100 protein-coding genes, 1 pseudogene and 1 riboswitch (1 of these 102 only partly in view) are annotated in these 111219 nt (G+C 63.8%); of the genes and pseudogenes, 47 read left to right on the top strand and 54 right to left on the bottom strand.

What is annotated here, in order from left to right; genetic code table 11:
* Window positions 1–223: 223 nt before the first annotated feature.
* Both AC3WS7_RS15890 and AC3WS7_RS15895 read left to right on the top strand, forming a co-directional pair.
* Window positions 224–643: a hypothetical protein gene (locus AC3WS7_RS15890; RefSeq protein WP_492657046.1), complete on the top strand. Its 420-nt coding sequence runs from the start codon at window positions 224–226 to the stop codon at window positions 641–643.
* A gap of 654 nt (window positions 644–1297) precedes the next feature.
* Window positions 1298–1522, top strand: coding sequence for a hypothetical protein (locus tag AC3WS7_RS15895; protein ID WP_492657047.1), 225 nt, complete (start codon window positions 1298–1300; stop codon window positions 1520–1522).
* A 37-nt stretch (window positions 1523–1559) separates the two neighbouring features.
* Here AC3WS7_RS15895 and AC3WS7_RS15900 read toward each other — a convergent pair whose 3' ends face one another.
* From AC3WS7_RS15900 to AC3WS7_RS15915, 4 genes are all read right to left on the bottom strand, one after another.
* Window positions 1560–2501 carry a CysB family HTH-type transcriptional regulator gene (locus AC3WS7_RS15900; protein WP_492657048.1) on the bottom strand — a complete coding sequence of 314 codons (942 nt, stop codon included), beginning with the start codon at window positions 2499–2501 and terminating at the stop codon, window positions 1560–1562.
* A 6-nt stretch (window positions 2502–2507) separates the two neighbouring features.
* Window positions 2508–3803, bottom strand: coding sequence for an O-acetylhomoserine aminocarboxypropyltransferase/cysteine synthase family protein (locus tag AC3WS7_RS15905; protein ID WP_492657049.1), 1296 nt, complete (start codon window positions 3801–3803; stop codon window positions 2508–2510).
* 166 nt (window positions 3804–3969) lie between these two features.
* Complete coding sequence (locus AC3WS7_RS15910; RefSeq protein WP_492657050.1) at window positions 3970–5157, bottom strand: MFS transporter; 1188 nt, start codon at window positions 5155–5157, stop codon at window positions 3970–3972.
* Window positions 5157–6083 (bottom strand): TauD/TfdA dioxygenase family protein, encoded by a 927-nt coding sequence (locus tag AC3WS7_RS15915; RefSeq protein WP_492657051.1) that lies wholly within the window; start codon window positions 6081–6083, stop codon window positions 5157–5159. Before AC3WS7_RS15915 ends, AC3WS7_RS15910 begins: the two co-directional genes overlap by 1 nt.
* 208 nt (window positions 6084–6291) lie before the next feature.
* Here AC3WS7_RS15915 and AC3WS7_RS15920 point away from each other — a divergent pair, with 208 nt between their 5' ends.
* Genes AC3WS7_RS15920 through AC3WS7_RS15940 form a run of 5 tightly spaced genes read left to right on the top strand, consistent with a single transcriptional unit; the run spans window position 6292 to window position 11222 of the window.
* Window positions 6292–7305 (top strand): ABC transporter substrate-binding protein, encoded by a 1014-nt coding sequence (locus AC3WS7_RS15920; protein WP_296469228.1) that lies wholly within the window; start codon window positions 6292–6294, stop codon window positions 7303–7305.
* Entirely contained in the window at window positions 7302–8156 is an 855-nt protein-coding gene (locus tag AC3WS7_RS15925) for an ABC transporter ATP-binding protein (RefSeq protein ID WP_296469230.1), read from the top strand. Before AC3WS7_RS15920 ends, AC3WS7_RS15925 begins: the two co-directional genes overlap by 4 nt.
* Window positions 8149–8988 (top strand): ABC transporter permease, encoded by an 840-nt coding sequence (locus AC3WS7_RS15930; protein ID WP_492657052.1) that lies wholly within the window; start codon window positions 8149–8151, stop codon window positions 8986–8988. Before AC3WS7_RS15925 ends, AC3WS7_RS15930 begins: the two co-directional genes overlap by 8 nt.
* Before the next feature lie 38 nt (window positions 8989–9026).
* Entirely contained in the window at window positions 9027–10379 is a 1353-nt protein-coding gene (locus tag AC3WS7_RS15935; RefSeq protein ID WP_492657053.1) for an LLM class flavin-dependent oxidoreductase, read from the top strand.
* 57 nt (window positions 10380–10436) lie between these two features.
* On the top strand, window positions 10437–11222 hold the full coding sequence (locus tag AC3WS7_RS15940) for a flagellar brake protein (protein ID WP_296469237.1): 786 nt from the start codon (window positions 10437–10439) through the stop codon (window positions 11220–11222).
* A gap of 43 nt (window positions 11223–11265) precedes the next feature.
* On the opposite strand, the gene AC3WS7_RS15945 is transcribed toward AC3WS7_RS15940, so the two are convergent.
* Together AC3WS7_RS15945 and AC3WS7_RS15950 are read right to left on the bottom strand one after the other, a co-directional pair.
* The gene (locus AC3WS7_RS15945) at window positions 11266–11565 is read right to left on the bottom strand and encodes a hypothetical protein (RefSeq protein WP_492657054.1); all 300 of its coding nucleotides are present in this window, start codon (window positions 11563–11565) and stop codon (window positions 11266–11268) included.
* 38 nt (window positions 11566–11603) lie between these two features.
* Window positions 11604–12482, bottom strand: coding sequence for a LysR family transcriptional regulator (locus tag AC3WS7_RS15950; RefSeq protein ID WP_492657055.1), 879 nt, complete (start codon window positions 12480–12482; stop codon window positions 11604–11606).
* A gap of 84 nt (window positions 12483–12566) precedes the next feature.
* Between AC3WS7_RS15950 and AC3WS7_RS15955 the strand changes: the two genes are divergently transcribed.
* The gene (locus AC3WS7_RS15955) at window positions 12567–13802 is read left to right on the top strand and encodes a YbfB/YjiJ family MFS transporter (RefSeq protein WP_492657056.1); all 1236 of its coding nucleotides are present in this window, start codon (window positions 12567–12569) and stop codon (window positions 13800–13802) included.
* A 50-nt stretch (window positions 13803–13852) separates the two neighbouring features.
* Here the strand turns inward: AC3WS7_RS15955 and AC3WS7_RS15960 are convergent, their stop codons facing one another.
* The 3 genes from AC3WS7_RS15960 to AC3WS7_RS15970 all read right to left on the bottom strand — a co-directional run bounded on the left by AC3WS7_RS15960 (window position 13853) and on the right by AC3WS7_RS15970 (window position 15787).
* Window positions 13853–14068: a TOBE domain-containing protein gene (locus tag AC3WS7_RS15960; protein ID WP_105261872.1), complete on the bottom strand. Its 216-nt coding sequence runs from the start codon at window positions 14066–14068 to the stop codon at window positions 13853–13855.
* Window positions 14069–14103: 35 nt separating this feature from the next.
* Window positions 14104–14694: an NADPH-dependent FMN reductase gene (gene ssuE, locus AC3WS7_RS15965; protein WP_296469241.1), complete on the bottom strand. Its 591-nt coding sequence runs from the start codon at window positions 14692–14694 to the stop codon at window positions 14104–14106.
* A gap of 79 nt (window positions 14695–14773) precedes the next feature.
* Entirely contained in the window at window positions 14774–15787 is a 1014-nt protein-coding gene (locus tag AC3WS7_RS15970; RefSeq protein WP_296469243.1) for a sulfate ABC transporter substrate-binding protein, read from the bottom strand.
* Between the two features lie 389 nt (window positions 15788–16176).
* Between AC3WS7_RS15970 and AC3WS7_RS15975 the strand changes: the two genes are divergently transcribed.
* From AC3WS7_RS15975 to AC3WS7_RS16005, 7 genes are all read left to right on the top strand, one after another.
* Window positions 16177–17481, top strand: coding sequence for an ABC transporter substrate-binding protein (locus AC3WS7_RS15975; RefSeq protein WP_296469245.1), 1305 nt, complete (start codon window positions 16177–16179; stop codon window positions 17479–17481).
* 82 nt (window positions 17482–17563) lie between these two features.
* Window positions 17564–18424, top strand: coding sequence for a carbohydrate ABC transporter permease (locus AC3WS7_RS15980; protein ID WP_492657057.1), 861 nt, complete (start codon window positions 17564–17566; stop codon window positions 18422–18424).
* 10 nt (window positions 18425–18434) lie between these two features.
* Complete coding sequence (locus tag AC3WS7_RS15985) at window positions 18435–19265, top strand: carbohydrate ABC transporter permease (RefSeq protein WP_296469248.1); 831 nt, start codon at window positions 18435–18437, stop codon at window positions 19263–19265.
* Between the two features lie 28 nt (window positions 19266–19293).
* On the top strand, window positions 19294–20331 hold the full coding sequence (locus AC3WS7_RS15990) for an ABC transporter ATP-binding protein (RefSeq protein WP_296469249.1): 1038 nt from the start codon (window positions 19294–19296) through the stop codon (window positions 20329–20331).
* Window positions 20328–21068: an SDR family oxidoreductase gene (locus AC3WS7_RS15995; RefSeq protein WP_492657058.1), complete on the top strand. Its 741-nt coding sequence runs from the start codon at window positions 20328–20330 to the stop codon at window positions 21066–21068. Before AC3WS7_RS15990 ends, AC3WS7_RS15995 begins: the two co-directional genes overlap by 4 nt.
* Before the next feature lie 36 nt (window positions 21069–21104).
* Window positions 21105–22505, top strand: coding sequence for a D-arabinitol 4-dehydrogenase (dalD, locus tag AC3WS7_RS16000; protein WP_492657059.1), 1401 nt, complete (start codon window positions 21105–21107; stop codon window positions 22503–22505).
* Between the two features lie 57 nt (window positions 22506–22562).
* A complete protein-coding gene (locus AC3WS7_RS16005; protein WP_296469255.1) occupies window positions 22563–23531 on the top strand; it encodes an AraC family transcriptional regulator in 969 nt (322 codons plus the stop codon).
* Here AC3WS7_RS16005 and AC3WS7_RS16010 read toward each other — a convergent pair.
* Window positions 23519–24319: an AraC family ligand binding domain-containing protein gene (locus AC3WS7_RS16010; protein WP_492657060.1), complete on the bottom strand. Its 801-nt coding sequence runs from the start codon at window positions 24317–24319 to the stop codon at window positions 23519–23521. The two genes, AC3WS7_RS16005 and AC3WS7_RS16010, sit on opposite strands and share 13 nt — an antisense overlap.
* Window positions 24320–24411: 92 nt before the next feature.
* Between AC3WS7_RS16010 and AC3WS7_RS16015 the strand changes: the two genes are divergently transcribed.
* Entirely contained in the window at window positions 24412–25359 is a 948-nt protein-coding gene (locus AC3WS7_RS16015) for a DMT family transporter (protein ID WP_492657061.1), read from the top strand.
* Window positions 25360–25411: 52 nt separating this feature from the next.
* Here AC3WS7_RS16015 and AC3WS7_RS16020 read toward each other — a convergent pair whose 3' ends face one another.
* Together AC3WS7_RS16020 and AC3WS7_RS16025 are read right to left on the bottom strand one after the other, a co-directional pair.
* Complete coding sequence (locus AC3WS7_RS16020; RefSeq protein WP_296469261.1) at window positions 25412–26158, bottom strand: TerC family protein; 747 nt, start codon at window positions 26156–26158, stop codon at window positions 25412–25414.
* Between the two features lie 23 nt (window positions 26159–26181).
* The gene (locus AC3WS7_RS16025) at window positions 26182–26451 is read right to left on the bottom strand and encodes a TFIIB-type zinc ribbon-containing protein (protein ID WP_492657062.1); all 270 of its coding nucleotides are present in this window, start codon (window positions 26449–26451) and stop codon (window positions 26182–26184) included.
* Between the two features lie 174 nt (window positions 26452–26625).
* On the opposite strand from AC3WS7_RS16025, the gene AC3WS7_RS16030 reads away from it, so the two are divergent.
* A complete protein-coding gene (locus tag AC3WS7_RS16030; RefSeq protein WP_492657063.1) occupies window positions 26626–27669 on the top strand; it encodes an amidohydrolase family protein in 1044 nt (347 codons plus the stop codon).
* A gap of 3 nt (window positions 27670–27672) precedes the next feature.
* Here the strand turns inward: AC3WS7_RS16030 and AC3WS7_RS16035 are convergent, their stop codons facing one another.
* From AC3WS7_RS16035 to AC3WS7_RS16050, 4 genes are all read right to left on the bottom strand, one after another.
* Window positions 27673–28596, bottom strand: coding sequence for an ABC transporter permease (locus AC3WS7_RS16035; protein ID WP_492657064.1), 924 nt, complete (start codon window positions 28594–28596; stop codon window positions 27673–27675).
* Window positions 28593–29654, bottom strand: coding sequence for an ABC transporter permease (locus AC3WS7_RS16040; RefSeq protein WP_492657065.1), 1062 nt, complete (start codon window positions 29652–29654; stop codon window positions 28593–28595). The genes AC3WS7_RS16035 and AC3WS7_RS16040 overlap by 4 nt, the downstream gene beginning before the upstream one ends.
* A gap of 7 nt (window positions 29655–29661) precedes the next feature.
* Window positions 29662–31197 carry an ABC transporter ATP-binding protein gene (locus AC3WS7_RS16045; RefSeq protein ID WP_492657066.1) on the bottom strand — a complete coding sequence of 512 codons (1536 nt, stop codon included), beginning with the start codon at window positions 31195–31197 and terminating at the stop codon, window positions 29662–29664.
* Window positions 31198–31299: 102 nt separating this feature from the next.
* Window positions 31300–32298: a BMP family protein gene (locus AC3WS7_RS16050; protein WP_492657067.1), complete on the bottom strand. Its 999-nt coding sequence runs from the start codon at window positions 32296–32298 to the stop codon at window positions 31300–31302.
* Window positions 32299–32550: 252 nt separating this feature from the next.
* Here AC3WS7_RS16050 and AC3WS7_RS16055 point away from each other — a divergent pair, with 252 nt between their 5' ends.
* The gene (locus tag AC3WS7_RS16055) at window positions 32551–33537 is read left to right on the top strand and encodes an MYG1 family protein (protein ID WP_492657068.1); all 987 of its coding nucleotides are present in this window, start codon (window positions 32551–32553) and stop codon (window positions 33535–33537) included.
* Complete coding sequence (locus tag AC3WS7_RS16060; protein ID WP_492657069.1) at window positions 33537–34211, top strand: hypothetical protein; 675 nt, start codon at window positions 33537–33539, stop codon at window positions 34209–34211. The genes AC3WS7_RS16055 and AC3WS7_RS16060 overlap by 1 nt, the downstream gene beginning before the upstream one ends.
* Before the next feature lie 61 nt (window positions 34212–34272).
* Here AC3WS7_RS16060 and AC3WS7_RS16065 read toward each other — a convergent pair whose 3' ends face one another.
* Together AC3WS7_RS16065 and AC3WS7_RS16070 are read right to left on the bottom strand one after the other, a co-directional pair.
* Window positions 34273–34866: a tRNA-uridine aminocarboxypropyltransferase gene (locus tag AC3WS7_RS16065; protein WP_492657070.1), complete on the bottom strand. Its 594-nt coding sequence runs from the start codon at window positions 34864–34866 to the stop codon at window positions 34273–34275.
* On the bottom strand, window positions 34866–35768 hold the full coding sequence (locus AC3WS7_RS16070; RefSeq protein ID WP_492657071.1) for a LysR family transcriptional regulator: 903 nt from the start codon (window positions 35766–35768) through the stop codon (window positions 34866–34868). The genes AC3WS7_RS16065 and AC3WS7_RS16070 overlap by 1 nt, the downstream gene beginning before the upstream one ends.
* 100 nt (window positions 35769–35868) lie before the next feature.
* Between AC3WS7_RS16070 and AC3WS7_RS16075 the strand changes: the two genes are divergently transcribed.
* Together AC3WS7_RS16075 and AC3WS7_RS16080 are read left to right on the top strand one after the other, a co-directional pair.
* Window positions 35869–36891 carry an NAD(P)H-binding protein gene (locus tag AC3WS7_RS16075; RefSeq protein WP_492657072.1) on the top strand — a complete coding sequence of 341 codons (1023 nt, stop codon included), beginning with the start codon at window positions 35869–35871 and terminating at the stop codon, window positions 36889–36891.
* A 59-nt stretch (window positions 36892–36950) separates the two neighbouring features.
* Entirely contained in the window at window positions 36951–37166 is a 216-nt protein-coding gene (locus AC3WS7_RS16080; protein WP_492657073.1) for a DUF4287 domain-containing protein, read from the top strand.
* Window positions 37167–37548: 382 nt separating this feature from the next.
* Here the strand turns inward: AC3WS7_RS16080 and AC3WS7_RS16085 are convergent.
* The 11 genes and pseudogenes from AC3WS7_RS16085 to AC3WS7_RS16135 form a co-directional block, all read right to left on the bottom strand.
* Window positions 37549–37728, bottom strand: a pseudogene (locus AC3WS7_RS16085) (hypothetical protein); the annotation flags it as partial.
* On the bottom strand, window positions 37716–39239 hold the full coding sequence (locus tag AC3WS7_RS16090) for a methyl-accepting chemotaxis protein (RefSeq protein ID WP_492657074.1): 1524 nt from the start codon (window positions 39237–39239) through the stop codon (window positions 37716–37718). The pseudogene AC3WS7_RS16085 and the gene AC3WS7_RS16090, both read right to left, overlap by 13 nt.
* Window positions 39240–39401: 162 nt before the next feature.
* Window positions 39402–40658, bottom strand: a complete 1257-nt coding sequence (locus AC3WS7_RS16095; RefSeq protein ID WP_492657075.1) for a Zn-dependent hydrolase — start codon at window positions 40656–40658, stop codon at window positions 39402–39404.
* Window positions 40659–40781: 123 nt separating this feature from the next.
* Window positions 40782–42224 (bottom strand): dihydropyrimidinase, encoded by a 1443-nt coding sequence (gene hydA / locus AC3WS7_RS16100; protein WP_492657076.1) that lies wholly within the window; start codon window positions 42222–42224, stop codon window positions 40782–40784.
* A gap of 88 nt (window positions 42225–42312) precedes the next feature.
* Window positions 42313–43620: an NAD-dependent dihydropyrimidine dehydrogenase subunit PreA gene (gene preA, locus AC3WS7_RS16105; RefSeq protein WP_492657077.1), complete on the bottom strand. Its 1308-nt coding sequence runs from the start codon at window positions 43618–43620 to the stop codon at window positions 42313–42315.
* Between the two features lie 60 nt (window positions 43621–43680).
* Complete coding sequence (locus tag AC3WS7_RS16110) at window positions 43681–45033, bottom strand: NAD(P)-dependent oxidoreductase (protein WP_492657078.1); 1353 nt, start codon at window positions 45031–45033, stop codon at window positions 43681–43683.
* 129 nt (window positions 45034–45162) lie between these two features.
* The gene (locus AC3WS7_RS16115; protein WP_492657079.1) at window positions 45163–46074 is read right to left on the bottom strand and encodes an alpha/beta hydrolase; all 912 of its coding nucleotides are present in this window, start codon (window positions 46072–46074) and stop codon (window positions 45163–45165) included.
* A 207-nt stretch (window positions 46075–46281) separates the two neighbouring features.
* Window positions 46282–46884, bottom strand: a complete 603-nt coding sequence (locus tag AC3WS7_RS16120; protein WP_492657080.1) for a TetR/AcrR family transcriptional regulator — start codon at window positions 46882–46884, stop codon at window positions 46282–46284.
* Window positions 46885–46942: 58 nt separating this feature from the next.
* Window positions 46943–47842 (bottom strand): LysR family transcriptional regulator, encoded by a 900-nt coding sequence (locus AC3WS7_RS16125; protein WP_296469303.1) that lies wholly within the window; start codon window positions 47840–47842, stop codon window positions 46943–46945.
* Window positions 47843–47849: 7 nt separating this feature from the next.
* Complete coding sequence (locus AC3WS7_RS16130; protein ID WP_492657081.1) at window positions 47850–48653, bottom strand: carbon-nitrogen hydrolase family protein; 804 nt, start codon at window positions 48651–48653, stop codon at window positions 47850–47852.
* 5 nt (window positions 48654–48658) lie between these two features.
* Window positions 48659–50344: a flavin monoamine oxidase family protein gene (locus AC3WS7_RS16135; RefSeq protein WP_492657082.1), complete on the bottom strand. Its 1686-nt coding sequence runs from the start codon at window positions 50342–50344 to the stop codon at window positions 48659–48661.
* 200 nt (window positions 50345–50544) lie between these two features.
* Between AC3WS7_RS16135 and AC3WS7_RS16140 the strand changes: the two genes are divergently transcribed.
* Window positions 50545–51741 (top strand): acyl-CoA dehydrogenase, encoded by a 1197-nt coding sequence (locus AC3WS7_RS16140; protein ID WP_492657083.1) that lies wholly within the window; start codon window positions 50545–50547, stop codon window positions 51739–51741.
* Between the two features lie 48 nt (window positions 51742–51789).
* Window positions 51790–52827 carry a LacI family DNA-binding transcriptional regulator gene (locus AC3WS7_RS16145; RefSeq protein ID WP_296469308.1) on the top strand — a complete coding sequence of 346 codons (1038 nt, stop codon included), beginning with the start codon at window positions 51790–51792 and terminating at the stop codon, window positions 52825–52827.
* 36 nt (window positions 52828–52863) lie between these two features.
* Here the strand turns inward: AC3WS7_RS16145 and AC3WS7_RS16150 are convergent, their stop codons facing one another.
* The 6 genes from AC3WS7_RS16150 to AC3WS7_RS16175 all read right to left on the bottom strand — a co-directional run bounded on the left by AC3WS7_RS16150 (window position 52864) and on the right by AC3WS7_RS16175 (window position 59742).
* Window positions 52864–54174, bottom strand: a complete 1311-nt coding sequence (locus AC3WS7_RS16150; RefSeq protein ID WP_492657084.1) for a GH1 family beta-glucosidase — start codon at window positions 54172–54174, stop codon at window positions 52864–52866.
* A gap of 30 nt (window positions 54175–54204) precedes the next feature.
* A complete protein-coding gene (locus AC3WS7_RS16155; protein ID WP_492657085.1) occupies window positions 54205–55563 on the bottom strand; it encodes a GH1 family beta-glucosidase in 1359 nt (452 codons plus the stop codon).
* On the bottom strand, window positions 55563–56645 hold the full coding sequence (locus tag AC3WS7_RS16160; RefSeq protein ID WP_296469314.1) for an ABC transporter ATP-binding protein: 1083 nt from the start codon (window positions 56643–56645) through the stop codon (window positions 55563–55565). The genes AC3WS7_RS16155 and AC3WS7_RS16160 overlap by 1 nt, the downstream gene beginning before the upstream one ends.
* A gap of 7 nt (window positions 56646–56652) precedes the next feature.
* Window positions 56653–57540, bottom strand: coding sequence for a carbohydrate ABC transporter permease (locus tag AC3WS7_RS16165; protein WP_492657086.1), 888 nt, complete (start codon window positions 57538–57540; stop codon window positions 56653–56655).
* Window positions 57537–58430: a carbohydrate ABC transporter permease gene (locus tag AC3WS7_RS16170; protein ID WP_296469319.1), complete on the bottom strand. Its 894-nt coding sequence runs from the start codon at window positions 58428–58430 to the stop codon at window positions 57537–57539. The genes AC3WS7_RS16165 and AC3WS7_RS16170 overlap by 4 nt, the downstream gene beginning before the upstream one ends.
* Window positions 58431–58509: 79 nt before the next feature.
* The gene (locus tag AC3WS7_RS16175) at window positions 58510–59742 is read right to left on the bottom strand and encodes an ABC transporter substrate-binding protein (RefSeq protein WP_363709086.1); all 1233 of its coding nucleotides are present in this window, start codon (window positions 59740–59742) and stop codon (window positions 58510–58512) included.
* 222 nt (window positions 59743–59964) lie between these two features.
* Between AC3WS7_RS16175 and AC3WS7_RS16180 the strand changes: the two genes are divergently transcribed.
* Window positions 59965–61236, top strand: coding sequence for a CaiB/BaiF CoA transferase family protein (locus tag AC3WS7_RS16180; protein ID WP_492657087.1), 1272 nt, complete (start codon window positions 59965–59967; stop codon window positions 61234–61236).
* 21 nt (window positions 61237–61257) lie between these two features.
* On the opposite strand, the gene AC3WS7_RS16185 is transcribed toward AC3WS7_RS16180, so the two are convergent.
* Both AC3WS7_RS16185 and AC3WS7_RS16190 read right to left on the bottom strand, forming a co-directional pair.
* Complete coding sequence (locus tag AC3WS7_RS16185) at window positions 61258–63219, bottom strand: ATP-binding cassette domain-containing protein (RefSeq protein ID WP_296469321.1); 1962 nt, start codon at window positions 63217–63219, stop codon at window positions 61258–61260.
* A gap of 137 nt (window positions 63220–63356) precedes the next feature.
* Complete coding sequence (locus tag AC3WS7_RS16190) at window positions 63357–64532, bottom strand: GGDEF domain-containing protein (RefSeq protein WP_492657088.1); 1176 nt, start codon at window positions 64530–64532, stop codon at window positions 63357–63359.
* Between the two features lie 78 nt (window positions 64533–64610).
* On the opposite strand from AC3WS7_RS16190, the gene AC3WS7_RS16195 reads away from it, so the two are divergent.
* Window positions 64611–65477: a pirin family protein gene (locus tag AC3WS7_RS16195; RefSeq protein ID WP_492657089.1), complete on the top strand. Its 867-nt coding sequence runs from the start codon at window positions 64611–64613 to the stop codon at window positions 65475–65477.
* On the opposite strand, the gene AC3WS7_RS16200 is transcribed toward AC3WS7_RS16195, so the two are convergent.
* The 3 genes from AC3WS7_RS16200 to aptA form a co-directional block, all read right to left on the bottom strand.
* Window positions 65449–66492 carry an LLM class flavin-dependent oxidoreductase gene (locus tag AC3WS7_RS16200; protein WP_492657090.1) on the bottom strand — a complete coding sequence of 348 codons (1044 nt, stop codon included), beginning with the start codon at window positions 66490–66492 and terminating at the stop codon, window positions 65449–65451. The genes AC3WS7_RS16195 and AC3WS7_RS16200 overlap by 29 nt on opposite strands.
* A gap of 143 nt (window positions 66493–66635) precedes the next feature.
* Complete coding sequence (locus AC3WS7_RS16205) at window positions 66636–68141, bottom strand: CoA-acylating methylmalonate-semialdehyde dehydrogenase (RefSeq protein ID WP_492657091.1); 1506 nt, start codon at window positions 68139–68141, stop codon at window positions 66636–66638.
* A gap of 95 nt (window positions 68142–68236) precedes the next feature.
* Window positions 68237–69613 (bottom strand): omega-aminotransferase AptA, encoded by a 1377-nt coding sequence (gene aptA / locus AC3WS7_RS16210; RefSeq protein WP_492657092.1) that lies wholly within the window; start codon window positions 69611–69613, stop codon window positions 68237–68239.
* A gap of 108 nt (window positions 69614–69721) precedes the next feature.
* On the opposite strand from aptA, the gene AC3WS7_RS16215 reads away from it, so the two are divergent.
* Window positions 69722–70651, top strand: coding sequence for a LysR family transcriptional regulator (locus tag AC3WS7_RS16215; protein WP_492657093.1), 930 nt, complete (start codon window positions 69722–69724; stop codon window positions 70649–70651).
* A 3-nt stretch (window positions 70652–70654) separates the two neighbouring features.
* Here AC3WS7_RS16215 and AC3WS7_RS16220 read toward each other — a convergent pair whose 3' ends face one another.
* Genes AC3WS7_RS16220 through AC3WS7_RS16240 form a run of 5 tightly spaced genes read right to left on the bottom strand, consistent with a single transcriptional unit; the run spans window position 70655 to window position 75646 of the window.
* Entirely contained in the window at window positions 70655–71116 is a 462-nt protein-coding gene (locus AC3WS7_RS16220; protein WP_492657094.1) for a MarR family winged helix-turn-helix transcriptional regulator, read from the bottom strand.
* A 43-nt stretch (window positions 71117–71159) separates the two neighbouring features.
* Entirely contained in the window at window positions 71160–72146 is a 987-nt protein-coding gene (locus AC3WS7_RS16225) for a tripartite tricarboxylate transporter substrate-binding protein (protein WP_492657095.1), read from the bottom strand.
* 42 nt (window positions 72147–72188) lie between these two features.
* Window positions 72189–72953, bottom strand: coding sequence for an SDR family NAD(P)-dependent oxidoreductase (locus AC3WS7_RS16230; RefSeq protein ID WP_492657096.1), 765 nt, complete (start codon window positions 72951–72953; stop codon window positions 72189–72191).
* Between the two features lie 10 nt (window positions 72954–72963).
* The gene (locus AC3WS7_RS16235) at window positions 72964–74832 is read right to left on the bottom strand and encodes a feruloyl-CoA synthase (RefSeq protein WP_492657097.1); all 1869 of its coding nucleotides are present in this window, start codon (window positions 74830–74832) and stop codon (window positions 72964–72966) included.
* 31 nt (window positions 74833–74863) lie between these two features.
* Window positions 74864–75646 (bottom strand): crotonase/enoyl-CoA hydratase family protein, encoded by a 783-nt coding sequence (locus AC3WS7_RS16240; protein ID WP_492657098.1) that lies wholly within the window; start codon window positions 75644–75646, stop codon window positions 74864–74866.
* A 124-nt stretch (window positions 75647–75770) separates the two neighbouring features.
* Between AC3WS7_RS16240 and AC3WS7_RS16245 the strand changes: the two genes are divergently transcribed.
* The gene (locus tag AC3WS7_RS16245) at window positions 75771–76634 is read left to right on the top strand and encodes an amidohydrolase family protein (protein WP_492657099.1); all 864 of its coding nucleotides are present in this window, start codon (window positions 75771–75773) and stop codon (window positions 76632–76634) included.
* A gap of 30 nt (window positions 76635–76664) precedes the next feature.
* Here the strand turns inward: AC3WS7_RS16245 and AC3WS7_RS16250 are convergent, their stop codons facing one another.
* Window positions 76665–78008, bottom strand: coding sequence for a D-amino acid dehydrogenase (locus AC3WS7_RS16250; RefSeq protein WP_492657100.1), 1344 nt, complete (start codon window positions 78006–78008; stop codon window positions 76665–76667).
* A 66-nt stretch (window positions 78009–78074) separates the two neighbouring features.
* Between AC3WS7_RS16250 and AC3WS7_RS16255 the strand changes: the two genes are divergently transcribed.
* Both AC3WS7_RS16255 and AC3WS7_RS16260 read left to right on the top strand, forming a co-directional pair.
* Window positions 78075–78992, top strand: coding sequence for a LysR family transcriptional regulator ArgP (locus tag AC3WS7_RS16255; protein ID WP_296469336.1), 918 nt, complete (start codon window positions 78075–78077; stop codon window positions 78990–78992).
* 53 nt (window positions 78993–79045) lie between these two features.
* Window positions 79046–79663 (top strand): TetR/AcrR family transcriptional regulator, encoded by a 618-nt coding sequence (locus AC3WS7_RS16260; protein ID WP_296469338.1) that lies wholly within the window; start codon window positions 79046–79048, stop codon window positions 79661–79663.
* 43 nt (window positions 79664–79706) lie between these two features.
* Here the strand turns inward: AC3WS7_RS16260 and AC3WS7_RS16265 are convergent, their stop codons facing one another.
* On the bottom strand, window positions 79707–80621 hold the full coding sequence (locus tag AC3WS7_RS16265) for an aldose 1-epimerase (protein ID WP_492657101.1): 915 nt from the start codon (window positions 80619–80621) through the stop codon (window positions 79707–79709).
* Window positions 80622–81015: 394 nt separating this feature from the next.
* On the opposite strand from AC3WS7_RS16265, the gene AC3WS7_RS16270 reads away from it, so the two are divergent.
* The 5 genes from AC3WS7_RS16270 to AC3WS7_RS16290 all read left to right on the top strand — a co-directional run bounded on the left by AC3WS7_RS16270 (window position 81016) and on the right by AC3WS7_RS16290 (window position 86692).
* Window positions 81016–81981 carry an ABC transporter substrate-binding protein gene (locus AC3WS7_RS16270; protein WP_492657102.1) on the top strand — a complete coding sequence of 322 codons (966 nt, stop codon included), beginning with the start codon at window positions 81016–81018 and terminating at the stop codon, window positions 81979–81981.
* Between the two features lie 74 nt (window positions 81982–82055).
* Entirely contained in the window at window positions 82056–83594 is a 1539-nt protein-coding gene (locus AC3WS7_RS16275) for a sugar ABC transporter ATP-binding protein (RefSeq protein ID WP_296469343.1), read from the top strand.
* Window positions 83591–84658 (top strand): ABC transporter permease, encoded by a 1068-nt coding sequence (locus AC3WS7_RS16280; RefSeq protein WP_492657103.1) that lies wholly within the window; start codon window positions 83591–83593, stop codon window positions 84656–84658. Before AC3WS7_RS16275 ends, AC3WS7_RS16280 begins: the two co-directional genes overlap by 4 nt.
* Window positions 84655–85623: a galactofuranose ABC transporter, permease protein YjfF gene (yjfF, locus tag AC3WS7_RS16285; RefSeq protein WP_492657104.1), complete on the top strand. Its 969-nt coding sequence runs from the start codon at window positions 84655–84657 to the stop codon at window positions 85621–85623. Before AC3WS7_RS16280 ends, yjfF begins: the two co-directional genes overlap by 4 nt.
* 85 nt (window positions 85624–85708) lie before the next feature.
* Window positions 85709–86692, top strand: a complete 984-nt coding sequence (locus AC3WS7_RS16290) for an aldo/keto reductase (RefSeq protein ID WP_296469347.1) — start codon at window positions 85709–85711, stop codon at window positions 86690–86692.
* A 33-nt stretch (window positions 86693–86725) separates the two neighbouring features.
* On the opposite strand, the gene AC3WS7_RS16295 is transcribed toward AC3WS7_RS16290, so the two are convergent.
* Window positions 86726–87148, bottom strand: coding sequence for a universal stress protein (locus tag AC3WS7_RS16295; RefSeq protein ID WP_296469348.1), 423 nt, complete (start codon window positions 87146–87148; stop codon window positions 86726–86728).
* A 92-nt stretch (window positions 87149–87240) separates the two neighbouring features.
* Here AC3WS7_RS16295 and AC3WS7_RS16300 point away from each other — a divergent pair, with 92 nt between their 5' ends.
* On the top strand, window positions 87241–88134 hold the full coding sequence (locus tag AC3WS7_RS16300; protein WP_492657105.1) for a DNA ligase: 894 nt from the start codon (window positions 87241–87243) through the stop codon (window positions 88132–88134).
* Window positions 88135–88193: 59 nt separating this feature from the next.
* On the opposite strand, the gene AC3WS7_RS16305 is transcribed toward AC3WS7_RS16300, so the two are convergent.
* Together AC3WS7_RS16305 and AC3WS7_RS16310 are read right to left on the bottom strand one after the other, a co-directional pair.
* Complete coding sequence (locus AC3WS7_RS16305; protein WP_492657106.1) at window positions 88194–89000, bottom strand: metallophosphoesterase; 807 nt, start codon at window positions 88998–89000, stop codon at window positions 88194–88196.
* Window positions 88997–89959: a LysR family transcriptional regulator gene (locus AC3WS7_RS16310; protein WP_492657107.1), complete on the bottom strand. Its 963-nt coding sequence runs from the start codon at window positions 89957–89959 to the stop codon at window positions 88997–88999. Before AC3WS7_RS16310 ends, AC3WS7_RS16305 begins: the two co-directional genes overlap by 4 nt.
* Before the next feature lie 129 nt (window positions 89960–90088).
* Here AC3WS7_RS16310 and AC3WS7_RS16315 point away from each other — a divergent pair, with 129 nt between their 5' ends.
* On the top strand, window positions 90089–90481 hold the full coding sequence (locus tag AC3WS7_RS16315; RefSeq protein WP_296469352.1) for a hypothetical protein: 393 nt from the start codon (window positions 90089–90091) through the stop codon (window positions 90479–90481).
* Window positions 90482–90627: 146 nt separating this feature from the next.
* Here AC3WS7_RS16315 and AC3WS7_RS16320 read toward each other — a convergent pair whose 3' ends face one another.
* Both AC3WS7_RS16320 and AC3WS7_RS16325 read right to left on the bottom strand, forming a co-directional pair.
* Window positions 90628–92511 carry a phosphoenolpyruvate carboxykinase (GTP) gene (locus AC3WS7_RS16320; RefSeq protein WP_492657108.1) on the bottom strand — a complete coding sequence of 628 codons (1884 nt, stop codon included), beginning with the start codon at window positions 92509–92511 and terminating at the stop codon, window positions 90628–90630.
* A 432-nt stretch (window positions 92512–92943) separates the two neighbouring features.
* A complete protein-coding gene (locus tag AC3WS7_RS16325) occupies window positions 92944–93084 on the bottom strand; it encodes a hypothetical protein (protein ID WP_296469354.1) in 141 nt (46 codons plus the stop codon).
* Window positions 93085–93260: 176 nt separating this feature from the next.
* Between AC3WS7_RS16325 and AC3WS7_RS16330 the strand changes: the two genes are divergently transcribed.
* Window positions 93261–95588, top strand: coding sequence for an ATP-binding protein (locus AC3WS7_RS16330; protein ID WP_492657109.1), 2328 nt, complete (start codon window positions 93261–93263; stop codon window positions 95586–95588).
* 159 nt (window positions 95589–95747) lie between these two features.
* Window positions 95748–96041: a hypothetical protein gene (locus tag AC3WS7_RS16335; RefSeq protein ID WP_296469356.1), complete on the top strand. Its 294-nt coding sequence runs from the start codon at window positions 95748–95750 to the stop codon at window positions 96039–96041.
* A 22-nt stretch (window positions 96042–96063) separates the two neighbouring features.
* Here AC3WS7_RS16335 and recQ read toward each other — a convergent pair whose 3' ends face one another.
* Window positions 96064–97947: a DNA helicase RecQ gene (gene recQ, locus AC3WS7_RS16340; protein WP_492657110.1), complete on the bottom strand. Its 1884-nt coding sequence runs from the start codon at window positions 97945–97947 to the stop codon at window positions 96064–96066.
* Window positions 97948–98083: 136 nt separating this feature from the next.
* Here recQ and AC3WS7_RS16345 point away from each other — a divergent pair, with 136 nt between their 5' ends.
* The 9 genes from AC3WS7_RS16345 to AC3WS7_RS16385 all read left to right on the top strand — a co-directional run bounded on the left by AC3WS7_RS16345 (window position 98084) and on the right by AC3WS7_RS16385 (window position 110472).
* Window positions 98084–100351: an EAL domain-containing protein gene (locus AC3WS7_RS16345; protein WP_492657111.1), complete on the top strand. Its 2268-nt coding sequence runs from the start codon at window positions 98084–98086 to the stop codon at window positions 100349–100351.
* Between the two features lie 13 nt (window positions 100352–100364).
* A riboswitch (S-adenosyl-L-homocysteine riboswitch) is annotated at window positions 100365–100451 on the top strand.
* A 24-nt stretch (window positions 100452–100475) separates the two neighbouring features.
* Window positions 100476–101552 (top strand): homocysteine S-methyltransferase family protein, encoded by a 1077-nt coding sequence (locus AC3WS7_RS16350; protein ID WP_296469358.1) that lies wholly within the window; start codon window positions 100476–100478, stop codon window positions 101550–101552.
* A 14-nt stretch (window positions 101553–101566) separates the two neighbouring features.
* Complete coding sequence (locus AC3WS7_RS16355; RefSeq protein ID WP_492657112.1) at window positions 101567–102565, top strand: Gfo/Idh/MocA family protein; 999 nt, start codon at window positions 101567–101569, stop codon at window positions 102563–102565.
* Window positions 102566–102593: 28 nt separating this feature from the next.
* Complete coding sequence (metH, locus tag AC3WS7_RS16360) at window positions 102594–105359, top strand: methionine synthase (protein WP_296469360.1); 2766 nt, start codon at window positions 102594–102596, stop codon at window positions 105357–105359.
* Window positions 105360–105521: 162 nt separating this feature from the next.
* The gene (locus tag AC3WS7_RS16365) at window positions 105522–106322 is read left to right on the top strand and encodes an outer membrane lipoprotein (RefSeq protein ID WP_492657113.1); all 801 of its coding nucleotides are present in this window, start codon (window positions 105522–105524) and stop codon (window positions 106320–106322) included.
* Between the two features lie 47 nt (window positions 106323–106369).
* Complete coding sequence (locus AC3WS7_RS16370) at window positions 106370–108139, top strand: GspE/PulE family protein (RefSeq protein WP_492657114.1); 1770 nt, start codon at window positions 106370–106372, stop codon at window positions 108137–108139.
* A gap of 2 nt (window positions 108140–108141) precedes the next feature.
* A complete protein-coding gene (locus AC3WS7_RS16375) occupies window positions 108142–109380 on the top strand; it encodes a type II secretion system F family protein (RefSeq protein ID WP_492657115.1) in 1239 nt (412 codons plus the stop codon).
* Between the two features lie 3 nt (window positions 109381–109383).
* The gene (locus AC3WS7_RS16380) at window positions 109384–109899 is read left to right on the top strand and encodes a hypothetical protein (protein WP_492657116.1); all 516 of its coding nucleotides are present in this window, start codon (window positions 109384–109386) and stop codon (window positions 109897–109899) included.
* Window positions 109900–110091: 192 nt separating this feature from the next.
* Entirely contained in the window at window positions 110092–110472 is a 381-nt protein-coding gene (locus AC3WS7_RS16385; protein ID WP_492657117.1) for a pilin, read from the top strand.
* A 46-nt stretch (window positions 110473–110518) separates the two neighbouring features.
* Here the strand turns inward: AC3WS7_RS16385 and AC3WS7_RS16390 are convergent, their stop codons facing one another.
* Window positions 110519–111219 carry the 3' portion of an O-antigen ligase family protein gene (locus tag AC3WS7_RS16390; RefSeq protein ID WP_492657118.1) on the bottom strand. Its footprint extends 1447 nt past the window's final position, so only the last 701 of its 2148 coding nucleotides appear in the window; its start codon lies beyond the right edge, outside the window; the stop codon is at window positions 110519–110521.

The raw sequence follows: 111219 nt of genomic DNA on the forward strand, positions 1-111219 counted from the left end.
AACGCTCGGCTTCCAAACACCCGCTGAGATGTTCAGCGAATGTGTTGCATCGACCGGTTGAATCCGCCGGCGGAAGCGGACGTTCAAAGAATCACCCAAATGGGGGATTGGCAAGCTCCCAAAGCGACATGAAAATTGCTGAGATGTAGGGAATGCCAGCCTCCAAATTAGAGCTGCGGCCAGAATATTCCGCTGGTTTTTCTGCTTCGATCACTCTTAGCTCATGACCTTTCGATCACTTATCTTTGTTGTCATTCTCGGGTCGCAAGGGCTTGCCCTTGCCGCCTCGCTCCCGGAATGTTTTCTCGGTCGTTGGCGCTCAAATGAGGAGCTAACCCTTGCCGATATGCGTCAGCATCCCGAAGTATCCCCGCTGGCTAAGGAGCTCTTCGAGCGCCAATTCTTTGGCAGGCTTGTTATCGTGTTTAGCAAGTCATTTTGGGGTGGCTATCTTGATCCCGACCAAGGGAGAGATGATGTCGTCTTCGTGCCAATCGATGTTGTATCGGCTACGGAATCGACCGCTGTACTACGTAGCACAACTCTTGGCGTGGTCCAAGAGAATGAATTCCACTGCGATAGTGGGCGGCTTTGGGTGCTTGTCTCCCGCTGGAAGTTCCGTGAATACTTCTTACGCGAGTAACACTTACTTTTCCTCAATGTGGAGCCGGCTTAGGCGGTCCGCTTTCAGTCTGATTCAGACTTATGAAGCTATCAGGTCGAAATTGACAACTTCACGTCAAGGCAAATCCGCCAGTGTTGATTGCCAGAGCAAATCGATGTGAGTGAACGGCTAGGTAATGTTCCGGGCCTGAATGTCCAATGGGCGAAACTTTGAATACACCCATAGACCAATTGCAGAGGCAGAGCCTAAGAAAGCAGTAAAAAAGAATGCGAGAAGGACGCCCAAAAGTGGGCCTGCAAGAAGGCCAGCAACTCCGTATAAGGGTTGCCCATTCCATGTGACTGTTTTGAATCCCAGCATTGCAAAAATGCCGAGCAAGAGTCCAAGAGGAGTCATTGAAACTGTCAAGCCGATCAACCAAAGCTTGTAAATGGTGCCGGTGCTAAGCCTCTGAATGGAAATGGTTGTAAACACTGACTGCTTTCCTTGTTTGACTAAAACATCGCAGTATTGTGAAGGCCCGATCCTGAAGTGAACATCCCCCAATCGGGTGAATATTGATAGAAACCGAAATGCATTACTAATGCCTTTGCCGATCGTCAATTCATGGGGTCACATATCACGCGGGAACCCAAGCGCTAGGACGTTTAAAGTTCAACGCGACCAGTTTTTGTGAAAGTTTTTCTGTCGAGGTTTCTTGCAAGGTTCGCAGAGCCCGACTTGCACGCGCGCCTGCTGTCCCGGACGGTCATGGGCAACGTTGTCGTAGACCTCGAATTGATTACCCAGAATTTCCCTGAAGGTGTCGGGACTCTGGAAATGCTTTGCATCTATGAAGTGGCAAACGGCCATATCCAAAAGGTGTCATTCGCGTCGGGTGAGAAGCGGCTGAACTGAGCGAAGACATCCAGTGGTGCCAAGCAGTCAAACTCTCTCACACTTCCAGCGGCACCTCGTTGGCCAACGCTTTCGCCACCACCCCCCGCGACAAGGTCGGCACAAAGGTTTCAATAAACCCATAGGCATACCCCCGCAGCCAAGCCCCACGGCGCAGCCCCAACCGGGTCACGTTCACTTGGAACAGGTGGCCTGCATCGAGGATGCGCAGGTGGGCGTCGCGTTCTTCGTCCACCGCCACCGATGCGACGATGCCCACGCCCATACCGAGTTCCACATAGGTCTTGATGACGTCGGCGTCCATCGCCGTCAGCACCACCTCGGGCCGCAGGCCGACGGTGGCGAAGGCGTTGTCGATGTGGGCGCGGCCGGTGTAGCCCAGCTCGTAGGTGATGATGGGGTAGCGCGCCAGCTGCGCCAGCGTCACCGGCCCGTCCTGCGCCAGCAGCGGGTGCCCCGGTGGCACCACGATGCTGTGCGTCCAGCGGTAGCAGGGCAGGGTGACGAGTTGTGGGTAGTCGGCCAGTGCCTCGGTGGCTACGCCAATGTCGGCCTCGCCCGAGAGCAGCATGGCCGCCACCTGCTTGGGCGAGCCCTGGTGCAGGTGTAGCGTGACCTTGGGAAACTGGTCCCGAAAATCCTTCACCACATGCGGCAGCGCGTAGCGCGCTTGCGAGTGGGTGGCCGCCACCGACAGTTGCCCCTCCAGCTGCGCGCTGTAATCCTGCCCCGCACGTTTGAGGTTCTCGGCGTCCAGCAGCAGGCGCTCCACGATAGGCAGCAGGTCTTTGCCCGGTGGCGTGAGTCCGGTGAGGCGCTTGCCTGCGCGGCCAAAGATCTCTACGCCCAGCTCTTCTTCCAGCTCGCGGATCTGCCGGCTTACGCCGGGTTGCGAGGTGTGCAGCATGTTGGCGACTTCGGTCAGGTTGTAGCCGCAGCGCACGGCTTCGCGCACCGATCTGAGTTGCTGGAAGTTCATGCCGTCTTACACCGCTGCCAGCGCTTGGTCCAGGTCGGCCAGCAGGTCGTCAATGTGTTCAATGCCGACCGACAGGCGCACCGCATCCACCGGCACACCGGCCTTGGCCAGTTCTTCGGGCGACAGTTGGCGGTGCGTGGTGGAGGCAGGGTGCGTGGCCAGCGATTTGGCATCGCCAATGTTCACCAGGCGGGTGAAGAGCTGCAGGGCGTCCAGAAAGCGCGCACCGGCTTCACGGCCCTGGCCTTCAGGGGCCTTCACGCCAAAGGTCAACAGGCCCGATGCCTTGCCGCCCAGGTACTTTTGCGCCAGTGCGTGGTCCGGGTGGCCGGGCAGGGCGGCAAAGTTCACCCACGCCACCTTGGCGTGGGCCTGCAGGTGCTGCGCCACCTTGAGCGCGTTATCGGTGATGCGCTCCATGCGCAGCGCCAGCGTCTCAATGCCTTGCAGAATCAGGAACGCGTTGAACGGCGAGATGGCCGCACCGGTGTTGCGCAGTGGCACCACGCGGGCGCGGCCAATGTAGGCGGCTGCGCCCAGGGCTTCGGTGTAGACCACGCCGTGGTAGCTGGGGTCGGGCTCGTTCAGGCGTTTGAACTTGGCTTTGTGCTCGGCCCATGGGAACTTGCCGCTGTCCACAATGGCGCCACCAATGGTGGTGCCGTGGCCGCCCAAGTATTTGGTGAGCGAATGCACCACGATGTCCGCACCGTGTTCGATGGGGCGCAGCAGGTAGGGGCTGGCCACGGTGTTGTCCACGATGAGCGGAACACCGTGCGCATGCGCAATGTCGGCAATGCGGCGGATGTCGGTCACATTACCCTGCGGATTGCCCAGCGATTCGACAAAGATGGCCTTGGTGCGCGCGTCAATCAGCGGCGCAAAGCTGTCGGGGTTGTTGTGGTCGGCAAACCGGGTGGTGATGCCGAACTGCGGCAGCGTGTGGGCCAACAGGTTGTAGGTGCCGCCATACAGCGCGGTGCTGCTGATGATGTTGTCACCGGCTTCGGCAATGGTCTGGATGGCATACGTTACTGCCGCTTGGCCAGACGCCAGGGCCAGCGCTGCAATGCCACCCTCCAGGGCCGCCACGCGCTTTTCCAGCACGTCTTGCGTGGGGTTCATGATGCGCGTGTAGATGTTGCCCGGCACCTTCAGGTCAAACAAATCAGCGCCATGCTGGGCACTGTCAAACGCGTAAGCCGCCGTTTGGTAAATGGGCACGGCCACCGCCTTGGTGGTGGGGTCGGGGCTGTAGCCAGCGTGGACAGATTGGGTTTCGAATTTCCAGTTCTCGGACATGGTGCCTCTCCTAGGGTGTTGGCTTTGCTATAAAAACAGAAGCTGCTTGCGCATATTCCACGGGGGCTAGGGCCTATTTTTGTATAAAAATGCACTAGCCCCTCATGGGGAAAGCCCGACTCTAAAGTGATGAGGCCAAAACTCAAAAGAACAAGAAATTGGTTCCTTACGCCGAAATCATCTGAGCCCGCACGGGCTGCCGGTAGGCAACCCAGGCCACGCCCGCAAACACCGGCACCAACAGCAAGAACACGGTCTGCAGCCCCACCACCGCGCCCAAGGTGCCGCCCAGCAGCCCACCCACCAGGCCGCCGCTGGGCCCGGCCAGCGCACTCAGGCCCGACACCCGGCCGCGCCCCAAGCGCGCACCCACCTGGGCAAACTGCGTGAGGGTGTGGATCTGCAGCAGCCCCAGGCCCACACCCAGCAGCGCGCCGCCCACCCACAGCCAGGCCATGTGCTGCGCCAGCGCCAACAGCAGCAGGGCCAGCACCGCCAGTGCGCCCCCGCCCAGCACCGTGGCCCGCGGCCCGAATCGGCTGACTGCGGGGCCCAGCAGCAACAGTGCGGCAATAAAGCTGGCCCCTTGCACGGCCACCAGGCTGCCCGCACCCAGCGCTGGCAGCCCCAGCTGTTGCACCGCGATGACGACGATGTAGAAGGCGTAATACATATGCGCGGCCTGCACCGCACACTCCTGCGCGGCCAGCGCCCGCACCTCGGGCAGCTGCCACAGGGCGCGCACCGACTGCAGCATGGGCACCCGCGCTGCGTTGCCAGTGCTTGCTTGCGGATGGTGGTTCAGCACCGGGGCCGCCAAGAGGGCGGTGGCAAAAAACATGGCGCCAATGAGCCAGTAGCTGCCCGCGTGCCCCAGCGCCGGAATGGCCGCCGCGGCCAACACCGGCCCCAGCAAAAACATGCCCGACATATGCGCCCCACGCTGCCAGCCCGCACGCCCTTGGCCCAGGCGCTCCAGCGCCAGCATGAACACGGTGTTGAGCGAGACAAAGCGCAGCGGCATCAAGAAGCTGATGAGCGCTGTGAGCACCAACAGGTAGAGCGCGTGTGGCACGGCCGGAATCAGCACATACAACACACCCATGGCCCAACTGCCCGCCACAAACAGGCGCGCCGGGCCAAACCGCTCCACCCAAAAGCCCACCGGCAGGCTGGTGAACACAATGCCCACCGACTGGGCACCGGCCATGGCGGCCAGCAGCCAGCCCTGGGCACCCAGCTCCAGCGCATACAGCGTGGTGGTGAACTTGGCCAGGCCCACGCTGATGCCCATGAACAGGGACAGCAGCGCAAAGCGCAGCAGGAAAGCGTTGCGCTGCAGAAACCCGCGCATCAGGCGGTCTGCGCAGGCTGTGTGCTGCTGCCCACCGTAAAGCTGCGCCGGCCATCCACCGACACCGGCACCTCGCCGCGCACGGTCACGCGGCGCACCACGCGGTGCTGGTGGCCATAGTCGTTGATGGCGTAGTGTTGGGTGGCGCGGTTGTCCCAGATCGCCACGTCGCCCGTGGTCCATTGCCAGCGCACGGTGTTCTCCAGTCGCGTGATGTGGTGCTGGAAGACTTCGAACAGGCGGTCCGAGTCGTGCGTGTTGTAGCCCACCAGGCGCTTGATGAAGTGGCCCGCAATGAGCGTGCGCTCGCCCGTCTCGGGGTGCACGCGCACCAGCGGGTGTTGCGCTTCGATCAGGCGCGCGCGGAACACCTCGCGGTAGTGCTTGGCACCGGCGTCATCGGGGTCCACGCGGGTGGCGGCGTAGTCGTAGTCATTGCTGTGCACCGCCCACAATTTGTCGGCCAGGGCCTTCAGTTCCTCGGGCAGCTCGTCGTAGGCGGTGGCGGTGTTGGCCCAGACCGTGTCGCCGCCGGATTCGGGAATGGTGACCCCGCGCAGCACCGAGACCTTGGGGTAGTCCGCATCAAAGGTCACGTCGGTGTGCCAGGAGTTGGCGCGCCCGCCGTGGTTCGAGTCCAGCTCCAGGATCTGCGTGCCGTTGCGTGAGGGCACGGTGGGGTGGGCCACCACATCGCCCCACAGGCTGGCAAAGGCCTGCTGCGCGGCATCGTCCAGGTGCTGCTGGCCGTGGAAAAAGATGACCTTGTGTTTGAGCAGCGCCTGGTGAATGGCGGCAAAGGTGGCGGGGGCCAGCTGGCCCGACAGGCGCACGCCGTGGATGACGGCGCCAATGCGGCCAGCCAGGGGCCGCACTTCGATGGTGGTAGCAGTTTCGGTATGGGGATGGTTAAGCACAGCAGACATAAAAACTCCTTGGTGAGACAGCGTTGAAAGACACAAAAAGCGAGAAGGCGCTGCCATCGTAGGAAGCCTGTGTGCCCTTGCGAAGCGCCCAATTCGCATGTCGATATGCGCTGCGCAAGTCCGCATATGCAAGCGTGTTTTTCTTCGTTGTTGTTTGGGGGCGCCGTCTTTACGCTGCATTCCCATCACCAACCGACAAGGACTTTGCATGCGACCATTTTTCAAACTTTTGACCGCTACCGCCGTGGCACTCAGCCTCACGGCCAATGCACGGGCCCAGGAGAACCTGGAGGTCTCGGAGATCCGCTACCAGGGCAGCGTGGGCACCGTGGTGTGGATCGAGCTGGCCGACCACCTGGGTTACCTGGCCCCCCTCAAGCCCAAGTGGGTGGGCAACACCATCAGCGGCCCGCAGGATGTGCAGGCCGTAGTGACCAACGACATTGACATTGGTGGCGCCTTCAACGGCGCGCTGGTCAAGCTGATTGCCAAGCGCGCGCCCGTGAAAGCAGTGATTGGCTATTACGGTGTGGACGACAACACCTGGAGTGGCTACTACGTCAAGGCCGACAGCCCCATCAAAACCGCGCGTGACCTGCTGGGAAAAAAGGTGGCCATGAACACGCTGGGCGCGCACCACGACTTCATCGTGCGCGAGTACCTGGAGCGCAACAAGGTGACGGACGAAGAGGCCAAGCAGGTCACCTTTGTCATCACCCCACCGGTCACCGGGGAGCAGGCCCTGCGCCAGAACCAGGTGGAGGTCACCACGCTGGGTGGCATCCTGCGCGACAAGGCGCTGGAGCGTGGCGGCATCCGCCCGCTGTTCACCGACCGCGACCTGTTTGGCAACTTCACCGCCGGCTCGTACGTGTTGCGTACCAAGTTCATCGAACAAAACCCCAAGGCCTCCAAACATCTGGTGAGTGCGATTGCCCGTGCCATTGAATGGGCGCGTGTCACACCACCTGCGCAGGTGCGCAGCACGTTTGAGGGAATCATCAAGGCACGCGGCCGTGCCGAGAGTGCCGACGCCATCCAGTACTGGAAGAGCACCGGCGTGCCCTCGGTGGGCGGCGTGGTGCTGGACAAGGACCTGCAGGTCTGGATCGACTGGTTGGTGAAAGAGCAGATCGTCAAGCCCGGCCAAATCAAGCCGGCCGACCTGTACACCAACGCCTTCAACCCCTACGCCAACGGCGCCAAGGTGGCTGCCAAATGAGCGCCGCCAAGATCCGGTTTGAGCAGGTGCACAAGGAGTTCACGGTGCGCGCCGAAGAGGGCGGGGCGGCCCAGCGGTTTGTGGCACTGGACAACGTGAGCCTGGACGTGCGCGCGGGCGAGTTCCTGGTACTGGTGGGGCCCAGCGGTTGCGGCAAGTCCACGCTGCTGGACCTGCTGGCCGGGCTGACCCTGCCCACCAGCGGCCGTGTGCTGATCGATGGCAAACCCATCACCGGCCCGGCGCGAGACCGTGGCGTGGTGTTCCAGCAGTACGCGCTGTTTCCGTGGCTCACGGCTTTGGACAACGTGGCCTTTGGCCTGGAGATCGCGGGCCTGGGCCGCAGCGAGCGCCGTGCCAAGGCGGCGGCTTATCTGGACCTGGTGGGCCTGAGTGCCTTTGCCCGCCACTACCCGCACGAAATGTCGGGCGGCATGAAGCAGCGCGTGGCCATTGCGCGCAGCCTGGCCTACGAGCCCGAGGTGCTGCTGATGGACGAACCCTTTGCCGCGCTGGATGCGCAAACCCGCGAGACCTTGCAAGAGGAGCTGGTGGACATCTGGCACCGCACCGGCAAGACGATTGTGTTCATCACCCACGGCATTGACGAAGCCGTGGTGCTGGGCCAGCGCGTGGCGGTGATGACCTCGCGCCCGGGGCGTATCAAAGAGATTGTGGACATCCCCGACACGCTGCGCGCCGACACACCGGACGTGCGCTCGCTGCCCCTGTTTGGTGAGCTGCGCCACCAAATCTGGTCGCTATTGCACGACGAGGTGGCCGCTGCGCGCCAGCAGCGCCGTGCCCGTATTGCAACCCTACCCGCCCGCAAGGAGAGTTTCCATGTCTGATGTTTTGTTGACCGCGGGCAGCGCCCCGCTGCTACCGGCCCCACCCGCCCCCTGGTTGCGCGTGCTGCGCCAGGTGCTGAACCTGGGGTGGCGCTCTGCCTTGATCATTGCGCTGGCCGCGTGGTGGGAGCTGGCCCCGCGGCTGGAGTTGACCGATCCGGCCTTCTTTCCTCCGCTGAGCGAGGTGCTGGCCGCAGGCTGGGCGCTGGCCTTGAACGGCCAGCTCTGGCAGCACACCTCCGCCAGTGTGGGGCGTGCTGCAGGTGGGTTTGCCATTGCCGTGGTGTATGCCGTGCCGCTGGGCCTGGCGATTGGCTGGTACCGCAGCCTGGGCCATTTCCTGAATCCGCTGATCGAGCTGCTGCGCAACACGGCGGCCCTGGCCTTGTTGCCGGTGTTCATCTTGTTGCTGGGTATTGGTGAGGTGTCCAAGGTGGCCATGGTGGTCTATGCCTGCTCCTGGCCGCTGCTGCTCAACACCATTGCCGCCGTCAAGCAGGTGGACCCGCTGCTCATCAAGTCGGCCCGCACCATGGGGGCGAGCGCGCGGCAGCTGTTCCTCAAGGTCATCTTGCCGGCCTCGGTGCCCACCATTTTTGTGGGTATCCGCCTGGCCAGCGCCACCTCCATTTTGGTGTTGGTGGCAGCCGAGATGGTGGGCGCCAAGTCGGGCCTGGGCTACCTGATCATCTACGCGCAGTACAGCTTTCTAATTGCCGACATGTACTTCGGAATCATCGCCATCACGCTGATTGGTGTGGTCTTCAACGCGCTGCTGCAAGTGGCCGAGCGCCGTCTTACCGCCTGGAAGCCTGGCGCGGGCAACCCCTGACCTTCATTGCTTCTTTTCATTCGTTACAAGGAACCCTCATGTCTCAACGCAAACTGCGCCTGGGCGCTTTCATCATGGCCACCGGCCACCACATCGCTGCTTGGCGCCACCCCGGATCACAAATTGACTCCGGCACCAATATCGACCACTACATCGAGGTCGCCAAAACCGCCGAGCGCGGCCTGTTCGACCAGGTGTTTGTGGCCGACAGCCCCGGCCTGTGGTTCGAGGGTGATGACGAAGCCTTCAGCCGCCAGGGCCGGGTGTCGCACTTCGAGCCGGTCACGCTGTGGGCCGCGCTGGCCACGGCCACCAAGCACATTGGTTTTGTCGCCACCGCCTCCACCACTTACGAAGACCCGTATTTGCTGGCGCGCAAGTTTGCCTCGCTGGACCACATCAGCAAGGGCCGCGCGGCCTGGAACGTGGTGACCACCAGCGCGGAGAACGTGTACGGCAACTTCGGTCTGGATAAACACCCCGACCCCGAAACCCGCTACGAACGCTCGCACGAGTTTGTGGACGTGGTGAAAGGCCTGTGGGACAGCTTTGAAGACGACGCCTTCAGCCGCGACCCGGTCAGTGGTGTGTACTTCGACCCCGCCAAGCTGCACACGCTCAACCACGTGGGCAAACACCTCAAGGTCAAAGGCCCGCTCAACATCGAGCGCTCGCCCCAGGGTTACCCGGTCATCGTGCAGGCCGGTTCGTCCGAGCCCGGCAAGGAGCTGGCCGCCGCCACGGCCGAGGCCATTTTCACCGCCTGGACCAGCCTGGCCGAGGCGCAGGCGTTTTATGCCGATGTGAAAGGCCGCCTGGCCAAATACGGCCGTCGCCCCGAGCAGCTGCTGGTGTTGCCCGGCATCTCGCCCGTGGTGGGCCGCACGCAGGAAGAGGCCGATGCCAAGTGGGCTGCGCTGCAAAAGCTCATCCACCCCTCGGTGGGCCTGAGCACCATTGCGCCGTTCTGGCCGGGTGAAGACCTATCGAAATGGGACCTGGACGCACCGCCGCCCTACATTCCCCAAGCCCCCATTGGCCGCAACAGCCGCGCCCACGTGGTGCTGGAACTGGCACGCCGCGACAAGCTCACCGTGCGCCAGCTCTACGAATACCTGGCCGGCGCACGCGGCCACTGGGTGGTGGTGGGCACGCCCGAGAAGATTGCCGACGAGATCCAGTGCTGGTTCGAGAACGGTGCGGCCGATGGCTTCAACGTCATGCCGCCCGTGCTGCCCGAGTCGCTGGACGACTTTGTGGAGTTGGTGATCCCCGAGCTGCAGCGCCGCGGCCTGTTCCGCACCGAGTACGAAGGCAGCACGCTGCGCGAGAACCTGGGGCTGGAGCGGCCGGTGAACCAGTTCACGGTGCGCAAGCAGAAGGCGGCGTAAGCACCGGGCTATTCCTCGCGTACAGTGGTTGGGTAGACCCACTTCACACCACACACGATGAATAGCTTGCAAGTTGAGCCGCGCGATTGGGGGGCAGACGCACCGTCTGAGAGCCGCGATGGGGGCCAGGTTACGGCAGAGGCCGCGGGCAGCACGCCACAGGAGACCTTCCCTTTCGAGGCCATGAACCTGAAGGTGGGCGACCGCCTGCAAGTACAGCCCCCCGCCACCGTCTCCGCGGAGCGCAGCCCGGTCAAGCTGATTGGGTACCTGCAAGACCAAAGCATGCTGATCACTGCGCCCACCACGGGCGGCAGTGTGCCCATGCAAGTGATGCCCGGCGACCAGCTGATCATGCGGGTCTTCTCGGGCCAGAACGCGTTTGGGTTTGCCTGCGATGTGCAGCGGGTGTGCAGGGTGCCCTACAGCTACCTGCACATCTCCTTCCCCAAGAAAATCCAGGGGACCGTGATCCGCAAGGCTTCCCGCGTCAAAACCAAAATTATTGTGAAGGTCTGTGCCGAACAGGGCGACACGACCGAACATACGGCTGTGATTTCCAATTTGAGCGCCAATGGCGCTTTGCTGGACGGGCGGCGCACCATGGCAGACACGGGAGACACCCTGCGTCTCAGTTTCAAGCTCAAGCTCCACAACATCGAGGCCGAACTGTCGGTGGCCGCTGTGGTGCGCACAGTCTTTGACGATGAGACGCTCAAACAAAGTGGCACCTCGCTGGCGCACTTCGGCTTGCAATTCGTAGCGCTGGACCCTAACGACCAGATGCTGCTGCAGAGCATGGTCTACCAACACATGATCGAGCGCCCCCAGTCGGTGGTGTAGCCGGGCCGGCCGGTGCCGACGCAGGCACCGCCACACTGCGCACTCAGCTGCGTTGCAGCAACCACCAGACGGTCAGCGCGATGAGCGTCACCAGTGCGAAGCTGGCCAGCATCCAGCGCTGAATAGTTCGCTCTTTGGCGCAGCCGCCGCAGATACGCACCACGCCAGCTCCGGGGTTTCTGAAGCGAAGGGGTACGGACTTGGCGTTTGCTCCCAGGTGGGCACCGCATTGGTGGCACAGGCCCAGGCTGCGCCACCGGGCGCTCCTGCGGTCGCGCCATACCGACAGCACCATGAGCCCTAGCGCGGTGAGGGCGATGATGAGAAAACCGATCTTGGACATGCAGCGAGGCTGGGCGGGCGCGGTAGTGGAAAACCGGCCTAGCTTAGCGAGTTGCGCAGCAGGACACTGAAGGCCTCGCGTGCCATGTGGTGCGAGCGTTCGCGGTGCCAGACTAGTAGTGTTTTTGCTTTACCAATCCCGCGAGGTGTTGGATGCGTACGCACGGTGCCTGCGGCAAGATGCATTTCCAGTACGGCCCGCGGTAACAGACTGATGCCCATGCCTGCCGCAACACAACCAATAATCGCCTCGAAAGAGCCGTATTCGTTGATCTGTGCAATTTGAACGCCCTCACCGCGCAACCAATCCAGCAGCCGTTGACGGTACGAGCAACCCTCGCGAAATGTGAACACGGCCAACGGGCCACGCCCTACCAGTTGAGCAGCACTCTTTAGCGTTGGCCAATCCGCCGCGCTAAACAGTGCAGGCTCTTCTTCCAAGATCGTCTCCATGGCCAGTTGCGGATGTATTACTGGCGCAGTCACCAACGCTGCATCGAGCTGGTGCTGCAGCACACCCTGAATGAGTTGTGCCGTCGGCCCGGTGGTCAGGCGCAGTTCGATCTTCGGATGCTGCGCGCGCAATGCCACAAGCACAGGCGGCAGGCGCACGGCCGCTGTCGTCTCCATGGAACCAAGACGCAGTAGGCCCTGTGGACTGTCATGTGCACGCACTGCTTCATGGGCCTCTTCGGCCAACGTGAGCAATCGCTCGGCGTAGTCCACCAGCAATCGACCAGCTGGTGTGATGACCAGTCGGCGGTTGATGCGGTCAAAGAGCGGAGTGGCGAGTTCGTCTTCCAGTTGGCGAATGCGTGCCGTTACGTTGGACTGGACCGTGTTGAGCCGAATGGCCGCTTGGGTGACGCTGCCGTCTTCTGCAACCGCCCGGAAGATGCGCAAAGTTGCTAGATCCATGACTGCACCTTCATCTTTAAAAGTGATTGTTTTTATCGTATTAAATCATTTTTCATTTTGTTCAAAGCTTCTTAAGCTGCGTCCTTGATCAAGGAATCCAGTATGAAAGCATCTGCCTCCCTAGCAACCACACCTTCCGTGCGGGCAGTTCCAACACGTCGTTTGTCCCTGGCGATTTTTGCTTTCTCCGGGTTGCTCGCACTGATGCTGTCCATGGGCATTGGGCGCTTTGCTTACACGGCGCTTTTGCCGCAGATGCTGGAAGAGGGCTTGTTGACTCACGCGGGCGGCGCCCTGCTTGCGGGGGCCAACTATGCGGGCTACTTGGCTGGGGCGCTATGGACGGCGTTCAGTCGCAACGCAAAGCCGGTTCCGCGACTGATTGGAGGGCTTGTAGCCAGCGTACTCACCACGTTCTGCATGGGGTTTGACCTCGGCTTTGGCGTCTGGTGTGCGGTGCGTTTTGTAGCAGGTATGGCCAGTGCTGTGGTCTATGTCTATGCGACGGGCATCGTGCTGCGCCGTCTGATGGCGATAGGTGCGTCAAACTGGAGTGCCATCCATTACATGGGAATTGGTGGCGGCATCACGCTTTCAGCTATCGTGGCGCAAGCCATGTTGAATGGGCATGGCCATGCAGCAGAGGGTTGGTGGTGGCTTGGCACCATTGCGCTGCCAGCCGCCGTATGCGCAGCCGGAGGGTTGGTTCCCGCAGGCCGTAGCGCGCTGTCGGCCGATGAAACAACAGCTCTGCAAAAGCAGGCAGATGCATCTCCACCATTGGGCTGGTTGGCGGCTGCCTACGGATTGGCCGGTTTTGGCTATATCGTCAACATGACGTTCATGCCGCTTATGTTGCGTGGCAATTCCGGTACCAGCACCGCGGCTTTGACTGGCTGGTTGGTGGTCGGTATTGCCGCCTTGCCGGCCACGGCCCTTTGGATTCGGCTGGCACTTTGGAGCGGCATTTACCCAGCCTTGATAGCCTGTACCTTGCTTCAAGCACTGGGCGTTGCACTGCCCGTACTGTTGCCCGGAGTGCCTGCCGCGCTGGTTGGAGCGGCACTGCTGGGTGGGTCTTTCATGGGAATCGCCGGCCTCGCGCAATGGCTGGCGCGCCTACCCGACCCACAGGCCAGTTCTCGACGCATCGGCCTCTTGACGGTGTGCTATGGCTCGGGGCAGATTGCCGGACCGCTGATGGTCGCCGTACTCGATCGCGGGACAGATTTCACGCGCCCGGTGTTGTGGGCTGCTGCTGCCCTGCTGATGAGTGCGGTGCTGCTGGAAGTGTCGCGACGCGTTGAACGCTTGGGTTGAGCGTGACGATAAGCGACGTCCTTTCAAGGCAGCCCGTCGACATGAAGCTGTTACAGCTTGGCGATGGACACCTCGGTGGACTTGACCAGGGCCACGACGTCGGAGCCGATCTGCAGCTGCAGGTCGTCCACCGAGCGGGTGGTGATGACCGAGGTGACGATGCCCCAGGGGGTTTCGACATCGATCTCGGAGACGACATCGCCGCGGATGATCTCGCGGACTTTGCCTTTGAACTGGTTGCGGACGTTGATGGCTTGGATGGACATGGGGTTTCCAGAAAGATAAATGGGAGAGTGAACGATCAGGAGCTGTACCGCACCTGCGAAAACGCCACGGGGGCGAACCGCGCGGCAATGGCCAGGCCGGACTGCAGGGTTTCGGTCACCAGGGTGTGTACGGCATCGTCCAGCCGGCGCCCGATGTCCGGACCGACCTGGTAGCTGCCGCTCTCGGTCACCGTCACTTGTGCATCGGTGGCGTAGATGCCGGGCAGGATGTGTTTGGCCCCCAGCGCCTGCAGCACCGGGCGCAGCGAGTAGTCCAGCGCCAGCATGTGGTGCGGGCTGCCACCCGTGGCCAGGGGCAGTACCACCTTGTTTTTGAAACCGTCCTGCGGCAGCAGGTCCAGAAACACCTTGAGCACGCCGCTGTAGGCCGCCTTGTAAACCGGCGTGGCGACGATGACCACGTCGGCCCGTGCCACCTGGCCCGTGGCCTGGCTGATGGAGGGGTGGCCAAAGTCCGCCAGCAGCAGGGCCTGGGGCGAGAGGTCCCGCACCCGCAGCCGGTCCACCTGCACACCGCGTGCCTCCAGCCGTTGGCCGGCGGCCTCCAGCAGGGCGGCGGTGCGCGAGCGTTCCGAGGGGCTGCCTGCAATCAAAAGAACCGACATAGAAGACTCCTTGCAGCCTCTGCGCTATGAAAATAGGAGCTGTTCGCGCATATTCCACGGGCGCTAGAGGCCAATTTGATTACTTTTTGGTGTAGATCTGGTCAAAACTGCCGCCATCGGCAAAGTGTTCCTTGTCCGCCTTGTCCCAGCCGCCAAAGGCCTGGTCGATGGTGAACAGGTTGATCTTGGGAAACTGCTTGGCGTACTTGGCCTGCGCCTTGGCCGAGACGGCGGGGCGGTAGAAGTTCTTGCCGGCAATGTCCTGGCCTTCTTCGGTGTACAGGTACTCCAGGTAGGCGGTGGCGACGGCACGGGTGCCCTTCTTGTCCACGTTTTTGTCGACCACGGCCACAGCGGGCTCGGCCAGAATGGAAAGGCTGGGGGCGACCACGTCAAACTTGGCGCCAAATTCCTTTTCCAGCAGGTAGGCCTCGTTTTCCCAGGCAATCAGCACATCGCCCTGGTTGCGCTGGGCAAAGGTGATGGTGGAGCCACGGGCGCCGGTGTCCAGGATGGGCACGTTGGCAAACAGCTTGGCCACAAATTCCTTGGCCTTGGCGTCCGAGCCGTACTTGCGCTTGGCAAATTCCCAGGCCGCCAGGTAGTTCCAGCGGGCGCCGCCCGAGGTCTTGGGGTTGGGCGTGATCACTTTCACGTCGGGGCGAATCAGGTCGTCCCAGTCCTTGATGCCCTTGGGGTTGCCTTCGCGCACGGCCAGCACGATGGTGGAGGTGTAGGGCGATGCGTTGTGGGGCAGGCGTTTTTGCCAGTCCTTGGCGATCCAGCCGCCGTTCTTGGCCACGGCATCGGTGTCACCGGCCAGGGCCAGCGTGGCCACATCGGCTTCCAGGCCGTCGATGATGGAACGCGCCTGTTTGCCCGAGCCGCCGTGGCTTTGTTTGATGCTCACGTCCTGGCCGGTCTTGGCCTTCCAGTGTTTGGCAAACGCGGCATTGAATTCCACGTACAGCTCGCGGGTCGGGTCGTAGGACACGTTGAGCAATTCCACAGACTTTTGGGCAAAGCTGCTGGCGGCGCTGGCCAGCAGGCCGGTGGCAAGGGCCAGGTTCAAGACAAGACGGCGGTGGGCCATGACAACACTCCAAAAAAGCAACGCAACAGTGCGATGGGATGGATTCTGGAAGTGGGTCGTTAAAACAGGAACTACTGTTTTCTCAGTTCTTAATTACCAAAACATCTTTAATTCGCTGGTGCCGGGCCCTGGGGCGATGGGGTGGGCGCGCGGGTTTGCAGGCCACAGCGCAGGCTAAAACCCTAAAGCCTAGCTTCGCCAAAATTTCCCGAAACCAATACGTTCTGGCGTGTATATGGGAAAACCCTAGCTAGTTGGCGCATGGAAATACATGCAATCGTGCCAAAAGTATCAACCCCGCAGGGGGGCGACTTCTACTATTCAGCCCTGTCGATGCGAAGCTGGCATTGGCTGAACACCCCGGACATTCAACAACAGGAGACAGATTCATGAAACTCAAAGCATCTCTCGCTTTGGCCTTTGGTTTGGTGGCTGGCGCCGCCTTTGCGCAGACAGAACTCGTGGTGGCCACCGTGAACAACGGCCACATGATCGAAATGCAGAAGCTCAGCAAGAACTTCGAACAAGCCAACCCCGACATCAAGCTCAAGTGGGTGACGCTGGAAGAGGGCGTGCTGCGCCAGCGCGTGACCACCGACATCGCCACCAAGGGTGGCCAGTTCGACGTGATGACCATCGGCATGTACGAAACCCCGATCTGGGGCAAAAAAGGCTGGTTGCAGGAACTGAAGACGGACGCCAAGTACGACGCCGACGACATCCTGCCCGCCATGCGCAATGGCCTGTCGGTGGACGGCAAGATGTATGCGGTGCCCTTCTACGGCGAATCCTCCATGCTGATGTACCGCAAGGACTTGGCTGACAAGGCCGGCATCAAGGTGGCAGACAAGCCCACCTGGACCGACATCAAGGCCCTGGCCGCCAAGATCCACGATCCCAAGAACGGCGTCTACGGCATCTGCCTGCGCGGCAAGCCGGGCTGGGGCGACAACATGGCCTTCCTGACCACGCTGGTGAACACCAACGGCGGCCAGTGGTTCGACATGCAATGGAAACCCCAGCTGGAAAGCAAGCCCTGGAAAGACTCCATCAACTTCTACGTGGACCTGCTGAAGAACTACGGCCCTCCCGGCTCTTCCGCCAACAGTTTCAACGAAATCCTGGCGCTGTACAACGAAGGCAAGTGCGGCATGTGGATCGACGCGACCATCGCTGCGTCCTTCATCACCGACCCCAAGCAGTCCAAGGTGGCTGACAAGGTGGCATTTGCGCAAGCTCCTACCGCGGTAACCCCCAAGGGTGCCAACTGGTTGTGGGCATGGGCACTGGCCATTCCATCGGGCTCCAAGAAGGTGGACGCAGCCAGCAAGTTCGTGACCTGGGCAACGTCCAAGGAATACATCGAGCTGGTGGCCAAGACCAATGGCTGGGCCCACGTGCCCACCGGTACCCGCAAGAGCACCTACGCCAACGCCGAGTTCCAGAAGGCCGCCAAGTTTGCCGCTGCTGAAAAAGCCGCGATCGACTCTGCCAACCCCAACGACAGCACCTTGCCCAAGAGCCCGTATGTGGGCGTGCAGTTCGCTGCCATCCCCGAGTTCCAGGCAATTGGCGCCACCGTGGGTCAGCAAATGAGCGCTGCCCTGGCTGGCAAGACCTCGGTGGACGACGCCCTGAAGGCTTCCCAAGTCGCGGCAGACCGCGAAATGAAGAAGGCTGGCTACTACAAGTAAGCAACTCTCTCCGGTAGCTCGACTTTAGGCGCGCGGGGCAACCTGCGCGCCCTTTTCCGCAAATTTGCCCGCGAGGCTCCCCATGAACCGCTTCATACCCCGTGCCCTCATGGCACCGGCCGTCATCTCCCTGTTCCTGTGGATGATCGTGCCCCTGGTGATGACCATTTATTTCTCGGTCATCCGCTACAACCTGATGCAGCCGGACCAGTCGGGGTTTATCGGGCTGGAGAACTACGTGTACTTCATGACCGATCCGTCCTTTGGCACGGCCGTCATGAACACCCTGCTGTTGCTGGGCAGCGTGATCTTCATCACCGTGGTGTTTGGCACGCTGATTGCGCTGCTGATCGACGAGCCCTTTCCCGGCCGTGGTCTGGTGCGCATCCTGCTGATCTCGCCCTTCTTCGTCATGCCCACGGTCAATGCGCTGCTGTGGAAGCACATGATGATGAATCCCATCTACGGCGTGCTGGCGCAGGTGTGGATCTTCTTTGGTGGCACGCCGGTGGACTGGCTCACCGACTTTCCCCTGTTCAGCGTCATCCTCATCGTGTCCTGGCAGTGGCTGCCGTTTGCCACGCTGATCTTCATTACTTCGCTGCAAAGCATGAACCGCGAGCAGCTCGAAGCCTCGCGCATGGACGGTGCCAACTACCTGCAGCAGCTGCGCTACCTCTACCTGCCGCACCTGGCCCGCTCGGTGGCCATCGTCGTGATGATCGAAATGATCTTCTTGCTCAGCGTGTTTGCCGAGATTTACACCACCACCGGTGGCGGACCGGGCGACGCGAGCACCAACGTCGCCTTCCTGATCTTCAAGCAGGCACTGCTCAACTTTGACGCCGGTGTGGCCTCGGCCGGTGCCCTGTTTGCGGTGGTGTTGGCCAATATTGCCGCGGTCTTTTTGATCCGCATGGTTGGCAAGAACCTGGACAAGTGAGCACATCCCCATGACACAACGCAAAACTTTCTCCTGGCTGTTCTGGTTGCGCACGCTCACCGCGTGGGGCGTCACCTTTCTGCTGTTTTTCCCGCTGGGCTGGCTGGTGCTCACGGCGTTCAAAACCGAACTGCAAGCCATCTCGGTGCCGCCGCTGCTGCTCTTCACGCCCACGCTGGAGAACTTCGAGATCGTGCAGGAACGCAGCGACTACATGCTCTATGCCACCAACTCGCTGATCACCAGTGTGGCCTCCACGCTCCTGGGGCTGGCCTTGGCCTTCCCGGCGGCGTATGCCATGGCCTTCTTCAAGGGCAAGTACACCAAAGACATCCTGATGTGGATGCTCTCCACCAAGATGATGCCCGCCGTGGGCGCGCTGGTGCCCGTGTACGTGATGGCGCAAACCAGCGGCCTGCTGGACACCCGCACCGGCCTGGTGATTGTGTTCACCCTGTCCAACCTGCCCATCATGGTGTGGATGCTGTACTCCTACCTCAAGGAGATCCCGGCCGAAATTCTGGAAGCCTCGCGCATGGATGGTGCCGGACTCTGGCAAGAGTTCCGCTACGTGCTGCTGCCGCTCACCATGGGCGGCTTGGCGTCCACCGGCCTGCTGACCTTGGTGCTGAGCTGGAACGAGGCCTTCTGGTCGCTCAACCTCAGCGCCGCCAAGGCCGGCACGCTGGCCACCCTGATCGCCTCCTACTCCAGCCCCGAGGGCCTGTTCTGGGCCAAGTTGTCGGCCGCCTCTTTCATGGCCATTGCCCCCATCGTGGTGTTCGGCTGGTTCAGCCAAAAACAACTCGTTCAGGGCCTCACCTTCGGCGCCGTCAAGTAACACAACCATTTAAGCGGAGACCTTCTTCATGTCTTACCTCCAACTCAGCGGCGTTGAAAAACTGTTCGGCGAACACCGCGTCATCAAGGGCATTGACCTGGCCATCAAGCAGGGCGAATTTGTGGTGTTTGTGGGGCCCTCGGGCTGCGGCAAGTCCACACTCTTGCGCCTGATTGCCGGCCTGGAAGCCATCGACAACGGCAGCCTGCAGCTCGACGGCCGCGACATCACCCACCTGCCTTCGAGCAAGCGCGACCTGGCCATGGTGTTCCAGAGCTACGCGCTCTACCCGCACATGAGCGTGTTCGAGAATATGAGCTTTGCGCTCAAGCTCGCCAATGTGGACCCCGCCATCATCAAGGACAAGGTGGACCGCGCCGCCAAGATCCTGAACCTCACCAGCTACCTGGAACGCACGCCCAAAGAGTTGTCCGGCGGCCAGCGCCAGCGCGTCGCCATTGGCCGCGCCATCGTGCGCGCGCCCAAGGTGTTTTTGTTTGACGAGCCACTCTCCAACCTGGACGCCGCGCTGCGCGGCCAGACCCGCATCGAGATTGCCAAGCTGCACCGCGACCTGGGCGCCACCACCATTTATGTGACACACGACCAGGTGGAGGCCATGACCCTGGCCGACCGCGTGGTGGTGCTGCGCGACGGCAACATCGAACAAGTGGGCACACCGCTGGAGCTGTACGACCGTCCGGCCAACCAGTTTGTGGCGCAGTTCATTGGCACGCCGCAGATGAACGTGGTGGAGGCCGCCAAGCTGCCCCAAATTACCACTGTGGCGGGCGTCGCCGTGCCGGCCCTGGGCTCCATTGGCCTGCGGCCCGAAAGCATTGCCCTGGTGGCACCCGGCCAAGGCCAGGTGCAGGCCAAGGTGGAGCTGATCGAAGCGCTGGGCGCCGAGACCCTGATTTATGTCAGCACCGACAGTGGGGCACCGCTGGTGGCGCGCCTGAACACCCGCACCGACCTGCACGTGGGTTCTGCCGTGGGGGTGCACATTGACGGTGATTCCGCCCACCTGTTTGACGCCAACGGTCGTGTCGTGGTGGCACCATGAGCCCCACGCCGACACTTCCCCTGCAAGGCCAGGTGGGCGCCGTGACCGGCGCCGCCTCCGGCATTGGCCTGGCCAGCGCGCGCGCCATGGTGGAGGCGGGTGCCCGTGTGGTGCTGGTCGACCGCGACGAGGCCGCGTTGGCCAAGGCCTGTGCCGACCTGGGCCCGCAGGCGCTGCCACTGGTGCTGGACCTGCTCGATGCCAAACAATGCGCCACGCTGCTGCAGCGGGTGCTCGATCTGACTGGCCAGCTTGATGTGTTCCATGCCAACGCCGGCCTCTATGTGGGGGGCGATCTGGTGGACGCCGACCCCGACGCCATCGACCGCATGCTCAACCTGAACGTGAATGTGGTGATGAAAAACGTGCACAACGTGCTGCCCCACATGATCGCGCGCGGCGTGGGCGACATCATCGTCACCAGCTCGCTGGCCGCGCACTTTCCCACGCCCTGGGAGCCGGTCTACGCCTCGTCCAAGTGGGCCATCAATTGCTTTGTGCAGACCGTGCGCCGCCAGGTGTTCAAACACGGCATCCGCGTGGGCTCCATCTCGCCGGGCCCCGTCATCACCTCGCTGCTGGCCGACTGGCCTGCTGAAAAGCTGGAGGAGGCCAAAGCCAAGGGCAGCCTGCTGGAGGCCTCTGAAGTGGCCGATGTGGTGCTGTTCATGCTCACCCGCCCGCGGGGCATGACCATCCGCGACGTGGTGATGATGCCCACCCAGTTCGACCTTTGAGCGATCCCTGACCTTTCTCTTTTCTCACGACTGACCATGACTACGATTCTTCACCTCGGACTGGGCTCGTTCCACCGCGCGCACCAGGCCTTGTATGTGCACCAGCTGCGCCAGACGGGAGACACCCGCTGGTCCATCACCGGGGGCAATCTGCGCCCCGACATGCTCGACACCGTGGCCGCCTTGCAGGCACAGGGCGGCGCCTACACGCTGGAAACCATCACCCCCCAGGGTGAGCGCAGCTACACACGCATCGAGTCCATCCAGCGCGTCATTCCCTACCAGCCCGATCTGAAACCCCTGATCGCCGCAGGCGCCGAGCCCACGACGCGCATCATCTCGTTCACCGTGACCGAAGCCGGCTACTACCTGGACGCCAAACACCAACTCGACTGGGCCAGCTTTGCCGATCTGCGTGCCGACCTGGAGGCGGTGAAGGCGGGCCAGGCCGGGCGCACCATTTACGGCGGGCTGGTCAGCATCCTGCGTGCGCGCATGCAAGCCGGTGCCGGCCCGGTCACGCTGATGAACTGCGATAACCTGCGCCACAACGGAGACCGCGCGCGCGGGGGCCTGCTGCAGTTCATCGACGCCCTGGGCGATGCGGAACTCAAGGCCTGGGTCCAAGCCCACACCAGCAGCCCCAACGCCATGGTGGACCGCATCACCCCGCGCCCCACGCCCGACGTGGCCGAGCGCGTGAAAGCCGCCACGGGTTGGGACGACCGTGCCGCCCTGATGGGCGAGAGCTTCATCCAGTGGGTGATCGAAGACCACTTCATCGCCGGCCGGCCCGAATGGGAAAAGGTCGGTGTGGAGATGGTGGACTCGGTGGACGCGTACGAAGAGGCCAAGATTCGCCTGCTCAACGCCACCCACAGCTGCATTGCCTGGGCCGGCACCTTGGTGGGTTACCAGTACATCCACGAAGGCACCCACGACGCCGCCATCCGCCGCATGGCTTTTGATTACGTGACCGACGACACCATCCCCGTGCTGGACACGCCCGAGAAGCCCAGCCCGCTGGACCTGCGCAAATACCGCGACGTGGTGCTGGACCGCTTCGGCAACCCCGCCATTCAGGATACGAACCAGCGCGTGGCCATGGACGGTTACTCCAAGATTCCCGGCTTCATCGCCCCCACCATCCGCGAGCGCCTGGCACGCGGTGAGCCGATTGCCAGCGTGGCCATGCTGCCCGCGCTGTTTCTGGCTTACCTGCAGCGCTGGCACCGGGGCGAAATTGCCTATACCTACCAGGACCAGGCCATGGACCTCGCGGCCGCCCACGCCATCTGCGAGTCTGCCGACCCGGTGGCGGCGTTTGCAGCCGACCCGGTGCTGTGGGGCGCACTGGCCTCGCGCCCGCAGTTGGTCGATGCCCTGCGTGTGGCCCATGCACGGGTGCAGCTGTTTGTGCAAAACCACCTGGGCTGAATGCATGGGCCAATGCTGGTAATGTGATGTGTTGACGTTTTTCTGAGGAAAGTCGCCATGGCCGCACCCCATCCATCTACCGCACCACTGGGCAGCCCAGCCAGTCGCCGCCGTGCGCCCGAGCTGGAGGCGGACTACAACCGCAACCCCTCGCTGGGTTACGAGCCCACGGATGAAGTGGGCTTCATTCGCTGCCTGGGGCATGGCTACCCCACGCCGCTGGCGCGCTGGCACTGCCATGACGAGTACGAGCTGCACCTCATCACGGCCACCTCGGGCAAGGTGTTTGTGGGCGACTGGATTGGGCCGTTTGAGCCCGGCCAGTTGATCCTGTGTGGCCCGCGTTTGCCGCACAACTGGATTTCGCTCGATGTGCCCGAAGAGGGCGTGGACAAGCGTGATCTGGTGATCCAGTTCCGCCACGAACCGCTGGAGCAGGCTTGCCAGAGCATTCCCGAGCTGGCCGAGATGCTGCCTCTGCTGGAGCGGGCCCGCCACGGCATCGAGTTTTTTGGCCTGTCGGCCCAGGCCGAGGCGCACTGGCATGCGGTCAAGACCTCACGCGGTCTCAAGCGCCTGGCGGCGTTTTGTGAATTCATGACCGACCTGGCCCGCTGCACCGACTACCGTCTGCTCTCCAACGTGCAGATGCGCGGCGTGGAAAACGACGCCGAGCTGGACCAGATCAACACCATCGTCAACCGCATCACCGAGAACCCTTCGCACTCGCAGACCGCAGCCGAAGTGGCAGCCGAACTGGCCATGAGCGAAAGCCGCTTCTCGCGCTTCTTCCGCCGCGCCACGGGCAACACCTACACCGACTTTGTGAACCGCGTGCGAATCAACCGCGCCTGCCAGCTGCTGATGAGCTCGGACCGCTATGTGACCAACATTTGTTACGACGTCGGCTTCAACAACGTGGCCAACTTCAACCGCCGTTTTCTGGAGCTCAAGGGCATGACGCCCTCGGAGTTCCGCAAGCAGGCCGACAGCCGCTTTGGCGGCGCGCCCGCTCAGGTGGCCTGAGCGCGCGCCCCTTTGCGGTACTCATCGGGCGTGCTGCCCACCAGCCGCTTGAACATGGTGATGAAGGCCGAGGCGCTGCCATAACCCAGGTCCAGCGCAATCGTCTCCACTGTCTGCCCTGCCTCCAGGAGCGGCATGGCACGCACCACGCGCAGGCGCTGGCGCCATTCCGCCAGTGACATGCCCAGGTCGCGCTGGCAGCGTCGCGTGAGTGTGCGTTCGGTGGTGTGGGCGGCATGGGCCAGTTCGGGCAGCGAGCGGTTGTCGCCCGGGTTGGCCTCCAGCAGGCGCAGCACGGTGCCCAGCAGCGGGTCTTCCGACGTGGGCAGGTAGCTGCCTGCGCGGGGCGCGGCCACCAGTTGGTCCAGCAGCACCTGCAGCAGCCGTGTGTGCTGCAGCGTTGCATCCTGGCCGGGCGGCTGCTGGCGCAGGTGCTCCAGCAGGGCGCGCACCAGGGGGCTCACGGTCACGGCGCAAGGGGTTGCGGGCATCGCACGGCACAGCTGTGGGCCCACATACAGCGAGCAGTGGTGCGCCTCGTAGCGGTTCAGCCCCACGTGCTGGAGTTTGGGCGGCAGCCACACGCCGTACTGGGGCGGCGCCAGGTAGTGGTGGTCGGCCACCTTCACCTCCATCACCCCGCTGAAGGAATACACAAACTCGCCCCAGGCGTGCTGGTGCAGCGGGTAGATGCCCTCGGCCGGTGCCACCGCGCTGCGGAACATGATGGGCACGGGCAGGTTGGGGCTGGAGAGCGGCACTTCCAGCTTGGGTTTGAGGATGGGCATGGCGGGGGGGCGCGTGACGGTTGGCGGCTTCGGTGGATGGCTTGTCTAGTTTTCACTATATCAATGAAAGCCGTCACTTCAATAATCAGCGCATGGACACCCGAAAACCTCTCGATTCCCAAGCCATCGGCTGCATGTTGGTGCTGTGTGTGCTGTGGGCCCTGCAGCAAGTCGCACTCAAAGCCACGGCCGCCGACATTGCCCCCATCTTCCTGATTGCCTTGCGCTCCGGCGCAGCTGCGCTGCTGGTGGCGCTCTTGATGCTGGCGCGTGGGGAGAGCTGGGGCCTGCGCGATGGCCACTGGCGTGCCGGCCTGGTGGTGGGCGGCCTGTTTGGGCTGGAGTTTTTGCTGGTGGGCGAGGGCCTGCGCCATACCAGTGCCTCGCACATGGTGGTGTTTTTGTACACCGCACCCATTTTTGCCGCGCTGGGCTTGCACTGGCGTTTGCCCGCCGAACGCTTGGGGCCGGTGCAATGGCTGGGCATTGCGCTGGCGTTTGGTGGCATTTCCATCGCCTTCTTTGGCCGCAGCCAGCCCAGCGCAGCGGTGCCCGGCGATATGTTGTGGGGCGACTTCCTGGGTCTGCTGGCCGGCATGGCCTGGGGCGCCACCACGATGGTGGTGCGCTGCTCGCGCCTGTCCCGTGCACCGGCCACCCAAACGCTGTTGTACCAGCTGGTGTGCGCGTTTGTCTTGCTGCTGGTGGCTTCGTTGGCCACGGGCCAGGCCCACTTTGTGCCGGGGCCCCGGGTCTGGGGTGCCTTGGCGTTTCACACCCTGGTGGTGTCGTTTGCCAGCTTTCTGGTCTGGTTCTGGCTGCTGCGCCACTACCTCGCGTCGCGTTTGGGGGTGTTCTCGTTCATGACGCCGCTGTTCGGCATCGTGCTGGGCGCCTGGCTGCTGGACGAACCCATTGAGCTGAGTTTTGTGCTGGGTGCGGTGCCCGTGCTGCTTGGCATCGTGTTGGTCAGCGGGGGCGGCTGGCTGGGCCAGTGGCTGGCGCCACGGGCCAAAAAAACAGCTCCTGATTCGCTATGAAATCAGGAGCTGTTTGCGCAGTATCCACGGGCACCAGGTGCCTGTTTGATGCTTATTTCTTGAGTGCCTGGCGTTTGCTGCGGGCGCGGATGTTGAGGGCTTCCACCCCCAGCGAGAAGGCCATGGCGGCGTAGATGTAGCCCTTGGGGATTTCCTGGTCAAAGGCTTCGGCCGTCAGCGCCATGCCCACCATCACCAGGAAGGCCAGTGCCAGCACCTTGACCGAGGGGTGGCGGTCGACAAACTCGCCAATCGGCTTGGCGGCCACCAGCATTACGCCCACCGAGGCCACCACGGCGGCCACCATCACGCTGATCTGGTCCACCATGCCCACGGCGGTGATGACCGAGTCCAGCGAGAACACGATGTCGATGATGGCGATCTGGCCGATGATGGCCCAGAACAGCTTGGTGCCTGCGGCTTTGATGGCCACGCTGTCGGTGGCGGGCGGCGCATCTTGTTCACGCGCCTCCACTTCCACAAAAATCTCGTGCGAGGCCTTGTAGAGCAGGAACAGGCCACCCAGCAGCAGCACCATGTCGCGGCCGCTGAAGCCGTGGTTGGCCACGGTGAACAGGTCGTTGGTCAGGCCCATCACCCAGCTCAGCGAGAACAGCAGCAGGAGGCGCGAGACCATGGCAAAACCCAGGCCCAGGCGGCGCGCCTTGTCGCGCAGTTCGGGGGGCAGCCGGCCCACCAGGATGGAGATGAAGATGATGTTGTCAATGCCCAGCACAATCTCCAGCGCGGTCAGCATGCCGAAGGCGATCCACACATTGGGGTCGAGTAAAAAATCCATGGTCAGGTTCCCGGTTCGGTGGTTTAGTCAAAAATCTCGCTGAGCCACGACTTGGACTTGCGTTTGCCGTAAGCACTTTGGTGGCGGTAGTCGGAGTCGGCAAAGTCGGGGCGGCGTGGGGGCGGCTGCTGGATGGGTTGTACCACCGGCGGTGCGCTGGCGCTACGTTCAATCAGCTTGTCGAGCTCCCCGCGGTCCAGCCAGACGCCACGGCAGCTGGGGCAGTAGTCAATCTCTACCCCCTGGCGCTCGCTCATCACCAGGGTCACATCGGTGCATTGGGGGCACTTCATGGCGCGGTCCTTTTTCATTCGTTGGGCGGCGGATGGTAGGGCCGCAGGCCACTTTTCGTGAAATTTTCGCTGGCTCAACCCCTTGAACCACGGGGGCTTGTGGCGTGCCAACTGGTGCGGTGGCCGTTGGTCGGCCCCCAGTATCATGGCCCAACGCATACGGAGGTTCATGCCATGAAACGCAGGCAATGCTTGGCCGCAGGAGGGTTTGCAGCACTCTGGCTGGGCGGTGTGCGCGCCCAAGAGGCGCCCGCCAACCTGGCCGTGCTCAAGGCTGGCTATGCGCGCCGCATCAAGCGCCTGTTGGCGGCCGGGCAGCTGCCCTACATCGATGTGGAAAGCTCGTGCAACCCCGCCAAAGTGGATATGGCGGCCTTGGCGGCCGAGTTGGACCGGCTCCACATCGGTGCCATGGCGCTGTCGTCCGACATGGGCAGCAACCAGTTCGAGCGGGGGCTGCGGCGCGACAATTTTTCCCGCCAGACTACGGCGCAGTTTCCCGAACATTTCATCCCCGTGGGCAACGGCGGCCAGCCGCCCTTCACCACCGAGGTGGCCGAATCGTTTTTGCAGGCGCAAGAAGAGGCCGCCCGCGCGGGTGAATGGGCCTTGTTGGGCGAGTACGAATTCCGCCACTACCCGTCTCCGCGCCAGGTCAAACGTGGGGGTGACGACCGCGACGTGGACATCCCCCTCGACGGCCCGGTCGGTCACCGCCTGTTTGCCATCAGCGAGGCCACCGGGCTGTGTTTTCAGCTGCATTACGAGATTGAAGACACCCTGCTGCCCGCGCTGGAAAAGATGCTGCTGCAGTACCCCAAGGCCCGCGTGGTCTGGTGCCATGTGGGGCAAATCCGCTACCAGGAGCGCTCCACGCGCTACAGCCCGGTGTACTTGGACAGCTTGCTCAGCCGCTGCCCCAACCTCTACCTGGACACCGCCTTTGGCGATGCACGCTCGGTCTACCCCCTGAGCCGCCAACGGCATTCCCGTGTTTGGGCGGACGACGGAAAGCTCCAGCCCGCGTGGCGGGAGCTGATCGCTGCACGTGCCAACCGCTTCATGTCGGCATTGGACCTGGGGGGTGACCGCTTGGAACGCATCGGGGAGTACGACCAGAAGCATCGCTACTTCCTGAGCTGCTTGCCCGCCGAGGTGCGCCAGCAAGTGGCCTTTGGCACCGCGTGGCGGCTGATGTTTGGCGAAGACTTCGCCTGAAGCTCAGCGTTCGCCCTTGCGATAGGGCTTCATCAGCGCCTGCGGGTAGCTGGCCTTGCGCGCCACCAGCACCAGCGCCAGGATGGACAGCACATAGGGCAGCATCAGGTACAGCTGGTAGGGCAGTACCGAACCACCGCTTTGCTGCAGGCGCAGCTGGATAGCGTCGAAAAAGGCAAACAGTAGCGCGCCCAGCAGTGCCTTGCCGGGCCGCCACGAGGCAAACACCACCAGCGCCACACAAATCCAGCCACGGCCGTTGACCATGTTGAAGAAAAAGGCATTGAACGCCGACAGCGTGAGGAAGGAACCCGCAACCCCCATCAACGCCGATCCGGCCACGATGGCACCCGTGCGCACCCGCGCCACCGAGACGCCTTGGCCTTCGGCCGCCTGCGGGTTCTCGCCCACCATGCGCACCGACAGGCCCAGCGGCGTGCGGTACAACACATAGGCCAGCAGCGGCACCAGCAGCAGGGCCAGCAGCGTGAGCGGTGTTTGCTGCGCCAGCACGGGCAGGCCCAGCCAGTCCATCTCGGCAAACGGGGTGATGGTGGGCGGCGTGCTCACCTTGGAGAAACTCACACGGTAGCCGTAATAGCTGAGCGAGGTGGCCAGCAGCGTGATGCCCAGGCCCGACACATGCTGTGACAGGGCCAAGCCCACGGTGAGCCAGGCATGCAGCAAACCCAACGCGGCGCCAGTACCCGCCGCGACGGCAACCCCGGTCCATAGCGGCGCACCCGCGTACACCGTGAGCCAGCCGGTAAAGGCGCCCGCCACCATGATGCCCTCGATGCCCAGGTTCAAGACCCCGGCCCGCTCGCACAGCAGCACGCCCAGTGTGCCCAGGATCAGCGGCGTGGCAATGCGCAGCACGGCCACCCAGAACGAGAGGTTGGACAAGATGTCCAGTAGCTCCGTCATTTGAACTTCACCTTGTATTGCGTCAGCAGCGTCGCCACCAGCACCGAGATCAGCGACGTCGCCACGATCACATCGGCAATGTAGGTGGGCACCCCCACGGCGCGGCTCATGCTGTCGGCGCCCACCAGCACACCCGCCACAAACACACTGGCCGCCACCACGCCCAGCGGGTGCAGGCCGGCCAGCATGGCAATCACGATGCCGCTGTAGCCGTAGCCCGGTGACATGTCCAGCGTCAGGTAGCTGGTGCGTCCTGCCACCTCGATGGCACCCGCCAGCCCGGCCAGCGCGCCCGAGAGCATGGCCACCAGCACCACCGTACGTGTGACCGGCACCCCGGCAAAGGCCGCTGCGCGCGGGTTGGCGCCCACCGCACGAATATCAAACCCCAGCACCGTGTACTTGAGCAGCACCCACACCAGCACTGCCAGTGCGCAGGCGCCCAGCAGGCCGTTGTGCAGGCGCGTTTGTGCAATCAGCTTGCCCAGTTCCAGATCCGTCATCAGCGCCACGCTCTGCGGCCAGCCCATGGCGGTGGGGTCTTTCATGGGGCCGTCCAGCATCAACGACACCAGCAGCAGCACGATGAAATTCAGCAGCAGCGTGGTCACTACCTCGTCCACCCCCAGCCGCGCTTTCATCAGCGCCGGGCCCAGCAAGAGCAGCGCGCCTGCCAGCGCCGCGGCCAGCAGCATCAGCACAAACAGCAGCGCTGGCGGCAGGTCAAACCCGGTGCCGCCATGCAGGCCGCCCACAGCAACGGCCGCCAGCGCACCCACATACAACTGCCCCTCGGCGCCTATGTTGAACAGCCGTGCCCTGAAGGCCACGGCCGCGGCCAGCCCGGTCAGCATCAGCGGCACCGCGCGGGTGAGGGTTTCACTCATCGCAAACACCGAACCAAAGCCGCCCTGCAACAGCAGGCCATAGGTCTGCCCCACCGGTGCCCCGGCCCACAGCACCAGCAGCGCGCTGATCAAGAGCGTGAACAACACCGCGCCAACCGGCGCCAGCACCAGTGCGGCGGGAGAGGCGGTGTTGCGTTTGAGGAGTTGCATGGCCGCTTTAATGTTCTGCACCGGCCATGGCCAAGCCAATCGCTTCGCGCGTCCAGTCGTCGGCATTGCGCGCAACGCTGAGTTGGCCCGCGTGCATTACGGCCACACGGTCGCCCAGGGTCAGCACCTCGTCGAGGTCGTCCGAGATGAGCAGCACGGCCGCGCCTGCATCACGTGCGGCCAGCAGCTGGCTTTGCACGTAGCGCACCGCGCCAATGTCCAACCCCCAGGTGGGCTGGTGCGCCACGATGAGGGTGGGGGTGTGGCTTTGCGCCTGGCTGTCTGCGGCGTCGGGGTGCAGCAGGGCGCGGCCCAAAATCAGCTTTTGCATATTGCCGCCCGACAGCGCCCGCGCCGCACTGTTGGCGCCACCGCCCCGCACGTCAAACGCGGCGATCACGCGTTGGGCGTAGGCCTTGGCTGCTGCGCGGCGCACCCATCCCCAGGCGGAGAAGGCGGCTGTGCGCAGGCGCTCGGACATGGCGTTTTCCCACAGCGGCAAATCCCCCACCACCCCCACGGCATGCCGGTCTTCGGGGATGCGGGCGACGCCGCGTTTTACCAGCTCGGCGGGGCTGGCAGGCAGGGGCTGGCCCTGCAGCATTGCCTGGCCCGCTGTGGCCTGGCGTGTGCCGCACAGCAGTTCTGCCAGCGCCACCTGCCCGTTGCCAGACACACCGGCAATCGCCACCAGCTCACCCCGGCGCAGCTGCAGGTTCACGCCATGCAGCTTTTCGCGGCCGCTGCCGGTGCTCACGCCGTCCAGGCTGCACACCACCTCGCCCACACTGGGGCTGGGTTGGCGCACCGGTGCGTCAATGGCGTGGCCCACCATCCACTGGGCCAGCTGACTCTGCGTGGTGCCTTGGGCCGGAGCCTCGGCCACCAGCTTGCCGCCGCGCAGCACCGCCACGCGGTGCGACACACGCAGCACCTCGCCCAGCTTGTGGCTGATAAAAATGATGGACAAACCCTGCGCCACCATCTGCGCAAGCACGTCAAACAGGGCTTCGCTTTCCTGCGGCGTCAGCACCGCGGTGGGTTCATCCAGAATCAGAATGCGGGCGCCGCGGTACAGCGCCTTCAAGATTTCTACCCGCTGGCGCGCGCCTACCGACAGGCTGCCCACCAGGGCATCGGCATCCACCGCCAGGCCAAAACGCTGCGCTACCTCGCCCAGGCGCTGGCGCGCGGCGCTGCGGCGGGTGAAGGGCTGCCACCAGGGCTCGGAGCCCATCATCACGTTGTCCAGCACGCTCAGGTTGTCGGCCAGTGTGAAGTGCTGGTGCACCATGCCAATGCCGGCTGCCAGCGCAGCCTTGGGGTCACCGGCAGGCAGGGGCTGGCCAAAGGCGGTGATGTGACCGCTGTCGGCCACGTAATGCCCAAACAAAATCGACACCAGCGTGGACTTGCCCGCACCGTTCTCACCCAGCAGCGCCAGCACCTCGCCCGCACCCAGGTGCAGCGAGATGGCGTCGTTGGCCACCAGCGCCCCAAAGCGCTTGGTGATGCCAGAGAGAACGAGAACGGGGTCGCTCACGCAGAACTAACCGAGATGATTTTCCGCCGGGCCGCCCCAAGGGAAAACGCGCCCCCTCGGGGGGCAGCGCAGTACACGCAGTGACAAGCGTGGGGGCTCACGCTACTTCGAAGACTTGGGCTGGTTGTCATCCACCTTGACGGTGAAGCTGCCATCCACAATGGCTTTCTCTTTTGCCTTCATTTTGGCCACCACCTCGGCAGGCACCTTTTTCTCAAATGTGCCCAGCGGCGCCAGCGACGAGCCCTTGTACTTCATCATCGAGTACGGGCCGTAGTCTTCGGCGGTGAACTTGCCGTCCTTGATCAACTTGATGGCGCGGTCGGCCGAGGGCTCAAAGTGCCACAGGGCAGAGGCCACCACGGTGTCGGGGTACTGGGCCTGGGTGTTGATCACGTTGCCAATGGCCAGCTTGCCTTTTTCCTTGGCAGCGTCGCTCACGCCAAAACGCTCCGCGTACATCACGTCGGCACCCTTGTCGATCATGGCAAAGGCGGCTTCTTTGGCCTTGGGGGGGTCAAACCAGCTGTTGATGAAGCTCACGCTGAACTCCACCTTGGGGTTGACCTCTTTGGCGCCCGCCATGAAGGCGTTCATCAGGCGGTTCACCTCGGGGATGGGGAAGCCACCCACCATGCCAATCTTGTTGCTCTTGGTCATGCCGCCAGCCACCATGCCCGACAGGTAGGCCGGCTCCTGGATGTAGTTGTCGAGCACGCTGAAGTTGGGCGCTGCAGGCTTGCCGCTGGAGCCCATCAGGAAGGCGGTCTTGGGGAAGTCCTTGGCCACCTTGCGTGCGGCGGCTTCCACGGCAAAGGCCTCACCCACGACGAGCTGGCTGCCGCCGGTGGCGTATTCGCGCATCACACGCTCGTAGTCGGCATTGCTCACGTTCTCACTGGCCTTGTATTCGATCTCGCCACGCGCCTCCGCGGCCTTGAGCGCCTGGTGCAGGCGGCCGGCCCATTGCTGCTCGAAGGGCACGGTGTAGATGCCGGCGACTTTGAGTTTGGCCTGGGCCAGTGCCAGACCGGGGGCCAGGGTGGCGAGTGCGGCGGCAAGAGCCAACGCGCGGCGGCGGGAGGTGAGGTGCATCGACATAATTTCTCCAGGTAAAGAACGCTATGAAATTAGGAGCTGCTCGCGCAAATTCTGCGCAGCTTGGGAGTCAGTTTGACCTGCAAACCCCAAGCATTTTGTATGCCAATCCTTGGTGCTTGTGGCAACAAGGCGGGCAATATGCGCAGACGCGTGGTGCCAGAAAAAACCAAGCCAGCCTGCGATGTGCTCCCCGATGGCCTGGGTTTAACGAGCATAGCCGCGGCAGGGGGCACAAGTCCATAAAATCCTGCCATGACCCAAACCCCCACCATCGCCACGCACAGTGGCACCTTTCACGCCGACGACGTCTTTGGCGTGGGCATCCTGATGGGTGTGTTCCCATCGCACACCCTGATTCGTACCCGCAAGCAAGAGCTGATTGAAGCCGCTGACTACGTGGTCGACGTGGGCGGCACCTGGGACGCGGCCACCGGCCGCTTTGACCACCACCAGCGCGGCTTCGACGGCGCGCGCCCCGCGCACGAGGTCGATGGCGCCACCGTGCCCGGCGTGGGCTACGCCAGCGCGGGCTTGGTGTGGTCCGCCTTTGGCACGGCCTATGTGAAGGCCTGGGCCAGCGTTGCCGGCCACAGCCTGGACGACGCGGCCGTGGCCGAAATCGTGCGTTCCATCGACCACTCGCTGGTGCAGTACCTCGACATCGTGGACACCGGTCAGGGCGATGTGTCGCCCGGCATCTTTGGCCTCTCCAGCCTCATCGCCCAGCTCAACACCCATTGGCTGGAAGAACAGGGTCTGGACCACACCGCCAAGGCCGCACTGCTGGAAACCCGCTTTCGCGAAGCCATTGCCATCACCCGCAAGTTTCTGGACCACGCCATCAGCAAAAAGGTGGCGCAGCTGCGCGCCATGGATACCGTGCGCAATGCGCCGCGCCTGCTGGGTGGGCGCGTGCTGCACTTGCAAGAGGGCGGCATGCCCTGGACGCATGTGGTGGTGAACGAAATGCCCGAGGTGATGTTTGTCATCTACCCCGACTCTGATGGCAACCAGTACCAGATCAAGACCGTGCCGGTGGAGTCTGGCTCCTTCACGGCCCGCATGGACCTGCCCGATGCCTGGGCCGGCCTGCGCGATGGTGAGTTGGCGGCGGTGAACGGTGTGGCGGACAGCGTGTTTTGCCACCTGAACCTCTTCATCGGCGGCGCGCGCAGCTTTGAGGGTGCGGTGAAGATGGCCGAGCTGGCGCTGGCCGCCCGCACGGCGGTTGCCGCCTGATGGGGGCGCCCCCCAAACCTACCGCTCTGCACCAGGTCCGCGCGGCAGTGTTGGCCAATATGCGGCCGGGGCTGGTGCTGTGGAGCGGCCTGGTGCTGCTGCTGGTGGCCTACCTCTGGAGCCCCGCCGTGCAAAGCGGGCTCACGCAGTGGGGTGCGTTCAAGCAGGCCTGGGGCTACCCCGGCTCTTTCATCACCTACGCTGCCTTCGCAGTGTTGGTGCCCGAGCTGCTGGCCTGGGCCGTGCTGCGCCAGCCGGTGCCGCCCACGATCGTGCGCGACATGGCCTTTGCCGCGGTGGTGTTTGGGCTCATTGGCATTTCGGTGGATGTGCTGTATTCGGTGCAGGTGGCCTTGTTTGGCAGCGGCAACGATGCGGCCACCATCGTCAAGAAAATGCTGTTCGACCAGTTTGTTTACTCGCCGGTGTCCAACTTTCTTATGGTGGCCATCTTCCTCTGGAAGGACGAGGGCTTTCGCACCAGCACCCTGCGTTACTTTGCGTCGGGTGACTTTTGGAGCCGGCGCTACCTGCCGGTGATCATTGCCGTGTGGTGCGTGTGGGGTCCGGGCGTGCTGGTCATTTACTTCATGCCCACCGCGCTGCAGTTTCCCGTGGCCAGCCTGATCCTGAGCTTCTGGATTCTTATCTTCAAGTTCATGCGCAAGGCCTAGGTGCAAGGCTTATTGCGCCTAAAACAGGAGCTGCTCGCGCAATATCCACGGGCGTTAGAGGCTAATTTGGCATAAAAACACGCTGCTGCGCCACAAAGCCGTCAAAGGCCGCCAGCAGCGGCTGCCAGCGGGCGGTGTTGCCCTCTAGCTGCGCCAGCGCCGCGCAGGTGGCCTCCAGCGTAGACAACTGCCCCGGCGCGTGCGCCTTGCGGATGGCGTAGCGACTATCTGGCACCTCGTCCAACGCCAGGCGTGGCAGGCGCTGCAGCGCGGGGCTTTGGTGCAGCATCTTGCGGCTTTTGCGCCAGGTGGCGTCCAGCACCACCAGCCGCAGCCGCTGCAGATTGCCAAGCTGTGCAGTGTCCAGCGTTGCGGGCGCGGCGTGCCCTTCAAACGCAGTGGGCGGGTACAGCAACACGGTGGTCTTGTCATCCGGCATCAGCGCCTGCAGCGTGGCTTCGTCAAACGCCTCGCCCACCACCAGGCGGCTACCAGGCAGGCTCAGGTGCAGCAGGCGCGCGCTGTTCTTGGCGTGGTGCGCTTCCAGCGGGTGCTGCAGGATCAGCACCTCGCAGGCAGTGGCGGTGGGGGTGACGAAGCGGCAGATACAGGTAGCTTGCGGGCGCAAGCAGCCCGCGCAGACGGCGCGCGACATCACGCGCCCATATAGGCCTGCAGCCCTTGCAGCAGGGCATCAAACGTAACCTTGCAGCGCGGCGTGTTGCGCAGGTCTTCGTGCATGGTGAGCCAGGTCTCCAGGCCCAGCGTAAAGCTGTCGGGCAGCAGGTGCACCAGCTGCGGGTCGCGTGCGGCCAGCGCGTTTTGGCAAATGCCAATGCCGCAGCCCGCGCGAATCAGCGCCAGCTGGCCCACATCGCTGTCGGTGCGCAGCGCAAAGCTATCGCGCTGCCACTGCGTAAACCCCTTGCGCGCTGCGCGCACAAACGCGGTCTCTTCGTCAAAGCCAATCAGCGCGTGCTGCGCCAGTGCGTCCAGCGACTGGGGTGTGCCACGCCGCTCCAGGTAAGTGCGGTGCGCATGAAAACCCAGGTCCACCTGGCCCACACGCCGCGCAATCAGCTGCTCCTGTTTGGGCTGCGTCATGCGCACGGCAATGTCGGCTTCGCGTTGCAGCAGGTCTTGCACGCGGTTGCTCAGCACCAGCTCCACCTTCAGCTCGGGGTAGCTGGTTTGCAGCTGCGCCAAGATGGGCGGCAGCACTTCCACGCCCATTACCTCGCTGGCGGTGATGCGCACCGTGCCCTTGATGCCCGAGCCCTGGCTCTCGGCCGCACGCTTGAGGGCGGCGGCCGAGCTGTACATGGCCTGGGCAAAGGGGTGCAGCGCACGCGCGGCGTCGGTGGGCAGCAAGCCGGTTTGGGAGCGGGTGAACAGCGCCACGCCCAGGGCCTTCTCCAGCGCGTCAATGTGCCGGCCCACGGTGGGCTGGGCAATGCCCATGGCGCGGGCGGCGCCCGAGAGCGAGCCCTCTTCCAGCACGCCCAAATACGAGCGGTACAGCTCCCAGCCAATCTCGGTGTGGTTGTCGGTAGTCATACAGAAATGTATGGCGGCTGGCACATGTTGGTCAATTGCTTAATAGCCACCGCCCTTCCAAACTGCATCCCATCGCAACACGTTTTGAAGGAGTAGTGAGATGAGCAACAGCACAGCATCGGCAAACACGGCATTGGTACTGGGCGCCACGGGCGGCATTGGGGGCGAGGTCGCCCGGCAACTGGTGGCCGCGGGCTGGGCCGTGCGCGCCCTGCGCCGTGGCGCAGTGCAAGCCACTGGCAAGCAAGGCGGCATCGAATGGGTGCAGGGCGACGCCATGAACCGTGCCGACGTGCTGACCGCCGCACAGGGCTGCGCCGTCATCGTGCACGCCGTCAACCCACCGGGCTACCGCCGCTGGGCCGAGCTGGTGCTGCCCATGGTGGACAACACCATTGCCGCCGCGCAGGCCGTTGGCGCCACCATCGTGCTACCCGGCACGGTCTACAACTTCGGCCCCAACGCCTTCCCCACGTTGCGCGAAGACTCCCCGCAGGAGCCGCTCACCCGCAAGGGCGCTATCCGCGTGCAGATGGAGCAGCGCCTGCAAGCGGCCAGCCGCCAGGGCTGCCAGGTCATCGTGGTGCGCGCGGGCGATTTCTTTGGCCCCAAGCCCGGCAACAGCTGGTTCTCGCAAGGGCTCATCAAACCGGGCTTGCCCGTCAAAGTCATCAGCCTGCCTGGCGCGCCCGGCGTGGGCCACCAGTGGTCCTATCTGCCCGATGTGGCCCGCACCATGGTGGCGCTGGTGCATCGCCGCGAAGTGCTAGAGCCCTTTGCCGTCTTTCACATGCAAGGCCATTGGGACGCCGATGGCACGCAAATGGCCGCTGCCATAAGCCGCGTGGTCGTCAAGCGTGGTGGTGCCCAGCCCAAAGTCAGCGCCTTCCCCTGGTGGCTGATGGCCCTGATCGCACCGTTTGTGCCCACCATTCGCGAACTCCGCGAGATGCGTTACCTATGGAAGACACGGCTGACCATGGACAACACTAAGCTGCTGGCCACGCTGGGCCACGAGCCACACACGCCGCTGGACGAGGCGGTGGAAGCCGCGTTGGTGGGGATGGGCTGTTTGCCTGCACCAGCACATGTGCCAAACCCTGCCGCCATGGGGGTGGCGTAGCGCCAGCGGGCAGACAACAATGGGGGCCGCACTACCGCCAGCATTGCAGGGAGACCCCCATGGCAGCACCCGAGAAAGTCAAAGGCCCCGCGTCCTACTTCCCCTCCATCGAAAAGACCTATGGCCAGCCTATGGAGCATTGGTTTGACTTGGTGAAGCAACAGCAGGGCAAGAAGCACATGGAGATCGTGGCCTGGCTGAAGGCCGAGCACGGCATGGGCCACGGCCACGCCAATGCGGTGGTGGCGTACTGCCTGGCGGCGGTCAAAAAGTAGCGCACCGCGTCTGTCAGTCCTATTTAGCTGCGTTGGCAAAGGGGTTCAGCAGCGCAACGCCGACGAAGTTGGTGTTCAGCAAGTACATGGCTTTTACTGCGCCGCTTCAACGTTGCGGCGCTGTGCCTTTCCGCGGGGGGGAATGACCAGTTCGGTACGGCCCGCTCTGGACAGCAATAGCTGCTTCAAGGAAGGCAGGCATGACGCCTACGAAATCTCCGCGACTGTTGTGGATTTGGCGATGCAGTCTCAGAGATGCGACGAATTCCGCTTGAGACTGAGGCATCCCAAAGTACAGAGAGTTGAGTGACGTGGCGAGAGATTTACTACTAATTCAATAGCTGCTTGCGCAATGAATACGGGCGCTAGAGGTCGATTTCACTCATGGCGCCCGCGTGTCTGGCTTTAGTGCTGCTGGGCGGTCACGCCACGCCACCCCAGCCCGCTCCAACATCGCATGCAACAGCACATTGCACCCCGCGGTGATGTGCGCCGGCTTCGCATCCTCAATCCCGTTGTGGCGGATGCCGCCTTTGCAGGTGATGAAGGTCAGGCCACCCGGAACTGCCCCACTGTCTTCGCCAACGCAACGGCCTGTTGGCTGAGTGACTCTGCTGCGGCCAGAGCTTCCTCCACCAGTGCTGCGTTCTGCTGCGTGCCCTGGTCCATCTGCGAGATGGCCTGGTTCACCTGGGCGATACCGGCGCTTTGCTCGGCGCTGGCAGCGCTGATCTCGGCCACCATGGTGGTGACGTTCTTCACGCCGTCGACCACTTCGCGCATGGTGGAACCCGCTTGCTCTACCAGCTGGGTGCCCACGCCGACTTTGGCCACGGAGTCGTCGATCAGTCCCTTGATCTCCTTGGCAGCGGCTGCGCTGCGCCCGGCCAGGCTGCGCACTTCGCTGGCGACCACGGCAAATCCGCGGCCCTGCTCACCGGCACGCGCGGCTTCCACCGCGGCATTGAGCGCCAGGATGTTGGTCTGGAAGGCAATGCCATCGATGACGCTGATGATGTCCACAATCTTGCGGGAAGACTCGTCGATGGAGCCCATGGTGCCCACCACCTGTTGCACCACATCGCCGCCCCGCATGGCCATTTCTGATGCGGTTCGCGCCAGCTCGTCGGCCTGGCGTGCGTTCGCCGCGTTCTGTTGCACGGTGGAGGTGAGTTCTTCCATCGATGCTGCGGTTTCTTCCAGCGCACTGGCCTGCGACTCCGTGCGGGACGAGAGGTTGCTATTGCCGGCCGCAATCTCGGCCGAGGCGGTGTTGATGGAGTCGGTGCTGTCACGCACTTGCGTCACCAGGTGCGCCAGGTTGTCGCGCATGGCGCGGATGGCGTGCAGGATGCTCGTGGTATCGCCAGGCAGCGTGTGCACGTCCACGGCCAGGTTGCCTTCGGCGATCTGGGTCACTACCTCTGCCGCGTACTGTGGTTCGCCGCCCAGCTGCTTCACCAGCGTGCGCAGCATGTGCCAGGCCATCACGGCCATGATGAGCATCAGCACCGCGCCGATGGACAGCAGAATGACTGTATTGCGCAAGAAGGCCTGCTCAATATCGTCCACGTAGTCACCAAAGCCGATGATCCAGTCCCAGGGTTCGAACTTGATGACGGCGTAGAGCTTGTCCACAGGCTCCTTGGCGCCGGGGCGGGTGCCGGGCGCCGTGACGGTGCCTATGGTCTTGCCCGCCAGCGCAGCGCGGTAGCGCACGCCGGCTTCCTTGCCGCCCTTTTCATCGACGATGCCGATGCGTTTGGGGTTGGGGTGCACGTAGTTCACATCGTCGGTGAAGCCGCGCACGAAGAAGTATTTGTCCTTGTCGACAAAGCTGCCGATATTGCGTTTGGCTTCCTTCTGTGCGTCTTCGCGCGAAAGTGCACCGCTCTTTTCCTGCTCATGGGCCTTTTGCGCAGCAGCGTGGGCCAGCAACACCAGGTTGGACAGCTGCGCGGTCCGCTCGTTCATCATCGAGCGGTGAAGCGTGGTCAGCGCCACGGCCGAAAGTACAACCAATCCCAGCAGTGTGGCCGCACACAGCCAGAGGATTCGGGTCTTGAGTTTCATGGGGAATCCTTCTTGGAAATCTAGGGCAAAGAGTCTCCAAACGATACACGGACTTCCCAAGTGCCCAAGCCCTTTATGGCGTATCTGCGATAAAAAAACCCATGCAGGTTTCCAAGCCTGATGGGTTCAAGAAGGTGGCCATAGGGCCGCTCTGTGGCAGTCTTAGGTGCCAGCCCGCTCCAACATCGCATGCAACAACACATTGCACCCCGCGGTGATGTGCTCCGGCTTCGCGTCTTCAATCTCGTTGTGGCTGATACCGTCCTTGCAGGGGATGAAGATCATGCCGGCGGGGGCCAGCTTGGCCATGTAGACGGCGTCGTGGCCAGCGCCTGAGACGGCGGGCATGTTGGAGTAGCCCAGTTTCTTGGCGGCGCGGCCCACGGCGTCCACGCAGTTCTCGTGGAACGCAATCGCGTTGTAGCTGGACACCATTTCGATCTTCACGTCCACGCCGTGCTCCTGGCCCACCTTGGCGGCGAAGGCTTTCACCTCGTCGGCCATTTGGTCCACCAGCGCATCGGTGCTGTTGCGCAGGTCGATGCTGAACTTCACCCGGCCGGGGATCACGTTGCGGCTGTTGGGGAACACTTGCACCATGCCCACGGTGCCGCGGCCATGCGGCGGGTGGCGGTGGGCGGCAGCCACCACGTCTTGCATGATGCGGGTGGCGGCCAGCATCGCGTCCTTGCGCAGCGCCATGGGCGTGGGGCCGGCGTGGGCTTCCATGCCGGTCACGGTGCAGTCAAACCAGCGGATGCCCAGCACGCCGCTGACCACGCCGATGGTCACGTCGTTGTCTTCCAGCACCGGGCCTTGTTCGATATGCGTTTCAAAGTACGCGCCAATCGGGTGGTCGCCGGGCTCTTGCGTGCCGATGTAGCCGATGCGTTCGAGCTCGCCCTTGACGCTCTTGCCTTCGGTATCCGTTGCCGCATACGCATGCTCCAGCGTGAAGGCCTTGGCGAACACGCCCGAGCCCATCATCACGGGCACAAAACGCGAGCCTTCTTCGTTGGTCCAGAAGGCCACTTCGATGGGGGCTTCGGTCTCGATCCCCAAGTCATTCAACGTGCGCACCACTTCAATGCCGGCCAGCACGCCGTAGTTGCCGTCGAACTTGCCGCCGGTGGGTTGGGTGTCGATGTGGCTGCCGGTCATGATGGGCGGCAGGCTGTTGTTGCGGCCGGCGCGGCGCATGAAGCCGTTGCCGATCTTGTCGATGGTGATGGTCATGCCCGCGTCCTTGGCCCAGCCCAGCACCAGGTCGCGGCCCTGCTTGTCCAGGTCGGTCAGTGTCAAGCGGCACACACCACCCTTGGGCGTGGCGCCAATCTGCGCCAGCTCCATGAGCGAAGCCCAGAGGCGATCGCCGTTGATGCGGACCTTGTCAATGTCGATAGCGGTTGCGGTAGTCATGCTGAATTCCTTCCAAAACAAATAGCGCTACATGTCGCGGGTATGCGGAGTGTCGGGCGGCGATTTCTGCGCGTTTGGCAGTATGAGCCGCCCGGCATTCCGCATACCCGCAGGTACAAATGGTCAGCGTTTGACGGCCGTGGGAGCCAGCGTGTCGGCACGCAGCTTGTTGGCGGCAAAGTTGTCGCTGAAGGCGGGGCGCTTGATGTAGCGGCCCTTGCCTTGCACGGCGCGCAGGTCGCCCTGCACATAGACCAGCTCGCCCTGGCTCACGGTGTGGCTGGGGATGCCTTTGACGGTGCGGCCTTCAAAGATGTTGAAGTCACCCTTGCTGAACTGGGTTTTGACCGAAATCGTCTTGGTAGCTGCGGGATCCCACACCACCAGGTCGGCATCGGCGCCCACGGACACGCTGCCCTTTTGTGGGTAGATGTTGAACAGTTTGGCGGTGTTGGCCGAGGTGACGGCCACAAACTCGCTGGGCGTCAGGCGGCCGGTGTTCACACCTTCGTCCCAGATCACGGCCAGGCGCTCTTCCACGCCGCCGCAGCCGTTGGGGATCTTGCTGAAGTCGTCTTTGCCCGCGGCCTTTTGCGCGGCGCAGAAGGTGCAGTGGTCGGTGGCGGTGGTGTGCAGGTTGCCGCTTTGCAGGCCGCGCCACAAGAATTCGCTGTTGCCCTTGGGGCGGAAGGGCGGGCTCATCACGTGGGCCGCGGCGGTGGCAAAGTCCGGGTGGCGGTAAACGCTGTCGTCCAGCACCAGGTGGCCGGCCAGCACTTCGCCGTACACACGCTGGCCGCGTGCGCGTGCGCGGGCAATGGCTTCAGCCGCTTCCACGCAGCTCACGTGCACCACGTAGATGGGCACGTTCAGCACATCGGCAATGGCGATGGCGCGGTTGGCGGCTTCGGCTTCCACCATGGGCGGGCGCGAGAGCGGGTGGCCCTCGGGTCCTTTGATGCCCATCTCGGCCACGGTTTTTTGCAGCAGGTAGACCAGCTCGCCGTTCTCGGCGTGCACGGTGGGCATGGCGCCCAGTTCCAGCGAACGCTTGAAGCTGTTCACCAGGGTTTCGTCGTCGCACATGATGGCGTTTTTGTAGGCCATGAAGTGCTTGAAGCTGTTCACGCCTTCTTGCTGCACCAGCGTGCCCATGTCGCGCTTCACGGTCTCGTCCCACCACGTAATGGCCACGTGGAAGGAGTAATCCGACGCCGACTTCTCGGCCCAGCCGCGCCATTTTTTGTAGGCGTCCAGGATGTTCTCTTTGGGGTCGGGGATGACGAAGTCGATGATGGTGGTGTTGCCACCGGCCAGGCCGGCTGCGGTGCCGGTGTAGAAGTCGTCCATGGTGACGGTGCCCATGAAGGGCAGCTGCATGTGGGTGTGCGGGTCAATGCCGCCGGGCATCACATACTGGCCGCCCGCGTCCACCGTGGTGGCACCAGCCGGGGCCGTGAGGTTCTCGCCCACGGCCACGATCTTGCCGTCCTGGGTAATCACGTCGGCCTTGAAGGCGCGGTCGGCGTTGACCACCGTACCGCCACGGATAAACAGAGTGCTCATATTTGCTCCTAAATTAATAGCTGTTCGCGCAATGAAACAGGGGGCTAGAGGCCATTTTGATGCCTAAATGCCGCCCTATCAAGTCCGTTCAGGCACTGGCCCGCATGGGGTTGTTGGGGTGGGTGGTCCAGTCGGCGTGCACCGGGCTCACGGGTTTGCCGGTGCGCTGGTCCACTTCGCCCACGGGCACATCGCGCATGCTGATGGTGTTGGGCACGGGGCACACGGTCACGCACAGGTTGCAGCCCACGCATTCGTCTTCCTTCACCTCAAAGTGGCGCTTGCCGTCTTTCATGAAGGTGATGGCCTGGTGGCTGGTGTCTTCGCAGGCAATGTGGCAGCGGCCGCACTGGATGCAGCTGTCCTGGTTGATGACGGCCTTGCTCACGTGGTTGAGGTTCAGGTAGCGCCAGTCGCTCACAGTCGGCACGGCCTTGCCCACGATCTGGTCCACGCTGGTGAATCCCATTTCGTCCATGTAGGTGGACAAACCGCTTTCCATTTCCTGCACGATCTTGAAGCCGTAGACCATGGCGGCGGTGCACACCTGCACGGTGCCCGAGCCCAGCGCGATGAAGTCCAGCGCGTCGCGCCAGTTGCCGATGCCGCCAATGCCGCTGATGGGCAGGCCGGCGGTGGCGGGGTCACGGGCAATCTCGGCCACCATGTTCAGCGCAATCGGCTTGACGGCCGGGCCGCAGTAGCCACCGTGGCTGCCCTTGCCGCCCGTGCTGGGCGACATGGTCAGCGTGTAGGGGTCCACACCCATGATGGAGTTGATGGTGTTGATGAGCGACACCGCATCGGCGCCGCCCTTTTTGGCGGCCTGGGCGGGCTTGCGGATGTCGGTGATGTTGGGCGTGAGTTTCACGATCACGGGCAGCTTGCTGTACTGCTTGCACCACTCGGTCACCATCTGGATGTACTCGGGCACCTGGCCTACGGCGGCGCCCATGCCGCGCTCGCTCATGCCGTGGGGGCAGCCAAAATTCAGCTCGATGCCGTCCGCACCGGTGTCTTCCACACGCGGCAGGATGGCTTTCCAGCTTTTCTCTTCGCAGGGCACCATCAGCGAAACGATCATGGCGCGGTCTTGCCAGTTGCGCTTGACCTCGGTGATCTCTTTCAGGTTGAGTTCCAGGTCGCGGTCGGTGATGAGCTCGATGTTGTTGAAGCCCATGAGGCGGCGGTCGGGCGACAGCAGCGCGCCGTAGCGCGGGCCGTTGACGTTGACCACGGGGGGGCCGGCTTCGCCCAGCGTTTTCCAGACCACGCCGCCCCAGCCGGCTTCAAACGCGCGGTTGACGTTGTAGGCCTTGTCGGTGGGCGGGGCAGAGGCAAGCCAGAAGGGGTTGGGGCTTTTGATGCCGACGAAATTGGTTGCGAGATTGGCCATGGTGTGACTCCGGTGTTCTTGAGGTTGTGAGGTCGTGATGTCTCGTGACGGAGGGGCCGATCAGGCCTTGAGGTACGCGTGGATGGCTTTGGCAGCCAGCTTGCCGTGTTCCACGGCCTCCACGGTCAGGTCCAGCCCACCAGCACGGCAGTCGCCGCCCGCCCACACGCCCTTGAGGTTGGTGCTGCCCTCGGCATCGGTGGCAATTTTTCCGCCCGAGAGCGTCAGGCCTGCCTCGGCCAACACGGGGTTGCCCAGCTTCTGGCCAATGGCCTTGAGCACGGTGTCGGCCGCCAGGGTGGTGGTTTCACCAGTGGGGGCGAGCTTGCCGTCCACCATCGCCTGGTGTGCAAAGGTGATGCCACTCACATGGCCGCTGTGGCCCAGCACCTCCACGGGCGCCAGCCAGTGGTGGATGGTCACGCCGTTGGTTTGCGCCCATTCCTGCTCGGCGGTCGATGCTGACAGGCTCTCGGGCCCGCGGCGGTAGACCATGTGCACTTCTTCTGCGCCCAGTAGCTTGCTTTGTACGGCGGCGTCCACCGCCGTCATGCCGCCACCAATCACCACCACGCGGCGGCCCACGGGCAGGGTGGACAGGTCTTCGGTCTGGCGCAGGGTGGCAATAAATTCCACCGCGTCTTGCATGCCTTGCAGGGTTTCGCCCACCACACCCAGTTGCTGGGTGGTGGCCAGGCCCATGCCCAAAAAGACGGCGGCGTAGTCTTTGCGCAGCGTCTCCAGTTGGGCCACGGTTTCCAGCTTCCAGTTGTTCTGGATGGTGATGCCGCCAATGTCCAGCAGCCATTGCACTTCGCGCTGGGCAAAGTCGCCGGGGGTTTTGTAGCTGGCCAAGCCGTATTCGTTCAGGCCGCCAGCCTTGGGTTTGGCGTCAAACACCACCACATCGTGGCCTTCGCGGGCCAGCGTGTAGGCACAGGCCAAACCGGCGGGGCCAGCGCCCACCACGGCTACTTTTTTGCCGGTGGCGGGGGCGCGGGTAAAGATTTGCGGCTTGTCGCTTTCCATCAGGGCGTCCACCGCGTGGCGCTGCAGGCGGCCAATGGCGACCGGGCGGTCTTCCTGGGTGTTGCGCACGCAGACGGCTTCGCACAGGTTTTCGGTGGGGCAGACACGGGCGCACATGCCGCCTAGCGGGTTGCTCTCCAGAATGGCCTTGGCCGAGCCGCGCAGGTTGCCATCGGCAATGCGCTTGATGAAGGACGGCACGTCAATGCTTGTGGGGCAGGCCGTGGCGCAGGGCGCGTCATAACAGTAGAGGCAGCGCTCGGCCTCCAGCAGGGCTTGCGATTCGGTGAAGCGCGGGGTGGCGTCGGCAAACCGTTTGGCGTATTCCTCGCTGGCGAGGCGGCCTGCACGAACGTCGGCGGGAGAGGATGAGGGGGTAGACACGCTGGCAACTCCTTTAAAAACTGACCGTTTGGTCAAGTCATGAGTTGCATGCTAGCAATCCACGTGCCACGCTGTAACTAGGGGTTTGCCCGCAAGCCCTGGCACCTGGGCTTGCGGGTCGCAGGCGGTTCAGCCCAGAAAGTCAACCACGGCGTGCGCCACCAGCGCATCACGCAGCAGGCGGGTGTGGCCCAGGCCATCGGTGGCCAGCAGCCGGGCACCCGGAATGGTGTCGGCAAACGCGGTGCCGTCGGCAAAGGGGTTGATGCGGTCGCCCCGGTCATGCACCACCAGCGTGGGCTGGGTGATGCGCGGGCCGCTGGCGTGGGGTTCAAACTGGGCCATGACGATGCCCTCGCGCGCCTCAATGCGGCGCTGCAGGGCGGCCCGCATGGGCTCGTGCAGGCCAAACACCTGGGCAAACAGGCGCGTGTATTCGCGTGGTGAGGCAGGCGGCGCCAACAGCACCAGACGCTGTGTGGGCAGGCCTCGGGCCGCTGCAAAAGCCAGGCCGTTGGCCGCCAGCGAATGCGCCACCACGCCCTGTACGGTGTGGCCTTGCTGGGTCAGCCGGGCCAGTGTGTATTCAATGGCGCGGGCAAATTGCGGCAGGTTGCTGACCCGGCCCGCGTTCTTGCCGTGGGCGGGCAAATCCAGCAGCACCGGGCGCAGGCCCTGGACGATCAGCGCCTGGGCCAGCGGCAGCATCTGGCCCGCGTGGCCGCCCCAGCCATGCACCAACAGCACGCAGGCGCCCTCGGCTGGTGCGCTCTTCTCCGGTGCGGCCGGGTGGCGTAACGGGTGGTGGAGGGTCAGACTGGCATCCTCAAACGCCCACCGCTCCTGGGTCCAGTGGCTGGGCCAGGGGCGATCGCGGCGCAGCCAGCGCGGGGGCAGTGGCGTGCCAAACAGGCGGTAGGCCAGGCGCAAGCCCAGTGCTGGCCAGAGTCGCTGGGTGGCGCCCAGCGTCAGGCGCAACACGCGGGTGGCGGGGTTGCTGGCATAAAAGTCAGAGGTGGCTTGCAGGGCGGTCGTGGTCATGGTGGGCTCCATTCGGTGTCAGTAGTGAATCCAGTCCGCATTGCTGCGGGGCAATCCGTCCCATAGCCGACACAGGCGCAGGCCCAGATACAGCACAGCAGCCGGAACCGCAATCAACAGGGCAAAGATCAGCATGGCGTTTCCTTTCTTCGCACAGTCGTGCGAAATTTACTCGAGCCTATAAAACAGGAGGACATGGCGAAACCTTCAGGTGCGGTAGCTGGCCAGCATGCGCTGCCAGGTGGCCTGGGCGTGCTGGGCGGCATGGGTGTCACGCAGAAAGCGCGCATCGTGCAGCAGGGCCATGGCCATGCCGTTGAGCTCGGCCACCAGTTGGCCGGGGTCGGTGTCGGGGCGCAGGTGGCCGGCGTCCATGGCCTGCAGCACCGTGCGGCGCAGTGCGGCGCGCCAGCGGGTCACTTCCTGGAACAGCAGGTCGCGCAGCTCACCTTCGCGGTCGTCCAGCTCAAAGGCGCCTGCCGTATACAGGCAGCCGGTGTGCACTTCCACATCGCGCATGCGCACAATCCAGCGCTGCACGATGCCGTCCAACCGCGGCAGGCCCTTGGGGGCCTGCATGGCGGGCACAAACACATCGGCCAAAAAGCGGCGGCCGTATTCTTCGATCACGGCCTTTTGCAGCGCCTCACGCGAACCCACGCGGGAGAACACGCCGCTCTTGGACAGGCCGGCACGGTCCGCCACCACTTGCAGATTGATGGCCTCCAGGCCTTCGTCGGCAGCCAGGTGCAGCGCCGCATCCACGATGGCAGCACGGGTCAGTTCACTTTTATGGGTTTTGGCATCCATGGCGCAAATTTAGCACAATCGTGCGAAATTGCAAATCGCCCGATGGAAAATGCCCTGACTAGTCTTGGCTCGCCTGTTGCAGCCAGGTACTGAAGTTCTGCACGACGGGCTTGTCGTCGGCACCTTCAGGCAGTACCAGGTAGTAGTGGCGTGCGCCCGCCAGCGGTGCTGGGTGGGCCAGCACCAGTTCGCCCCGTGCCAGCTCCGCCTCGATCAGCAGGCGCGGCACCAGCGCCACACCCATGCCCTGGGTGGCGGCGGCCGTGGTCATGGAGAACTGCTCGTAACGTGGGCCCGACAGGGCCAGCGGTGCCTCCACCCCTTGCGCGGCAAACCAGGCCTGCCAGCTGTCCGGCCGGGTGCTTTGCTGCAGCAGCGGCAGGTCGGCCAGTGCGCGGGCGCTCAGGCCCTCGCGGCCGGGCAGCAGCGTGGGGCTGCAAACGGCGACCACTTCCTCGGCCATCAGCGGCACGGCGTGGGTGCCGGCCCAGTGCTGCACCTGGGCTTCGGTGCCGGCAAAGATGGCGGCGTCAAACGGCGTGTCGGCAAACAGGAAGGGGCGGGTGCGGGTCTCGATGTGCACGGTGGTGTCCGGGTGCCGGGCGTTGAAGGCCTGCAGGCGCGGGATGAGCCAGCGTGTGGCAAAGGTGGGCACGCTGGCCAATTGCACCGTGCCGCCGCGTCCCTGGGTGGACATCAGGTCCAGCGTGTCCTGCTCCAGTCCGCGCAGGCGCAGCGCTACCTGTTGGGCGTAGCGTGCGCCGGCGGTAGTGAGCGCCACGCCATGGCGCGTGCGGCGAAACAGTGGTGTGCCCACCAGGTCTTCGAGTGCGGTGATCTGGCGGGAGACGGCGCTTTGGGTGAGCGCCAGCTCGTGTGCAGCGCGGGTGAAACTTTCGTGGCGGGCTGCGGCGTCGAAACACAGCAGGGCCTGGGTGGCGGGGATTTTGCGGCGCATGGGAATGTCAGGGGGTGTGGGGTGGCACAGCGGCCATGTCTCGCACGTGGTGGTTAGCTGCGCGGGCGGCGTTCAGGCGCGCGTCGTCCAGGGTGGCCATCAGCAGCGTGGCCCGTCGGTCCGCCTGCGCCAAGGTCTGGCCATCAGGGGCGGCCAGCAGGCTCAGGCCGCCGTAGTGCACATCGCCCTCGGCGCCCACGTAATTGGCGTAGGCCACATACAGTTGGTTCTCGTAGGCACGTACAGGCACCAGAGCCTGGGCCACAAAGTCGTACGCCGGCATATTGGCCGTGGGCACCACGATCAGGTCGGCCCCGGCCAGCGCCAAGCGGCGCGTCGCCTCGGGAAACTCCACGTCGTAACAAATCAGCAGGCCAATGGTCCAGCCCTGCAGTGTGAAGGTGGCGGCACTGGGCGCGCCCGCTGCAAACTGCTGGCGGTCCAGGTCACCAAACAGATAGGTCTTGCGGTAGTTCAGGCAGCGCTGGCCTTGCGCGCTGATCCACTGTGCGGCGTTGAACACCGTGCCGCTGGCATCCCGCTCCGGGTAGCCGTAGACAACCGCCACGCCATGGCGCTGCGCGATGGCAACCACAGCCTGGGCCCAGGCGCCGTCGGCGGGTTGGGCCAGTTGTTGCACGGCTGCCGCACCAATGGCGTAGCCGCTGACAAACATCTCCGGGCACACCAGCACCTGTGCGCCGGCTGCCGCGGCCTGCTGCGCGGCTTGTTCTAGCCGTTGCAGGTTGCCCGCCACATCCAGCGGTGCGGGCGCGCATTGCAGCAGGGCCAGGGTCAAGGGGCTGCGCATGGGGTTCAGTCGGGCAGGGCCATGGGGCCTAGCGTGGCAAACACATCGCCGGGGCCGGGGTTACTGGCAGGGGTGTGGCCACCCAGGTGGTGGACGATGCCCCACACGGCGTTGAGCGAGGTCTGCACTGCACCCTCTGCCCAGGCGGGTGTCCACGACACGTCGTCGCCCGCAATGAACAGGCCTTTGTGTTCGGCGGGAAACGTGTCCTGCATAAAGTGCGCATACATGCGCTGGTTGTAGCGGTAGTGGCCGGGAAGGGCACCCTTGAAGGCACCCAGAAAGTAGGGGTCGGCCTCCCACGACACACAAATGGGGTCGCCAATGATGTGGCTCGCAATGTCCACCTTGGGATAGATCTTCTTGAGCGCCTGTAAGGCGAGCTTCACGCGCTTTTCGGGCGACTGCGGCAGCATCTTGAGTGCATCACCCATCCAGGCATAGGACAGGCAGATCACCGCTGGCTGGTCCGGCCCGTTGTCAAACAGGTAGGTGCCGCGCGTCAGCCGGTCGGTCAGCGTCATGCTCATCACATCGCGGCCAGTCTCGGGGTCTTTGTCTTTCCAGAACGGGCGGTCCACCATCACAAAGGTTTTGCTGGACTGCATGTAGCGCGTGCGGTCCAGCGCCATCCACATCTTTTGCGAGAACAGCGATTCTTCGACCGCAATTTGTGTGGTCAGCAGCCAGCTCTGGCAGGTGGTCAGCACCGCGCTGTAGGGGCGCGTGTCGCCCCAGCAGTCGGTCACGGCCAGGCGTCCATCGGCGGCGCGCGCGATGGACGCTACACCGGCGCGTGTGGCGCCAGCGTGCAGGCTTTGCAGCGTGGTGCCCTGGGGCCAATGCACGGGCTGCGCAGGTGCGTGGCGCCACAGCCCGTGTGGCACCTGGTCGGCCCCGCCGACAATGAGGCGCTGTTCGTCATCGCAGTTTGTCAACACCACGCGCAAGATTTCGAGCATGGAGTTGGGAAAGTCCGAGTCCCAACCCCCCGTGCCAAAGCCCACCTGGCCAAAGATCTCGCGGTGGCGGAACGACAGCTTGGAGAACGCCTGGGAGCTGGCAATGAAGTCGTAAAACGTGCGGTCGTCCCACAGCGGCACCAGCGTGTTCCACAGGCGTTTGAGCGTGGGCACATCGCGCGTGCGAATGGCGTCTTGCATGTCGGTAAAGCGCGCTTCGTCTTCCAGCGCCTGGGCCCAGGCCTCGGCCACCTCGCGGAACACGGCGGGCAGGTCGGCCAGCGACTGCGCGTAGTGCGTCTCGCCCTCCAAATCAATCACCGTGCTGCCCGAGGCGGGCGTCAGCGGGTTGGGGAAAGGGCGCGTTTGCAGGCCCAGTTGATTCACGTAGTGGTAAAACGCCGTGCCCGACACGGGGAAGCGCATGCCGCCCAGCTCGGCCACGGTGGCTTGGGTGCCTTCAAACACTTGCGAGCGCAGGCGGCCGCCCATTTTGGAGGCCTCGTAAATGACGGGCTTGAGGCCCAGTTTCATGAGCTCATAGGCCGCCACCATGCCCGCCATGCCAGCGCCCACAATGGCCACCTCTTCGCCCAGGCGATGGGCGGGCAAGGTGCCCAGGCCTGCAGGGTGGGCAATCCAGTCGTCAAACGCGAAGGGAAAGTCGGGCCCGAAAATGGTCACCGGCGGACGCACGGCGGACGCGGTGGTGGATGTGGTGTTGCCCATGGCAAGAAGCCCCCAAACAAAAACACACTATGGCATAGGCATGCGTGAATCGCAAGATTAACCAGATGCATGCCAACGACTGTTGTGCATGTTACGGATTAAAAGTGCGTAAAACGCATATATGGGTGCAAAAACCTTGATTGTGCGAACCCGGCCTGCGGGCTACCATAGCGTCCTCGATCACCGCCTGGAGCCCCCGCATGCCGCACGCCGCCTTCAACTGGCAAGACCCTTTTCTGCTGGACAGCCAGCTCAGCGACGACGAACGCATGGTGCGGGACGCTGCGGCGGCCTACTGCCAGGACAAGCTGCTGCCGCGCGTGACCCAGGCCTTCCGCGACGGCAGCACGGATCCCGCGATCTTTCGCGAGATGGGCGCCTTGGGTTTGCTGGGCCCGACGATTCCCGAGCAGTACGGTGGCCCGGGCCTGAACTACGTGGCCTACGGCCTGATTGCGCGCGAAGTGGAGCGCGTAGACAGCGGCTACCGCAGCATGATGAGTGTGCAGAGCAGCCTGGTGATGGTGCCCATTTTTGAATTTGGGACCGAGGCACAAAAACAAAAGTACCTGCCCAAGCTGGCTACCGGTGAATTCATTGGCTGTTTTGGCCTGACCGAACCCGACCATGGCTCCGACCCTGGCAGCATGGCCACACGCGCCCACAAGGTGGCGGGTGGCTACAAACTCAGCGGCAGCAAGATGTGGATCAGCAACAGCCCCATCGCCGATGTGTTTGTGGTCTGGGCCAAGGAAGTGAGCGAAGGTGGCAAGGTCGGCCCCATCCGCGGCTTTGTGCTGGAGAAGGGCATGCCTGGCCTCTCAGCCCCCGCCATCCACGGCAAGGTGGGCTTGCGCGCGAGCATTACCGGCGAGATCGTCATGGACGGCGTGTTCTGCCCTGAAGACAACGCCTTCCCCGAAGTACAAGGCCTCAAAGGCCCGTTTACCTGTTTGAACAGCGCCCGTTACGGCATCGCCTGGGGTGCGCTGGGCGCGGCCGAGGACTGCTGGCTGCGCTCGCGCCAGTACACGCTGGACCGCAAACAGTTTGGTCGCCCGCTGGCCGCCAACCAGCTCATCCAGAAAAAGCTGGCCGACATGCAAGCCGAAATTGCACTGGGCCTGCAGGGCTGTCTGCGCCTGGGGCGCATGAAAGACGAAGGCACGGCGTCGGTGGAGATCACCTCCATCCTCAAGCGCAACAGCTGCGGCAAGGCGCTGGACATTGCCCGCCTGGCGCGCGACATGATGGGCGGCAACGGCATCAGCGACGAGTTTGGTGTGGCCCGCCATTTGGTGAACCTGGAGGTGGTGAACACCTACGAGGGCACGCACGACATCCACGCGCTGATTTTGGGCCGGGCGCAAACCGGTATTGCTGCCTTTGCCAACTGAGGCGGGCCTGCCTTGGCGCAGGCGCTTCGCATAAACTCGGTGGGGTATATGCCTTCCCCTTCCGATCTCCCCCTCGTCGCGTCCGAGCCAGTCACCCTGATCGATGTGGCCCGTGCGGCAGGGGTGTCAGCCAGTACGGTATCGCGCATCCTGAACGGCACCGCCAAGGTGGCGCCTGAAAAGCGCGAGGCGGTGGAAGCGGCCATCCGTCGCCTCAACTTCAAACCCAATTTGTTTGCGCGCAGCCTGAAAACCGGCATCACCATGACGGTGGGTGTGCTCACGCAGGCCATCGAGAGCCAGTTTTACTCGCGCGCGCTCAAGGGCATCGAGATGGGGCTGACCGAGAGCGGTCATTCGTCCATCATCGTGAGTGGCCACTGGAACGCCGAGGCCGATGCGGCCAGCCTGAAGCTTCTGACTTCGCGCCGCGTGGACGGCGTGATCATCTTGACCGGCAACATTGCCGACAGCGAGGTGCTGGCCGTGGCGCAGCAGCAGCCGGTGGTGATCACCGAGCGCAAGCTGGAGGGGCCGAATGTGCGCTCCATCGATCTGGACCAAAAATACGGGGGCTACCTGGCCACCAAGCACCTGCTGGCGCTGGGCCACACCCGCATTGCGCACCTGGCAGGGGTGGACAACCGGCCCGATGCGCACCAGCGCTACCTGGGCTACCTGCAGGCGCACGAGGAGGCGGGTGTGACGCCCAACCCGCGCTGCGTGGTGCGCGGTAACTTCACCGACAAGGGGGGCTACCTGGCCGCCCAAAAGCTGCTGGACAGCGGCGAGTCGTTCACCGCCATTTTTTGCGCCAACGATGAGTCGGCCCTGGGGGCGCGGCTGGCGCTGTACCAGCGTGGCATCCGGGTGCCCGAAGACGTGTCGTTGGTGGGCTTTGATGACCTGCCCATGTGCAACTACATGACACCACCACTGACCAGCGTGCGCCAGCCGGTGTACGAGGTGGGCCTGTACGCGGCCCACACCTTGCTGGAGATGATGGGCTACCCCAGCGAGGCGGTGCAGGTGCCGCCGCTGGAGCTGGTGGTGCGCCAGACCACACGGGCCCTGCCCACCACCTAGGCCCCCACGTTCGGGGGTGGCTCTGCGCTGAAACCCTTATGTGGCGCGGTGTTGCGCGATGAGTGCGCGGTACCAGTGGGCGCTGTCTTTGGCGGTACGCACCTGGGTGGCGTAGTCCACATGGAACAGGCCAAAACGTTTGTCGTAGCCCGAATCCCACTCAAAGTTGTCCATCAGGCTCCAGTAGAAGAAGCCTTGTACGTTCACGCCTGCAGCCATGGCCGCCAACAGGGCTTGAAGGTGGGTGCGCATGTAGTCAATGCGGCGTGGGTCAACCACCTTGCCGTCCACCACCGCGTCAGGCGATGCAAAGCCGTTTTCGGTGATGAAGATGGGGGGCAGGGTGTAGTTGCTGTGGATGCCCACCAGCAAATCGGTCAGGCCCTGGGCGTAGTTCTCCCAGCCCATGTCAGACACACCATCGGCGTTGGGGGCGGGCATCGGCGGTGTGGCAGCCGAGCTCCAGATGCGGGTGTAGTAATTGATGCCCAGGAAGTCCATGGGCTGGGCGATGGTGTCCATGTCGCCGGCCTGCACCACGTCGCACACCGGCAGGTTGGCGCCTTCGGGGTAGGCCTTTTTGAACAGCGGGTCCATGTACCAGCGCACAAACATGGCGTATTCCTTGGCGGCCAGGGCCACGTCGGCTGCGCTGTTGGTGGCCGGGGTGGCGGGCGACTGGTTCAGCACAATGCCCAGCGGTGTTTTCACGCCCGCAGCGCGCATGGCCTGCAAGGCCAGGCCGTGCGAGAGCAGCAGGTGGTGGGCCACGCGCAGCATGACTTTTTGGTCCTGGATGCCGGGCGCGAAGCGGCCCAGTTCGTTACCCAGTACGGCGGTGCACCAAGGCTCGTTGTGGGTGCAGATGCTGGCGGCGCGGTCACCCAGGCGCTCGGCCATCACACGGGCGTATTCGGCAAAGTGCAACGCGGTCTCGCGCGACTCCCAACCGCCGCGGTCTTGCAGACCCTGGGGCAGGTCCCAGTGGTAGAGCGTGATGTGGGGTGCAATGCCGCGCGCCAGCAGGCCGTCGACCAGGCGGTCGTAAAAGGCCAGGCCTTCGGGGTTCCAGGCGCCATAGCCCAGTGGCTGCACGCGTGGCCAGGCAATGGAGAAGCGGTAGCTGTCCACCCCCAGGCTCTGGATCAGGTCCAGGTCTTCTTCCAGGCGGTGGTAGTGGTCGCAGGCCACATCGCCGGTGTCGCCATTGAGTACCTTGCCGGGGGTGTGTGAGAAGGTGTCCCAGATGGACGGGCCACGGCCGCCTTCGTGGGCGGCGCCTTCGATCTGGTAGGAACTGGTGGCTACGCCCCAGTGGAAGGTGGAGGGAAAGTTCAAGGTGCTCATAAGGTCGGTATTGTGCGGTGAGGTGAAAAATCAGCGGGCCCCGGCGTGCTGCGCAATGAAGTCGCGCAGCCACAGGGCACTGTCTTTGGGGGTTCGGGTTTGGGTGGCGTAGTCCACATGGCACAGGCCAAAGCGCTGGGTGTAGCCCTTGCCCCATTCGTAGTTATCCATCAGGCTCCAGCCTAGCCAGGCCTGCAGCGGCACACCCTGGGCCAGGGCCTGGGCACACGCCTGCAGGTGTTCCTGCAGGTAGCGCACACGCAGCGGGTCGTGCACGCGGCCGGCCACCACACTGTCGTCCAGTGCTGCGCCGTTTTCTGCCACATACAAGCGCTGGGGGGCGTATTCCTGGTGGATGCGCACCAGCATCTGGCACAGGCCTTCGGCAAACACCTCCCAGCCCATGGTGGTGTAGCTGGCACCGGTCACCGGCAGTTCCCGTGCGTGGGGGAAGGGCAGTGTGGCGTCGTGCACCACGTGGCCGCGCGTGTAGTAGTTCAAGCCCAGGGCATCCAGCGGCTGGCAGATCGTGGCCAGGTCGCCGTCCTGCACCAGGGGCTGGTGGCCTTGTTCTGCCACCCATACGTCTTGTGGGTAATGGCCCTTGAACAGCGGGTCCAGAAACCAGCGGTTGAACACCCCGTCGGCCATTTGCACGGTGTGGGCGGTGTCCGCGCCGCTGTCTGCGGCGTAATAGGGCTTCACGTCCAGCACCACGCCCACCTGGGCGCTGCGGGTGTGCGCGCGCAGGGCGGGCACCGCCAGGCCATGTGCCAGCAGCAGGTGGTGGGCGGCCTGCAGCGCCATGCCGCGGTCTTGCAGACCGGGGGCGTGGCGACCTTCCAGGTAGCCCACGGTGGCGCTGCAGCGGGGTTCGTTGAGCGTGGCGTAGCTGTGTACCCGGTCACCCAGTCGGCGTGCCACCACCTCGGCAAAGTCGGCAAAGGCGCGGCAGGTGTCGCGGTGCAGCCAGCCGCCCTGTTCGTGCAGCGTGAGGGGCAGGTCCCAGTGGTAAAGCGTGGCGTAGGGCGTGATGCCACGGGCCAGTAGTTGGTCCACCAGGCGGTCGTAGAAATCCAGGCCCCGGGTGTTGACGGCGCCGCGCCCCGTGGGCAGCACGCGCGGCCAGGCCACCGAGAAGCGGTAGGCGGTGTGGCCCAGCGACTGGATGAGTGCCACATCGCTTTCCATGCGGTGGTAGTGGTCGCAGGCCACGTCGCCGGTACTGCCATCGGCAATGCGGCCGCTGTTGTGGGCAAAGCTGTCCCACATGCTCAGGCCACGGCCATCGGCATGCACAGCCCCCTCGATCTGGTAGGCGCTGGTGGCCGCACCGAAGACAAAGTCTTTCGGGAAGGCCTGCGGGTTGGGAAGGATGTGTGTTGGCATCACAGGCGGTCCTGGGTGCTGGGGTTGAACAGCGAGACGCGGTGGGCGGCCAGCGTTACATACACCTCGGTGCCAGCCGGTGCGGCCAGCGCACTGTCGGTGGTCAGGCCCAGCTGTTGTGGTCCGGCCTGCAGCCATAGCACCTGGTTGGGGCCCATGGGCTCGACCAGGCGCACGCGGGCTTGCAGGTGGTGGTGGCCGGGCTGGAGCGCCGCAGTCAGGTCTTCGGGGCGGATGCCCAGCACCACGGCTTGGCCGTCCAGGGGGGCTTGGGCAAAGGCGTAGGCCGAGACGTCCAGGTCCACCGTATCGGTGACAAAGCGCACGCCCTGACCTGCGGTGTGCAGGCGGCCTTCGATGAAGTTCATGCTGGGTGAGCCCAGGAAGCCGGCGACATACATATTGGCGGGTTTGCCATAGACCACCGCAGGGGCGTCGATTTGCTGAATCTTGCCGCCGCGCATCACCGCAATGCGACTGGCCAGTGTCATGGCTTCCACCTGGTCGTGGGTCACGTAGACCATGGTGGCACCCAGGCTGGCGTGCAGTTCCTTCAGTTCGCGGCGCAGCTCGGAGCGCAGCTTGGCGTCCAGGTTGGAGAGTGGTTCGTCAAACAAAAACACTGCGGCCTCGCGCACCAGGGCCCGGCCAATGGCCACGCGCTGGCGCTGGCCGCCCGACAGGTTGGCCGGCTTGCGCTGCAGCAGCTCCGTGAGGTGCAGCATGCTCGCAGCGCGTTCCACACGTTTGGCAATCTCGGCCTTGGGCACGCCGCTGATGCGGGGGCCGAAGGCCATGTTCTTCTCCACCGTCATGGTGGGGTACAGCGCGTAGCTCTGGAACACCATGCCGATGCCGCGGTCCTTGGGGTCGGCCCAGGTCACGTCCTGGCCGCCAATGGCAATGCTGCCATCAGTCACGTCGATCAGGCCTGCAATGCTGTGCAACAGGGTGGACTTGCCGCAGCCCGAAGGGCCCAGCAGCACCAGGAATTCGCCCTCCTGCACCTCCAGGTTGAGCTGGCTGATGACCGGGTTGTTGCCCAGCGTGATGTCGAGGGATTGGATGGAAATGGAAGCCATGGAGAGATCAACCTTTGACGGCGCCGGAGGCAATGCCGCGAACAAACCAGCGCCCGGAGACGAGGTAGATGAGGAGAGGAACCGCCGAGGTCAGGATGGTGGCGGCCATGTTGACGTTGTAGGCACGCTCGCCGAACGTGCTGTTGACGATGTTGTTGAGCTGCACCGTCATGGGCGAGAACTCGGTGCCGCCGAAGGTCAGGCCCAGCAGGTAGTCGTTCCAGATGTTGGTGACCTGCATGATGGTGGCCACGATGGCAATGGGGGCCGACATGGGCAGCATCAGCTCCAGGAAGATGCGCCAGAAGCCACCGCCGTCAATGCGTGCGGCCTTGAACAACTCGTCCGGGATGGCGCTGTAATAGTTGCGGAACAGCAGGGTCATGACCGGCATGCCAAAGATGGTGTGGATAACCACGATGGCGGGCAAGGAGCCAAACAGGCCTACCGCCGACAGCATGCGCACCAGCGGGTACAGGATGACCTGGTAAGGCACAAAGACCGCGATCAGCAGGATGGCGAACAGGGCATTGGCATAGCGCGATTTCCAGAATGAAAGCGCATAGCCGTTGATGGCGCCCAGCAGGATGGAGACGATGGTGCTGGGCACCACGATCTGCACCGAATTCCAGAAGCCGACTTGCAAGCCCTTGCATTCCAGCCCGGTACAGGCGCTGGACCAGGCGGTGAACCAGGCCTCCAGTGTGGGTGCCAGGGGCAGGGCGAAGATGGAGCTTTCGCGGATCTCGGGCAGCGTCTTGAAGGACGTGACCAGCATCACATACAACGGCAACAGGAAAAAGGCAGCCGCGCTCAGCAAGAACGCGTAAGTGCCAATTCGGGCTGGCGTCCAGTTGGAGCGTGCGCGACGTGCTATGGTTTTTGTAGTGATCATGCACGGCCTCCTTGGGCCTGGTGCTTGCGCACAAAGTAGTAGGGCACCAGCAGTGCCAGCACGGTGGCCAGCATCACCACGGAGGCGGCCGAGGCCAGCCCAATGGCACCGCGTTGGAACAGGTGGTCCAGAATGAATTTGGCCGGCACCTCGCTGGCCAGACCGGGGCCACCGCCGGTCATGGAGTTGACGGTGTCATAGACCTTGATGGCGGCGATGGACTGCAGGATGAAGGCCGTGGCCACAGCGCCGCGGATCATGGGCAGCACGATGCTCACGTAGACACGCCAGGTCGGGATGCCGTCCAGGCGGCTGGCCTTCCAGATCTCGGCATCCACCCCGCGCAGGCCGGCCAGCAAGATAGCCATGACCAGACCAGAGGCCTGCCACACGGCGGCGATGATGATGCAGTACATCACCTTGTCCTGGCTCACGATCCAGTCCACGGTGACATCGGCAAAGCCCATGCCACGCAACGCGGATTGCAGGCCCATGGTGGGGTTCAGCATCCATTGCCAGACCAGGCCGGTCACCACAAAGGACATGGCGTAGGGGTAGAGAAAGATGCTGCGAAACAGGCTCTCGGCCCGGATCTTCTGGTCGATGAACACCGCCATCAAAAAGCCCAGCACCATGCACAGGCTGATGGCCAGTACGCCGTAGAGCAGCAGGTTGTTGACCGACATCAGCCAGCGCTCGTTGGCAAACAGTTTTTGGTACTGCAGCAGACCGACAAATTCGGCCTTGGGAAACATCCGGGAGCTGGAGAACGAAATGCCGATGGACCACAGCACGGTGGTCAGGTAGCCAACCAGGGCCGTCACGGCCATGGGCAGCAGGGCCACCATGAGCCACCAGTTGGGTGGTCGCCCCCGCTTGAGCTTGTGCATACAGAGAACCTACAGAGTCAAAGTCGAAACACACCCCGGTGCGCAGCCAGGGCTGCGCACCGGGGTGAAGGTGAAAGGCTTAGCCCTTCAGGATGGCGGCGAAGGTCTTGGCGGCATCGTCCACGGACTGGTCGGTGTTCCAGAACTTGGTGATGGCGTCGTCAATCTGGCCCTTCTTCTCAGGCGCCACCAATTGGTTGGGCGACGCGAGGTGGCGTGCAGGGTCCTTCAGTGCGGCCACACCTTGTTGGCTGCAGATGTCGAGCTTGCCCATGTCCACATCGGTGCGGATCGGGATGGAGCCCTTCTTGGCGTTGAAGGCGACCTGCACGGCTGGCGAGCTGGCGACCGTGGCGAACAGTTGCTGTGCCTTGATGGCGTTGGCGTCCTTGGTCTTGGGGAACACAAACACGTCACCCTCGATCATGTACGGTGCCTTGGCACCCCAGCCGGGGAAGCAACCGAAGTCCTTGCCGGCCGTTTGTTTGGCCACGGCGAACTCGCCCTTGGCCCAGTCGCCCATGATCTGGAAACCGGCCTTGTTGGAGATCACCATGTTGGTGGCCACGTTCCAGTCGCGGTTGGGAGAGCCTGCATCCACATAACCCTTGAGGCGCTTCACATCGCTGAGCACCTTTTTGAATTCGGCCGAAGTGGCCACCGCACCGTCAGTGCTCGCGTAGAACTTGCGGTACAGGTCGGCGCCGCCGGCGGTGTGCAGGACGGCATTGAACAAAATGCCTTCTTGCCAGGCTTGGCCGCCCAGAGCCAGGGGAATGGCACCCGAGGCCTTGATCTTGTCCAGCGCGGCAAAAAACTGGTCCATGCTCTGCGGCTCGGCGGTCACACCGGCCTTGGCCAGCACGGCCTTGGAGTACCAGAACCACGAGGGGTTGTGGATGTTCACGGGCATGGCGAAGTACTTGCCGTTGATCTTGACGAACTTCTTGAGCGGCTCGGGGAAGAGCTTGTCCCAGCCTTCTTTCACGGCCACGGCGTCAATGTCGTTCAACAGGCCTTCGGCCACCACCTCGTGGTACTGCTTGGAGGTGTTGAACTGGGCCACTGTAGGCGGCTTTCCACCGGCAATGCGGTTCAGCGTGGTGTTGCGGGCGTTGTCGCCACCGGCAATGGCGGTGTCCACCCAGGTGCCGCCTGCGGCCTTGTAGGCAGCGGCCAGTTCCTGCACGGCGGCGGATTCGCCGCCCGAGGTCCACCAGTGGATCACTTCGGCGGTTTGGGCCATGGCGCTACCGGCCAGGCCCAGGCTGGCAGCCAGAGCGGCCAGAGTGGTGTGTTTGAAAGTGCGCATCGCTGTCTCCTGAAAAGTTGTTAGGTACGAAAACACAGAACCGCATGAAATCGTTGCCAATCGGCAAAAAGAACGCTTGAAAACGTTTTCAAGATAGAAATTAGAGAATTTATGCAGTTACCTGTCAACGCCAAAATCGCTTCCGGTGGCCAAACTCAGGGAAAACACCGAGCGTTTCAGGCGGGTAACATGGGCTTTTCCGCCTTTCGCGAGCCCTTCCCCATGCAAGCCACTTCCCCCCCAAACCCCGTGCCCACCGGTGCCCTGAGCCACCTCAAGGTGCTGGACCTGTCCCGCGTGCTGGCGGGCCCCTGGTGCACGCAAATGCTGGCCGACCTGGGGGCTGATGTGGTGAAAGTGGAGCGCCCCGGTGTGGGCGACGACACCCGCCATTGGGGGCCGCCCTTCCTGCAGGATGCGCGGGGCCACGACACGGCGCACGCCAGCTATTTCACGGCCTGCAACCGCAACAAGCGCTCCATCACCATCGACATCGCCAAGCCCGAAGGCCAGGCGCTGATTCGCCAGATGGCGCTGCAAAGCGACATCCTGGTGGAGAACTTCAAGGTCGGGGGCCTGGCGCACTACGGGCTGGACTACGCGAGTCTGAAAGCGCTGAACCCGCGCCTGATCTACTGCTCCATCACTGGTTTCGGCCAAACCGGGCCCTACGCCGAGCGTGCGGGCTACGACCTCATGGTGCAGGCCATGAGCGGCATGATGAGCATCACCGGTCGGGCCGATGGCGAGCCCGGCGGCGGCCCGCAGCGCGCGGGTGTGGCCATCACCGATGTGTTCACCGGCATCTACGCCACCAGCGCCATCCTGGCCGCGGTGGAAATGCGCCACCGCACCGGCCAGGGCCAGCACATCGACATGGCGCTGCTGGACGTGGGCATGGCGATATTGGCCAACCAGGCGGCGGGGTTTTTAAACACCGGACAGGTGCCGCAGCGCATGGGCAATGCCCACCCCAGCCTGGTGCCTTACCAGGACTTTCCGACCGCCGACGGCGCCATGCTGTTGGCCGTGGGCAACGACGGCCAGTTCGCCCGTTTCAGCGCCGCGGCCGGCCATCCCGAATGGGCGCAGGACCCGCGTTTTGGCACCAACAGCGAACGCGTGGCCCACCGCAGCACCCTGATACCCCTGATGTCAGAGGTGACCCAAGAGCGCACGACGGCCGAGTGGATTGCCCTGCTGGAGCATCGTGCGGTGCCCTGCGGTCCTATCAATACGCTGGACGAGGCTTTCGCCGACGCCCAGGTGCAGGCCCGGGGTTTGGTGCAAAAACAGGTGCTAGCCCCCGTGGCTACTGCGCAAACAGCTATTGAAAACATAGCAACCGTGGCCAGCCCGCTGCGCCTGGCGGACGCGCCGGTGCAACTGCGCCACGCACCACCCGCCCTGGGCGAGCACACCGAAGCGGTGCTGGCAGAGCTGGGGCTGGACGCTGCGGCCATTGCCGCGCTGCGCGCAGCGCAGGTGGTGTAGCCTCCCGGGGCCGAAGCCGGCTTAGGCCCCGCCCAACGCCTCCCAGCGCTCCAGCGCCGCCATCAGTTCTTCGTCGATCTGGGCATTGCGCTCCGACAGGGCGATGGCCCGTGCGTTGTCGCTGGCGTAGAGGCTGCCGTCGGCCAGGGCCTCGGTGATGTCGGCCTGCTCCGCTTCCAGTGCGGCAATCCGGTCGGGCAGTCCGTCCAGTTCGCGCTGGTCCTTGAAGCTGAGCTTCTTGGCCTTGGCGGGGGCCGGGGCTACCGGAGTGCTGGCGCTGACCTTGGCGCTGGCTTCCTCCTGTTTTTGGAGCTGCTCACGCTCGTAGTTAAACGGCTTGGCGGTGGTTTTGCCTGCAGCGGCGTTGATGGCGTTGGCGCGTTTGGTCTGGATCAGCCAGTCGCTCACGCCGCCTTCGTACTCGCGCCACTTGGCGTCGCCTTCATAGGCAATCGTGCTAGTGACCACGTTGTCCAGGAAGGTGCGGTCATGGCTGACCAGGAACACCGTGCCGTCGTAGCTTTGCAGCAGGTCTTCCAGCAGTTCCAGTGTGTCGATGTCCAAGTCGTTGGTCGGCTCGTCCAGCACCAGCACGTTGGCCGGGCGGGCGAACAGGCGCGCTAGCAGCAAGCGGTTGCGTTCACCACCGGAGAGCGAGCGCACGGGGGAGGTGGCGCGGGCCGGCGAGAACAGGAAGTCGCCCAGGTAGCTCTTGCGGTGCTTCTTCTGGTTGCCAATCTCGATCCACTCGGAGCCGGGGCTGATGAAGTCTTCCAGCGTCGCGTCCAGGTCCAGTGCGTTGCGCATCTGGTCGAAGTAGGCCACGGTGACGTTGGCACCCAGGCGCACCGTACCCCAGGGGCTGTGGCCGGGTTCGGGCTTGGGCGCGTTGGCCGGTGCCGGGTCGGGCTTGTGCTCGCCCAGAATGAGTTTGAGCAGCGTGGTCTTGCCCGCGCCGTTCGGGCCCAACAGGCCGATCTTGTCGCCGCGCAAAATGGTCGCGGTGAAGTTGTCCACGATCTTGCGGTCGCCAAAGGTCTTGCTGACATGCACCATCTCGGAGACCAGCTTGCCGCTCTTGTCGCCGCTGTTCACGTCCATGTTGACACTGCCCACCACATCGCGGCGCGATTCGCGGTTGGCACGCAGCTCCTGCAGGCGGTTGATGCGGGCGGTCGCGCGGGTGCGGCGCGCTTCCACGCCCTTGCGGATCCACACCTCTTCCTGCGCCAGCAGCTTGTCGGCCTTGGCGTTGATGATGGCTTCTTGGGCCAGCTGTTCTTCCTTTTGCAGCAGGTAGGCCGCAAAGTTGCCGGGGTAGCTCATCAGCTTGCCGCGGTCCAGCTCCACGATGCGGGTGGCCACGTTGTCCAGGAAGGAGCGGTCGTGGGTGATGGTGATGATGGAGCCCTTGAAGTCCACCAGCAGGCCTTCCAGCCATTCGATGGAATCCAGGTCCAGGTGGTTGGTTGGCTCGTCGAGCAGCAGCACGTCGGGCTGGGCCACCAGGGCCTGCGCCAGCGCCACACGCTTTTTGGTACCGCCAGACAGGGTGCTCACCACCGCGTCGGGGTTCAGGTGCAGGCGTTGCAAGGTTTCATTCACCCGCTGCTCCCAGTTCCAGCCGTCCAGGGTTTCGATCTCGCTTTGCATCGCGTCCAGGTCGCCATGACCCTGGCAATACTCTTCAATCAGGCCGATCACGCGCTCCAGACCTGCGCGAACAGCTATAAAAACGGTAGCATCCGCGTCGAGTTGCGGTTCTTGCGCTACGTAGGAAATACGCGTTCCGGTTTGCACCTGCAGTGTGCCGTCGTCGGGGCGCTCCATGCCGCCCAGAATTTTGAGCATGGAGGATTTGCCGGCGCCGTTGCGGCCAATCAGGCCCACACGCTCCTGCGTTTCGAGGGAGAAGTCAGCGTGGTCGAGCAGGGGGACATGCCCAAATGCCAGCTGGGCGTCGAGGAGGGTAATAAGTGCCATAAGGATCCGGGTTAGCTCCCGATTATCCCAGTTAGGCGATTTCGCGCGGCAAGAGGGGCAACTCGCCGCCGGGCCGCCCCAAGGCGAGTTGCCCCCTCGGAGAGGCCGCGACCCGCACAGCGGTGGCGCGTGGGGGCTTACACCACCCGATTGCGTCCGCGCTGCTTGGCCAGGTAGAGCGCCTTGTCCGCCTCGGTGTAGAGCGTGTCAAAGTCGCGCTTCTCTTCAGGGGTGGTGCTGGCCAGACCGAAGCTTGCGGTAACCCCGATGCGGGTGGCCTCCCAAGGGACCGGAGAACCTTCCAGTCGCAGGCGCAGCTTCTCGGCAAGCTTGCGGCCGGCTTCGACGGAGGTGTTGGGCAGCAGCACAATGAACTCTTCGCCCCCCAGGCGGCCCACCAGATCGGTGCTGCGCACGGTGGTGCTGGCCAGGGTGGCCACGTGGCGCAGCACGGCGTCGCCTGCAGGGTGGCCCCAGGTGTCGTTGATGCGTTTGAAATGGTCCAGGTCCAGCAGCAGGATGGTGGTGGCGCTGCCCTGGCGCTGTGCGCGTTTGAGCTCGCTGCGGCTCAGCTCCACAAAGGTGTTGCGGTTAAACAGGCCGGTCAGCCCGTCCTGGCGGGTCAGGCGCTCCAGCTCTTTTTGCTTGTGTTGCAGCTCGGTGTGGGCTTTTTCCAGCTGCCTCCGTTGCAGCGCAATGGTGGTGAACTTGCGCCACAGCAACACCGACAGCGCCCAGCCCATCACGCAGGCGGTGATGCCGTTGAGCCGGTTGGATAACAACAGCTCGGGTGTATGTTGCGTCCAGCCGATGACGGGGTAAAACACGAGATAGGCTGCCACGTACAGGCCGGCGGCTGGTAGCGGGCGCAGGTACATCGCCAGGCCCACACCCAGGCAGGCGATCAGAAAAGGGGAAATATTGGGAGTTACCCATTGGTCCAGCGACACGATGGCAACGGCACAGGCCAGTATCCAGGCGGCTGCCACCCAGCCCAACCAGCGCCCCGGCAGGCCTCGGTGGCGGTGGCGCAACTGCTGCGCGCCCCAGGTGCAGGCCAGCGCACCCAGGCCCATGGTGGTGTGCACCAGCAGCAGGCCCAGCTTCCAGCGGTAGGCGGCATCGCCCGCGGGGGAGCCGAGCAGCAGCACCAGAAATACCAGCACATGCAGCGCATTGAGCACCACCACCAAGGGGCCCAGCCAACGCAGGCGTTGCAGGTTGGTGGCGGAGGCCTCATCTTCCACAAGGACATGCTCGGCGCGCCAGCGCTCTAGCAGCAGGCGCAGGTCAGGGGTGTGGGGACGGTTCATAAGGCAGCCGATGACTTTAGCAGAGCAGAGTTGCTACGATGCGCAAGCAGCACCCCGCTGCATACGCCAAGGACTCTTATGCCGGAACGCATCACCCCCCGCGCCCACGATCTGGGTGGTGGCTTCACTGTGCGGCGCGTGCTGCCCGCCGTGCAACGCCAGGCCATCGGCCCCTTTGTTTTTTTTGACCACTTCGGCCCGGTGACTGCGCAACCCGGCGACAACCATGACGTGCGTCCGCACCCGCACATTGGACTGGCCACGGTCACCTATCTGCTGGAGGGGGCCATGATGCACCGTGACTCCACCGGCGTGGTTCAGCGCATCGAGCCCGGTGCCATCAACTGGATGACTGCAGGCCGCGGCATCGTGCACTCCGAGCGCACACCCGACGATTTGCGTAGCAGCACGCGGCGCAGCCATGGCTTCCAGCTCTGGTCGGCACTGCCGGCCGAGCATGAGGAAGATGCCCCGTCGTTTGCCCACACGCCAGCCAGCGCCATCCCCGAGGTGCAGTTGCCCGGTGCCACGGCGCGTGTACTCATCGGCACAGCGTTTGGCGCCACCTCGCCCGTGGCCACCTTGTCGCCCACGCTCTACCTGGCGCTGGCACTGGACGCTGGCGCCTTGCTCACCATCCCTGATGCAGCGCAGGAACGCGGCATCTACAGTGTGGACGGGCCGCTGGAGGTGGATGGTGAACTGCTGGAGCCCGGTCAGATGCTGGTGCTGGAGCCCGGCAGCACGCCCACGCTGTGCGCCCGCGAGAGCACGCGGGTGATGCTGCTGGGCGGTGCACCGCTGGGCCACCGTCACATCGTGTGGAACTTTGTCTCCAGCCGCAAGGCGCGCATCCTGCAAGCGCAGGATGACTGGGAGGCCCAGCGTTTTCCCACCGTGCCGGGCGAAACTGAATTTATTCCGCTGCCGGCACGGCGCCCTTAGCGGCGTCGGCGTGTGCATCACGCACCGCCTGGGCTGCAATGTCCAGCGCACGCAGGCGCAAGGCGGGGTCGTAGATGTCGCAGACCAGCATCAGCTCGTCGGCCTGGGTGGCCTCGGCCATCGCGGCCAGGCCGTCGCGCACGGTGGTGGGCCCGCCAATCACCGCTTCCCCCAAAAAGTCACCAATCGCAGCACGTGCTTCGGCGGGCAGCTGGGGCAAATAGTGGGGCACCGGCGGCGGCAGCGAGCCGCGCTTGCCGGTCAGGATGCCCAGCACCCGCTGGTAGATGCTGCTGGCCAGCAACTCGGCCTCGGCATCCGTGGTGGCCGCCACCAGCGGCACGCCCACCATCACATAGGGCTGGGCCAGCGTGGCCGAGGGTTTGAACAGGCTGCGGTACAGGCCGAGGGCCTGGTGCAGAAAACGCGGCGCAAAGTGCGAGGCAAAGGCGTAGGGCAGGCCCATGTGCGCGGCCAACTGGGCCGAATACAGGCTGGAGCCCAGCAACCAGATCGGTACCTCGGTGCCAGCACCGGGCATGGCCATGATCTTCTGCCCGGGCTGCAGCGGGCCCAGCAGGGCCTGTAGCTCGGCCACATCGCGCGGGAAATCCTCTTCGTTCTCCACCTTGGCGCGGCGCAGGGCACGCATGGTGGCGGGGTCGGTGCCGGGTGCGCGGCCCAGGCCCAGGTCGATACGACCGGGGTAGAGCTCGGCCAGCGTGCCAAAGGCCTCGGCCACCACCAGCGGTGCATGGTTGGGTAGCATGATGCCGCCCGAGCCGACGCGGATGCGCTCGGTGCCGCCCGCAATGTGGCCGACCAGCACGGCTGTGGCCGAGCTGGCGATACCGGGCATGTTGTGGTGTTCGGCCAGCCAATAGCGGCTAAAGCCCAGGTGTTCGGCATGGCGGGCGGTGCGCAGGGCAATCTGCAGCGCCTCGGCCACCGTGCCGCCCTCGCGGACGGCCACCAGGTCCAATAGCGACAAACGGGTGTTTTTCAGTGCATTCATGGGGCCATTGTCTTGGGAAGCCTAAAACCTTGTGCCAGCTTGTGTGATGGAACTGTGGCTGTGGGGCGGCCGGACCCCTGCGCGGAACATTAAAAAGGGCTTGCCAATTGGCAAGCCCTTGCGGGGTGAAGGCCGACGCAGGGTTAGCGGCTGCTGGGGAAGCTGAACACCGCCCCTTCGCGCACCCCAGCCGAGGGCCAGCGCTGCGTGATGGTCTTGCGCTTGGTGTAGAAGCGCACAGCGTCGGGGCCGTAGGCGTGCAGGTCACCAAACAGGCTGCGCTTCCAGCCACCAAACGAGTGGTAGGCCACCGGCACGGGCAGGGGCACGTTCACGCCCACCATGCCGACCAAAATGTTGTCGGTGAAGTAGCGGGCCGCCTCGCCGTCGCGGGTGAAGATGCAGGTGCCGTTGCCGTATTCGTGGGCGTCGATCAGGTCCATGGCCTCTTGCAGCGTCTTGACGCGCACCACACCCAGCACCGGGCCAAAGATTTCTTCCTGGTAAATCACCATGCCGGGTTTGACGTGGTCGAACAGGCAGGGGCCGAGGTAGTAGCCGTCCTCATGGCCGGCGATGGTCAGGCCACGGCCGTCCACCACCAGCGTGGCGCCTTCTTTCACGCCCTGGTCCACATAGCCCTTCACCTTCTCGAAGTGCGGCTTGGTGACCAGCGGGCCCATGTCCATGCCGGGGGCGGTGCCGGGGCCGACCTTCATCTTGGAAATCTCGGTCTTGAGGCCGGCAATCACGGCGTCGGCGGTGGCGTCACCCACGGCGACCACCAGCGGGATGGCCATGCAGCGCTCGCCGCAGGAGCCGTAGGCGGCACCCATCAGCGCGCTCACGGCATTGCCAATGTCGGCATCGGGCATGACCACGGCGTGGTTCTTGGCGCCGCCCAAGGCTTGCACGCGTTTGCCGTGGGCGCAGCCGGTGGCGTAGATGTATTCGGCAATCGGGGTGGAGCCAACAAAGCTCACGGCCTTCACGCGCGGGTCGGTCAGCAGCGTGTCAACGGCCTCCTTGTCGCCGTTGACCACGTTGAGCACGCCGGGTGGCAGGCCCGCTTCGAGGGCCAGTTCGGCGATGCGCAGCGTGGAGCTGGGGTCGCGCTCGGAAGGCTTGAGCACAAAGGTGTTGCCGCAGGACACGGCCATCGGCCACATCCACAGCGGCACCATGGCGGGGAAGTTGAACGGCGTGATGCCGGCGGTGACGCCCAGTGCCTGGAATTCGCTCCAGCTGTCGATGGCCGGGCCGACGTTTTTGCTGTGCTCGCCCTTGAGCAGCTCGGGCGCATAGCTGGCGTACTCCACGTTTTCAATGCCGCGCTGCAGCTCTCCCAGGGCGTCGCTCAGCACCTTGCCATGTTCGGCGGTGATGAGGGCGCAGAGTTCCTCGGCGTGTTTTTCCAGCAGCACCTTCAGGTTGCCCATGACGCGGGCGCGCTTGAGGGGCGGCGTGTTCCGCCAGGCGGGGAAGGCGGCTTGTGCGTTGGCAATTGCTTCTTCCACGGTGGCCTTGGGGGCCAGCAGCACGCGTTTCTCGGCTTTGCCGGTGGCGGGGTTGAAGACGTCTTGCGCGCGGTCACCGCTGGTGACGAGTTTGCCGCCGATCAAGTGGCCGACGATGGGGAGTGAGGACATACGGTGTTTTATAAAGAAAATAGGGCGCTAGCCCGCATGAAATATGCGCTAGCAGCTATGAAATTAATAGTAATACATGGTGCGGCAAAGCCGCCTTACGCCGTCTCGTTGATGGCCTCGCCCAGCGCGTTGACCAGGCTGTCGATCTCCGCCTCGGTGGTGATGAACGGTGGCGCCAGCGCAATGCAGTCACCGGCGTAGCGCACGTAAAAGCCCTTGTCCAGGCAGCGCATGGCCACCTCGTAGGGGCGCTTGGCAGGCTCGCCGGGCACCGCAGCCAGCGTGAAGCCGGCGGACAGGCCCAGGTTGCGGATGTCGGTGATGTGCTTGGTGCCGCGCAGGCTGTGCACGGCTTTCTCAAAGTAGGGCGTCAATGCGTTCACGCGTTCAATCATGTTTTCCTTGACCAGCAGGTCCAGCGCCGCAATGCCGGCCGCGCAGGCCACCGGGTGGGCGGAGTAGGTGTAGCCGTGGGGGAATTCCAGCATGTAGTCCGGGCCGCCCTGCGCCATGAATGTGTCGTAAATCTCTTTCTTGGCCACCGTCACGCCCAGGGGCTGGGCGCCGTTGGTGATTTGCTTGGCCGCGTTCAGGATGTCGGGCACCACGCCAAAGTAGGCCGCGCCGGTGTAGGCACCCAGTCGGCCAAAGCCGGTGATCACTTCATCAAAAATCAGCAGGATGTTGTTCTGCGTGCAGATTTCGCGCAGGCGCTGCAGGTAGCCCACGGGTGGCACCACAATGCCGGCCGAGCCGGACATGGGCTCCACGATGACCGCGGCAATGTTGGACGCGTCATGCAGCGCGATCAGGCGCAGCAGCTCGTCGGCCATGTCGCCGCCTTTTTCGGGCAGGCCCCTGCTGAACGCGTTGGATGCCAGCTGGGTGTGGGCCAGGTGGTCGGCCTCAATGCCCTGGCCGAAGGTCTTGCGGTTGGCCGGCAGGCCGCCCACCGAGATGCCGCCGAAGTTCACGCCGTGGTAACCCTTTTCGCGGCCAATCAGGCGGGTCTTGCTACCCATGCCCTTGGCGCGCCAGTAAGCGCGGGCCATCTTGAGCGCGGTGTCTGCGGACTCAGAGCCGGAGCCGGTGTAGAACACATAGTCCAGGCCCTCGGGGGTCAGTTCCACAATCTTGTTGGCCAGCTCAAATGACAGCGGGTGGCCAAACTGGAAGGCGGGCGAGTAGTCCATGGTCGCCATTTGCTTGCTCACCGCCTCGGTGATCTCGCGGCGGCCATGGCCCAGGCCCGCGCACCACAGGCCAGAGAGGCCGTCAAAAATCTTCTTGCCATTGGAGTCGGTGAAGTAGGCGCCTTGCGCACTCACCATCATGCGGGGATTGGCCTTGAAATCGCGGTTGCCGGTAAAGGCCATCCAGTGCGACTCCATCCATTCGCGGGACATGGGGAAGGTGGATGCGCTGGTGACGGCTTCGCCAGTGGCGGGGCTGCTGGTGTCGTTGAGCTTCATGGGGAACTCCAGTGGGTGGGGTGGGTAAGCCTTCTCGGGCGATGGTGCATTGTGGGTAGCTCTGTTACTCTTATAAAGTCACAAATATCACTATTTACTTCGCAAGTTATGAAAGTAAAAAACAAAGCGGTCCTCGGCCAGATCAGCGACATGGACCTGCGCCTGCTGCGCGTGTTCAAGGCCGTGGTCGATTGCGGGGGCATGGCCGCGGCCGAACTGGAACTCAATATAGGCACATCCACCGTCAGCCGCCACATCAAAGATCTGGAAACCCGGCTGGGCCTGACCCTGTGCCGGCGCGGCCGGGCCGGTTTTGCGCTCACGGCCGAGGGTGAAAAGATCTACGCCCAGACCAGCCAACTGCTGGCCGCTACCGACGCGTTCCGCAGCAGCGTGGACGAAATCCACCAGCGCATGGGCGGGCAGCTACAGGTGGCGGTGTTCGACAAAACTGCCAGCAACCCGGCCAGCCACATTGCCGAAGCCATCGCTCACTTTCATGAAGAAGCTCCAGATGTCGCTCTGAACCTGCACGTCGCCACCCTCACGGCCATCGAGCGTGGTGTGCTGGACGGGCAGTTCCACGTGGGCATCATCCCCGGCCATCGGGCGTCGGACGTGCTGGACTACACGCCGCTGTTTGACGAACACATGCTGCTGTACTGCGGCACGCGCCACGCACTGTGGAATGCCAACCACCGCACCCTGAACTGGGACACGCTGGCCAAACACGAATTCGCGGGGCTGGGCTACCACTCGCCCAATATGGAACTGAGCCAGCGCATGCGCCTGCCGCGCCGTGCCACAGGCTTTGATCAGGAGTCCATCGCCACGCTGATCCTCTCCGGCCAGTTTCTGGGCTTCCTGCCTGACCACTACGCGGAAAGCTTTGTGCGCCGCGGCCTCATGCAGGCCGTGCGGCCCGACCTGCTGCACTACGCCTGCCAGTTCTTCGCCATCACACGCAAGTCACCGCAGCCGAGCCGGGCGACGCGGGCGTTTCAGGAGTGTTTGGTGCGGGCGCATGCAAGCGCCTGAACGTCAGACATAAATCTTCCGCAGCAACTGCATCAGCGTCTTGCGCTCCGCCGCACTGAGCCGGGCGGTGGCCGCCTCTTCCAGCTCGAACGCGGTGACTTCGGCCTGTTTCATCATTTTCTTGCCGGCAGGCGTCAGGTGCAGGCCCATGGCGCGGCCATCGTGCGGATGGGGGCGACGCAGGATCAGCTCGCGGGTCTGCAACTGGTTGACCATGCCGACCAGGTTGGGTGGCTGGAGGTTCAGGGTCGCACAGAGTTGGCGCGACGTGATGCCGGGGTTGTGCCCGATCAGCGAAAGCACGGAAAAATCGACCGGACGAAGACCGTACACCGCCATGTTGCGCAGAAAGGCGTCGACGATGACCAGCGTTGCGCGCCGGGCGTTGTAGCCGACCAGGCTGTCTAGAAAACGGGTGTCGACCTGATCGACGCTGGGGTCAGGAGAGGGCTTGCGGGTGGCCATGGCCCATCATAAAGGGCCGCAAATCTGCGGCCCTGGTCTCTCGTCAGGATTCTGCGGTGAAGCCGATCTGCTTCACCAGAGGCCCCCAGCGTTCGTACTCGGCCTTTTGGTCTACGGCCATTTCCTGCGGCGTGCTGCCGCGGGCGACCAGGCCGACGACGGCGAGCGCATCGATCACTGCCTTGTCCTTCAGGGCCGCCGTGATCGCGGCGTTGGCTGTGGCAATGGTGGCGGCCGGCGTCTTGGCGGGTGCGTAGAAGCCGAACCACTCTTCCGAGGTCACGTCCGGGTAGCCGAGTTCCATGAATGTTGGAACCTCGGGCAGGTAGGGCGAGCGCTTGCGGCCCGAGGTGGCCAGTACACGCACCTTGCCGGTCTTGATGTGCTGCAGGTAGTCGCCGCTCGGGTTCATCGCTGCGGCGATCTGACCGCCGACCAGATCGGTGATGCTGGGCACCGTGCCGCGGTAGGGCACTTGCTTGAGTTCCACACCGGCACGCAGGCCCAGCAGCGCGCCCAGCAGGTGGGGCATGGAGCCGGCGCCCGGTGTGCCGTAGCTGGCCTGTGCGGGATTCGCCTTGGCCCAGGCGAGGAAGTCTTTCAGCGTCTTGACTTCGGCGGGTACGGCTGGACCGACGGCCAGGCCGTGAAACATGATGGCGCCGATGGACACTTGGGTCACGTCTTCCGGTTTGTAGGCCAGGTTGGGGTAGATGTAGGGGTAGACGGCCAAGGCCGATACCGGTGCCAGGGCCAGGACCGAGCCGTCGGCGGGCGAGTTTTTCAGCGTCTCAATGGCGATGCGGCCGCCGGCTCCCGGCTTGTTTTCCACAAAACCGGCGAGTCGGCTGTACGGCGTGCCCGCGAGCTTCTCGGCGACCCGCCGCGCCACGCTGTCACCGGCGCTGCCGGGCGGGAAACCGTAGAAGATCTTGACCTGTTCCAACCCCTGGGAAAAGGCGGAAAAAGGGGCCAGTGCACCGAGGGCGGTGGCACTGGCGGCGGCTTGGATGAGTTGACGGCGTTGCATGGTATTTGTCTCCTTGTAATAGATCGTGGGGCGGGAACGGGGTCAGCGCGGCGCCATGCGCAACGCTCCATCAAGACGGATGACCTCGCCGTTGAGATGTCCGTTGGTGACGATGTGGCAGGCCAGTTGGGCGAACTCTTCCGGGTGGCCCAGGCGTGGCGGAAAGGGGATGGACGCGGCCAGCGACTGTTGAACGGCCTCGGGCAGCTCTTGCATGAGCGGTGTGGCGAACAGCCCGGGTGCAACGGTGCAGACACGGATGCCGTGCTGCGCCAGGTCACGCGCCATGGGCAGTGTCATGCCGACCAGGCCACCCTTCGATGCACTGTAGGCTTGTTGGCCGATCTGGCCATCGAAGGCGGCCACAGAGGCGGTGAACATCATCACGCCGCGTGCGCCGTCTTCCAGCGGTGGCAGCTTCACGCACTGTGCTGCGAAGAGGCGGCTGACGTTGTAGCTGCCAATGAGGTTGATGTTGATCACGCGCACGAAATCTTCCAGTGGCGCGGGATTGCCATCCTTGCCGACGATGCGCTTGGCGCTGCCGATACCGGCAACGTTCATCAGAATGCGCGCGGGGCCATGGGCGGCTGCGGCCTGCGCCAGTGCGGCGGTGACACTGTCGGTGTTCGTGATGTCACAGACGCATGCGACGCCACCGATGTCGGCAGCCACTTGGGCGGCCAGTGCGGCGTTCACGTCGAGCACGGCGACTTTGGCGCCCAGGCGGGCCAGTTCGCGTGCCGTGGCTTCGCCCAGGCCCGAGGCGCCGCCGGTGACCAATACTGCTTGTCCTTCGATCTTCATAAATATGTCCTCAGGGCTGGGGCTGCAGGATGTTGGGTGCGCTGCCGTCGTGCAGGGCTTGCACCAGGGCGTCTCGGTGTTTGAGCACGGCGCGCTGGTTGATAGATCCCTTGTCGGTGACCTCGCCCTTGTCGATGGAGGGGGGCTCGGTCAGCAGCAGCGCACGGGCAATGCGGTTGGCGCTGCCGGTCGCTTGACGGGCCAGTTCATTCAGCACAGCCTGAAGCCGAGCACGCACGGGGGCGCTGGCCAGCACGGCATCCCAGGGCGCGTCGACGGGCAGGCCGCTGACGGCGCGGCAAGCGGGTGAAGGGAAAATCAGCGCACCGACCTCTTTCATGTTCAGGCCCGTGAGCACCACGTCCTGCACATAGGGTGCGCCGGTGACGATGACCTTGGCGCGCATGGGCCCTACGCTGACGAAGGTGCCAGTAGACAGCTTGAAGTCTTCGGCAATACGGCCGTCGAACTTCAGACCGCGGTGCAGGTCGTCGGGGTTTATCCATTGCACGGCGTCGCCGGTGCACAAATACCCTTCCTCGTCGAACGCGTCGCGTGTGGCTTGGTCGGAGCGCCAATAGCCGGGTGTCACATTGGGGCCCTTGTAGCGGACCTCGGTTTTGTTGTCCACCTGCACGAGCTTGAGCGTCATGCCCGGCACCGGTACGCCGATGTCACCGGCCTTCACACTCGGACTGTTGATGAACATGGCCGAGGGGGCGGACTCGGTCATGCCCAGGCCTGTGGCCATGACTATGCGTTCCCCCACCTCGGACTCGGCGGTCTGGTGCAGGCTATCCCAGACGGGTTGCGCGAGTCCCGCACCCGAATAGAAAAACATGCGCACGCGCGACAACAGGTTGCGGCGCAAGGTGATGTCGGTCTGCATCGCCTGGGCAATCATCTCGAAGCCGGTGGGCACGTTGAAGTACAGCGTGGGCGCGATCTCGCGCAGGTTGCGCAGGGTTTCACCGATTAGCGCAGCCGTGGGTTTGCCGTCGTCGATGTAGAGCGTGCCGCCATGTTGCAGGGTCAGACCCACATTGTGGTTACCACCAAAGGTGTGGTTCCAGGGAAGCCAGTCCACAAAGATGGGGGGGGCCTCGGTCAGAACGGGCAACGACAGGGTGATTTGTTGCAAGTTGGCGCACCACATCCGGTGGGTGTTGATCACCGGCTTGGGCAGTTTGGTTGAGCCCGAAGTGAACAGAAACTTGGCAATGGTGTCGGGCCGCACGGCCTGCATGGCAGCGTCCACGGCCACGCCGGCGGTTGTGTTGCGCAGCAGATCGAAAGCCGTGGTCTGGCGGTCCTCGATGCTGCCCTGGGCCAGCACCACTTCCACATCGTTGCCGACCGTGGCCTGGATGGCGCGACCGTAGCGCGTACCGTCAGCAGCGAACACCAGGCCCGGCGTCAGCGTGGCCAGTACATGGCGCAGCTTGTCGTAGTCCTGGCTTACGGTGGCATATGCGGGTGACACCGGGCAATACGGGATGCCCGCATAGATGCAGCCCAGTGCAAGCAGTGCGTGTTCCAACGTGTTCTCGCTCAGGATCACCACCGGGCGCTCGGCGTTCAGCTGCCGGTCCAGCAGAGCCTGACCGATGCGGCGCGCACCGTCCAGTGCCTGGGCGTAGCTGAGGCGCTGCCAATCACCCGTGCTGCCATCGGCCATGGGCGCGCGCCGGGCGATGAAGGTGCGCTCGGGTTCGGCTTCTGCCCAGTGCACCAAAAAGTCACTCAGGCGCCGGGCATAGGCGCCCAGGGGCAAATCGGCCTGCACGTAGTGCGTGCCGGGCGCGCCTTCGCGCACCGAAACGCGGGTGACCCCAAAGGGCACCGGTCGGTAGCGCGGGGTGGTGGAAGTCTCGCTCATGGGTTTTCTTTTTGTTTGCGTTTGCAGGGAGTCAGCCTTTGCGAACCTTGGCGGCCTTGCCATCCAGAAAGGCGCGCATGCGCTGTTTGGCTTCGGGCGCACTCTGGGCGATGGCGGCCATCATGGCTTCGGTGAGGAAGCCCTGGTCCGCCGGTTGTTCCGCGATGCGTGGCAAGGCGTGGATCAACGCGTAGTTGGTCAGTGGCGCGTTTTGCGCCACGCGCACGGCCAGCTCCATGGCTTTGTCAAAAGCCGAGCCCTGCGGGACGAGGTACTGCGCGAAGCCGACCTTCTCGCCGTCCGCCGCGTCGTAGACCCGACCGGTCAGCATCATGTCGCTCATGCGTGCAGCACCGATCAGGCGCGGGATGCGCACCGCACCGCCACCACCCACAAAAATGCCGCGTGAGCCCTCCGGCAACGCATAGAAGGTGGATGCATCGGCCACGCGGATGTGGCAGGCGCTAGCCAGCTCCAGCCCACCGCCGACCACTGCGCCATGCAGCGCGGCGATGACAGGGACCGGGCCGTACTGCACCCGTTCCAGCGCGGCATGCCACATGCGCGAGTGGTACAGGCCTTGGCCTGCGTCGCGCTCCTGAAGTTCACTCAAGTCCAGGCCGGCGCAGAAATGGTCGCCATCGCCGTCTATGACGGCGGCGCGCACCCCTTCTGGCATGTTGTCGAACAAATCACGCAGGGCAAGAATGAGGCTGTCGTTGAGTGCGTTGCGCTTGGCCGGACGGGTGAGGCGGATGACTGCCACTTCTTGCTGCTCGCCATGGCGTTCGAAATGGAGGTTGGGGTTCTGCATGTTGCGCTTCCTTTGGAAAACAATTATGGTTATGACTTATAACCAATTCAAGTAGGCGCGACGGGCTTTGGGTCGGTGTTTACCCTAGGGCGTTCGAGCCGGCATCCGCAATTTGGAGACAGTCATGGACCATGCAAACCTCATCGCTATCGACATCCACACCCACGCCGAAGTCAGTTGCTGGAATCCGTTCGACAACTACGGTGAGGAGTACGACCGCGCGGCTGACAAGTACTTTCGCAACAGCCGCCGCCCAACCATTCAGGAGACGATCGACTATTACCGCGAGCGCAAGATTGGACTGGTGATGTTCACGGTGGATAGCGAGTCGCAGCTGGGGCGTCGGCGCATTCCGAACGAGGAGATTGCCGAGGCCGCGCAAAAGAACAGCGACATGATGATGTGCTTCGCCAGCATCGACCCGCACAAGGGCAAGATGGGCGCGCGTGAGGCCGAGCGCCTGATCAAGGAGCACGGCGTCAAGGGTTTCAAGTTCCACCCGACTGTGCAGGGCTACCACCCCTACGACAAGATGGCTTGGCCGATCTATGAGGTGATCAATGCCCACAAGCTGCCCGCCATCTTCCACACCGGCCACAGCGGTATTGGCAGTGGCATGCGCTGCGGCGGTGGCTTGCGCCTGGAGTACAGCAACCCCATGCACTTGGACGACGTGGCGATTGCCTTCCCCGACATGCAGATCGTCATGGCGCACCCGAGTTTCCCCTGGCAGGATGAGGCGCTGAGTGTGGCCACCCACAAGCCCAATGTCTGGATCGACCTCTCGGGTTGGAGCCCCAAGTACTTTCCCAAGCAACTGGTGCAGTACGCCAATACGCTGCTGAAAGACCGTGTGTTGTTTGGCTCCGACTATCCGTTGATCACACCCGAGCGCTGGATGAAGGACTTTGAGGAAGCCGGTTTCAAGCCTGAAGTGATGCCTGGCATCCTCAAAGGCAATGCGGTGCGCCTGCTCGGTCTCGCCTAAGCGTTGGGGCCAGCTTGGCCCCAACGTGGTTTACATCCCGTAAAACCTGAAGTTCATCTCCGGCTTCTCGCCGTGGATCAACTGGGCGATCGCCTTGCCCGACCCTGCACCATGCGTCCACCCCAGCGTGCCGTGGCCCGCGTTGACCCACAAGCCGCGCACCGGGCTTTGGCCGATGTAGGGGATGTTGGTGGGGGTGGCGGGGCGCAGGCCGGTCCAGTAATTGGGTTGGCCGCCGTCGGCTTCGCTGCGGGTGTCGCACACGCCTGGCAGCACTTCCTCGATACGGCGGGCCAGCATGTTGCAGCGGGCCTGGGCCACGGGGGTGTCCAGCGTGAGGTCGAAGCCGCCCACCTCGATGGTGCCGGCCACACGCAGCTGGTCGCCCAGGCGGCTGATGGCGATTTTTTTGGCGTCGTCGATGGTGGAGACGAAGGGCGCCAGTTCGGGCTTCAGGATCTTGAAGGTGGCGCTGTAGCCCTTGCCGGGGTAGATGGGCAGGTCCACACCCACGGTGCGCAACAGCGGTGCGGTGTAGGAACCCGCCGCCACCACGATGTGGTCGGCCTGGAGGGTGCGCAGCGAACCGGGAACATTTTTGCCATTCGGGCCCGTGGACAGTGCGCGAACAGCTACTGATTTAATAGCGCCCAGGCTCACATTCAGCCCATCCACGCTGTGTTCGTACAAAAACTCGGCGCCGCGCGCGATGCAGCGCTTGGCCAGTTCCTGGGTAAAGACGCGGCAATCACCCGACTCGTCGCTGGGGGTGATGGTGCCGCCCACGATCTGGTGGGCAAACTGTTTAAACGCCGGCTCAATCTTGAGCAGTTCTTCTTTGCTGATGACCTGGCGGTTGACGCCGTATTTGCGCATCAGCGCGGCGGCCTCGCCTGCGGTGTCGAACGACTTCTGGTCGCAGTAGTAGTGGGCAATGCCGCGTTCCAGGCGGTTGTATTCGATGCCGGTTGTGGCCACCATGTCTTTGAGTGCCGCATGGCTGTAGGCGCCCAGGGCCACGAGTTGCTGCACATTGCGCTCGAAGGCGGTGTCGTTGCAGTTGGCCAGGAACTTCAGGCCCCAGGCGTATTGGTGCAGACCGGCGCCGAAGGGGTTCTGGGGGCGGAACAGCAAGGGCGCCTCTTTGCTCAGCATCCATTTCAGCGCCTTGAGCGGAGCTTCCTTGTTGGCCCACGGCTCGCAGTAGCTGACCGAGATTTGCGCGCCGTTGGCAAAGCTGGTTTCCATGGCCGCGTCGGGCTGGCGTTCGACCACGGTCACGTCGTGGCCCAGCTCCAGCAAATGCCAAGCGGTACAAATGCCGATGGTGCCGGCGCCGAGAACAATAATTTTCATGCTGGCAGTGTCAGGCAAGCCTTGCGCCAGTAAAAGAGAAATGAAAGCGTTTGCGAAAACATTAGCAGCGCTAATAATATGGGCATGCGAACGTTTGATACCGATGCCCTGGAATGTCTGGCCGCCATTGTGGAAGAGGGCGGCTTTGAGCGCGCTGCTGTGCGCCTGTCGATCACCCAGTCTGCCGTGTCCCAGCGCCTGCGTGCGCTGGAGGCGCAGGTGGGCACCGTGCTGCTGGTGCGCAGCCGCCCGGTCAAGGCCACCACAGCCGGGCGATTGCTGATCAAACACGCCATGCAGATGCGCCTGCTGCGCGCCGACCTGGAGAGCGACCTGTTGGAGCTGGCGCCCAGTACCGGCGCCTCACGCGAGGACGAACGCATCTCGATTGCGATCAACGCCGACAGCATTGCCACCTGGGCGCTCTCGGCACTGGACCCGCTGGTGCATGCCGGACTGCCGCTGGAAATCATCACCGACGACCAGGACTTCACCCACGAATGGTTGCGCGAAGGCCAGGTGCTGGGCTGTGTGACCACGCTCAAGCAGGCCCTGCGCGGCTGCAAGGTGCTGCCCTTGGGTGCCATGCACTACGTGGCGGTGGTGAGCAAGGACTATGCGCAGGTGCACTGCCCGCAGGGCCTCACGCCGCACAACTTCCGCAACATTCCGTTTGTGGCCTTCAACCGCAAGGACGATTTGCCGTCCGAATTTGTGGGCCGCGCGCTGAACTTGCGTCGCGTGTCGGTGAGCCAGCGCTTTGTGCCCAGCTCCGAGGGCATGGTGCGCGCCGTGCTGGCCGGTTGGGGCGCCAGCGTGGTGCCCGAGCTGCTGGTGCGCGGCCTGATCGACGACGGGCAGCTGGTGAACCTGGTGCCTACGGTGACGCTGCCGGTGAACCTGTACTGGCACTGCTGGAACCTGAATTCCGACGTGATTGACCGCCTCACGGCGGCGCTGTCACAGGCGGCAGGCCGCATATTGGGCGGGAAAACTACCTAGTCACAAATTGGACGATGCCTCCACAATTTGACGCCCCCGAATAGAATGGCGCCATGACCACCGCCGCTCCCGCCAAGATCTCTTTCAAACAGCAGATGCTGCAGGCGCGGGAAGACGCCATCATCCGCGCCGTGAACCTGCTGCTGGCCGAGAAGGGCTTCGAGGCGATGACGGTGGACGAGGTGGCTGCCAATGTGGGCATTGCCAAGGCCAGTCTGTACAAGCACTTTCCCAGCAAGGAAGACCTCGGGGCCGCCGCCATGGCGCACCTGATGACCCAGGCCCAGGCCTTTCTGGACACCCTGCCGGAGGACCAGGCGCCGCTGGACAAGCTGCGCGCTGTCGTGCGCTGGACCATGGGACTGAAGCTGGGCGGAGAAATGCCCTCTTTGCCCAGCCAGAACTCCACGCTGCGTGCCACCCTCATGGGCCACAAGGGGTACATGGATGGCCTGATGGACGTCAGCGACCGCTTGGGCGCCTGGATTGTGGCGGCGCAGGCGCAGGGCCTGATCAACCCCAAGCTACCGGCCATTGCCGTGCTCTACACCTTGTACGCCCGCGCGTGTGACCCGGTGCTGGAGTTTCTCAAGATGGGTGAATTGCACACGGACGAGGAAATCATCGAGCTGGTGCTGTCCACATGTTTTGATGGTCTAAATGCGCGCTAGCCCTCGTCCTTATTGCGCAAGCAGCTCCTGAATTGATAGTGTTTTAGGCCAGCGTTTCAAAGCGCCATTCCACCCGCTGGCTCAGCGTCTGGCCCGTCTGCAGCACCTGCAAGCCGGGCTGGCCTTCGGCATGGAAGGCGTCGATCGGGTGCGTCACCGGTTCAAAACAAAAGTGCTGGCCTTGCGGCGGGCGGTACAGCAGACAAAAACCGTCGCTTTTTCCGCGCGCCACCACGGCCGGCTCGCGCATGTGCAGGCGCAGGCCGTGCTCGGGCCAGTCGATGTGGGACTCGCCGCTCCAGCCGGTGTAGGCGTTGTCGATCAGGCTGCCACTCACCGCCATACCGGCACGTGGGTCCCAACTGGGCGGGAAGTCGGTGGTGTGCACGGTGGGCATGGGGTCGGCTCCGCTGAGCCACACGCCTTGCACCGCCGCCTGCAAGCGCGCCTGCGGCGTGCGCAAAAACGCCGGGTGCTGGCCCAGGCCATAGGGCAGGCTGTCTGGCCCCAGATGGGTCACTTCCAGCAACTGGTCCATGCCGTCCTCGCGCAGCACGAAGCGCTGTAGCGCGCGGTAGTGGTAGGGGTTGCCGTCAAAGCCGTTTGATTCGAGTGCCATCTCCAGCGTGTCCAGCCGCGGTTGGCGGATGGCCCAGGGCTGCAGCCAGCCATCGCCATGGATGGGGTAGGGCTCACCCGCGCGGTTGGGTCGCATGGGGTGGGTCGTGCCTTGGTGGGTGAAACCGCTCTGGCCAATGCGGTTGGACCAAGGCACCAGCGGGAACGAGGCCGTGGTGTAGAGATCGGCCACACCAGCCCAGGGACGCCACAGGTCCAGCGCGCCCGGCGCCGTGTCGCGCTGCCAGTGGGCGACGCTTCCGCCCAAGGTGGGCAGCAGGCCCAGGCGTTGGCCCGCGTGGTGCAGCCAATGGATGGTGTGGGTGGCAGTAGATGTCATACGGGGAAACGGGTGAAGTTGGACGGGGCGCAGGGCCTGCGGGTCTTGCATGCTACGGGCGCCACGCTTCCTTGGGAAATAGAAAGTTCAGCCTGTGACTTATCTTTTTTGCAATGGGTTCTTACGACGAATATCGGACTAAATCAGGCATAAGAATTAAATAGTCCTTCTAATTCAAGGACCTAGGGTAAACCTGAATCCAAAGTTCTATATGTGAGATATGCAAATCTCTATTAGATCTATATCAATTCGCTGCGTACTATCCGAGCACTTCTTGGTACCGATTTCAGGGATTTCTGGTGAGGCACAAGAGGCACAGAAGCAGGCCGGACGCGGGTGGCCCTTCTGGCACACCGTGGGCCCGCATCCACTTACAAAACGAGGAGACACAGACATGAAAAACAACCGACGTACCCTGCTGGCCACTGCGGCCGCCGCTTCCCTGGCCCTGGCTTTGCCCCTGAGCGCCATGGCGCAAAAGAAGATCGTGGTCGGCTTCAGCCAGATCGGCGCCGAAAGCGAATGGCGCACCGCCAACACCAACTCCATGAAGTCCGCCGCAGCGGCGGCCGGCATCGAGCTGAAGTTCTCGGATGCCCAGCAAAAGCAGGAAAACCAGATCAAGGCCCTGCGTTCTTTCATCGCCCAAAAGGTGGACGTGATCGCGCTGACTCCCGTGGTGGAATCGGGTTGGGACACCGTGCTGAAGGAAATCAAGGATGCCAAGATTCCCTTGATCCTGATGGACCGTTCGGTGGATTCCAAGGACACCTCCCTGTACGCCACCCACATCGGCTTTGACTTTGTGAAGCAAGGCGAGATGGCTGGCCAGTGGCTGGTGGAGAAGGCCAAGACCATGAAGGGCGACATCAACGTGGTTGAGCTGCAAGGCACCGTGGGTTCTGCGCCCGCCATTGACCGCAAGAAGGGTTTTGAGACGGCCATCAAGGGCAACCCCAACATCAAGATCATCCGTTCGCAAACCGGTGACTTCACCCGTGCCAAGGGCAAGGAAGTCATGGAAGCCTTCCTGAAGGCCGAAGGCAAGAAGATCAATGTGCTCTACGCACACAACGACGACATGGCGATTGGCGCGATCCAGGCTATCGAAGAAGCCGGTCTCAAGCCCGCCAAGGACATCTTGGTTATCTCGGTAGACGGTGTGAAGGGTGCTTTTGAAGCCATGATCGCCGGCAAACTGAACGTCAGCGTGGAATGCAGCCCCTTGTTGGGACCGCTGGTCATGGCTACTGCCAAGGACATCGTGGCAGGCAAGACCGTGGCACGTCGCATCATCGGCAAAGATGGTGTGTACCCCATGGAAACTGCGGCCAAAGAGTTCCCCAGCCGCCAGTACTGATCGCGACGGCTTCTCCATTTGGTCACCAGGTCTTGGCCTGCGGCTTGCGCTGCAGGCCTTTTTTACAACACACCATGACACACATACCACCAGCGGCTCCTGCTGTTGCGCCCGTGCTGGAGCTATCCGGCGTGGCCAAGCAGTTTGGTCCCGTGCGGGCACTTTCGGGCGTGAACCTGCGCCTGTTTCCTGGCGAAGTGCACGCCCTCATGGGCCAGAACGGCGCGGGCAAGTCCACCCTCATCAAGGTCCTGACCGGCGTGTACCCGGCGGACCAGGGCGACATGCGCCTGAACGGCCAGTCCATCCGCGCCACGTCCACGCTGGATGCGCAGCGCCTGGGCATCAGCACGGTTTACCAAGAGGTCAACCTCTGCCCCAATCTGTCGGTGGCCGAGAACATTTTTGCGGGACGTTACCCGCGCAAGGGCGCAGCGGGTTTGTGGTCCATCGACTGGCAGCGCATGCACCGCGAAGCGCGCGAACTGCTGGCGCGCCTGAACCTGGACATTGACGTCTCCCAAACGCTCAGCAGCTACTCGGTGGCCGTGCAGCAGATGGTGGCGATTGCGCGTGGCCTGAGCATCTCGGCCCAGGTCCTGATATTGGATGAACCCACTTCGAGCCTGGACGACGAAGAGGTGGAGCGTCTGTATGGCGTGCTGCGCCAGCTGCGTGACCAGGGCATGGCGATTCTGTTCGTCACCCACTTTCTGGACCAGGTCTACGCCCTGTGTGACCGCATCACCGTGCTGCGCAATGGCGAGCTGGTGGGCGAATACCCGGCCGCCGAGCTGGGCCACAACGCGCTGATTGCGGCCATGGTGGGGCGCGAACTGGCGGCCGCGCACGGCGCCCAGCATGCCGATGGCGCGGCCCGAGCGGCCGAGCCCGAGTGGCTGCAAACCCAGGCCCTGAACCGCCGCGGCCACGTGAAAGCCATAGACCTCGGCATACGCCGCGGCGAGGTGGTGGGCTTGGGCGGCTTGCTGGGCTCGGGGCGGACCGAGCTGGCGCGCCTGCTGTTTGGCCTGGACCGCAGTGATGGTGGCGAGATTCTGCTGGGCGGCAAGCCCGTGCGCATGGATTCACCGGCCACGGCGATCCAGATGGGGCTGGCCCTGTGCCCCGAGGACCGCAAGGCCGAGGGCATCATCGCCGAGCTCTCGGTGCGCGAGAACATTGTGCTGGCCTTGCAGGCCCGCCAGGGCCTGTGGCCGGCCATTGGCCGGGTGCAGCAAACCACGCTGGCCGAGGGCTATGTGAAGGCCTTGGGCATCAAGACCGCCGATGTGGACACCCCCATCGGCCAGCTCTCGGGCGGCAACCAGCAGAAGGCCGTGCTGGCGCGCTGGCTGGCCACCCAGCCCAGCCTCTTGATATTGGACGAACCCACCCGCGGCATCGACATTGCCGCCAAGCAGGAAATCATGAACGAGATACTGGCCCTGGCCAAACAGGGGATGGCCGTGCTGTTCATCTCCTCCGAGATGGAAGAAGTGGTGCGCGTCTCCGACCGCATCGTGGTGCTGCGTGACCGTGCCAAGGTGGGCGAACTGCCGGGCGGCACGAATGACCACGCGGTCTACGCCATGATTGCGGGGCAGGCATGAGCACACCCAACACGCCTTCTTTGCTGGCGCGGGTGCAGACGCACCCTTTGCTGTGGCCGGTGGTCACGCTGGTGCTGATCCTGATGGTCAACGCCAGCCTGAACCCCGGCTTCTGGATGCTGCAGTGGCGCGACGGCCACCTGTACGGCAGCGTCATTGATATCCTGAACCGCGCGGCGCCGCTGATGCTGGTGTCGCTGGGCATGACGCTGGTGATTGCCACCCGCGGCATTGATATTTCCGTGGGTGCCACGGTGGCCATCAGTGCGGCGGTGGCCGCCCTGATGGTGGGCGGCAAGCTGGTCATCACCGATGGGGTGGCCCAGCACATCAGCCGTTTCCCCATGTGGCTGGCGATTGTGTGTGCGCTGCTCACCGCCCTGGCCTGTGGGCTGTGGAATGGCGTGCTGGTGGCCAAAATCGGCCTGCAGCCCATCATCGCCACGCTGATCCTGATGGTGGCGGGGCGTGGTGTGGCGCAGTTGCTCACCGACGGGCAAATTGTCACGGTGTATTACCCGCCCTATTTCTATATTGGCAGCGGCTACCTGTGGGGCCTGCCGTTTGCGCTGTTCATCGCAGCCTTTGTCTACCTGGTGATGCACCTGGCCGTCACGCGCACCGCGCTGGGCCTGTTTATCCAGGCCATCGGCATCAACCCCGCCGCGGCCCGTGTGGCCGGTGTGCGGGAGCGGCTGATCAGCATCTGTGTCTATGCGTTTTGCGGCCTCACGGCCGGGATTGCGGGGCTGATCATCAGCTCCAACGTCAAGAGTGCGGACGGCAACAACGCCGGCAACCTGCTGGAGCTGGACGCCATTCTGGCCGTCACCCTGGGCGGCACGCTCCTGACCGGCGGGCGCTTCAGCCTCGCCGGCAGCATGATTGGCGCGCTCATCATCCAGACGCTGACCTCCACCATCTACTCGATCGGTGTGCCGCCGGAGATCAACCTGGTGGTGAAGGCCGCCGTGGTGTTTGTGGTGATGTTGATGCAGTCCGCCGAGTTCCGCCGCGCCGTGCGCGGCTGGGTGGTGCGCCCCCACGCAGGGAGCCAGGCATGAAGCTGCAGAGCAAATACATTCCGCTGGCGGCCACCGTGTCGCTGTTTGCCGCCATGTCGGTCTTTGGTGCGGTGTCCTACACCGGGTTCTTCTCGGCCCAGGTGTTTCTGAACCTGCTGATTGACAATGCCTTTCTGGTCATCGTGGCGGTGGGCATGACCTTCGTCATCCTGTCGGGTGGCATCGACCTGTCGGTGGGCTCGGTGGTGGCGCTCAGCACCATTGTGCTGGCCAAGCTGGTGCAGCACCTGCACTGGGACCTGATGGTCGCCATTCCGCTGGTGCTGTGCATGGGCACGCTGTTCGGCGCCTTCATGGGCTGGTTGATCCAGCGCTTCCGATTGCAGCCCTTCATCGTCACGCTGGCGGGCATGTTCCTGGCGCGGGGCCTGTGTTACCTCATCAGCATCGACTCCATCAGCATCACCGACGAGGCCTACACCGTGCTGGCACAAACCCGCATCCACCTCTGGCCCGAAGGCCCCATGGTGTCCATCAGTGCCGTGCTGGCGCTGTTGGTGCTGGCGGGCGCGGTGTTTGTCGCGCATTGCACGCAGTTTGGTCGCACCGTGTACGCCATTGGCGGCTCCGAACATTCGGCCGTACTCATGGGCTTGCCCGTGGCACGCACCAATGTGGCGGTGTACGCGCTCAGTGGCTTTTGTGCGGCGCTGGGCGGCGTGGTGTTCACCTTCTACATGCTGTCGGGTTACGGCCTGCATGCGGTGGGGCTGGAGCTGGACGCGATTGCCGCCGTGGTGATCGGAGGCACCCTGCTCAGTGGCGGCGTGGGTTATGTGGCGGGCACGCTGTTTGGGGTACTTACCCTGGGCGTGATCCAGACGCTCATCATGTTCGACGGCAGCTTGAGCTCGTGGTGGACACGCATCGTCATCGGCGCGCTGCTGTTTGTGTTCTGCGTGCTGCAGCGGGTGTTTGAAGCCGGGCGCAAGCCAGGGTCTTAGGGTTTGAGGTCAAATAGGCCTCTAGCCCCCGTAATCATTGCGCGAGCAGCTCCTGAAACCATAGCATTTTGAACTGAGACAAAACATGCAATACCGTCCCCTGGGCCGTACCGGCTGGAACATTTCAACCGTGAGCTTCGGCGCCTGGGCCATTGGTGGCACCTGGGGCGCAGTGGACGATGCCGACTCCATGGCCGCCCTGCACCGCGCGCTGGACCTGGGCGTCAACTTCTTCGACACCGCCGATGTGTATGGCGACGGCCGCAGTGAGCGCCTGCTGGCACGCCTGCGCAAGGAGCGCAGCGAGCCGTTTTATGTGGCCAGCAAGGCCGGTCGCCGCCTCACACCCCATGTAGCCGCCGGCTTCACACGCGCCAACCTCACGGCGTTTGTGGAGCGCAGCCTGCAGAACCTGAACACCGAAGCCATCGACCTGCTGCAACTGCACTGCCCGCCCACCGAGGTGTTCTACATGCCCGAAGTGTTTGGTGTGCTGGATGACCTGGTGGCGGCAGGCAAGCTGCGCCACTACGGGGTGAGTGTGGAGAAGGTGGAGGAAGCGCTCAAGGCCATCGAGTACCCCGGCGTGCAAAGCGTGCAGATCATCTACAACCTGTTCCGCCAGCGTCCGGCCGAGCTGCTGTTTGAACAAACCCAAAAACGCGGCGTGGGCATCCTGGCGCGCCTGCCGCTGTCCAGCGGCCTGCTGAGCGGCAAGATGACCGCGCAAAGCACCTTTGCCGAAGACGACCACCGCGGTTTCAACCGCGAGGGTGCGGCCTTTGACAAGGGTGAGACGTTTTCGGGGCTGGACTTTGCGGTGGGCCTGCAGGCCGTGGAAGCCATGCGTCCGCTGGTGCCCGCGGGGATGAGCATGGCGCAAATGGCGCTGCGCTGGATCCAGATGCACCCGGCCGTGACCTGCACCATCCCCGGTGGCAAGAACCCCGCGCAGGTGGCCGACAACGTGGCCGCTGCGGACTTGCCGCCATTGAGCGACGCCAGCATGCAGGCGCTGGCTGAGGTGTACGCGCGTTACGCCAAACCGCTGGTGCACCAGCGCTGGTAAGCCCAGCGCCGGGGGCGCGGGCTTGGCGTGCTCTTAACGTACCAGCAATACCGGCACCTCGCAGTGCGCCAGCACTTGCGTGGTGACCGAGCCCATCACCAGATTGGCCAGCGCGCTGTGGCCATGGCTGCCCATCACCAGCAGGTCAAACTTGCCGCTGTCGGCCAGCTTGGCAATGGCGGCGCCGGCGGGGCCGACTTTCCAGTCCGTCTTGGCGTTGATACCGTGGCGCAGCAGGAACTTGCTCACAGGGGCCAGCACTTTTTCAGCCTCTTCGGACTGGTAGCTCTTCACCACTTCTTTGCCCACGGCGGCTTTGGCGCGTGGTGGCAAATCGGGCTGGGCGGTGAACACCGTGTACTCGTGGGCGGGCGAGAGCAGGGCTTCGTGGGTGCTCAGGTAGGCCAGCATTTTTTTGCTGTACGCGCTGCCGTCAACGGCCAACAGAATCTTCATGGAACGCTCCTCAGTAAAAACGCCAGTGTAGTGGCGCTATTGCAGAAGTCCGTGCGTCACATCAAACTCTCTTGTCCAACAAGGGGAGAACCATGCCACACCACAAGAACCTGACGCGCCGTACCCTGCTGCAAGGTAGCGCCCTGGGCTGGATAGGGGCCACCGTGTCCGTCCATGCCGCCAGCCCGGCCCAGCCGCCCGCCCTGATGCTGGCCCAGGTGCACACCAGCCGCCACCCGCTGGCCGGTGTGTGGGTCAGCGAGAAGTACGACGGTGTGCGGGGCTACTGGGATGGGCAGCAGTTGCGTACGCGCGGCGGCCACGCCCTGGCAGCGCCGGCCTGGTTCACGGCCGGGTGGCCCGCCCAGCCGCTGGACGGTGAGCTGTGGGCCGGGCGCGGGCAGTTTGCCCAGGCCGTGGCCACCGTGCGTGACCAGCGCCCTGATGAGGCTGCCTGGCGTGCGCTGCGCTACATGGTGTTTGACCTGCCAGCCCACGGTGGCGTGTTTGATGAACGCCTGCCCGCCCTGCAGGCCACCGTGCTGCAGATTGCCCAGCCTTGGGTGCAGGCGGTCGTGCACACCCCGGCCACCGATGCCAATGCCTTGCAGCGCCAGTTGGACGCCACGGTGCGTGCCGGTGGCGAGGGCCTGATGCTGCACCAGGGGAACACCCGCTACACCCCGCAACGCACGGATGGCCTGCGCAAACTGAAACCCCATGCCGACGCCGAAGCCCGTGTGCTGGCCCATGTGCCAGGGCAGGGCAAACACGCCGGGCACATGGGGGCCTTGTGGGTGGAGCTGGCGGCACAGGAGGGGCGGCCCGCGCAGCGCTTCAAGCTCGGCACGGGTTTTAGCGATGCCGAGCGCGCCGCACCGCCACCCGTGGGCAGCTGGGTCACCTACCGCTACCGCGGGCACACCGCACAGGGCGTGCCGCGCTTCGCCAGCTTTGTGCGCTTGGCGCCGGAGCCTGGCCTGTGAGTCGCGAGGTGCTGCATTTGCTATTGAATTAATAGCTTTTGGCGCAGTATCTGCGCGGCCTAGATGCCTATTTCAATCAAGAAATCGGGCCGGTAGCCCAGTTGCTCGTTTTTGCGCGCGTAGCCCAGCGGGTTGGCCACCACGCGGCAGCCGCCCACCCGGTAGTCGCTGGGGGCGTGCAGATGGCCGTGCAGCCAGAGCTGGGCGTAGGGCAGCAGTTCATCCAGCGCATTGCAAAAACCCGCTGTGCCCGGTACCAGGCCGTAGCGCGGATCGGCGCTGTGCAGGCTGGGCGCAAAGTGGGTGATGACCACCGTGGGGCCGTCAAAGGGCGCTGTCAGCGCCGTACGCAGCCAGTCCTGGCACTCCAGCGCCTGGGCCCGCAGCCCTTCGGCCAGCCAGGGTTCGCCATGGCGGGTGGTCAGCGTTTTCTTCAGGTAGTAGTTGGCGGCGCGGTAGGCCTTGTCGCGCGCCTTCAATCGCTGGGCTTCCGGGGCGTTCACGGCCAGTGCATCAAAGTCGGTCCACAGTGTGGTGCCGACGAGGCGCACGCCGTGCATCACCAGGGTTTCGCGCTCCAGCCAGAGAATCCCCAGGCGCTCGCAGGTCGCGCGCAGGCGGGCGTGGGCTTCGTCAAAGTCAAAGGTGTCGTACTCGTGGTTGCCGGGGACAAACACGACCGGGGTAGGCCAGCCCTGCCGTGGCGAAAAGCGCGCCAGGCCGAAGTCTGCGTCCGCCAGCTGCGAACCGGTCTGGTACGAACCCACATCACCCGCCAACACCAGCAGATCGGCACCGGGCAGGGGGCGGGCCTGCCAGTGGGGGTTGCCTTCGAGGTGCAGGTCCGAGAGCAGTTGGAGTTTCATGCGGAAAACAGGCGGTCGCCCAGGAGTGCAATTTGTTGGCGCAGCCAGGCGTGCGGGGGGGCAGCATCCAGGCGCTGGTGCCACAGCGCGTCCACCTGGATGGGGGGCACCTTGAAGGGCAGCTCGCGGATCACCAACTGGTCGGCGTAGCCGGTGACGTTGACAAAGTGGCGTGGCAACACGGTGAGCAGGTCGGAGTGCACCACCACGCGCCCGGCGGTGAAGAACTGGTTGACGGTCAGCACCACGCGCCGCGTGCGCTTGAGGCTGACCAGGGATTCGTCAATAAACCCAAAGGCCCGGCCCGAGAAGCTCACCAGCATGTGGCTGGCCTCGCAAAAACGGTCCAGCGTGAACTTGCCCTGGGTCATCGGGTGGTCCTTGCGCATCACACACACATAGTCACCGACAAACAGCCGGTGGTGGCGGAAGGACTCGGCGGCGCCAGCCTGCGCACGTGCGGTCAGGTCGGTCAGCACTGCCGGAAAGTGGCCGATGGCCAGGTCGGCGCCGCCTTCGTCCAGCACGCGGCGCGGGTCGCGTGTGGTCAGTGGCACCACGCGCAGTGACACACCGGGGGCATCCCGCGCCAGCACCTCCACCAGCGGCGGCATGAGCTCCGCAGCCGTGGCATCGGCCATGGTCAGCACAAAGGTCGTGGCGGCGGTGGCGGGGTCAAACACGCTGGGTGCCAGTGAGGCCTGCAGCTTTTGCAAGGTTTCGCGCACGGCCGGCCAGAGTTCCTGGCCGCGCGGCGTGGGCTCCAGGCTGCGGCCCTTGCGCACCAGCAGCTCGTCACCCAGGGCATCGCGCAGGCGGCGCAGGGCGTTGCTGACCGCGGGCTGGGTCAGCGCCAGCTGTTCGGCGGCCTTGGTCAAGCTGCGCTCGGCCATCACCGTGTCAAACACCTTGAGCAGGTTCAGGTCAAAGGTGCGCAGGTTGAGTGGTGGGGTGGCCATGGCGAATCATAACTTTGGTGAATACCAAGCATCACTAAGCAAAAGTTGAGTCGCATGAGGGTTAACCCTATGATTCACTCACTTCAAAGATTTATCCCAGTGAGCTTCAACCTTTTCAAGGAGTTGACCATGACCACCGTACTCTCTTCCTCGTATTTTGCTTCGGCCCCCGCCGTACTTTCCGCCCCAAAGGCAGAAGGCTCCCGTACCTTGGCTGGCATGTTGCTGGCCGCTGTGTTGTCCGCCCTGCTGGTGGTGGCCGACCAAGTGATCGACACCTGGGTGGATGGACATTTGTTGGTGGGCTGGGTGGCTCTGTGGACCGTGGCTTTTGCCGCCTTGGCCCTGTTGGCTCCTCCCCTGCGCAAGATGTCGGCTGCCGCTTCTGCTGTGATCATGGGCTGGGTCCGCGCGGCCCAAGAGCGCCGCATGGAAGAAAAAATGTGGGAATACGCCCACCGCGACCCCCGCATCATGGCCGAACTGCAACACGCCGTGATGCGCAGCCGCAACGAAGCCTAAGTCGCTTCCCTCGTGGGCCCGCCAGCAGGCGGGCAGAAAAAAGCCACCGGTTCGGTGGCTTTTTGCATGGTGCGGCCGCAAACGGGTGTTTTGCAGGCCAACGCCCAGCCTCGGCGGGATGCGCCGGGCCAGATCTTGGATAACCCTCAGGCAGCGAGGCGCTGTGCCAGTTGGGTTTTGGTCTCTTCGAGTTCCTTCGGCAAGTGGTAGGCCAGTTGGGTGAACAGCTCGGTGTGCAAGGCGATTTCAGCCTTCCAGTCGTCTTTGTTCAGGCTGGTCACGGAGTCAAACTGGGCCTGGCTGAAGTCCAGGCCGGTCCAGTTGATTTCGGAATATTGAGGCGCCACGCCAAATCCGGTCTCGGTGCCGCTGGCCTTGCCTTCGATGCGGTCGATCATCCACTTCAGCACGCGCATGTTGTCGCCATAGCCGGGCCAGACGAACTTGCCGTCATCGCCCTTGCGGAACCAGTTGGTGGTGAAAATCTTGGGTTGCTTGGCGCCAGCGTTGGCCAGCTTGGCACCGATGGTGAGCCAGTGCTGGAAGTAGTCGCTCATGTTGTAGCCCATGAAGGGCAACATGGCAAAGGGGTCTCGGCGCACCACGCCCATTTGGCCCACGGCGGCGGCGGTGGTCTCGGAGCCCATGGTCGCAGCCATGTACACACCTTCGGTCCAGTTGCGCGCTTCGGTCACCAGCGGCACGGTGGTGGAGCGGCGGCCACCGAAGATGAAAGCGTCAATCGCCACGCCGTTGGCATCGTCCCACTGGCTATCCAGTGCAGGGTTGTTGCCAGCGGCCACGGTGAAGCGGGCATTCGGGTGGGCAGCCTTGGCGCCCGTTTCCTTGGCAATTGCGGGCGTCCAGTCCTTGCCCTGCCAGTCGATCAGGTGGTCTGGCAGGCCGCCGGTGTCTTTTTCCATGCCTTCCCACCACACATCGCCGTCATCGGTCAGCGCAACGTTCGTGAAGATCACGTTTTTGTCCAGGCTGGCCATGCAGTTGGGGTTGGTGTGGAAGTTGGTGCCGGGTGCCACACCAAAGTAACCCGCCTCGGGGTTGATCGCGTAGAGCTTGCCGTCGGCACTGGGTTTGATCCAGGCGATGTCGTCACCGATGGTGGTGACCTTCCAGCCGTCAAAGCCGGCAGGTGGCACCAGCATGGAGAAGTTGGTCTTGCCGCAGGCGCTGGGGAAGGCGGCCGCTACGTGGTACTTCTTGCCCTCGGGATTGGTCACGCCCAGGATCAGCATGTGCTCCGCCAGCCAACCTTGGTCGCGGCCCATGTTGGAGGCAATGCGCAGCGCAAAACACTTCTTGCCCAGCAAGGCATTGCCACCGTAGCCTGAGCCGTAGCTCCAGATCTCGCGCGTCTCGGGGTAGTGCACGATGTACTTGGTCTTGTTGCATGGCCACTTCACGTCGGTCTGGCCCGGCTGCAGCGGTGCGCCCACCGTGTGCACGCAGGGCACAAAGGCGCCGTCCACACCAATCACATCGAACACGGCTTTGCCCATGCGGGTCATGATGCGCTGGTTCACCGCCACGTAGGGGCTGTCGGTCAGTTCAATGCCAATGTGGGCGATGTGCGAACCCAGCGGGCCCATGGAGAAGGGCACCACATACATGGTGCGACCTTGCATGCAGCCGTCGAAGAGGGCTTTTTCGCTTGCCGTGCCGGTTTGCAGCAGGGTGCGCATGTCGGCGGGGGCCATCCAGTTGTTGGTAGGGCCGGCGTTTTCCTTTTTCTCGGAGCAGATGAAGGTGCGGTCTTCCACGCGGGCCACATCGCTGGGGTCCGAGCAGGCCAGAAAGCTGTTGGGGCGCTTGGCGGGGTTCAACTTCTTGAAGGTGCCGAGATCCACCAGTTGCTGGCACAGGCGCTGGTATTCCTCTTCGGAACCATCGCACCAAACTACATCTTTGGGTTTGCACAGGGCCACCATGTCGGCCACCCAGGCAATCAGACGGGGGTTTTTGACATAGCTGGGGGTGTTGAGGGTCAGGCCCTGCATCACGGGTGCGTTCATGAAAAGCTCCTAAGTTTGAAAAACGTCTTTTCAAAATCGGGGGCCACAAGGCCGGCTGCCTGCAACTTTGAGAAGACGGCTCGGCCGGGACTGATGGACCCTGCAACCAAGCGCTTCTCGTGAATTCTAAGAACTGGTACCGAAGTTACGAAGCGATTACATCGAATAACTATGCATTAATTGCATCGACAAATGCTTATGAGGCTAGCCACTTCTGTATTGTGAAAATTTGCGGTGTGCCGAATGTTGCACGAACGTGGTTGACCACGTCGTGGCGCGGGGCCTGAATGCGGAATGTCTGGGGCGGGAGGAGTGTGGGGGCGGCCTGCCTTGGTGCAGGGGCCCGCAGGGCGAGGCAGCGCAGTGTGCCTCCAACCCGGCGACCCGCGACCAGCGCCTACGGGGGGCGCAGTGCGGGCAATTGAGTCAGGTTCAGGCCATCGACACGGCGATGAACGCCAACAGGAACATCAATACGCCGCCCACGATAGGCAACACGATGGGCATCAAAGGCACCACTTCGTCCACGGGGTCGGTGGCATGGTTGTTGGCGTGGTTGTCAGGTGCGGACATGGTGGATCCTTGGGTTCTTCGATTGGAAAGCCGGAATTTTACCCACACCCATCCGGTGTTGCTGCCTGCGCGGGTGACTTCTGCCCGCTTTGTGGAAATCTGGGGTCCGTGGCTTCCATCTTGGCCCAGACTGCGCTATCGTCATTTCAGCACCTCACTGTGCTGGAGGCGTTTGGATGGTCAAGCGTACGCTGTTCCCCTCCCAGGGTGGACATCTCATTCCCTCACCGGGCCTGCAAGAGGCGCCGGTGCTGGATCTGATGTGTTCCCACTTTGTGCTCACCCTGGCGGCGCGCCAAGGGGCCAACTTCAATGTGCGGCGCGATTTCAATGGCGTAGTGGGCCTGGCCGGGCGGCACCTGGTCTGGCCGGTGTCGGTGTTGGGCCGCTTGCGTGAGTTTCTGGCTCGGCGATGCCAGGGCAACGAGCTGTGGCGCGGCCACGAGACGCTGGATGCCTCGGAGTTCCTGGCGCGTTATGGCCAATGGTGTGGTCCCTATGACGAAGCCACCCTGTTCTTCTTTCTGGACGAATACGCCAAGGACCAGCCCAAAGACCTGATTAGCGTGCTCTCGGTCACCGGGGAGTGGCTGCGCCATGCGTTGAAAAAGCAGCCCACTTTGGTGGAGAAAAACATCGACGCCCTGGCCGGGCTCTTGCAACTGAACAAGGCGGAGCGGGCGCTCTTGTTGTACGGTACGTTGGCGCGTTACCAGCGCGACATGCGCAGCATTCTGGTGGAGTTCAAGGTCAATAACGCGCCCGAAGCCTACGCCGCCATTGCCGACGTGGCGGGCGTGAGTGCCCAGGAGTTGGGCGAGGCGCTGCGTGCGGGCTCGCGCCTGGAGCGCATTGGGCTGGTGGAAAACCTGATCTCCGAACACAACATCACCGACCTGGCCGACCTCATGAAGGTCAGCGAAAAGCTGCCCCCTGTGTTGATGCGCCGGTACCGCGACCAGGCGGAGCTGATGGCCGTGTTCACCCGCCTGTCCACCAAAAGCCAACTGGGTTTGCAGGACTTCAGCTTTGTGGCCGAAGACGCGGCCGTGTTGTGCAGCCTGCTGGCCAACGCTGTGGCGCGCAAGGAGGCGGGCATCAATGTGCTGCTGTATGGCCCCCCGGGGACCGGCAAGACCGAGTTGGCCAAGGTGGTGGCCCAGCAGGCGGGGCTGGAGTTGTTCGAGGTGGAATACGCCGACCGTGATGGCAATTCCCTGAGTGGGCGCGACCGTTACCGCTCGCTGCAAATCGCCCAGGTGTTCCTCAAGGGGAGCGCCCAGGCCGCGCTCTTGTTTGACGAGGTAGAGGACGTGTTTCCGCCGCTCTCCAGCGAGGCCGCACACCTGATTGCCCGGGCGGACGCTTCGGCCGCACCGGCCAGCGGCAGCGTGAGTGGCAAGGCCTGGGTCAATCAGGTGTTGGAGTCGAACGCCGTGCCCACGCTGTGGGTCACCAACCGCATTGAGCAGATTGACCCGGCATTTCGCCGCCGCTTTGCCTACCACCTGGAGCTCAAATCGCCACCACCGGGTGCCCGCGAGGCGCTGGTCCGCAAAACCCTGGCCGAAGTGCCGGTGTCGGAGGGGTTTGTGGCACGCCTGAGCAGCCGCAAAGGCCTGACGCCCGCCCAAATACGCACCGCGGCCCGCTTCGCCACGCTGGCCCGTGACCCCGTCGATGCCGCCCTGGCAGGGGAGGCTCTGGAGGCCCTGATTGAGCGCCAGCTGAAAAACGCGGATCTGGCGCTGGGCAACGCGGCGCAGGCCGTGACCACACCCACGGCGCTGAGTGCCTACCGCCTGGAGCTGCTGCACCTGCAAAGCCGCTACGACATCGGGCGCGTGGTGCAGGCGCTGAAAACCCGTGGCCATGGCACGCTGTGTTTCTATGGACCGCCCGGCAGCGGCAAAACGGCGCTGGCCGAACACATGGCCATGGCGCTGGGCCGCCCCCTGCTGGTGCGCCAGGCCAGCCACCTGCTGAGCAAATACATTGGCGAAACGGAGCAGGCCATGGCCGCCATGTTCCGCGAGGCCGAGTCCGAGGGGGCGGTGCTGTTGCTGGACGAAGCCGACAGTTTTTTGCAAGACCGGCGCAGCGCCCAGCGCAACTACGAGGTCACCGAGGTGAACGAGATGCTGCAGGGCATGGAGCGTTACCGCGGCGTGTTCATTTGCACCACCAACCTGATGGACCGGCTGGACCCGGCGGCCTTGCGCCGCTTTACCTTCAAGATTGAGTTCCTGCCCTTGAGCCCGGCGCAGCGCGAGGCGGTGTTTCTGGCCGAGGCCTGTCCGGGACTGGAGGCTTTGCCCGCGACGCTGGCCAGCCGCCTGGCGGCCTTGGACCAGCTTTGCCTGGGCGATGTCGCCGCGGTGCGCCGCCAGGCGGACATTCTGGGCACCGTGCTGGAGCCAGACGAGTTTCTGGAGCAACTGGAAGCCGAACACCGGCTCAAACCCGAGGTGCGCGAGCGCCGGTCCATGGGCTTTGTGCACTGAAGATGCACCGTTCTGGTAACCCTTTTGTAATTATTTGAACCGGCTGTCAACCGATCCCCCCCTTGGTGCGTGAAAGGCTCATGCGGACGCCAAACCGCAGCCCACGTTGGACTCCTGGGGCCGCACTGGCGTCTATTTCCTTCTCTTAGCGCGGCAACTATGCACCGAGACACGATCCAAGTGCCTGAAAAAGGCACCTACAAGTGGCAGCTGTTTGACTACTGGTCTGGCGAATTCCGCCAAACCCATGCAGACCATTCGGCCTACATCGCCCTGAACTTCGCCGGTGCCCTGGAGGCCTGCCGCGCCAAATTCCAGGCCTTGGTGCAACACCACCGGGCCAAAGCGGCCGACGCCGCGTGCGCTGCGCGTCACATGCGCGCTATCCAGCGCTTGCAAAACACCATGTCGGGCGCCGCCATGGCCTACGAGAGCGGTTTCCACCGCCACTGAGCGCCTGCCCCGGCGCTGCGATCTACTCCAGCGCCACCACCCGCAGCACGTCGCTGGCATAGGCTTCCAGCTTTTTGGCGCCTATGCCGCTGATGCCTTGCAGGTCGTCCAGACTCTGTGGCGCCCGCTGCGCAATGGCCGCCAGCGTGGCGTCGTGAAAAATCACATAGGCGGGCAGGTTGTGCTCCTTGGCCACCTCGGCCCGCCAGGCCTTGAGGGCCGAATAACGCAGCAGGCCTTCGCTGTCCAGGTTGATCGGCGCCTTGACCACCGCACCCAGGCGTGGGTTGCGCCGACTCTTGCGGTCGGCCGGCGCGGATACCGACTCCCGCAACATCACCGGCACTTCACCCTTGAGCACGGCGCGTGATTCGGCGGTGAGTTGCAGCGTGCTGAACTCACCCCCTTGCACCGCCACCGCGCCCATGGCAATCAGCTGGCGCAACACGCCGCGCAACTGCAGTTCTGAAAAATCTGATCCCAAGCCAAAGGTACTGAGGCTCGTGTGGCTGTACTGGGTCACCTTTTCGGTGGCCTTGCCACGCACGATGTCCATTAAATGCCCGGCGCCAAAGCTCACGCCGCTCATCTGCTGGATGCGGTAAATGGTGGACAACAGTTTGCGCGCGGCGTCGGTGCCGTCCCAGACCGCGGGCGGGTTCAGGCAGTTGTCGCAATTGCCGCAGGGCTGGCTGGCTTCGCCAAAGTAACCCAGCAGGCGTACGCGGCGGCAGTCGGTGGCCTCGGCCAGGCCCAGCAGGGCGTCGAGCTTGCCGCGCATCACCTGCTTGAATTCTTCGCTGGCCGGGCTCTCGTCGATCATGCGGCGCTGGTTCACCACGTCCTGCAGGCCATAGGCCATCCAGGCGTCGGCGGCCAGGCCGTCGCGGCCGGCGCGGCCCGTCTCCTGGTAGTAGCCTTCGATGTTTTTGGGCATGTCGCGGTGGGCCACAAAGCGCACATCGGGCTTGTCGATACCCATGCCAAAGGCGATGGTGGCCACCATCACGATGCCCTCTTCGCGCAAAAAACGGTCTTGGTTCGTCTGGCGCACCTTCTGGTCTAGCCCGGCGTGGTAGGGCAGGGCCTTGATGCCAGCGTCCACCAGGGTCTGGGCCATGTCTTCCACCTTCTTGCGGCTCTGGCAGTAGACGATGCCAGCCTCGCCCTCGTGCTCGCGCTCGATAAAGCGCAGCAGCTGGGTGGTGGAGTCCTTTTTTTCGACGATGGTGTAGCGGATGTTGGGGCGGTCGAAGCTGCTGACGAACGCACGCGCGTCTTCGAGCTGCAGCCGCTCCAGGATGTCGGCCCGCGTCAGGTCGTCGGCGGTGGCGGTCAGCGCAATGCGGGGAATGCCGGGGTAGCGCTCGTGCAGCACCGTCAGGTTGCGGTAGTCGGGGCGGAAGTCGTGGCCCCACTGGCTCACACAATGCGCCTCATCAATGGCAAATAGGCTGAGTTTGCCGCGCTCGAAGAGTGAATCCAGCAAGGCCAGGAAGCGCGCATTGCTGACCCGCTCGGGCGCGGCGTAGAGCAGGGTGATCTCGCCGCGCAGCAGTTGCTGCTCGATCTGGTAGGCCTCGTCGCCACTCAGCGTGGAGTTGAGGAAGGCGGCGCTGACACCCGCCTCATGCAGCGCGCCCACCTGGTCGTGCATCAGCGCGATCAGCGGTGATATGACCAGCGTGGCGCCCAGTCCGGCCTGTTGGCGGGCGATGGCGGGGATCTGGTAACACAGGCTCTTGCCGCCGCCGGTGGGCATGAGCACCAGCGCGTCGCCGCCTTGTGCCACGTGCTCCACGATGGACTGCTGGGGTCCGCGGAAGGCGTCGTAACCGAACACGGTGCGCAAAATGCCGTTGCAGGCATCCAGGGTGGTGCTGGAGGGGAGGGGGTTTGCTATCAAAACAGGAGCTTGTCGCGCAATGTCTACGGGGGCTAGAGGCCTAAAACATCAATAATGTGAACAGTTGGGCAGTGTGGCGGTTTTTCGCGGCCCGGGCGCTTATTGTCGGGCATGCCCATGGCTACACTCAACGCTCATGACGGACCCCCAGAGCGCCCCGGATGCGCAACACCCCACCAAAGCCCTGCTGCAGCTGTGCAAGCGTCTGGAGCGTGCCCGGACTCTGCCAGACATTCTGGGCGCGGTGGCTCCCGTGGTGGACGAGGTGCTGGGCTATGCCCATGCCTGGCTGGCCCTGTTGGGGGAGCGGCCCGGCTTTGTGTCCATCATCAGCCAGCTGACCTCGGACCCCGACTACCGGGATCGCCACCAGATGGCCCAGACCATGGACATCCCGATTGCAGGGGACCGCATGCTGGAGGAAATTCTGGCGGCAGACCACGTGGTGGTGGTGGATGACGCCCGCACCGACCCGCGTACCAACAAGGCGGTGGTGGCGCAGCTGGACAACCGCACCATCGTGAATGTGCCCCTGCTGCTGGCCGGAGAGCGGCTGGGGGTGGTGGGCATGGGCACCTTTGGCGATGTCGAGGGCGTGCGCCCGCCGCAGGACTGGCAGCTCGATTTCATGCAGGCGCTGGCGGGCCACGTGGCGGTAGCGCTGGACCGGGTGCGCTTTCTGGAGCGCCAGAAACGTGCCGAAGATGCGCTGTACCAAGAGAAAGAGCGCTTGCAGGTCACCCTGCATGCCATCAGCGATGCCGTCATCACCACCAACGCCCAGGGTCTGCTGCTCTATATCAACCCGGTGGCCGAAGCCCTGACGGGGGCCACGCTGGTGGCGTCCATCGGGCGGCCCTACCAGGCCGTATTTCCGCTGGACGGTAGCGAGCTGGCGCCCGACCTGGATGTGGTGGCCAGCGCCATGGCAGCGGGGCAAACCCAGCGGTACCCGCAGCTGGGCCTGGCCCATGCGCGGGGCCGCGTGTTGGTTGAGGCGGCGGTGTCCCCCATCCGCGATGCGGAAGGAGTGGTGCAAGGGGCGGTGCTGGTCTTTCGGGATGTGACCGAGCAACGCCGTCTGAGCCGCGAAATGGCCTTTCAGGCCACGCACGACGAGCTGACCGGGCTGGGCAACCGCCGCGCCTTTGAAGCCACGCTGGCCCAGTGTTTTGCCCGCACCCGTGAGCAGGCCCAGACCCACGTGTTGTGTTACCTGGACCTGGACGAGTTCAAGGTGGTGAACGACACCTGTGGCCACGGCGCGGGCGACGCGCTGCTGCGCCAAGTGGCCCAGCTGTTTTTGGAGGTGCTGGGTCCGCAGGACCACCTGTGCCGCCTGGGCGGCGACGAATTCGGCGTGGTGCTGACCGAGCAGACGCTGCCCCAGGCCCTGCGCCTGGCCGAGCAGATGCAGCAGCGCCTGGCCAGCTACCGCTTTGTCTGGCAGGACCAAAGCTTTGGCGTGGGGGTGAGCATTGGCATGGTGCAGCTGGATGCGCAGAGCGAAAGCGTAGGCGCGCTGCTGCAGGCGGCCGACAGTGCCTGCTATGTGGCCAAGGATGCGGGGCGGGGCCGCATCCACGTCTATGCCACCGACGACCCGGCGCTGGCCCAGCGCTACGGCGTCATGGAGTGGGTGAGCCGCATTGAGAACGCCCTGCGCAACGACCGTTTTGTGCTCTATGCCCAGCCCATCGTGCCGATTGGCGGGGGGGGCGTGCGTGGCCTGCACTGCGAGTTTTTGCTGCGCATGCGCGACGTCAATGGGCGGTTGGTGCTGCCGGGCGAATTCATGCCGGCGGTTGAGCGCTACCACCTGGCGACCCGGGTGGACCGCTGGGTGGTGCGCCATGCGCTGGCATGGATGGTGGCGCACCAGGACCAGATTGAGCAGTGCTCGGTCAATCTCTCGGGGCAGTCGCTGGGGGACCCCCAGTTCATGGCTTTTGTGCTGGAGACCCTGGCCGCCACGCCCATGCCCTGCCACAAGCTGTGCTTCGAGATCACCGAAACCGCCGCCATCGGCAACCTGCACGCGGCCCAGGACTTCATTGCCACCCTGCGCCGACTGGGCTGCCGGCTCTCGCTGGACGACTTCGGCAGCGGGCTGTCTTCGTTTGCGTACCTGCGCAACCTGCCGGTGGACGTGCTCAAGATCGACGGCCAGTTTGTGCGTGACATTGCCACCGACGCGGTCAGCCTGGCCATGGTCAAGTCCATCCACGAGATTGGCTGCCTCATGGGCAAGGCGACCGTGGCCGAGTTTGTCGAAAACCTGGCCATCCTGGACCTGTTGCGCGGCTTTGGCGTGCACTACGCACAGGGCTATGCAGTCGGCTACCCGATGCCGCTGGACCAGGTCTTGCTTTTGCCGGCTCACGGCACGGCCAGCACTTTGTGAACTAAAATCGGCCCTTCCCAAGGGGCGCTGCAGCTGGCGCCTGCCCTCAGACAGGCAGGCCTCCGGTCAGGCTTGGGACTCCCAACTGCGCTCACTTGTTTAAAACCACACAGTGAGCCGCCGAATGAAGCCCATCACCTACACCCGCGCACAAGCCCTTCCCGGCATTCTGGAAAACCGCATCGCCATTCTCGACGGCGCCATGGGCACCATGATCCAGCGTTTCAAGCTGGGTGAAGCCCAGTACCGTGGCGAGGGCTACACCGGCCCCGGCAGTCAGGGGGACCGCTTCAAGGACTTTCCCAAGGATGTGAAAGGCAACAACGAGCTGCTGAGCCTGACGCGGCCCGATGTCATCAGCGACATCCATGAGCGCTACCTGGCCGCCGGTGCCGACATGATCGAGACCAACACCTTTGGTGCCACCACCGTGGCCCAGGCCGACTACGACATGGCCGATCTGGCCGTCGAGATGAACTACGTGTCTGCCAAGCTGGCCCGCGCCGCCTGCGACAAATACAGCACGCCCGACAAGCCCCGCTTTGTCTGCGGCGCCCTGGGCCCCACGCCCAAAACCGCCAGCATCAGCCCCGATGTGAACGACCCCGGTGCGCGCAACGTGACCTTTGAAGAGCTGCGCGCCGCCTACTACGACCAGACCAAGGCCCTGGTGGAAGGTGGCGCAGACGTGATCCTGGTGGAAACCATTTTTGACACGCTCAACGCCAAGGCCGCGCTGTTTGCGGTGGACGAGTATTTCGAGGCCAGCGGCGAGCGCCTGCCCATTCTGATCAGCGGCACCGTGACCGATGCGTCCGGCCGCATCCTGAGTGGCCAAACGGTGACGGCCTTCTGGCACAGCGTGCGCCATGCCCAGCCGCTGGCCATCGGCCTGAACTGTGCCTTGGGTGCGGCGCTGATGCGCCCTTACATCCAGGAGCTGAACAAGGTGGCGCCGGACACGTTTATCAGCTGCTACCCCAACGCCGGCCTGCCCAACCCCATGAGCGACACCGGCTTTGACGAGACCCCCGATGTGACCAGCCGCCTGGTGCGCGAATTCGCCGAAGAGGGGTTGGTCAACATTGTGGGCGGCTGCTGCGGCACCACACCCGACCACATTGGCGCCATTGCCCAAGCGGTGAACCCGATTGCCACGCGTAGTGTGCAGCGCAACTACTTTTACAAAGAGGCGGCTTGAGCCGAGACATTGCCATGAACAAAGTCACCTGGGGCGTGCTGAGCACCGCCAAAATCGGCATGGAGAAAGTTACCCCCGCGCTCATGCGCAGCCAGTGGTGTGATGTGCAGGCGATTGCCTCGCGTTCGCTGGACAGCGCCCAGGCCGCCGCTGGCAAGCTGGGCATTCCCAAAGCCTACGGCTCCTACGAGGCGTTGCTGGCCGACCCGGCCATCGAAGCAATTTACAACCCTTTGCCCAACGACCAGCATGTGCCCATGACGCTGGCGGCAGCGCGCGCGGGCAAACATGTGCTGTGCGAGAAGCCCATTGCGCTGAACGCCAACGAGGCCGCACAGCTGCGCGAGGTGGCCGACAAGGTGCACATCATGGAAGCTTTCATGGTGCGCTTCCACCCGCAGTGGCTGCGCACCCGCGAGCTGGTGCAAAGCGGTGCGTTGGGCGATTTGCGCACCGTGCAGGTGTGGTTCTCGTACTTCAACCGCAATGCCACCAACATCCGCAACGACGCCAGCAAAGGTGGCGGCGCGCTGATGGATATCGGCTGCTACCCCATTGTGGCGGGGCGGTTCTTGTTTGGTGCCGAGCCGGTGCGGGTGATGGCGCTGGCGGACATGGATCCGGAGTTCGGTGTGGACCGCACTTTCAGTGCCTTGCTGGACTTTGGGGGTGGCCGCCGTCTGGATTTCACCGTGTCCATGCAAACCACGCCCTACCAGCGGGTGCACGCCATTGGCACCGAGAAGCGGGTGGAGATCGAAATCCCCTTCAACGCGCCCCAGGGCCAGGAGACACGCATTTTTGTGGACGATGGCAAGGTGCCGGGTGGTGCCTCCGCCCTCACCGAAACCTTCGCCGCCTGCGACCAGTACAGCCTGGAGGGTGATGCTTTTTCGCTGGCCATCCGCGGCGAGCAGCCACTGCACTACGGCGTGGAAGACGCCATCCAGAACATGCGCATCATCGACGCGCTGTTTGCCTCCCAGCGCACCGGCGCCTGGGTTGCGGTGTAAGCCGCCTTGCCAGAAATTTGAGTCTTTTATGCCCCAAACCTCCGTGAATGCTGCGCAAGCAGCTATCAATACCGTAGCGCCCATGCTGCTCTCCGGTCTGGAACCCATCACCATCGACAGCAACAGCCTGTTCGTCAACGTGGGCGAGCGCACCAATGTCACCGGCTCCAAAGCCTTTGCCCGCATGATCCTGAACGGCCAGTTCGAGGAAGCGCTGGCCGTGGCCCGCCAGCAGGTGGAAAACGGTGCGCAGATCATCGACATCAACATGGACGAGGCCATGCTGGACAGCCAGGCGGCCATGGTGCGTTTCCTGAACCTGATAGCGTCCGAGCCCGATATTTCCCGCGTGCCCATCATGATCGACAGCTCCAAGTGGAGCGTGATCGAGGCCGGCCTGCGCTGCGTGCAGGGCAAGGCGGTGGTGAACTCCATCAGCATGAAAGAAGGTGTGGACGCCTTCAAGCACCAGGCCAAGCTGTTGCGCCGCTATGGCGCGGCTGCCGTGGTCATGGCGTTTGACGAGCAGGGCCAGGCAGATACGTATGCGCGCAAGATCGCGATCTGCGAACGCGCCTACCGCATCCTGGTGGACGAGGTGGACTTTCCAGCCGAAGACATCATCTTCGACCCCAACATCTTCGCCATTGCCACCGGCATCGAAGAGCACAACAACTACGCGGTGGACTTTATCGAGGCCACGCGCTGGATCAAGCAGAACCTGCCCGGCGCCAAGGTGAGCGGCGGCGTGTCCAACGTGTCCTTCAGCTTCCGTGGCAACGACCCGGTGCGCGAGGCCATCCACACCGTGTTCCTGTACCACGCCATCAAAGCCGGCATGGACATGGGCATCGTGAACGCGGGCATGGTCGGTGTGTATGACGACCTGGAACCCACCTTGCGCGAGCGCGTGGAAGACGTGGTGCTGAACCGCCGCGACGATGCCGGTGAGCGCCTGGTGGAGATTGCCGAGACCGCCAAGAGCGGCGCCAAGGATGAGAGCAAAAAGCTCGAATGGCGCGGCACCGCCGAGGCACCAGCCTCGGTCGGCGCGCGGCTCTCCCATGCCTTGGTGCACGGCATCACCGACTTCATCACCCAAGACACGGAAGAGGCCTACCAGGACGTGCTGGCCAAGGGCGGACGCCCGCTGCACGTGATCGAAGGCCCGCTGATGGACGGCATGAACGTGGTCGGTGATCTGTTTGGTCAGGGCAAGATGTTCCTGCCCCAGGTGGTCAAAAGCGCCCGCGTGATGAAGAGCGCCGTGGCGCACCTGCTGCCCTACATCGAGGCCGAGAAGCTGGCCATGGTGGAGGCCGGTGGCGAAGCCAAGGCCAAAGGCAAGATCGTGATCGCCACCGTGAAGGGTGACGTGCATGACATTGGCAAGAACATCGTCACGGTGGTCTTGCAGTGCAACAACTTCGACGTGGTGAACATGGGCGTGATGGTGCCCTGCCACGAGATTCTGGCCAAGGCCAAGGCGGAAGGCGCGGACATCATCGGGCTCTCCGGCCTGATCACGCCCAGCCTGGAAGAGATGCAGTACGTGGCGGGTGAGATGCAGAAGGACGCGTACTTCCGCAGCCGCAACATCCCCCTGCTGATTGGCGGTGCCACCTGCAGCCGCGTGCACACCGCAGTCAAGATTGCCCCCAACTACGAAGGCCCGGTGGTCTACGTGCCGGATGCCTCGCGCAGCGTGAGTGTGGCGCAAGGGCTGCTGAGTGACAGTGCTGCGCAGTACATCGCCGAGCTGAACGCCGACTACGACAAGGTGCGCCAGCAGCACGCCAACAAAAAGCAGACGCCGATGTGGCCCCTGGCCAAGGCGCGCGCCAACAAGACGCCCATAGCCTGGGCAGCCCACCAGCCTACGGTGCCGAAGTTCATTGGCCGCCGCGTCTTCAAGAACTTTGACCTGGGCGAACTGGCCAAGTACATCGACTGGGGCCCCTTCTTCCAGACCTGGGACCTGGCTGGCCCTTTCCCGGCCATCCTCAAGGACGAGGTGGTCGGCACGGAGGCCGTGCGCGTGTACGCCGACGGCCAGCGCATGCTCAAGCGTCTGATCGAAGGCCGCTGGCTCACCGCCAACGCGGTGGTGGCGCTGTACCCGGCCAACACGGTGAACGACGACGACATCGAGTTCTATACCGATGAGAGCCGCTCTGAGGTTGCCATGACCTGGTACGGCCTGCGCCAGCAGACCGAAAAGCAGGAGATTGACGGCGTGATGCGCCCCAGCCGCTGCCTGGCCGACTTTGTGGCACCCAAGGGCGTGAAGGCGGACTATGCCGGCCTGTTCGCAGTGACCGCCGGCATTGGGGTGGACAAGAAGGAGAAGTACTTCCTGGACGACCTGGATGACTACTCGGCCATCATGCTCAAGTCGATTGCCGACCGCCTGGCCGAGGCTTTTGCCGAAGCCCTGCACCACCGCGTGCGCACCGACCTGTGGGGCTACGCGGCCGACGAGGCGCTGAGTAACGAGGACCTGATTGCCGAAAAGTACCAGGGCATCCGCCCCGCGCCCGGCTACCCGGCCTGCCCGGACCACAGCGTCAAGAAAGACATGTTTGCGCTGCTGCAGTGCGAGGAAATTGGCATGACCGTGACCGAGAGCCTGGCCATGACACCGGCGGCCAGCGTCAGCGGCTTCTACATCGGGCACCCGGACGCCACCTACTTCAACGTTGGCAAGATCAGCGACGACCAGGTGCAGGACCTGGCCGAGCGCCGCCAACTGAACCGAGCCGAACTGGAGCGCCTGCTGGCGCCCAATTTGTAAGTCTGTGGCGGGTGTGCCGCCTTGGGCGGGGTCTGCTTTACCCAGCGTTACAACTCAGACACGGTGGCGAGCCCTGCGCTGTGTACCTTTGGCAGGCCTCGGTCGTTGTAGGGCGACCCAGGGTTGAAAGGGCGATTCCGCCCCTTGCCAAAGGAGAGATGTATGAACAGTGCCATGTCCGTTCCCGGCGCCGTCCTGGCCGTCGCGCCCGCCAACCGTTTCCTGTGGGTCGCCGTTGGCGCCCTGGGTGCGACCACGCTGGCCCTGGGAGCCATGCTGGTGCAGATGAACCACCGCAGCGCGGATGCACTGGTGCCCGCCACGTCGCAGCTGCCCGCAGTCACTGCGGTGGCGGCGCCCACACCGGAGTTACCGGTGGTGCAGGCGGTGCCTGCCAAGGTGGCTACCCCAGTGCCAGAAAAAGTGCAAAAAGTGGCCAAAGCCCCCGTGAAATATGCGCAAGCAGCTCCTAAAACAGTAGCAAAAACAGTGCCCGCCGCGGCTGAAACGGGGGTGGCCGACAGCCTGCCCGGGCGCGACCAGTCCTGGGAGCCCGTGGCAGCAGTGCCCCAACCGGCCCCCAAGCTGGTGTGCGCCAGCTGCGGCACGGTGGAAACCGTCACCCCCATTCAACGTGACGCTGCACCCAGCGGTGCTGGTGCGGCGGTGGGTGCGGTCCTGGGAGGCGTGCTGGGCAACCAGGTGGGCGGCGGCAGCGGCAAAACCCTGGCCACCATCGTCGGCATTTTTGGCGGCGGCATTGCCGGCAATGCGGTGGAAAAGAACATGAAAAAGGAGACCGCCTACGAAGTGGCTGTGCGCATGGAGGATGGCACCTTGCGCCGCATCGAACAAAACAGCCCGGCAGCGGTGGGCGCCCGGGTTACGGTGGACGGCAATACCCTGAGCCCGGCCCCCAGCGCTGCACCAAGCAGCTCGTCAGGAGTGCGCAGCACCATCTGATGTGCCTCGCGTGCTATTATTTTTGCAAACCGCAAAAGGAATAGCGCATGAATATGGCAACGGCAACGACCGGTGCGACCGAGGGCCCGCGCCCTCCCTCGGGCCGGCCTGAAAAGCTGCGGCTAGGCGATGTGCTGGTCCAGCAACGCCTGATTTCCCAAGAGCAGCTCCAGCAAACCCTGGAGCTGCAGCGCACCACCGGCAAAAAGGTGGGGCGTTTGCTGATTGAGACGGGTGTCATCACCGAAGAGCTGCTGGCCAACGGCCTGGCGCGCCAGCTCCGCATCCCCTTCGTCAACCTCAAGACCTTTCCCTTCCGGGCCGATGTGGTCAAGCTGCTGCCTGAGTCTGCGGCACGGCGTTTCCGTGCGCTGGTGCTGGAAGACAAGGGCGACGTGCTCTTGGTGGCGCTGGCGGACCCGCTGGACCTGTTTGCCTATGACGAACTGGCCCGCCTGCTCAAGCGCAACATCGGCATTGCTGCCGTGCCCGAGAGCCAGCTGGCGCTCGCGTTTGACCGGCTGTACCGCCGCACCGAGGAAATCAGTGGCCTGGCCCGTGCCCTGGAGAAAGACCTGGGCGACGCTGTGGACTTTGGCGAGCTGACGGCGACGGTAGGTACCGAAGGCGCGCCCGTGGTGCGCTTGCTGCAGTCGCTGTTTGAAGACGCCATGCAGGTCGGCGCGTCGGACGTGCACATCGAGCCGCAAGAAGGGTTTCTGCAGATTCGCGTGCGTGTGGATGGTGTGCTGCAGACCCAGACGCAGGCTGACAAACGTATCGGTGGTGCGCTGGCGCAGCGCCTCAAGCTCATGGCCGGGCTGGACATTTCCGAGAAGCGCCTGCCGCAGGACGGCCGTTTCAGTGTGCGCCTCAAAGACAACACCATCGATGTGCGTCTTTCCACCTTGCCCACCACCTATGGCGAGTCGGCCGTGATGCGTTTGCTGAACCAGGGTGCCGGTATGCGGCGGCTCGACAGCATCGGCATGCCGTCCGGCATGCTCAAGCGTTTTCGCGAAGTGCTGGCCCGCACCTCGGGCATGGTGCTGGTCACCGGGCCCACCGGCTCGGGCAAAACCACCACGCTGTACGCAGCCTTGGCGGAGATCAACGCGGCAGAGCTCAAGGTCATTACCGTGGAGGATCCGGTGGAATACCGCCTGCCCGCCATCACCCAGGTGCAGGTGAATGACAAGATTGAGCTGACCTTTGCGCGCGTGCTGCGCGCCTGTCTGCGCCAGGACCCGGACGTGATTCTGGTGGGTGAAATGCGCGATGCAGAGACCGCCGAAATCGGCCTACGTGCGGCCATCACCGGGCATCTGGTGCTCTCGACCCTGCACACGCGCGATGCCATCAGCACGCCGTTTCGTCTGTTGGATATGGGCGTGCCGCCATTCATGGTGGCCACCAGCCTGCAGGCCGTCATTGCCCAGCGTTTGGTGCGCGTGAACTGCCCCGAGTGCTCTGCGCCCCACACCCCCACGCCGCAAGAGCAGTCGTGGCTGGACGCCACGCTGGAGTCCGGCGCTTCACTCACCCCCAAGCGCGGCTTGGGGTGTTCCGCGTGCAATGGCACGGGCTATGCCGGTCGCCAAGGCGTCTACGAGCTGTTGGAAATGGATGCGGTACTGACCCACGCGGCCTCGCACTCCGACCCTGCCAGCTTCATGCGCACGGCCCGCGAGCGCATGAAAGGCCACACCATGGCCCACCACGCGCTGGAGCTGGTGCGCCAGGGGCGCACCTCCCTGGCCGAAGCGCTGCGTATCGGTTTCGATGCGGACGACGACGAAGCCACTCCGGGTAGCTGAGCATGGCCCTTTACGCTTGGCGAGGCCGCAACAACCGGGGCGAGGCCGTGAACGGCCAACTCGAAGCCCTGACCGAGGGGGGCGTGGCCGATCAACTGCTGTCCATCGGGGTGTCGCCGGTCCACATTGCCCTGGCCGAGGCCAAGGAAGCAAAGTCCACCGGCTCTGTGCTGGCCTGGCTCAACCGCAAACCTGTGGTGGTGGAAGACCTGCTGATCTTCTCGCGCCAGATGTACACGCTCAACAAAGCCGGCGTGCCCATCCTGCGCGCTTTTGCCGGGCTGGAGGCCTCGGCCACCAAACCCGCCATGGTGGACATGCTCAAGGACATCCGCGCCAGCCTGGACCAGGGGCGTGAGCTGTCGGCATCGCTGGCGCGGCACAGCGCGCTGTTTGGCGGCTTTTACATTTCCATGATCCGCGTGGGCGAGATGACAGGCCGCTTGACCGAGGTGTTTCTGCGCCTGACCGAACACATGGAGTTTGAGCGCGACGTGCGCGAGCGCATCAAGCAGGCCATGCGTTACCCCATGTTTGTGATGATTGCCATGGCGATTGCCATCGTGATCCTGAACATTTTTGTGATCCCGGTGTTTGCCAAGGTGTTTGCCGGTTTCAACACCCAGTTGCCCTTGATCACCCGCGGTTTGCTCGCGTTTTCCAGCTGGATGATTACCTGGTGGCCCCTGCTGCTGGCGCTGGCAGCGGGTGCTGTGGTGGGCGTGCGTGCCTACTTGCGCACCCCTGAGGGGCGCTACCGCTGGGACTCCCGCAAACTCAAGCTGCCCATCGTGGGCGACATCATCCTCAAGGCCACACTGGCGCGGTTTGCCCGCAGCTTTGCGCTGTCCAGCCAGAGTGGTGTGCCGCTGGTGCAGGCCCTCACCGTGGTGGCGCAGACGGTAGACAACGCATTTATTGGCAGCCGTATTGAGCAGATGCGTGACGGCATCGAGCGTGGCGAAAGCATCTCCCGTTGCGCGGCGGCCACCGGCGTGTTCACGCCCGTGGTGTTGCAGATGATCAATGTGGGCGAAGAAACCGGCGAGCTGGACAACCTTTTGTTCGAGATTGCCGCCATGTACGAGCGCGACACCGACTACAGCATCAAGGGCCTGTCGGCCTCGATCGAGCCCATCCTGCTCGCTGTCATCGGCGTGCTGGTGCTCTTGTTGGCATTGGGGGTGTTCCTGCCCTTGTGGAATATGGGCCAGGCCGCCATGGGCCGGGGCGGCGGCTAAGCCATGGCAGCGCTGCGCCCTGCAGCCCAGCCGTCGCCGGTGTGGAATGCGCACCTCACCGAGTGGGGGCTTGTGGCTGCGCTGGTGCTTGTCTTGGGGGCCGTGTTGGCCCACCACGCACGCGAGGTGCGTGGGCAAGCCGAATTGGCGCAAATCAAAAGCACCCTCGGGGTTTTGCGTACCGCGCTGGTGGTGGCGCACCTGGACGCCGCGGTGGCGGGCAGCCGGGCAGGGCGCCAGCCTGCGGTGGGCGTGCAACACAATCCTTTCGCCGCGCTGCAACAGTTGCCGCCTGGTTATGCCGGGTTGGCCGGGCCCGAAGCGCTTGCAGCGCTGCCCGGTGGCAGCTGGGTGTTTGACCCCGTTTGCAGCTGCATCGGCTACCGCCCTACCGAACCCGCCTGGCTGCAGTCCCCCGTGGGGGCGGTGTCAATGTGGTTTCGCGTGGGCGCTACCAGTGGCCCCCTGCAGATCAACGCCCATCAGCCGTATGTATGGATGGGGCAGGCCGTGGACTGAGCGCGCAAACGGGGCTGCAAATGCAATAAAAGCGGTGAAATGGTGAGTTAACTCACATACTTAGGCGACAAACTTCATGCACGACAACAGTTCATTGCAATAGAATTAATTTGTCATGCAACGATCGAGATGACGTTGGGAGCCCGGCAATTCGCTTGGGCTGGAAGATTTTTCAAACGAAAGGCGGACGACATGAAACAAGTACAACGCGGCTTTACGCTGATTGAGTTGGTGATGGTCATTGTGATTTTGGGCGTGCTGGCCGCGGTGGCGATTCCGAAGTTTGTGGATTTGAAGAGTGATGCTGTCATTGCATCCACGCAGGGCGTTGCTGGAGGACTCTCTTCGGCATCTGCAGTGAACTATGCAGCGCGTAGTGCGAAAGGAACTGCTACCGGCGTTGCAATTCTCAATTGCAACCAAGTTCCAAGCGCACTGCAGGGTGCTTTGCCGACTGGTTATCAAATCACTGCCGCTGCAGTTACTGCTGGTTCCACCGTCAATTGCGAGCTGCAAAACACCTCTGTGAGTCCCGCCGTCACAGCGTCGTTCTCGGCAATCGGTATCAACTGATTGTTTTGAATGGCCTCAAAAAAAACCGCCCCTCGGGGCGGTTTTTTTATAGCTGTTCGCGGTAGGGTGAAGGGACCTGTCCTCGGTAGTTGGACACCTCATCCTGGGGCACCGCCTGCAGACCGCGTTGAAACGCCACCAGCGCGCGATCCTCGAACCCTTTGCCAGCGTCTGCAAACACTTTCCCAAGCCGGAAGTAGCTGTCAGCCGCCGTCTCAGGCCAGGTGTCTGCACGCAAGGTGAGGCCCCGCTCGACCAGCGCCCATTGGCGCTGCCGCAGCCCCAGGCTGTAGGCCAGCAATACCAAGTCGGGTTCCACCACCCCTCGGTCCAGATACGCGACCAACTTGGTGACAGCTTCGTCTTCGTGCCCCGTGCGGCTCAGTGCCACCAATTCCATGGCCCGCGTACGCGGGGTGTTGGGCTGCAGTCTTTGCAGTTCCCGCCATGCAGCCAAAGCGGGCTCCGCCTGCCCAAGCTCCGCGTGCGCCCGCACCAGATTGCTCCACACATTGGCAATATGGGGCCGCGAGTGAGCAATGCTTTCCAAAACCGCCGCAGTCATTCGCCAATCTCCCAGGCTGGCCAACTGCTCTGCGGGGATGGATGCCAGTTTGCGGTAGTCGCTGTTGATGGCCAGGCCGGGCTGCAACAGGGCGACGCCTTGTGTGTGCCAGCGTTCGGATGTGACGGGGTCGCTGGTCATGTGGCGCTCCGCCTGATTGAGGGCATAAATGCTACGCATGA

The sequence above is a fragment of the Rhodoferax sp. EU05-FHT12H12 genome (assembly GCF_058791215.1).

What these genes read in the sequence shown, in the direction of transcription:
- AC3WS7_RS15890 (WP_492657046.1), top strand. Translation starts at nt 224, where the DNA reads ATGACCTTTCGATCACTTATCTTTGTTGTCATTCTCGGGTCGCAAGGG.
- AC3WS7_RS15900 (WP_492657048.1), bottom strand. Translation starts at nt 2,501, where the DNA reads ATGAACTTCCAGCAACTCAGATCGGTGCGCGAAGCCGTGCGCTGCGGC.
- AC3WS7_RS15905 (WP_492657049.1), bottom strand. Translation starts at nt 3,803, where the DNA reads ATGTCCGAGAACTGGAAATTCGAAACCCAATCTGTCCACGCTGGCTAC.
- AC3WS7_RS15910 (WP_492657050.1), bottom strand. Translation starts at nt 5,157, where the DNA reads ATGCGCGGGTTTCTGCAGCGCAACGCTTTCCTGCTGCGCTTTGCGCTG.
- AC3WS7_RS15915 (WP_492657051.1), bottom strand. Translation starts at nt 6,083, where the DNA reads ATGTCTGCTGTGCTTAACCATCCCCATACCGAAACTGCTACCACCATC.
- AC3WS7_RS15920 (WP_296469228.1), top strand. Translation starts at nt 6,292, where the DNA reads ATGCGACCATTTTTCAAACTTTTGACCGCTACCGCCGTGGCACTCAGC.
- AC3WS7_RS15925 (WP_296469230.1), top strand. Translation starts at nt 7,302, where the DNA reads ATGAGCGCCGCCAAGATCCGGTTTGAGCAGGTGCACAAGGAGTTCACG.
- AC3WS7_RS15930 (WP_492657052.1), top strand. Translation starts at nt 8,149, where the DNA reads ATGTCTGATGTTTTGTTGACCGCGGGCAGCGCCCCGCTGCTACCGGCC.
- AC3WS7_RS15935 (WP_492657053.1), top strand. Translation starts at nt 9,027, where the DNA reads ATGTCTCAACGCAAACTGCGCCTGGGCGCTTTCATCATGGCCACCGGC.
- AC3WS7_RS15940 (WP_296469237.1), top strand. Translation starts at nt 10,437, where the DNA reads ATGAATAGCTTGCAAGTTGAGCCGCGCGATTGGGGGGCAGACGCACCG.
- AC3WS7_RS15945 (WP_492657054.1), bottom strand. Translation starts at nt 11,565, where the DNA reads ATGTCCAAGATCGGTTTTCTCATCATCGCCCTCACCGCGCTAGGGCTC.
- AC3WS7_RS15950 (WP_492657055.1), bottom strand. Translation starts at nt 12,482, where the DNA reads ATGGATCTAGCAACTTTGCGCATCTTCCGGGCGGTTGCAGAAGACGGC.
- AC3WS7_RS15960 (WP_105261872.1), bottom strand. Translation starts at nt 14,068, where the DNA reads ATGTCCATCCAAGCCATCAACGTCCGCAACCAGTTCAAAGGCAAAGTC.
- ssuE (WP_296469241.1), bottom strand. Translation starts at nt 14,694, where the DNA reads ATGTCGGTTCTTTTGATTGCAGGCAGCCCCTCGGAACGCTCGCGCACC.
- AC3WS7_RS15970 (WP_296469243.1), bottom strand. Translation starts at nt 15,787, where the DNA reads ATGGCCCACCGCCGTCTTGTCTTGAACCTGGCCCTTGCCACCGGCCTG.
- AC3WS7_RS15975 (WP_296469245.1), top strand. Translation starts at nt 16,177, where the DNA reads ATGAAACTCAAAGCATCTCTCGCTTTGGCCTTTGGTTTGGTGGCTGGC.
- AC3WS7_RS15980 (WP_492657057.1), top strand. Translation starts at nt 17,564, where the DNA reads ATGAACCGCTTCATACCCCGTGCCCTCATGGCACCGGCCGTCATCTCC.
- AC3WS7_RS15985 (WP_296469248.1), top strand. Translation starts at nt 18,435, where the DNA reads ATGACACAACGCAAAACTTTCTCCTGGCTGTTCTGGTTGCGCACGCTC.
- AC3WS7_RS15990 (WP_296469249.1), top strand. Translation starts at nt 19,294, where the DNA reads ATGTCTTACCTCCAACTCAGCGGCGTTGAAAAACTGTTCGGCGAACAC.
- AC3WS7_RS15995 (WP_492657058.1), top strand. Translation starts at nt 20,328, where the DNA reads ATGAGCCCCACGCCGACACTTCCCCTGCAAGGCCAGGTGGGCGCCGTG.
- dalD (WP_492657059.1), top strand. Translation starts at nt 21,105, where the DNA reads ATGACTACGATTCTTCACCTCGGACTGGGCTCGTTCCACCGCGCGCAC.
- AC3WS7_RS16005 (WP_296469255.1), top strand. Translation starts at nt 22,563, where the DNA reads ATGGCCGCACCCCATCCATCTACCGCACCACTGGGCAGCCCAGCCAGT.
- AC3WS7_RS16010 (WP_492657060.1), bottom strand. Translation starts at nt 24,319, where the DNA reads ATGCCCATCCTCAAACCCAAGCTGGAAGTGCCGCTCTCCAGCCCCAAC.
- AC3WS7_RS16015 (WP_492657061.1), top strand. Translation starts at nt 24,412, where the DNA reads ATGGACACCCGAAAACCTCTCGATTCCCAAGCCATCGGCTGCATGTTG.
- AC3WS7_RS16020 (WP_296469261.1), bottom strand. Translation starts at nt 26,158, where the DNA reads ATGGATTTTTTACTCGACCCCAATGTGTGGATCGCCTTCGGCATGCTG.
- AC3WS7_RS16025 (WP_492657062.1), bottom strand. Translation starts at nt 26,451, where the DNA reads ATGAAGTGCCCCCAATGCACCGATGTGACCCTGGTGATGAGCGAGCGC.
- AC3WS7_RS16030 (WP_492657063.1), top strand. Translation starts at nt 26,626, where the DNA reads ATGAAACGCAGGCAATGCTTGGCCGCAGGAGGGTTTGCAGCACTCTGG.
- AC3WS7_RS16035 (WP_492657064.1), bottom strand. Translation starts at nt 28,596, where the DNA reads ATGACGGAGCTACTGGACATCTTGTCCAACCTCTCGTTCTGGGTGGCC.
- AC3WS7_RS16040 (WP_492657065.1), bottom strand. Translation starts at nt 29,654, where the DNA reads ATGCAACTCCTCAAACGCAACACCGCCTCTCCCGCCGCACTGGTGCTG.
- AC3WS7_RS16050 (WP_492657067.1), bottom strand. Translation starts at nt 32,298, where the DNA reads ATGTCGATGCACCTCACCTCCCGCCGCCGCGCGTTGGCTCTTGCCGCC.
- AC3WS7_RS16055 (WP_492657068.1), top strand. Translation starts at nt 32,551, where the DNA reads ATGACCCAAACCCCCACCATCGCCACGCACAGTGGCACCTTTCACGCC.
- AC3WS7_RS16060 (WP_492657069.1), top strand. Translation starts at nt 33,537, where the DNA reads ATGGGGGCGCCCCCCAAACCTACCGCTCTGCACCAGGTCCGCGCGGCA.
- AC3WS7_RS16065 (WP_492657070.1), bottom strand. Translation starts at nt 34,866, where the DNA reads ATGTCGCGCGCCGTCTGCGCGGGCTGCTTGCGCCCGCAAGCTACCTGT.
- AC3WS7_RS16070 (WP_492657071.1), bottom strand. Translation starts at nt 35,768, where the DNA reads ATGACTACCGACAACCACACCGAGATTGGCTGGGAGCTGTACCGCTCG.
- AC3WS7_RS16075 (WP_492657072.1), top strand. Translation starts at nt 35,869, where the DNA reads ATGAGCAACAGCACAGCATCGGCAAACACGGCATTGGTACTGGGCGCC.
- AC3WS7_RS16080 (WP_492657073.1), top strand. Translation starts at nt 36,951, where the DNA reads ATGGCAGCACCCGAGAAAGTCAAAGGCCCCGCGTCCTACTTCCCCTCC.
- AC3WS7_RS16090 (WP_492657074.1), bottom strand. Translation starts at nt 39,239, where the DNA reads ATGAAACTCAAGACCCGAATCCTCTGGCTGTGTGCGGCCACACTGCTG.
- AC3WS7_RS16095 (WP_492657075.1), bottom strand. Translation starts at nt 40,658, where the DNA reads ATGACTACCGCAACCGCTATCGACATTGACAAGGTCCGCATCAACGGC.
- hydA (WP_492657076.1), bottom strand. Translation starts at nt 42,224, where the DNA reads ATGAGCACTCTGTTTATCCGTGGCGGTACGGTGGTCAACGCCGACCGC.
- preA (WP_492657077.1), bottom strand. Translation starts at nt 43,620, where the DNA reads ATGGCCAATCTCGCAACCAATTTCGTCGGCATCAAAAGCCCCAACCCC.
- AC3WS7_RS16115 (WP_492657079.1), bottom strand. Translation starts at nt 46,074, where the DNA reads ATGACCACGACCGCCCTGCAAGCCACCTCTGACTTTTATGCCAGCAAC.
- AC3WS7_RS16120 (WP_492657080.1), bottom strand. Translation starts at nt 46,884, where the DNA reads ATGGATGCCAAAACCCATAAAAGTGAACTGACCCGTGCTGCCATCGTG.
- AC3WS7_RS16125 (WP_296469303.1), bottom strand. Translation starts at nt 47,842, where the DNA reads ATGCGCCGCAAAATCCCCGCCACCCAGGCCCTGCTGTGTTTCGACGCC.
- AC3WS7_RS16130 (WP_492657081.1), bottom strand. Translation starts at nt 48,653, where the DNA reads ATGCGCAGCCCCTTGACCCTGGCCCTGCTGCAATGCGCGCCCGCACCG.
- AC3WS7_RS16135 (WP_492657082.1), bottom strand. Translation starts at nt 50,344, where the DNA reads ATGGGCAACACCACATCCACCACCGCGTCCGCCGTGCGTCCGCCGGTG.
- AC3WS7_RS16140 (WP_492657083.1), top strand. Translation starts at nt 50,545, where the DNA reads ATGCCGCACGCCGCCTTCAACTGGCAAGACCCTTTTCTGCTGGACAGC.
- AC3WS7_RS16145 (WP_296469308.1), top strand. Translation starts at nt 51,790, where the DNA reads ATGCCTTCCCCTTCCGATCTCCCCCTCGTCGCGTCCGAGCCAGTCACC.
- AC3WS7_RS16150 (WP_492657084.1), bottom strand. Translation starts at nt 54,174, where the DNA reads ATGAGCACCTTGAACTTTCCCTCCACCTTCCACTGGGGCGTAGCCACC.
- AC3WS7_RS16155 (WP_492657085.1), bottom strand. Translation starts at nt 55,563, where the DNA reads ATGCCAACACACATCCTTCCCAACCCGCAGGCCTTCCCGAAAGACTTT.
- AC3WS7_RS16160 (WP_296469314.1), bottom strand. Translation starts at nt 56,645, where the DNA reads ATGGCTTCCATTTCCATCCAATCCCTCGACATCACGCTGGGCAACAAC.
- AC3WS7_RS16165 (WP_492657086.1), bottom strand. Translation starts at nt 57,540, where the DNA reads ATGATCACTACAAAAACCATAGCACGTCGCGCACGCTCCAACTGGACG.
- AC3WS7_RS16170 (WP_296469319.1), bottom strand. Translation starts at nt 58,430, where the DNA reads ATGCACAAGCTCAAGCGGGGGCGACCACCCAACTGGTGGCTCATGGTG.
- AC3WS7_RS16175 (WP_363709086.1), bottom strand. Translation starts at nt 59,742, where the DNA reads ATGCGCACTTTCAAACACACCACTCTGGCCGCTCTGGCTGCCAGCCTG.
- AC3WS7_RS16180 (WP_492657087.1), top strand. Translation starts at nt 59,965, where the DNA reads ATGCAAGCCACTTCCCCCCCAAACCCCGTGCCCACCGGTGCCCTGAGC.
- AC3WS7_RS16185 (WP_296469321.1), bottom strand. Translation starts at nt 63,219, where the DNA reads ATGGCACTTATTACCCTCCTCGACGCCCAGCTGGCATTTGGGCATGTC.
- AC3WS7_RS16190 (WP_492657088.1), bottom strand. Translation starts at nt 64,532, where the DNA reads ATGAACCGTCCCCACACCCCTGACCTGCGCCTGCTGCTAGAGCGCTGG.
- AC3WS7_RS16195 (WP_492657089.1), top strand. Translation starts at nt 64,611, where the DNA reads ATGCCGGAACGCATCACCCCCCGCGCCCACGATCTGGGTGGTGGCTTC.
- AC3WS7_RS16200 (WP_492657090.1), bottom strand. Translation starts at nt 66,492, where the DNA reads ATGAATGCACTGAAAAACACCCGTTTGTCGCTATTGGACCTGGTGGCC.
- AC3WS7_RS16205 (WP_492657091.1), bottom strand. Translation starts at nt 68,141, where the DNA reads ATGTCCTCACTCCCCATCGTCGGCCACTTGATCGGCGGCAAACTCGTC.
- aptA (WP_492657092.1), bottom strand. Translation starts at nt 69,613, where the DNA reads ATGAAGCTCAACGACACCAGCAGCCCCGCCACTGGCGAAGCCGTCACC.
- AC3WS7_RS16215 (WP_492657093.1), top strand. Translation starts at nt 69,722, where the DNA reads ATGAAAGTAAAAAACAAAGCGGTCCTCGGCCAGATCAGCGACATGGAC.
- AC3WS7_RS16220 (WP_492657094.1), bottom strand. Translation starts at nt 71,116, where the DNA reads ATGGCCACCCGCAAGCCCTCTCCTGACCCCAGCGTCGATCAGGTCGAC.
- AC3WS7_RS16225 (WP_492657095.1), bottom strand. Translation starts at nt 72,146, where the DNA reads ATGCAACGCCGTCAACTCATCCAAGCCGCCGCCAGTGCCACCGCCCTC.
- AC3WS7_RS16230 (WP_492657096.1), bottom strand. Translation starts at nt 72,953, where the DNA reads ATGAAGATCGAAGGACAAGCAGTATTGGTCACCGGCGGCGCCTCGGGC.
- AC3WS7_RS16235 (WP_492657097.1), bottom strand. Translation starts at nt 74,832, where the DNA reads ATGAGCGAGACTTCCACCACCCCGCGCTACCGACCGGTGCCCTTTGGG.
- AC3WS7_RS16240 (WP_492657098.1), bottom strand. Translation starts at nt 75,646, where the DNA reads ATGCAGAACCCCAACCTCCATTTCGAACGCCATGGCGAGCAGCAAGAA.
- AC3WS7_RS16245 (WP_492657099.1), top strand. Translation starts at nt 75,771, where the DNA reads ATGGACCATGCAAACCTCATCGCTATCGACATCCACACCCACGCCGAA.
- AC3WS7_RS16255 (WP_296469336.1), top strand. Translation starts at nt 78,075, where the DNA reads ATGCGAACGTTTGATACCGATGCCCTGGAATGTCTGGCCGCCATTGTG.
- AC3WS7_RS16260 (WP_296469338.1), top strand. Translation starts at nt 79,046, where the DNA reads ATGACCACCGCCGCTCCCGCCAAGATCTCTTTCAAACAGCAGATGCTG.
- AC3WS7_RS16265 (WP_492657101.1), bottom strand. Translation starts at nt 80,621, where the DNA reads ATGACATCTACTGCCACCCACACCATCCATTGGCTGCACCACGCGGGC.
- AC3WS7_RS16270 (WP_492657102.1), top strand. Translation starts at nt 81,016, where the DNA reads ATGAAAAACAACCGACGTACCCTGCTGGCCACTGCGGCCGCCGCTTCC.
- AC3WS7_RS16275 (WP_296469343.1), top strand. Translation starts at nt 82,056, where the DNA reads ATGACACACATACCACCAGCGGCTCCTGCTGTTGCGCCCGTGCTGGAG.
- AC3WS7_RS16280 (WP_492657103.1), top strand. Translation starts at nt 83,591, where the DNA reads ATGAGCACACCCAACACGCCTTCTTTGCTGGCGCGGGTGCAGACGCAC.
- yjfF (WP_492657104.1), top strand. Translation starts at nt 84,655, where the DNA reads ATGAAGCTGCAGAGCAAATACATTCCGCTGGCGGCCACCGTGTCGCTG.
- AC3WS7_RS16290 (WP_296469347.1), top strand. Translation starts at nt 85,709, where the DNA reads ATGCAATACCGTCCCCTGGGCCGTACCGGCTGGAACATTTCAACCGTG.
- AC3WS7_RS16295 (WP_296469348.1), bottom strand. Translation starts at nt 87,148, where the DNA reads ATGAAGATTCTGTTGGCCGTTGACGGCAGCGCGTACAGCAAAAAAATG.
- AC3WS7_RS16300 (WP_492657105.1), top strand. Translation starts at nt 87,241, where the DNA reads ATGCCACACCACAAGAACCTGACGCGCCGTACCCTGCTGCAAGGTAGC.
- AC3WS7_RS16305 (WP_492657106.1), bottom strand. Translation starts at nt 89,000, where the DNA reads ATGAAACTCCAACTGCTCTCGGACCTGCACCTCGAAGGCAACCCCCAC.
- AC3WS7_RS16310 (WP_492657107.1), bottom strand. Translation starts at nt 89,959, where the DNA reads ATGGCCACCCCACCACTCAACCTGCGCACCTTTGACCTGAACCTGCTC.
- AC3WS7_RS16315 (WP_296469352.1), top strand. Translation starts at nt 90,089, where the DNA reads ATGACCACCGTACTCTCTTCCTCGTATTTTGCTTCGGCCCCCGCCGTA.
- AC3WS7_RS16320 (WP_492657108.1), bottom strand. Translation starts at nt 92,511, where the DNA reads ATGAACGCACCCGTGATGCAGGGCCTGACCCTCAACACCCCCAGCTAT.
- AC3WS7_RS16325 (WP_296469354.1), bottom strand. Translation starts at nt 93,084, where the DNA reads ATGTCCGCACCTGACAACCACGCCAACAACCATGCCACCGACCCCGTG.
- AC3WS7_RS16330 (WP_492657109.1), top strand. Translation starts at nt 93,261, where the DNA reads ATGGTCAAGCGTACGCTGTTCCCCTCCCAGGGTGGACATCTCATTCCC.
- AC3WS7_RS16335 (WP_296469356.1), top strand. Translation starts at nt 95,748, where the DNA reads ATGCACCGAGACACGATCCAAGTGCCTGAAAAAGGCACCTACAAGTGG.
- AC3WS7_RS16345 (WP_492657111.1), top strand. Translation starts at nt 98,084, where the DNA reads ATGACGGACCCCCAGAGCGCCCCGGATGCGCAACACCCCACCAAAGCC.
- AC3WS7_RS16350 (WP_296469358.1), top strand. Translation starts at nt 100,476, where the DNA reads ATGAAGCCCATCACCTACACCCGCGCACAAGCCCTTCCCGGCATTCTG.
- AC3WS7_RS16355 (WP_492657112.1), top strand. Translation starts at nt 101,567, where the DNA reads ATGAACAAAGTCACCTGGGGCGTGCTGAGCACCGCCAAAATCGGCATG.
- metH (WP_296469360.1), top strand. Translation starts at nt 102,594, where the DNA reads ATGCCCCAAACCTCCGTGAATGCTGCGCAAGCAGCTATCAATACCGTA.
- AC3WS7_RS16365 (WP_492657113.1), top strand. Translation starts at nt 105,522, where the DNA reads ATGAACAGTGCCATGTCCGTTCCCGGCGCCGTCCTGGCCGTCGCGCCC.
- AC3WS7_RS16370 (WP_492657114.1), top strand. Translation starts at nt 106,370, where the DNA reads ATGAATATGGCAACGGCAACGACCGGTGCGACCGAGGGCCCGCGCCCT.
- AC3WS7_RS16375 (WP_492657115.1), top strand. Translation starts at nt 108,142, where the DNA reads ATGGCCCTTTACGCTTGGCGAGGCCGCAACAACCGGGGCGAGGCCGTG.
- AC3WS7_RS16380 (WP_492657116.1), top strand. Translation starts at nt 109,384, where the DNA reads ATGGCAGCGCTGCGCCCTGCAGCCCAGCCGTCGCCGGTGTGGAATGCG.
- AC3WS7_RS16385 (WP_492657117.1), top strand. Translation starts at nt 110,092, where the DNA reads ATGAAACAAGTACAACGCGGCTTTACGCTGATTGAGTTGGTGATGGTC.